Source organism: Sphaerisporangium corydalis (assembly GCF_025506355.1).
Lineage (GTDB): Bacteria > Actinomycetota > Actinomycetes > Streptosporangiales > Streptosporangiaceae > Sphaerisporangium > Sphaerisporangium corydalis.
This window is the reverse complement of the sequence record NZ_JANZYP010000003.1, coordinates 115,344-230,686: the sequence shown is the minus strand read 5'-3', so window position 1 is coordinate 230,686 and position 115,343 is coordinate 115,344. Positions and strand designations below refer to the sequence as shown.

Sequence of the window (115,343 nt, the reverse complement as noted above, 5' to 3'; positions counted from 1 at the left end):
GGGGTGGCGGCGATGCCACCCCGGTGGGACCTTCCACCGAAAGTCCACCCAAAGTGTCTATGCCCGAACTCTTTGATGCCACGCTACCCGCAGGCGGGCGTCAGCGCGCTCGGCGGCGGCGACCGCCTCCCGGGCCTCCGCAAGCCTACTCCCAGTCAGGGCCCGTTACTCTCTGTCGCTCCTGTCGAGCCTGGCGAGGTAGTCGTTGTAGGCGTCCAGCTCGGAGTCGCCGGTGCCGCCGTCCCTGGCGGCCCGGGCGTCGGCGCGCCGGTCGGCCCGCCTGGCCGTGCGGTCCTCGGCGCGGTACCACTGGAAGGCGAGGGCCAGCAGCACGATCAGCGTCGGGATCTCCCCGAACGCCCAGGCGATGGCCCCGCCGGTGCCCTGGTCGGCCAGCGGGGGGTCCCCCCAGGTGCGGCCGAGCTGGTCGTACCAGTCGGCGGCGATGACGGTGCCCATGTTCATCAGCGCGATGCCGAAGAACGCGTGGAACGGCATGGTGACGAACAGCAGGAGCAGCCGGCCGAAGTACGGCAGCTTGGTCGGCGCCGGGTCCACCCCGATGATCACCCAGAAGAAGAGGCATCCGGTGAGCAGGAAGTGCAGGGTCATCGCGATGTGCCCGAGGTGCTCCTCCATCGCCGAGGCGAACAGCGGCGTGAAGTAGAGGGCGTACGTCGAGACGATGAACAGGGCCGTGGCGATCGCGGGATGGGTGATGACCCGGGTGGTCCTGCTGTGCAGGATCGTCGTGATCCACTCGCGGGGGCCGCGGTCCCCGCGCCGCGCGGCGGGCTTGAGCGCCCGAAGGGCCAGGGTCACCGGCGCGCCCAGCACCAGGAAGATCGGCACGAGCATCGAGAGGATCATGTGCTCGGCCATGTGGACGCTGAACAGCACCGGGGCGTACCGGGCGATGCCGCTCTGCGTGGCCAGGACCAGCAGCAGGACGCCGGCCCCCCAGCTGATCGTCCGGCCGAGCGGCCACCGGTCGCCCCGGCGGGCCAGCCGGACGGCGCCCGCCACGTAGAGGCCGGCCAGCAGGGCGGCCACCGCCGCGAAGAACAGGTCGAACCACCACAGCGTGAGCAGGTTCGCCACCGTGATCGGCGGCGGGATGAGGTAGCCCAGCAGCTCGAAGGCGCGGTCCACCGGCAGGTCGAGCGGCGGCGGTGCGGTGCGCGAGAGCGCGACGGCCAGGCCCATCGCCACCAGCATGATCAGGCCCTCGACCCCGGCGAGCCGGGTGAAGGCGCCGGGACGGCCGGCGGACAGCGCGGGCAGGGTGCGCTCGCGGTGCCACCAGCCGATCACCCCGAGAGCGGTGAAGGCGGCGACCTTGGCGAGGATGATCACGCCGTAAGAGGTGGTGTAGAGGTCGGAGACGGCCGTCAGCCGGGCCAGGGCGCTGAACACGCCGGACAGGCCGACGCCGGCGAAGCACCACAGCGCCATGCGGGAGAAGCGGTGCGCGGCCAGGTCGAGGTGCGGCCCGCCGCGCAGGGCGTGCACGCTCAGCAGCAGCAGCCCGCCGACCCACAGCGACAGCACCAGCAGGTGGAGCGCGACGCTGGTCGTGGCCAGGCCGTGGTTGGGCGCCGAGGAGGAGTGCCCGGTCAGCGCCGGGGGCAGCAGGGTCGCCAGCGCGAGGACCAGCAGCCCCCCGGCGGCACCGGCGGTGATCGCGCCACGGGAGAACAGCGCGATGGCCGTGCCGAACAGCACGACCAGGGTCAGGGCGATGCCCTGGGGGACCTGGCTGGCGTAGCTGGTGAGCTCGTCGCCGCCGATGACGTCGGAGACCGGTGTGCCGAGCGTCTCCGACAGGCTGAACACCAGGGTGGAGGCCGCGGCGAGCGCCCACAGCAGGCCCGTCCAGGAGGCGGCCTTGACGTAGACGAGCGCCGGCCGGCCGAGTAAGCCCTTGTCGCTCGGGAGCAGGGCGGTGGCCAGGAGCAGCAGGCCCACGGCGGCCACGCCCGCGGCGTCCATGGTCAGCTTGGACACCGGCAGCGCCCAGCGGGTCAGCGCGCCCTCGTCGGGCAGGCCGGGGATGATGCGCGGGGTCGCCGCCCCGCCGACGACCATCGCCACGACCAGGCCGCCCAGCGCCACGCAGACGCCCGCGACGGCCAGCCGCACCGTCCTGCCCACCGCGGGCCCCCCGGCGGCCGCCTCGGCCGCGGCCGGGCCCCCCGCCTTACCCGGGGGCCTGCGCACGGCCTTCCCCGGTGGGGGCGTCACGGCCTTGGCGGGCCTGCCGGTCTTCGCGGCGGGTTTGCTCGCGGACTTCTCCGAAGGCTTGGCGGCGGGCTTGCTGGTGGGCTTTTCCGAAGGCTTGGCGGCGGGTTCGCTCGCGGGCTTTTCCGGGGTTCTCTTGCTGGTGGGCTTTTCCGAAGGTCTGGTCACGGCTTCTTCCGGAGGCTGATACCGAGGCCGATGCCGATGCCCGCGATGCCGAAGACGACGATCCACACCCAGACGGGGATGCCGCCGCTCTTCTGGTCCTCGGCCCGCGCCACCGGCGAGGCGCCCACCGGGGTGGGCGTGAAGGGGGGCGGCGAGCTCGCGCCCGTGCTCGGGGAGGGGGCGGCCGACGGCGGCACCGCCTCGGGCGAGGGCGAGGCCGGCTCGGGGGCCTTGACGGTGAAGGGGATCTCGCCCTCGATGGGGTGCCCGTCGTCGGACACCACGCGCCAGGCGATCGTGTATTTCCCGGACGGCAGGGCGCCCGCCACCTTCTGGGTGACCACCGCGCCGTCGGTGCTGGGCTTGCCCTGGTGGTACTTCTTGCCGCCGGCGTCGCGGACGAGGACCACGGGGAACCGCACCGCCTCGTTGAAGGTCAGCTTCACCGAGTCGAGGGTCTTGACCGTGTCCCCCTTCTTGGGGTCGCTGCTCTTGAGCACCGTATGGGCCATCGCGGGGGCGGCGACGGCCGTACCTAGTACGGCGGCGGCGACGAGCGCGAGCATGGCGGCGAGCGGGGAAGTCCTCATAGCACCCTAAGGCTACTCAGGGGACGGCGAGGTCCCCACCACAGGCCGGTCGAGAGCCCCCCATGCGCACCCCGCGAACAGGCGATCGGCGCGACGAACCCGATGAGACCCCCCGGGGTCGCGGTACTCAGGCCGGCGCTCCGATCACCGGCCGGGGCGTACTCCGGTCACAGGCCGGCGCAGGCGAGGGCGCGCTGGTAGGCGGCCACGCTGGCGTCGCCGTCCTCGAGGCTGTCGAGCACCCACGCGGCGGTCACCCAGCCCGCGGCCGTCTTGCGCGAGGCCGGGACGTGCTCCAGCAGCTCCTCGGCCGCCACGAGCTCGATCGCCGCCTCCTCGCGCTTGCTGAGCAGCAGCAGGGCGTTGGCGAGCATGAGCCGGGTCTCGGCGCGCAGCGCGCCCGTGCGGTCGTCGAGCATGTCCACGGCCTGGCGGCCGTACTCGACGGCCTTGCCGGGGTTGCCGAGGACGATCTCCGCCTTGGCCAGGTCGAGGTTGCACCTGGCGAGGTCGACGGTGCTCGCGGAGGTCTCGGTGAGCTCGCGCCGGGCGCGCAGGAGCACCTCGCGGCAGGACTCCGCCTCGGCGGGACGCACGCGCAGACGCAGGATCGCGGACTCGGTGCGCAGCCGGGCGAGGTTGCGCGGCTCGCCGTTCTCCGACTGGACCGCGAGGGCGCGCTCGACCAGGGCGAGCGCCTCCTCCCCGTGCCCGGTGTGCTCGGCGACGATGGCGGCGTTCCAGCAGGCGGCGACGGTCGCGCGGGGGGTGCCGAGCATCTCGGCCGCCGCCAGCAGCTCGGCGGCGAACTGGCGCGCCCTGAGCAGGTCGCCGCGCACGATGTAGGCGAGGAGCAGGGTCGCGCCCAGCTCGACGAGGTCGTCGTTCCACGCCGGGCGCCTCGCGCCGAGCAGCGCCTCCTCGCCGACGAGCACGGCCTCGGTGAGCTTGCCGCGCTCGCGCAGGCACCGGGACAGGGCGAGGACGACCGCGATGGCGCGCTCGTCACTCATCGTGGCGTCGCCGGTCTCCTTCAGGCGGGTGAGGACCTCGATCGCCTCGTCGAGGTCGCCGCAGGCCTCGGTGGCCAGGGCGTAGCCGTACTGGGCCTGCTGCCTCAGCGGGGACAGGCCGGCCAGGTTGCCGTCGGCGAGCAGTTCGGCGTAGCGGCGGCGGGCCTCGGCGACCTCGCCGTTCTCCAGCGCGAGGGCGGCGTACCCCAGCCCGAGTTGCAGGTCCTGCATCTGTTCGGCGGTGACCCCGTTGATCAGATACGTTAGGGAGCACTCGAGCTTCGCCGCCAGCAGTTCCAGAACGGCTGCCGTCGGCGTACGCTTGCCGCTCTCGATAAGTGATACATAGCTATCCGAGAGTTCAGGGTGCGCCAGCTGCGCCTGGGAAAGACCGCGTTGGCGGCGAATCGTCTTGATTCGTTGGCCTATGAGATCTTGACTGGTCACTGGCACCCCTTGAAGATGTAAGCCCCCACAGACAGTCACCGACGGGAGTTAGCCATGCGACGCCTCCGCCTCGCCTCGACTGCCCTAGCTATCCTCTTAGTAGCCATTTCGGGCGTCGGGAGCAATGTTATGGCCGCAGACGCCGCCGCGTCTCCCTCCACAGCCCTAAACGACATCGGCTGCTGCTGATTTGTAACTCAACTGGCACGCAGAGCAAGGAAGAGATCGACCCTGTCCGCCATTGAGGACAGGTCCCGTCCGGTCAACCCCTCCACCCGGCGGATGCGGTAGCGAACTGTGTTCACGTGCACGTGCAGACGCTCCGCGCAGGCATTCCATGACCCGGCGCAGTCGAGGAAGGTCCCGAGTGTGCGGACCAGCTCCGACTGGTGGTCGCGGTCGTAACTGAACAGCGGGGCAAGGATCCGATCCGCGAAGGACCGGCGAACGTCGCCGGGTACGGTGGCCAGCAGGAGATCGTGCGTGTAGATCTCGTCGCTGGTCACCACTCCTCCGCCGCGGGCCTCGGCCATGCGCAGCGCGTGGGACGCCTCCTCGGCGCCACCGCGGATGGCTCCGGGACCGGTCAGAGCGGCGCTCACGCCGACGGCGACCCTGGTTTTGGGCAGAGCCGCCCGAAGAATCGCCACCCCGCCCCCCAGCACGTCCAGAACCCCCTGCACACTACGCTGCACTTGCGATCGCGTCTGCACCTGCACGCTACTCCGCACGCGCAGCCCGGTCCAGGCGCTTTCCCCTACCGGCGCGGGTTCCGTGCCGCTTTCCGGCCCCTTTGTAACCTCGTTTCCGGCTCCGGTTTCCGGCTCGCCCATCATGATCAGCGGAACGAGGGCGACCGCCCCGTCCGCGCCCGCCGCGGCGAGCACCCTGCGGCCCAGAATCTCCTCGACCACCTGCCCGCCGAGCACGGCGGGATCGGGCCCTTCGGTCGCGCCCTCCCGGGTGACGGTGGCGGTCACGACCACGTACGGCTCCGACGCGCCGATCCCGCAGGTGCGTAGCCGCGCGGCGACCTCGGCGGGTCACGTATCCGCACAGCCCAAGGCTAACGCCGGTCCTTTGGACGAACCTCCAATCGGCCGCCGCGCCCGGGCCCGCCCTTCGGCAGGGCGCCTATTGGCGTCGGTGAACTGGGCTGATGTACTGCCCGTGTGACCCAAACCGCGAGCGGGCAGACCCGGGACCAGCGCACCGACCAGGGCGTCGGGGCCGGCGTGACCCGGCCGGACGGCACCCTGAAGGTGACCGGCGAGTTCGCCTACTCCTCCGACCTGTACCTCTCGGGCATGCTGTGGGGCGCCACCCTGCGCAGCCCGCACCCGTCGGCGTGGATCCGCTCGATCGACATCGGCCCCGCGCTGGCGATCCCCGGCGTGCGGGCGGTGCTCACCCACGAGGACGTCCCCGGGGCGCGGTTCTACGGGCTGGAGCACAAGGACCAGCCGGTGCTGGCCATCGACCAGGTCCGCTACCAGGGCGAGGCGGTCGCGATCGTGGCCGCCGACCATCCGGAGACCGCCCGGCGCGGGGCGGCGGCCATCGTGGTCGCCTACGAGCCGCGCGAGGCCGTCACCGACGCGCGCCGCGCCCTGTTCGACCCTGAGTGCCCGAAGGTGCAGCCGGGCGGCAACCTGGTGCGCCACCAGCCGGTCCGCGCCGGGAACGCGCCCGGGGCCGCGACGGCCGAGGTGGTCGTGACCGGCGAGTACGAGGTCGGCATGCAGGACCAGGCGTTCCTCGGCCCCGAGTCGGGTCTGGCGGTGCCCGCGGAGGACGGCGGGATCGACCTGTTCATCGCCACGCAGTGGCTGCACGTCGACCAGGACCAGATCGCCCCCTGCCTCGGCCTGCCCAAGGAGAAGGTGCGGCTGACGCTGGCCGGGGTCGGCGGCGCGTTCGGCGCCCGCGAGGACCTGTCGATGCAGATCCACGCCAGCATGCTGGCCCTGCGCACCGGCCGGCCGGTCAAGATGGTCTACGGCCGGGAGGAGTCGTTCTTCGGGCACGTCCACCGGCACCCCGCCCGCATGCGGTACGAGCACGGCGCCACCCGCGAGGGCCGGCTCGTGTACGTCCGGGCCGAGATCGTGCTCGACGGCGGCGCGTACTGCTCCTCCTCGCTCGCCGTCGTCGGCAACGCGGCCTCCCTCGGCGTCGGCCCGTACGAGGTGGCCGACATCGCGATCGACGCCTACGGGGCGTACACCAACAACCCGCCCTGCGGGGCGATGCGCGGCTTCGGCGCCGTGCAGGCCTGCTACGCCTACGAGTCGCAGATGGACAAGCTGGCCGAGGCGTGCGGGCTGGACCCGGTGGAGATCCGGGTGCGCAACGCCGTCTCCCAGGGGTCGCGGCTGGCGACCGGCCAGGTGATCGAGTCGCCGGCGCCGCTGGCCGGCATGCTGCGCGAGCTGGCCGCCATGCCCCTGCCGGACGCCACGCCCTCGGCCGACCTGCGGTCGATGCCCGGCGGGGTGGCCCAGACGACGCACGGCGAGGGGGTGCGGCGCGGCGTCGGATACGGGGTGGGCATCAAGAACATCTGCTTCTCCGAGGGGTTCGACGACTACTCCACGGCCAAGGTCACCATCGAGCTGCTCGGCGGGGAGGCGCACGTCCGCGTGCACACCGCCGCCGCCGAGGTCGGCCAGGGCCTGCTCATGGTGCAGGGGCAGATCGCCCGCACCGAGCTGGGCGTCGACCGGGTGACGATCGAACCGGCCGACACCTCGGTCGGGTCGGCCGGCTCCAGCTCGGCCTCCCGGCAGTCCTACGTCACCGGCGGCGCGGTGAAGACCGCGAGCGAGGCGGTGCGCGACCGCCTGGACAAGCTGCGGGCCGGCAACCCCGGCCTCACCCTGGAGGAACTGCTGGAGGCGTTCGGGCCGGTCGAGGAGACCCGCGAGTACCGCCACCGGCCGACCTACCCCATGGACCCGGTGACCGGGCAGGGCGACTCGCACACCCAGCTCGCGCTGTGCGTCCACCGCGCCGTGGTGGACGTGGACCTGGACCTCGGGCTGGTCAAGGTCGTCGAGCTGGCCGCCGTCCAGGACGTCGGGAGGATCATCAACCCGCTGGCGCTCGAAGGGCAGATCCACGGCGGGTCGGCGCAGGGGCTCGGGCTGGCGCTGATGGAGGAGATCCAGATGCGGGACGGCAAGGTGCTGAACCCGTCGTTCACCGACTACCTGATCCCGACGATCCTCGACATGCCGCCGATGCGGCTGTCGATCCTGGAGAACCCCGACCCCGACGCGCCGTACGGGCTGCGGGGGGCGGGCGAGCCGCCGACGCTGTCGTCCACGCCGGCCATCGCCGCCGCCGTCCGGGCCGCGACCGGCCTGGCCCTGCCCCGGATCCCTATCCGCCCGCACGACATCGCCCTCACCGAGTAGGGCCGCTGGCGGGTGACCACGGTGGAGCGTCCCGGCGGGCGCGATCACGATGGGGCGTCCTGGCGGGCGTGACCACGGTTGGGCGCCCGGCGGGCGTGACCATGGTGGTACGTCCTGGCGGGCGGGGCCACCGGGTGGGCCGACGATCCGGGTGGTGCCGCGGGTCAGGTGATGTCGCCGCGTTCGCAGGCGACGCCGTCGTGGTCACCGTCCACGTACCAGGAGTACTCCTCGTGGACGCCCTTGGTGTACGGGCCGTAGCCGGCGGCGTGGGCCTGCCGGCAGGTCGCGAAGCGCGGGTCCGGGGGGCGCTTGGACCGGGTGGAGACGCCGGTGGCGCGGGTGCGCGGTGAGGCGGAGGCGCCGGCGTCCGGCGTGGTCTGCCCTCCGGCGCCGGGGGTGTGCGTGGCCCCGGAGGGGACCAGCGGCACCGAACCGGGCTGGGACGCCGACCCGCTGGGCGCCCCGGGCGAGGCGCCCGTGGCGGCGGGCGAGATGGGGGTGGCAGGCGTGGTGGGCGGGGTGACGGGCTGACCGGTCTGGGGCGCCGAGGGTGAGGGGCCGGTGACCCCGGGGGTCGGGGTGCCGGTGCCGGTCACCGCGCCGCCGGTGCCCAGCAGGCGGTTCATCAGCCCGTCCGCCGTCTCCTTGGTCAGCCCGGCGATGCTCAGGCTGTCCTCGGTGATCGCCTGGGCGACCCGGGGGGCGGTGACGACCTTGTCGTCCACCACGACGGCGAGCAACTGGTTGAGCGCGTCCCTGGTCAGGTCGGCGAGCCTGCGGCGGCTCTCGGGGGCCAGCACGACCCGCACCGCGTAGGTGCCGTCCTTGTCGGCGACGGTCTCGACCTTCACCACCGAGGTGACGGTGACCCCTGGGGCCACCTGGTAGCAGGTCGTGCCGGCGTCGTCGAGCACGGCCTCGGCGCCCGGGCAGGGCGCGGGCCGCACGCCGGTGACGGGGGCGAAGTGGATGGGGGTGGCGAGGTGGGCGGGGGGCTTGGCGCCCAGCGGCAGGCCCGGCTCCCGGGTCATCAGCACGGCGATCGTGCCGAGGACGCCGGTGACGACGATCACGACGAAGAGCCCGGCGATCAGGGCGATGGTCGTGGAGCGTGCGGCGCGCGGCGGCCCGCCGGGACGCCCGGGCGGTCCTCCAGGGGCCCCAGGGCCGCCCGGGCCGGCGGGCGGCCCCCCGGGGTCGGGCGGCTCCCCCGGCCCTGGTGGCGGCTCGCCGGGGCCGCTCTCCGGCATGCCGGGAAGATCCGGTGGCGCGTCGGGTCGATCGCTGTGATCGTCGGCCGCCGGATGGTTACGCATCCTCACCCCTGTGACTGACATCGCTCGGGCGAGCCTACCGATGCTCGCGTGATCGAGCTAACCGCAGGACGGGTTCCGACGAGGGGGTTCTAGGCTGTAGATGTCCTGACAATTCGCCATTTAGCTGCGATAACCCGTCCGACTGGCGTCATGACCGGGGTTCCAGGGGGAACGCACGGCGTCCCGATCGCGGTGAGCCGGGGCCGGACGGGGGCAGTCCGGTACGGCAGGACAGCGGGCCCGAGGGCCGAGGGAGGATCTCATGAAGGTCGGAGTACCCCGAGAGGTGAAGGACCACGAGCACCGCGTGGCGCTCACCCCCGCCGGAGCCAACGAACTGGCCGCCCACGGCCACCACGTGTTCGTCGAGACCGGGGCGGGTGCCGGGTCGTCCATCTCCGACGACGAGTTCCGCGCCGCGGGCGCGACCGTGCTCGGCTCGGCCGAGGAGGTCTGGGACCAGGGCGATCTGGTGCTCAAGGTCAAGGAGCCCATCCCCTCCGAGTACCCGCGCATGCGGCAGGGTCAGGTCCTGTTCACGTACCTGCACCTGGCCGCCTCGCGCAAGCTCACCCTGGCCCTGATCGAGACCGGGGTCACCGGCATCGCCTACGAGACCGTGCAGACAGAGAACGGGGCGCTGCCCCTGCTGGCGCCCATGTCGGAGGTGGCCGGGCGCCTCGCGCCGCAGGTGGGCGCGTACCACCTGATGCGGCAGGGCGGCGGCAGAGGGGTGCTGATGGGCGGGGTGCCCGGGGTGCATCCCGCCAGGGTCGTGGTGCTGGGCGCCGGGGTGACCGGCATGAACGCCGCCACCATCGCGCTCGGCATGCAGGCCGAGGTCGTGCTCCTGGACCGCGACATCGACCGGCTGCGCCACGCCGACACGATCTACCGGGGGCATCTCCAGACGATCGCCTCCACCGCCTACGAGATCGAGCGCGTGGTCCTGGAGGCCGACCTGGTGATCGGCGCCGTGCTGATCCCCGGCGCCCGGGCGCCCAAGCTGATCTCCAACGGGCTGGTCGCGCGGATGCGCGAGGGGTCGGTGCTGGTGGACATCTCCATCGACCAGGGCGGCGCGTTCGAGGACTCGCGGCCGACCACCCACGCCCACCCGACGTACCTGGTGCACAAGTCGGTGTTCTACTGCGTGGCCAACATGCCCGGGGCGGTGCCGCGCACCTCGACGTACGCGCTGACCAACGTGACCGTGCCGTACGCGCTGGCCATCGCGGACAAGGGGTGGCGGGAGGCGCTGCGGGAGGACCCGGCGCTGGCGCGGGGCCTGAACACCCACGCCGGCGCCCTCACCAGCCGCCCGGTCGGCGAGGCCCACGGCATCGAGGCCACCGACCCGGAGGAGGTCCTCAGGTGAACCCCGGGGTGACCCCGCGCCCCGTGGGGGGCGCGGGGCGCTCGCTCAGGAGCTGGGGGTGACGGTCGGCTCCGCGCTGGGTGCGGGGCTCCCCGAAGTGCTCGGCTCCGCGCTGGGGGCGGGGGTTCCCGAGGTGCTCGGCGCCGCACTGGGCGTGGTCGTCGGGAGCGGGTTGTCGGCCGCGACCTGGTCCGTGCTGCCCTCGCCGGTGCAGGTGGCGCCGTACTCGGGGGTGGTGCTCGGGTTCTGCTTGTACTTGGTGATGTAGCTCGCCAGGCGGGGGTCGCTAGCGCCCGTGAGCGCGAGCTGGTGGTTCCAGGAGCTCACCACGACCGGGGCCTTGAGGCCGGGGTACGGGCTGAGCAGCAGGTAGTCGGAGGTGACGAGCGCCTTGAGCTTGTCGACGTCGGCCTTGGCGAGGTCGGGCCGGTAGGTGATCCACACCGAGCCGTGCTCCATGGAGTGCACGCCGTTCTCGCTGTTGATCGGCTGGTCGTAGACCCCGCACTGCTGCCATGACGGGTTGTGCTCGCCGCCGACCGGCGGGGACTCCTTGTAGTTGACCTTGATCGGGGTGTGCTGGGACCCCTTGTAGGCGAAGGTCGCGACCCCGTCGAGCGAGCTCTTGGCCCGGTCCTGGATCACGTAGAACCCGACAAGGCCGACCAGCAGGACGATGACGAAGGCTCCCGCTCCCCACATGAGCATTGCGGTGCGCCGCTCTTTGCGCTTCTGCGCGGCACGCAGCTGGGCGAGTTGCTCTCGCCGGGCCTGCGTCCTCTCCTTGGCCATCAGTCCTCCAACGGCTGGTCATGACCTTGCATGTCGAGCGGCCGATACTTATGTGGAGGATAGTGGGTAGGTAATAACGTTTGCGTTCATCCCACCTGACATTCATTACTCTGGCTGGCAATGAGCACTTCACGAACTCGTCTGGTCCTCGTCGCGCTGATCTCGTGCGTGGTCACCGCCGTCGCCATGCTGCTGATCCTCGGACGCTCGGCGCCGCCGGGGGACGCGTCGGCGGAGGCGGGCTTCGCCCGGGACATGGCGGTCCACCACGCCCAGGCCGTCGAGATGGGCTTCGCCGTGCGCGACGGCAGCACCGACGCCCCGATCCGGGCCCTGGCGTACGACATCATCACCACCCAGACGGCCCAGCGCGGCGTCTTCATGGGATGGCTCCAGCAGTGGGGCCTCGACCAGTCGGGGACCCGGCCCGCGATGGCCTGGATGGCCGGGCACGGCGGCGAGCACGGCGGGACGCCGGCGGCCGTCGGGGTGCCCGGCACGATGCCGGGCATGGCGACCAAGGAGGAGCTGGCGCGGCTCAAGGCCGCCAAGGGCAAGGACTCTGAGATCCTGTTCCTGCAGCTGATGATCCGCCACCACGAGGGGGGCGTGCAGATGGCCCAGGGCCTGCTGAAGCTGTCGAACCGCGACGAGGTCCGCCGGATGGCGCAGAGCATCGTGGACACCCAGAACAGCGAGATCGGCTACATGACCGACCTGCTGAAGCAGCGCGGCGCCCAGCCGTACCCCTCAATTCTCAAGTGACGGGCGGGCGGACCTCGTGACCGTGCGGGCGGGGGGTCAGGGCTGGGTCATCTCCTCGGCGATCGCGGCGGCGAAGTCGTCCACGTCGTCCTCGGTGGTGTCGAACGCCGTCATCCAGCGGACCTCGCCGATCGCGGGGTCCCAGGTGTAGAAGCGGAACCGCTTGCGCACGCGGTCGGCCACCTCAGGGGGCATGACGGCGAAGACGGCGTTGGCCTCGACCGCCCTGGTCACGGTCACCCCCGGGATGTCGCGCACGGCCGCGGCGAGGCGCGCGGCCATCGCGTTGGCGTTGCCCGCGTTGCGCAGCCACAGGTCGCCGCCGAGCAGCGCCTCGAACTGGGCGGACACGAACCGCATCTTGGAGGCGAGCTGCATCGCGCTCTTGCGCAGGTAGATCATGCCCCGGACCGCCGCGGGGTTGAGCACGACGATGGCCTCGCCGAACATCAGCCCGCCCTTGGTGCCACCGAAGGACAGCACGTCCACGCCGGCGTCGGTGGTCAGCGCGCGCAGCGGCACGCCGAGCGCCGCGGCGGCGTTGATCAGGCGCGAGCCGTCGAGGTGGAGCAGCATTCCGAGGGAACGGCAGTGGGCGGCGATCCCGGCGATCTCCCCGGGGGTGTAGAGCGTGCCGAGCTCGGTGCTCTGGGAGATCGTGACCACCCGGGGCTGGGCGCGGTGCTCGTCGCCGAAGCCCCACGCCTGCCGGTCGACCAGCTCGGGGGTGAGCTTGCCGTCGGGCGTCGGGACGCTCATCAGCTTCAGCCCGGCGCTCTGCTCGGGCGCCCCGCCCTCGTCGGTGTTGACGTGCGCGGTCTCGGCGCACACCACCGCCTCCCACGGGGCGGTCATCGAGCGCAGGCCGACGACGTTGGCGCCGGTGCCGTTGAACACCGGCCACACCTGGGCGGCCGGGCCGAAGTGCCGTTTGAAGATCTCCTGGAGGGCCTCGGTGTAGACGTCCTCGCCGTAGGCCACCTGGTGGCCGCCGTTGGCCAGGGCCAGCGCCTCCAGCACCTCGGGGTGCACGCCGGCGTAGTTGTCGCTGGCGAACCCCTTCACGGCGGGGTCGTGGCGGCGCTGTGCCTGGGTCACGTGGTGAGGTCCCATCGCGTGCCGTTGATATCGCCGGCCGGGCGGTCCCACAGGCCGGCGACCGCCTCGGCGAGGTCGGTGACGTCGGTGAACCCCGGGAACGCCCGCTCCGGGCTCGCGGCGCGCATCTGGTCGTTGACCAGGGCCTTGACGACCAGGATCGTCGCCGCACCCGGCGTGCCGCGCAGGGAGTCGGCCAGCGCCAGCGTCCACGCCTCGGCCGCCGCCTTCGCCGCCGCGTAGGCCGCGCCCCCCTGGGTGGGCTCCTGGGCGGCCTTGGCCGAGACGATGGCGAACCGGGCGGCGTCGCTGCGGCGCAGCTGCGGCTCGAACGCCAGCGAGACGTTCTGCAGGGTGCGGATGATCTGCTCGTGCAGCGCGTCCCAGTCGGCCAGGTCGGTGTCGGCGAAGGTCTTCCCCCCGCGCCACCCGCCGACGAGGTGGACCACCCCGTCGGCGCCGCCGTGCTCCCTGTCGACCTGGCGCGCCAGCTCACGTACGGCCTCGAGGTCGGTGAGGTCGGCGGCGACCACCCCGTCGGCGGCATGCCGTCCGGCGCCGACCACGGTGTCGCCCCGCGCGGCGAGGCGCGCGGCGACCGCGCGGCCCGTTGGCCCGCCCGCCCCGGCGATGACGACGACCCTGCTCGCCCGGCTCGGCTCGCTCACGCGCGGATTCCCTTCGTGGCCTCGATCACGTCAGAAAGCTTACGACGCAGGGCCTCGTAGAACATGCTCAGGGGGAACTCGTCGGGCAGGACCGCGTCGACCACGGCCTTCGGGAACCCCTCGACCGGCAGCGCGTCGGCGCCCCGGTGCCACACCGAGGCCGGGTGGGGGGCGACGTAAGCCGCGACGAGCTGGTGTGCGGCCAGCCAGTGGGCCAGCTTGGAGCGGTCGATGCCGTCGCGGTAGAGCTTCTCGACCTCGCCGCGCAGGTCGGCGACGCAGCCGGCGACCCGGTCCCAGTCGACGCTGAGCCGGTTGTCTGTCCAGCGGACGACGTCGTTGCGGTGCAGGTAGGCGAACAGGAGCTGGCCGCCGAGGCCGTCGTAGTTGCGCACCCGCTCGCCGGTGATCGGGAAGCGGAACAGCCGGTCGAACAGGATCGCGTGCTGCACGTACCGGGCGTGCGGCACGCCTTCGGTCTCCAGCCTGACCGCCTCGCCGAACGCGGTCAGGTCGCAGCGCAGTTCCTCCAGGGAGTACAGCCAGTACGGCATCCGCTGCTTGATCATGAACGGGTCGAACGGCAGGTCGCCGTGGCTGTGGGTCCTGTCGTGCACGAGGTCCCACAGGATGAAGGTGTCCTGGGCCAGTTCCTGGCTGTCCAGCAGGCGGGCCGCGTCCGGCGGCATGGCGAGCTTCAGCGTGTCCGCGGCGGCCCGGCTGACCTGGCGGAACCGGGCGGCCTCGCGGTCGCAGAAGATCGCGCCCCAGCTGAACCTCGGCGGGGTCTCCCGGACCGCGACGGTCTCGGGGAACAGGACCGCGCTGTTGGTGTCGTAGCCGGCGGTGAAGTCCACGAACGCGATCGGCACGAACATCGGGTTGTCGTACCGCCCGCGCTCCAGGGCGGCGAGCCACTCCGGCCACACCGTGCGGATCCAGACCGCCTCCAGGTTGCGGTTCGGGTTGCCGTTCTGGGTGTACATCGGGAAGACGACCAGGTGCTCCAGGCCGTCGGCGCGCTGGGTGTCGGGGTGGAAGGCGTTCAGCGAGTCGAGGAAGTCCGGGACACCGAAGCCGCCGTCCCGCCATTTGCCCAGGTCGGCGAGCACGGTCGTCAGGTACTCGCTGTCGTGCGGGAAGCGCGGCGCGAGGTCCTGGATGGCGGCGGTGATCCGGCCGACGACGGGGGCGGCGGCCTCCGCGTCCTCGACGGACCCGTTCTTGGCGGTGAGCGGCCGCAGTTCCTCGACGGCCGCCTTGAGCGTGGCGAACCCGTCGCCGGTCCCGCCCGTGCCCGCCTCGCCCACGGGGACGCGGGCGGCCCAGGTCACGACGTTGCCCCAGAGGCGGGCGTGCCGCAGGTCGTCGATGGAGTCGTCGCCGAACAGGTCGGAGTCGGCGAACACCACGACCCGCCCCCGGCCGTGGCGCACGGCGACGGCCAGGGCCCGGCCGGGGAGGTCGGCGGCGGGCGAGGTCTCGAACAGGACGGTCGCCCCGGCGGGCGGGTCCAGCACGCCCGCGCGGTAGAAGCACGCCTCCTTGGCGCCCGCCGTCAGGTCGTCCGCCGCGGCGGGCACCGGCCGGCCGAGCACCCAGGTGGCCACGCCGTTGTAGCAGTTGCCCGGGTCCTGGACCATGGCGTGCTCGATGCCCACACCGAACCGGGCCAGCAGCTCGGCCAGGTTGTTGCCGTACTTCTCCTGCTCACACTCGGCCAGCACGACCAGGCCGCCGCCGTCGGCGACATATCGCTCTATGGCGTCCAGTTCCTCGGCCGGCAGGACCGGGCTGCCGAGGCCGGTGGTGCGCTCCCAGCGGTCGGCGGAGGGGTGGGCGATGACGAAGACGTCGTGGGCGGCGAGCACGGCGGGGGTGATGGGGCCCTCGACGTGTGCGGCGACTGTGTCCCCGAGGTGCCGGAGGATCTCCGCAGCGCGCGCGTAGCTGTTGTCGTCGGGGTGCGCCGGGTTCATCGCCTCGGCGACCTGGCGGCGGATCGTCCACGACTCGTTGTGCGCCTCGTCGAACAGCACCCTCGGGAAGGCCCTCATACCGTCTCATCCCTCCATTAGCGTAATTTCTTCAGCAATGTCCGGTTCTATACGGAAAATATACATGCATGACCCCCTCCTACGGGAAACCCGTACACCCGGTCGGGGTCCCGGACTCGGGTCCCGGCCCCTGCGGTACCGGTTCTCCGGCCCGCCCGGCACGGGACCCCCGCCGGGGGGCCGGTACGGGGTCCACGGCCACGCCGGTACGGGGGTCGTCCCGGGCCCGAAATCTTCGGCGACGTGTCCGGCCGGGCCCGCGCCGGGGTGTCGTCCCGATGGCCGCGGCGATGAGCGCCTCATGTGGCGGTAAAGAGCGGTTAATATCGGTTCAAGCTGGAGATTAATCTCGGATCGGCGTGCCCGACACGGCCGCCGGCTCCCCCGCAAGCCGTCTCCAAGCGACCTCCAAGTCCGATCAAGATCGATAACTCGTTGTCGCAGGTCGTTCAAGGACCGATTGCAAGTCCGTGACGGCCGCCTCAGGAGCCTTGAACGGCGCTGCCAGCACTGCGACCCTGGGATCACTCTGGTCCGGAATAGGAGGCGGAGATGCCCCGCCTGCACTACCTCATCGCGGGGTTAAGCGCTCTGGGATCACTCACTCTCGGAATGCACCCGCACCCAAGCGGCTCGACCGACCGCGTCTTACCTGGAACGGTCCGGGTCGAGGCGCAGGCGCACGTGACGATCAACCTGCTCGACGACCGGGGGGTCATCCAGCAGGTCGTCCGCGAGTACGAGACCCCCGTGGGGATCGGCAGCGGCTTCAACGTCTCCCCCGACGGCGTCGTCGTCACCGCGACAGGCGTGGTCCAGTCGGGCAAGGACGTGAGCATCTACGCGGCCAACCGGGTCTTCGCCGAGTACTTCAAGGTGAAGATCCCCGCCGACTTCTCCCGGCACAAGCTGAAGAACCCCGACCTCAACGGCCGCCTCCAGGCGTGCTACCCGCCGCAGCGGCAGAACTCCAACTGCATCGTCACGGCCGTCACCAAGGTCACCGTCTTCCCGTACGCCGACCCGCCCGTACCCGAGGGGTACCCGGCGGACCTGGTGCACACCGGGACCTCACCGTCCGCCCCCGCGGTGCTGAAGCTGGCCAAGGGCGGCGAGGACTCCACGCTCCCGACGGTCCCGCTCGGCACCGGTCTCGGAAGCGGCATCGAGTCCACCGACGTGGTCGGGCTGCCCGTCCGCCCCAGCGCCAAGACGCCGCCGAAGGTGGAGACCGCCCACCTCGACCCGCCCGGCGGGCGCACGTTCAAACCGGCCGAGCGCAGCAAGCTCAGCACGTTCCTGTCCAACGACGGCGACGGGGCCGCGGTCGTCGACGACGGCAAGAGCGAGGTCATCGGGCTGGTCACCGGCGGGGGCGGGGCCCCCGAGACCCTCACCCCGGTGGAGGACATCCGCGCGGCGCTGGTCGCGGCCAACCTCACGGCCCGGCGCGGCCCGGTCGACGTCGTGTACGAGACGGCGCTGGCGTCGTACCACAACAAGTTCTACGCCAACGCGATCCCGGTGCTGGAGCAGGTGCTGAGGCTGCGTCCCGACCACGCCGTCGCCCAGGACCACCTGCGGTTCGCCCGGGCCAACCGGGCGAAGGGGCCGTCCACCCAGGCGAACGCCCCGGCCGCCAGGAAGCCCGCGTTCGTGCTGTCGCCGCTGGTGCTGACCGCCATCGGGGTGGTGGCCGTCGGCGTGCTGATCGCGATCGCCGTGCCTCTCACGCTCCGGCGGCGCCGCCAGGCCGGCGAGGACGGCGCGGAGGGGGACAGAACGCCCGAACGGATGGCCGCGGCGGCCACGTGGCCACCGCTGGGCACCCAGGCGATGGACGCGGGGCCTCCCGCGGAGGGGTCCTTCCCCGCCCAGCGCAGGGCGCCCGGATCCGGCACCGGCCCCTCCCCCGTGGCCGTGGTGCCCGGGTCGGCGGCAGGCGTGGCCGGGGGCAACGGAACACAGGTGGTGTTCTGCACACAGTGCGGGATGCGCCTCGGAAAGGCCCATCGCTTCTGCGGCTTCTGCGGGCATGCGGTGGATCAATGAGCGAGCAGGGGTTCTCCATGCCACCACTGATCGGCGCCCAGGTGGCGGACTATCTGGTCGAGGCGGTGGTCGGGCGCGGGGGGATGGCGACCGTCTACCGTGCCCACGACCACCGGCTCGGCCGCGCGGTCGCGCTCAAGGTGCTGGCCCCGCAGCTCTCGCAGGACCAGCGGTTCCGCGACCGTTTCGTGCGTGAGTCACGCCTGGTGGCCGGTATCGACCACCCCAACATCATCCCGATCTACGAGGCGGGCGAGAGCGGCGACCTGCTGTTCATCGCCATGCGCTACGTCGACGGCGCCGACATGCGCAAGCTGATCCAGGCGAGCGGCCCGCTCCCGGTGGCGCGGGCCTACCGGCTGTTCACCCAGATCGCCTCCGCGCTGGACTCAGCCCACCAGCACGGCCTGGTCCACCGCGACGTGAAGCCGGCGAACATCCTGGTCGCCGACGGCACCGAACGCGACGCCGAGCACGTCTACCTCACCGACTTCGGGCTGACCAAGAGCACCTTCTCCGAGGCGGGCCTGACCAGCCACGGCCACTTCATGGGCACGCCGCGCTACGTGGCGCCCGAGCAGATCCGCGGGCTGACCGTGGACGGGCGCAGCGACCTGTACGCGTTCGCGTGCGTCGTGTACGAGGCGCTGACCGGGCTGCCGCCGTTCCAGCGGGACACCGAGCTGGCCCTGCTGTACGCGCACGTCTCCCACGAGCCGCCGCCGCTGACGCCGTACCGGCCCGACCTGCCGCACGCCGTCAACCAGGTGATGGCCCGGGCGCTGGCCAAGTCGCCGGCGGAGCGGTACGGGAGCTGCCAGGAGTTCGTGTCCGCGCTCCGGGACGCGATCAGCGGCGAGGAGCCGCACCCGAGTCTCCCCGAGGGGCGTCAGGCCTGGTCGGTGCCTCCCGGCGGCGCTCCCTCGGGTTCGCCCTCGGGTTCGCCTCGGTACGCCGAGCAGGGCCGCTCGATGGACTCGGCCGGGCCGATGCGGGGGCCCCAGGGGACGGCGCCGAGCCGGCCGGCCACCCGGCGGACGGGGAAGCGGCGCTGGCCGGCGGGCGCGCTCATCGGGGCCGGGGCCGTGCTGGTCTCGATCGCCATCGCCGCCACGCTGCTGCTCAGCCAGGGGGCGCCGACGGTGGGGGCCAAGCGGTACCCGGGGTCCACGGCCGCGCCGCTCTCGTTCGAGTACCCGGGCGGGTGGGACGCGCGTACGCATAACGACGAGTACGTCATCCTGTCGCCGGCGGCGACGACGTTCGACATGCTCTTCTCGGTGCCGATCGCCTCGGACTGGACGGCCGTCAACGCCCTGCTCACCGCCCATCCCGACCAGGCGACAGGGGTGTTCGCCGAGGTGAACGACACCATCACCACATCGGACCCGCCTGAGACGCTGAAGCGCAGCCTCAGCTTCGTCCTGCCGGGGCCCGCCGACTTCGCCTCGGCGCCGACGACGGCCTCGGTCGCGGGCAAGCCCGCGTTCAAGCTGACGGGGGTGGTGAACGACCCCGGGCAACAGGGGCGGCTGGACCTGGTGGTGTACATCGTGGGGCGGGGGCAGGGGCAGCCGGTGACGTTGATCACGTTCTTCTGCCCGCCGGCCAAGTGCGACCAGACGATGATCGACCGGGTGTTGGACAGCGCGCAGTTCACGTCGTAGGGGGTCGGGGGGGTTTTGGGGACGTCGGGGGACGTTGTGGGGATGGGTCATTTTCGGGGTGGCTGGTTTTCTGGATTTCGGGGCATATCGAGTTTCTTGGTGATTTGTTCCGTGGAGTGATTTGTGGGGATTTGTTCGGTTTGGATGGGGGTTCGCCGTGACGGGTTCAGGGACGGCGGCGGGTTCGTAGACAAGCGCTTGCTCGGGTAATAGTCTGCGGCTCGTGAGCCATGCCATCGGGGTCGACGTCGGGGGCACCTTCACCGACGTGGTCGTCAGCGGCGAGTCCGTGACCGTGGCCAAGGTCCTGAGCACACACGGCGACCCGACTGACGGGATCGTCTCCGGGATCCTCCTCGCGCTCGGCCGCGCGGGCGTCCCCGCCTCCGAGATCACCCGGGTCGTCCACGCCACCACCCTGGCCACGAACGCCGTGCTCGAACGCAAGGGCGAGCGGGTCGCGTACGTGACCACGCGCGGGTTCCGCAGCGCCATCCCGCTCGGCCGGTACGCGCGCGTCGAGGAGGACCGCTACGACCTGCGGTTCGACCCGCCCCCGCCGCCGGTGGCGCCGGAGGACTGCTTCGAGGTGCCCGAGCGGATCGGCCCGAGCGGCGAGATCCTGGAGGAGCTGGATGAGGAGGCGGTCCTGCGGGTCGCGGAGTCGATCGCCGCACAGGGCATCACCTCGGTCGCGGTGTGCCTGCTGCACTCCTACGCCGAACCCGCCCACGAGGCCCGCGTCGCCGCGATCCTGCGCGAGACCCTGCCGGACGGTGCCGACGTGGTCACCTCGTCGGAGGTGTGGCCCGAGATCCGCGAGTACGAGCGGGCGACCACCACCATCATGTCCGCATATGTCGGGCCGGTGATGGCCCGTTACCTCCGGCGGCTCCGTGAACGGCTGCACGCGATCGGGGTGACGGCGCCCGTGCACGTCATGGAGTCCTCCGGCGGCGTCATGTCGGCGGAGCTCGCCGCGCGCCGGGCCGTCGCCACGATCGAGTCCGGGCCTGCGGCGGGAGCGCTCGCGGCGGCCCTGACCGGGCACCCGGACATCATCTCGTTCGACATGGGCGGCACCACGGCCAAGACGTGCGTCATCAGGGACGGCCGGCCGGAGATCACCCACGAGTTCCACGTCGGCGGCAAGGGCAGCTTCGGTGGCCGGCGCGCCGGGACCGGCGTACCGATCAAGACCCCGGCGATCGACCTGGCCGAGGTCGGCGCGGGCGGCGGGAGCATCGCCTGGGTGGACGCGGCCGGCGCGCTGCGGGTCGGCCCCCGGTCGGCGGGGTCCGAACCCGGCCCGGCCTGCTACGGCCTGGGCGGGGACGAACCCACCGTCACCGACGCCAACCTGGTGCTCGGCTACCTCGACCCGTCGTCCCTTGGCACACTCTCCCTGTTCGCCGAACTGGCCGAGAAGGCCGTCGACCAGCGGCTCGCCTGGCCGCTCGGCGTCTCGCGGGCCGAGGCGGCGCACGCCGTCCACGAGATCGCCAACGCGGCGATGGGCTCGGCCGTGCACGTGGTGACGGTGCAGCGGGGCATCGACCCGCGCGGGTTCGTGATGGTCGCGTTCGGCGGGGCGGGGCCGATGCACGCGGCCCGGGTCGCGGAGCGGTTCGGGATCGACACGGTGACCGTTCCACCGCACTGCGGAGTGGGGTCGGCCGCGGGGCTGCTGGCGGGAGACCTGTCCACCGACCGGGTGCTGTCCCGGCTCGGGGCCGGGGATCCGGGCGCCGTGTTCGAGGAGCTGGCGGCGGGGGCGGCGGCGGACCTGGGGCTCACGCTCGGGTCCCCGGGGGTATCGGTGGAGCGTTCGGCCGACCTGCGGTTCTTGGGGCAGGCGCATGATCTTACGGTGCCGTGGAGTGATGTGCCGGAGGAGTTGGCTGGGCGATTTGTCGCGAAATATCGGCAGGTTTATGGGATTGAGCAGCAGGGGCCGGTCGAAGTCGTGAGCTACCGCGTCCGCCTCACCCAACACGCCACCACCCCACCCCACACCTTGACCACCCACACCCTGACCACCCACTCCCGCCCCGACGACGAACCGGCTCCTGACGAGCCCCATCGCGGCCACGCCGTTACCCCGCACGAGCGGCATGCAGATCCACAGTCGCGAGCTGGATCAAGCGACACGCCACAGATATTGGATGGATCGGCCGAAGGGCTGGGGGACGAATCGGTCGACGTACCGCAGGTACGGGGCGGATCGGTCGGCACGCCTCGTGGGCGGGTCAGGGCCGCGTGGTTTCCGGAGTGTGGCGGGTTCATCGACACGCCGGTGCTCACCCGTGACCGCCTCCCCCGCACCCCCGGTCCCGCGATCATCGAGGACGCCGAGGCGACGATCGTCGTCCCGCCCGGCTGGACCGCCGTCCTCTCCAGCACCGGCGCCGTGATCCTGGAGCGTGCGCGTTGACCGAGTCGATCACGGCCGAGGTGCTGAGGAACGCGCTGGTGGTGGCCGCCGAAGAGGCCAGCATCGTGGTGGTGCGGTCCGCGTATTCGACGTTCATCGTCGAAGGGTCCGACGCCTCCGCCGCGATCCTCGACGCCGGCGGCCGGCTGGTCGCCCAGTCGATGGCCACGACGCTCATGAACAGCATGGCCCTGAAGATCGCCCTTCCCGAGCTGCTGAAGGACATTCCCGCCGCGACCATGCGGCCGGGCGAGGTGTTCGTCCTGAACGACGCCTACCGGGGCGGGGTGCACACCAATGACCTGCTGGTGTACCGGCCCGTCTTCTCCGGTGGGCGACCCGCCTACTTCACGGCCACCATGATCCACGTCTCCGACCTCGGCGGCCTGTCGGCGGGTGGGATGGCGCCCCTCGCGACCGACATCTTCCTCGAAGGACTTCAGATCCCGCCCGTGCGCCTGGCCACGGCGGCCGGGCTGGAGCCCGCGATCGAGGCCATCATGCGGGCCAACAGCCGTACCCCGGACAAGGTCATCGGTGATGTCCGGGCCCTGATCGCGGGCACCGCCGTCGCGGCGACCCGGATGGAGTCCCTGCTCGCCGAACACGGCCCGGACGGGCTGGCCGAAGGCATCGACGCCTACCTGGACTACACCGAGACCCGGACGAGGGGCGCTCTCGCCGAGTTGCCGCCCGGGAGGTACCCGTCTTCATATGCGATCGACGACGACGGCATCGACCTGACCCGCCCGCACACAGTCCGCGTCACCATCATCATCGGCCCCAACCCCCCAGTGTCCAGCCCACCCCCGCACACCCTCAGCCCACCCACCGCCCAGCCCCCACCCCACGCCGAGCGACGCATCGGGCGCGTGCCGGGCATCGTGCTCGACTTCGAGGGGACCGATCCGCAGGTTCCGGCGGCGATCAACTCCTCCTCGTCGCAATCGCTCGCCGCCGCCGTGTTCGCGGTGCGGTGCTTTCTCGACCCGACGATCCCGATGAACGACGGGTGCCTGCGTGCGATCGAGGTACGCCTCCCGCCCGGATCGCTGCTCAATGCGCATTCGCCGTACCCGTGCGGCGGGCGTTTCGTACCGATCTATGCGGCCATGGAGGCGATCTTCCAGGCACTGTCGGACGCGATGCCGGACCGGGCCATCGCCGCCTCCGGGATCCTGCAGCCCTTCAGCATCGCCGCACGCTCCGCGCCGTACTGGATCCACCTGTCCTACGACTTCGGCGGGGTCGGCGCGCGTGCGGGCAAGGACGGCCCGGACGCAACGGGCGTCCACTTCGGCATCGGCCGCAACTCGGTACCGCAGGTCGAACCGGTCGAAACCCGGTGCCCGCTGATCGTGGAGTCGGTGGAGACCATCCCCGACTCCGGCGGGCCGGGGCGGTGGCGCGGAGGCCTCGGGTCCAGGACGGTCTTCCGATTCCTCGCCGACGCCCATGTCACCACGCGCGGCGACCGGCTACGCGGCGCACCGCCCGGCAGGTCGGGCGGGCTGCCGGGCCGGCTCGGCGGCTTCTTCAAACGCCACCTCGACGGCACGGTGGAGCGCCTGAACTCCAAGGTCAACAACGTCCGCTTCGACGCGGGCGAGGCGCTGGTCATCGAGACGACCGGTGGCGGCGGCATCGGCTCCCCCAGGGACCGTCCCGCCGAGGAGATCCACCTCGACCTCAAATCCGGCAAGATCACCAATGCCGGCGCCCAAGCCGACTACAGCCTGACATCCTCACCGGTTGAAACCATGTGAAGACGCGACAAGACGAAGCTTTCACCCTCACTGCCTCGGCGGTCATTCCGTTCTCAGAAATACACCTGGGACGAGAGTTGCAGTTCGAGAAGTCGCCCGTTCGGGCAGCCCGCACATTGAAAGGCGCTTGTCCGGCAGGCACACGTTGAAAGGCGCCTGTTCGGGCAGACGCACGTTGAAAGGCGCCCGTTCGGGCAGGCGCACGTTCGGGCAGGCGCTCGTTGAGAGGCGCTCACGTTGGGACGGAGTCCACTGACTAGGCGCCCCCTCGCTCGATGCGCCATCCATCCCCTGGAGTGCTCCGTCCGGGAAAGCGCCCCGCTTTGACGCTGATCACTACCCTGCCAACCTCGCCGCCACCACGGATGTCTCCGATGGGTATGACCGCCTCTGGCTTCCCGAGCCGGCGTGGGGAGCAGAATGAGGACGCGTGGGGAGAGGAGCAGTGAGAGGGCCGCGTGGGAAGCAAGTGAGGCCGCGTCCTGGGCTAGTGAGACCGCGTCGTGGGCTAGTGAAAGGCTGCGGCCAGATCGGCAAGGTGCGGAATGTCATCGACGGGGCCGGATGCGGAACTTGGGGGATGCGCCGGTTCGTCACACACCTTGCAGGCTTACGCCAACGAAAGGGATCTTCCCCCAAATGCGCAGTTCCGTCTTCGCCAACCTGGACGCGGGACAGCTTCCCGGCAACTTCGCCACGCAGAACTCCAAGATGCTGCGGGTCGATCTGCGGGGTGAGGTGCTCGCCAGGCAAGGGTCCATGGTCGCCTTCCAGGGCCAGATGAATTTCGACTACGAAGGCTCAGGTGGCGTCGGTCGTTTCCTCAAGAAGATGGTGACCGGCGAAGGCGCGCCGTTGATGCGGGTGCAAGGACAGGGCCTGCTGTACCTGGCACACGAAGCCGACGACGTCCACCTGTTCTACTTGGAGAACGAAGCACTGACGGTCAACGGCTCCAACCTGCTGGCCTTCGACCCGCAACTGACCTGGGACATCCAGCGAGTACAGGGTGCGGGCATGGCGACGGGCGGCCTGTTCAACACCACCATCAGGGGCACTGGCTGGGTCGCGGTCACGGCGCACGGTACGCCCGTGGTGCTGGACACCAGCCGCATGCCGACCTTCGCGGACGCGCAAGCGGCAGTGTGCTGGAGCGCGAACCTGCAGGTCGGCGTCAACCGCACCGTCAAGCTGGGAGCCCTCATCGGCCGGGGAAGCGGTGAGGCCATGCAACTGGCGTTCCGGGGCTCGGGTTTCGTCCTCGTCCAGGCGAGCGAAGGCGCGACCGTTCCCGCCCACAGCCACGGCAACTAGAACCCCGGGCCCGTGCGATCGAATTCAGCCATCGGCCACCGCGACGACGTTGCCATAACCGTCGGAGCGGACGACGTGGACATGGCCCGAGGGCGTGGTCCAGGCCAGTACGCCTGTTTCGAGGGGAATCAGGGACCAGCCCTCGGCCTGCTTCAGCCGATGGTGACGTCTGCACAGCGGGGCCAGGTTGCACAGGCATGTTGGACCGCCCTGGTCGTGGGCCAGGGTGTGGTCGATATCGCAGTGGGCGGCGGCTCTGCGACATCGCGGAAATCGGCAGGTCCGATCTCGCGCATTGACGAGCTCGCGAAGCTTTTCGCTGGGTTTGTACCTGCTTTGTCCGTGGTGGAGGGCCTGTCCATCATCGGCGAGGACGGTCCAGCAGAGCTTGACGCCGGTCCGGAGAGTCGTGTCGGCGATCTGCCGGGCAATGTCGGCGACCAGTGATCCGTAGCGCCCCAACTCGGCCGGTGCCTCGGACAGGCCGAGCAACGTCTGGAGCCCGATGACCAGATGAGGCGCTCCCACATAGCGTGCGGCCGCGGCCAGCAGCCCCTCCGCCGCCGGTACCCCGGCCTGGAGGGTGTCACCGATCCACGGAAGGTCGTCGGCGTACGCGTCTTGGTGCGCGTACTGAGGTTCGTCAGGTGCGGGAATGTCGCTGTCGTACTCGGGCGGCGCCTGGTAGGGAATGGCCTCGTCCTCGGGATCGCCGGTCCAGATGAGCCCTGGACGGCCACCCGCGCCTCGACCACCAACGCCGAAATCCCCGACCCCGCCGACGATCCCGGCCCCGCCCGACCCGCTGGACGCCTCTGTCCGACGCCCGCCGGAATCGTCAGGCGGCGGCCGATGGCCTGATCTCTTCGTCATGGCGGTCACCACGCTGCTCACCGCATGCCGTTCATCTGGGCCGCGCGGCGAGGAGGCCATGGGCCCCGCCTCCCCCGAGCCTGTGACCGGAACAGCGTCGTGAGCCCGCAACGGCAAGTCCACCCGGCTGACATCAGAGACGGCATCGCATACGGGCGCCGCAGCGACCCCGTCGGAACGGTCGCCACGCACGTCCGCGAGCGCCACCGAATCAGGAACGGTGCTGGTCCCAGGGCCGATCAGGCCGAGCTGAAGCGCCAGGAAGACGTCCGACCGGAGCTGATCGGTCGTCCGCGCGTCGCCGGCACGTTTCGCCGCGCGCGCGATCGCGTTCACCCGGTTGTAGGCGGCGGTCGCCGGCCCGGCGGGGAGGCCGAGTCCGAAGATCTCGGCGGTGCCCTGGCCGTCGTTTCGCAGCTCCAGCCGCCGGGACCGCTCCGAGCACTCGCGCCGCGCCCGTGCCTCACCGGCCGCCACTTGGTTGACCGTGGCCGCGACCAAGGCCCGCAACTGGCCCGTCGTCAGGTCCTGAGCCTGGTCGAGGATGGCGTCCTCGACGCGGTGGCAGGCCGCGTCCGACAGGCCCTTGACCCCCTCGACCATGACCCGCGCGCGTGGCTCGTCCAGCACCCCGGCCCGCAGGAACTCCATCGTGCCGGGGAGCCGGTCGCGCAGGGTCGCGGCGGTCTCGATCAGGGTCGCCGCCGACCATTCGGTCAGCGTCATTCCCAGCGCGATCTCCGAGTGCAACCAGAACAACCAGTCACTGCTGAAACGCTCGTCAGAGCTGTACCGCTCGGCCAGGACGTTCACCAGCTCAAGCTCGCGCGCCTTCACCCAGGATCCGAGCCGGCGCCAGGACACCAGCAGATCGACCAGCGCGCCGCGAGGCAGAGCGCCGACGTCGAGCCCCTCCAGAGCCGCCGCCAGGTCGGCCCCCGACAGCCCGGCACCCAGCCCTTCACCACTCGGCAGATCCGGCCCCGGCGAACCCGGACTCAACAAGCCGGCGTCCGGCTCGTCAAGCCAGTCACCCCCAGGCGAGGCGCCCGGCAGACCGTCGGGCCCCGGTGTTCCGCCGACCACCGACCCGGCTCCCCGGCGCCGACCGGGACCGCCATCGCGCCCGCGTGCCTTAACGGAACCGGCCTGAACCCCCTCGGCAGCCCCCTGGCACGCGGCAACGCCACGGTCGGCCCCAGCAACGGTCCTCGTACGCGCGACGGCCACGCCCAGACACCCCCGATCACCCGCCATCGAACAACTACCCAGAGCATACGAACGACCACCGACAATAACCGCCCCTCCCCCCGCCTTCCAGAAAATACTTTCGAAGACCCGCACACGGCCGCCGCGCGGACCATCGTCGTCAGCACGACCAACGGCCTGTCGGCACCGATACGAGAGGAGGACACGACCCGGCGACAAAGCCACACAAAGCCGCATAAAGCACGACGCCAAACGCCCAGAACAGGCGGAAACCAATCAGCCCTGGACGGTCCCCGTGGCCCTCTCCCAGGCGCGGGCCCCGCTGAGAACGGACCCATGGACGGCCCGCGCGATGCGAGCACCCCACGTCGACCTCGGCCCGCCGAACAGCTCCTCGGGCCCCTCGGCGCGCACGGCCACACACACGGCATCCGAAGCGGTCCCCGTGCACGCGTAACCGGCCTCGGCCAGCGCCTGGGACTTGGCCTCGGTCACCGTCATCACCGTATTGACCAGCGCGGCGTCGCACATGGCGACGGGAACGGACACGATGATGTTGATCGTCCCAGGAGCCGGAAAAGCGACCCGCCCCCCGGAAACCACCCGATCAGGAGGCACGGACCGTCCCGCCGCACGATCCCGCACAGCGGGCCAGAGCTCACGATCAGGCACCCCCTCGGGAAGGGCCGCCAGCGTCGGCACCCGCAACCCCACCGTCGCGACCGCCTCCACGCCCGCGTCCCCCGCCCGGGTGTAGTGCGCGACCGAGGCGGCAGTCATCATCCCCACCCCCGGCCCGCCAGGCGCGAGTTCCCGTAGGTGCTCGATCGGGTCCATCCGCGAGTACGCCCCCACGACCTGCGCGTTAAGCACCCATTCCCCGGGCCCGATGCCGCCGCCGACCATCGCCGAGGAGATCATCCGCCACCCGGGGCCGAAGTGCCACAGCAGCGACGCCAGCCGGGCGCCGTCCTCGTGCCGATGGGTCAGGGACAGCATGCGATCTCCTCACGACCCAGGTCCCGACAAGCGTACGGAGCCGCACGACCCGCGTCCCGACAGCGTACAGAGCCGCACAGACCGAAACCGAACCCGCGAAAACCGAAATATCCCTAGTCGCCGGGCCGGATGAGGTTGACGAGCGGCCGCCCGTCGGCCCCGCCCTCGACCCGGACGCGCGCCCCGAAGTGCCGGGCGAGCAGCGGCTCGGTCAGCACCTCCTTGACGGGCCCGGAGGCGACGAGCCGCCCGCCCGCGATGAGCAGCATGGCGTCCGCGTACTGTCCCGCCAAACTCAGGTCGTGGATGGCGGTCACCACGGTGAGCCCGTCCGCGAGGCGGAGCCGGTCGACGAGTTCCAGCACCTGCTGCTGGTGCCCGAGGTCGAGCGCGGTCGTGGGCTCGTCGAGCAGCAGGACGGGCGCACGCTGGACGAGCGCCCGGGCGAGCACGACCCGTTGCCGTTCCCCGCCGGACAGCCGCCCCAGCGGCCGGGCCGCGAGCGCGGAAAGGTCGAGCCGTTCCAGCACCGATCCGGTGATCTCGCGGTCGTCTCGGGTGTCCCGGCCCAGGTACGAGATGTACGGTGTGCGGCCAAGGAGCGCGTATTCGAAGACGGTCAGACTCGCCGGCAGCACCGGGCTCTGCGGCGCGTAGGCCATCAACCGGGCCCGCTGCCGGGGCTTGAGCCCGCGCACGGCCACTCCGTCGACCAGCACCTCGCCGCGCGCCTCGACCAGCCCCATCATCGCTTTGAGCAGCGTCGACTTGCCGGCGCCGTTGGGCCCGATGACCGCCAGCCACTCCCCGCCGCCCGCCGACAGGCCAATCTCGGACAGGACGGGCCGCCCGTCCAGTTCGACCGAGAGGTCCCGTACCTCCACGAGGTTCACCCCGCCGCCAGGGGTGCTCACGTGTCCACCGCCCGCGTCGCGCGGAGCAGGCCCACGAAGAACGGCGCCCCGATGAAGGCGGTGACCACGCCGATCGGCAGCTCGGCCGGGGCGAGCACAGTACGGGCGACCAGGTCCGCCAGGACCATGAACGACGCCCCGGCGACCAGCGACAGCGGAAGCACCACGCGGTACGACACCCCCGCGAGCCGCCGGACGACGTGCGGCACGACGATGCCCACGAACCCGATGAGCCCGCTGACCGCGACGGCGGACGCGGTGGCGAGCGAGGCCGCGCACAGCACGACGAACCGGACCCGGACGGCGTTGACCCCCAGGCTGGTCGCCTCGTCGTCGCCGACGGACAGCACGTCCAGCAGCCGCCCGTGCGCGAGCAGGACGACCGCCGACACGACGGCGTAGGGGGCGATGAGCCAGACCTTCGACCAGTCGCCGTCGATGCCCCCGAGGATCCACGAGTAGATCCGCTGAAGCTGTTCGACACGGAGCTGCTGCACGAAGGTCTGCACGGCCGACAGAAACGACGACACCGCCACCCCGGCGAGCACCAGTGTGGCCGTCCCCCCGGCGCGTCCCGCCGTGTTGCCCAGCGCGTACGCCAGCAGGACGCCGCCGATGGCCCCGGCGAAGGCGGCGATCGGGACCAGTCCGTCGACCTGGACCAGCACGATCATCAGGGTCGTGGTGAGCCCGGCGCCGGCGGCGGCGCCGAGCAGGTACGGGTCGGCGAGCGGGTTGCGGAACACCCCCTGGTACCCGGCGCCCGCGACGGCCAGCAGGCCGCCGACGACCGCCGCCATCACCACTCTGGGCAGCCTGAGCTGGAACAGCAGCCCGCGTTCGACGGGCGCGAGCCCGGAGTTCGCCGAGACCAGCGGCAACCGGTCCAGCAGTTCCAGGACGATGCCCCTGACCGGTACGCCCGCCGCGCCGATCATCAGCCCGGCGAGGAGACAGAGCGCGAGCACGGCGAGGGCGGCCGCGAGCGCCAGGGGACGCCGCCGCGCCGCCCCGGCTCCCGCCCGACCGGCGTCGACCACCGCCGACACCCGTTCACCCACGCGGCAGCACCACGCGGGACGCCCTACACGTCAGCACGCCCCGAGATGTCAGGTTCCGGCCCTCTTGACGGCCTCGCCGACGGTCTTGACGAGGTCGACCACGCGCGGACCCCACCGCGAGGCGATGTCGTCGTCGAGCGCGATGACCCGGTCCTTCTTGATCGCCGTGAGCCCGCCCCACCCGGGGCGCTTGGCCAGGGTCTCCTTGGACTGCCCGCAGCACTTGGTGTCAGCGAGGAAGATCAGGTCGGGGTCGGCCTTGGCCACGAACTCGCTGGACAGCTTGGGGTACCCGCCGGCGGCGTCCGGCGCCTTGTCGGCGATGTTGGTCAGCCCGAACATCCCGTAGATCTGGCCGATGAACGTGCTGGACGTCACCGAGTACGGCGTGTTGTCCAGTTCGTGGAAGTACGTCAGCTTGCCGTCCTTGGGCGCGTCGGCGGTCAGCTCGGAGATCTGCCGTTTCATGCCCTCGGCGACCTCGTCCGCCTTCGCCTTGTTGCCGGTGGCTGCGCCGAGGTCGGCGATCTCGTCGTAGCTCTCCTCCAGCTTGGTCGCGGCGGGTTCGAGCAGGACCGGGATCCCGACCTTGGTCAGCGCGGCCACGACGCCGCCCGTGTCGTTGGCGAGGACCACCAGGTCGGGCTTCTCGGCGATGATCGCCTCGGCGTTGGGCTTGAAGCCGGACAGTTTCGTCTTGGGCGCCTCGGCGGGGTAGGTCGACTGGTCGTCCACGGCGGTGACCTGCGGTCCGGCGCCGATGGCGAACAGGCTTTCCGTGGCGGTCGGGGACAGCGAGACGACCCGCGCGGGGCGGGCCGCGACGGTGACGGGGCCGTTGCCCGCTTGGACGGTGACCGGGAAGCCGGCGGCCTGGGAGGACGCGGCGGGGGTGGGCGTGGCGGAGGCGGTTTCCGGGGTGCCGGTGGACTGGCCGCATGCGGCCAGTGTCAGCGCACCCAGCAACGCGCCCGCCAAGGCCGTGCGTACGGGCCTCACGAGGTTCCTCCTGTTGCCGGGAAACGAGAGACCCGATGGTGACGGATCACCCTTTTCCACGAGGGTTGACGGCGTCGGCGCGGCAGGCAGGCGACCTGGCTCGACCCGGGGGTCTCACAGTTGCGGGACAGCGCCGGACTCACACCGGACTTCGCTGCGTGCTGCGCGTCAGAGGAACGGTATCAACCGGCGCGTCGCCCGGACGAACGGGAGGCCCGCCGACGAACCACGCCCCAACGGCACCACGGGATTACGGCCCTCCGATAAGCCGTGGGAACATGACCCTCCGGCAAGCCGTGACACCACGAAGCGTGCCCCTCAGACGAGCTGCGCCTCCGCCGCCGCGATGATCTCCTGGAGCCGGAGCCCGTGGCGGGCGTCGAGGGGGTGGCCGCCGCCGCGCCTGACGGTCTGGGCGAACTCGGCGACCATGTCGGGGAAGACGTCGTAGCCGAGGTCGCCCCCGTCCAGGCCCTCGCTGCCGTGCCGCCCGAAGATCGCCACCTGCGAGGAGCCGTGGTCGACGCGCGCGGCCATGGACATGGACGCCTCGCTGACCGCCCCGCTCTCGTGTTCCAGCAGCAGCCCGATCCAGCCGAGCGGGTGGCCGTGCGCGCGGACCCCGGTGATCGGCCCGAGCGCGGCGCCCAGCATGTCGATCATGTGCGGGCCCACGTCGAGGATGGCCCCGCGCTCCTGCCGCCACGGCGAGTCGATGCTGTAGAGCGCGCCGGAGATGTTCAGCGCGTACCCGCCGAAGGGCTCGATGGCGCGGACGCGTTCCAGGAACGCCTTGGTGGCGGCCGAGTAGCGGAAGGTGAGCACCATCTGGGACGCGACCCCGGTCTCGCTGATGGTGTCGGCCAGGCGCCTGGCGCCGTCGAGGTCGGCGGCGAGCGGCTTCTCCAGCAGCAGCGCCTTGCCCGCCTTGGCCGCCAGCACGCCGAGTTCGGCCTGCACGGCCGGCGGGACGCAGAACGCGACGGCCTCGCAGACCTCGAAGAGTTCCTCGATCCGCTCGTAGACGGGGACGCCGAGCCGCGCGGCCGACCTCGGGCGGCGCGCCCAGACGCCGGCGAGCCGCGTGTGCGGGCCCGCCGCGAGCGTGGGTGCGTGCACGGCCTCCGCCCACGGTCCCGCTCCGATCAGGCCCACCGCCACTGGCTCCACGGTGCTCAGCTCCCCGACTTGTCCCAACATTGGAGGCGAGACTAGTTCAGTCCCAAATATTGGAGGCGAGACTAGCTCAGTCCAGAACTTATCGCGTCGCGTCCCTCCAGGAGCGCACGGCGTGCTCGGGGCGGTGCGCGGTGGTGCCGCAGTCGATCACCACGGTCTGGCCGGTCACGCAGCGCGCCTCGCCGGAGGCCAGGAAGGCGACGAGCGCCGCGACGTCCTCGGGGGTGGCCGGCCACGGCAGCACGCGCTCGGCCGCCTTCTCCGCCAGCCGCTCGGGGCCCATGGCGGTGCGCGCCGTGTCGGTCATGACCAGCGCCGGGGCGACCGCGTTGCAGCGGATGCCCCGGTCGCCGTACATGGTGGCGACGTAGCGGACCAGCCCGTTGACGGCCGCCTTGGAGGTGCCGTACGCGGCGTGGTCGGCGTCGCCCACCAGGCCGGACACCGAGGAGGTGATCACGATCGCGCCTCCGTTCGTCATGTGCGGCACCGCGTGCTTGACGACGAGCATCGCCCCGCGCACGTTCACGGCCATGGTCCGGTCCCAGACCTCGACGTCCAGGTCGAGCAGGCCGGCGTCCCGCCCGAACACCTCGCGGCCGAGGGCGGCGGCGTTGGAGTGGACGACGTCGAGGCGCCCGAAGTGCTCCACCAGCTCGGCGACGGCCGCGGCCGTGGAGTTCTCGTCGGCGACGTCGCACGTCAGGGCGTACGCGGCGGGGCCGATGGCCGAGGCGACCTGGAAGGCCGCGGCGGGCCTGATGTCGGCGACGCCGACGCGGGCGCCCTCGGAGGCCAGGCGCCGCGCGGTGGCGGCGCCGATGCCCGACCCGCCCCCGGTGACCAGGGCGACCTGCCCCTCGAACCTCACGGCCGCCCCCCGGCGGTACGGCGGCTCACCATTCGACGAACAGGCTGGGCAGGCCGCGCCCGACGATGGACCTGCGGTACGCGATCGTCTGGCCGGGCACCAGGCGCAGACCGGGCAATCGCTCGCCCAGCACCTCAAGGGCGGTGCGGAGCTGCAGGCGGGCCAGGGCCGCGCCGACGCAGAAGTGGATGCCGTACCCGAAGGTCATGTGGGCGTCGGAGTTCGGGCGCCCGAGGTCGAAGGTCTCCGGGCCGGGGAACACCGTCTCGTCGTGGGCGGCCGAGTCGGTGGACAGCAGGACCAGCGAGCCCCTGGGGATGGTGACCGGCTCCCCCTCGCCGCCCGGCAGGTCGACGTCGTCCAGCGCGTAGCGGAACGAGCCGAGGCTGGAGCCGTCGATCCGCATGCATTCCTCGACGGCGTTCCGCAGCAGCTCGGGGGGCAGCGGCCAGGCGTTCTCGCGCAGCAGCCGCAGCACGCTGTTGCCGAGCTGGTTCGGCACGGTGTCGTTGCCGCCGAGCAGGATCGTGGAGATCAGCTCGACGACCTCGCGGTGCGACAGCTCGGTACCGATGAGCCCGGTCATCAGGGAGGTGAAGTCGTCGCGGGGCTCGGCGGCGCGCGCGGCCACCAGCTTGTCGACGTAGTCGAGGTAGGTGAGGAAGCTGCGCGCGAGCACGAGCTGCCGGTCCGGCGGCTGCGGGGACAGGAACAGCATGAACCAGTCTTTGACGTGCTCCTTGACGAATTCCTCGTCCTCCTCGGGCACGCCGATGAAGCGGGCGCTGAGCTTGGCCGAGGGCACGTGGCCGAGTTCGGTGACGAAGTCGGCCTCCCCTCGCGGCGCGACGCGGTCGAGGATGTCCTCGTTGAGCCGCCGGAACAGTTCCTCCATGGCGGTGACGGCGCGCGGGGTGAAGGCCCGTGACACCGAGCGGCGCAGCCGCGTGTGCGTGGGCGGGTCGACGTTGGCCACGAAGCTGGACAGGAAGGAGCCCTGGTCGCCGAGCACCTTCCTGGTCTCGTCGGCCAGGCTGCGCGAGATCGTCAGCGACCCCTCGGAGGAGAACCGTTTCGCGTCGCCGTACGCCGCGCGAACGTCCTCGTGGCGGGTCAGGACATAGGCGCCCAAGTGCTCGCTGCGGAACACCGGCCGCTCGTGCCGGAGCCTGCGCAGGAACTCGTACGGCGCGGCGACGTGCCAGTCCGCGGTGACGTCGAAGTCGGTGGCGGTGGCGGGCGGGCTGTTCTCCATGATCACGACCTGGGGGTGAGGATCGTTCGGGGGTTCACGACGAGCATCCGGTGGATCTGGTCTTCGGTGACGCCGCGTTCGCGCAGCTCGGGAAGCACGTCCCGGGAGATGTGCAGCAGGTGGTAGTTGGGGTGGCGCCGCCGCACGACCTCGGCGTCGAACCGGTCGTTGAAGCAGTACGAGTCGTGCGACAGCACCATGCGGTCGGCGTGGCCCCGTGCGCACATCTCGGCGACGATGGCGACCCGGTCCTTGAACGAGCTGATCGTCTCGATGCCGAACCGGTCCATGCCCAGGTACGACCCGGCGGCCGCGAGTTCCTCCAGGTAGCCGGGGTCGGTGGAGTCGCCGGCGTGCCCGATGACGACGCGTGACAGGTCCACGCCGAGCGACGCGAGCAGCTTCTGCTGCTCCAGCCCGCCGCGCGTCCCGCTGTGGGAGTGGGTGCTGATGGGCACGCCGGTCTCCAGGTGCGCCCGCGCGACCGCGCGGAACACCCGCTCGCAGCCGGGGGTCATGCCCTGGTGGTCGGAGGCGCATTTGAGGATCGCGGCCTTCACCCCGGTGCGGCCGACGCCTTCGGTGATGTCCCTGACGAAGAACTCGGCGAGCCGGTCGGGCCCGCCGAACAGGCTGCCGGGGCCGCGGTTGCCGAAGTACGGCGGCAGCGCGTCGTAGGTGTAGAGCCCGGTGGCGACGACGATGTTGACCTCGGTGAGCCCGGCGACCCGCTGGACGGCGGGCACGTACCTGCCGAGGCCGACGACGGTGAGGTCCACGACGGTGTCGACGCCTTCGGCCTTCAGCTCGTTCAGCTTGGCCGCCGCCTCCCGGGCGCGGGTCTCGAGGTCCCATCCTTCGGGGATGTCCGGCCAGTTCCACAGGATCTCCGGGCTGAGCCCGAAGATGTGCTCGTGCATGAGCGTGGCCCCGAGCGCGGTCACCGGCCCCTTCACCGTCTGGACAGCGCCCTCAGCCATGGGAGACCACGGGGAACCTGGGGTGGTCGAAGGGGGCGTTGACCCGCAGGCCGAGGCCGTCGGTCTGCTTGTACGGCGTGCCGGTGTAGAGCGCGTCGGCGTCGAAGTAGGTGACCGTGAAGGACAGGCGCGGGACCTGGCCCCGGTTGGCGCCGGCGCCGTGGACGGTGAGCGCGTGGTGGACGGTGGCGTCGCCGGCCAAAAGGTCCAGGGGCGGTGACAGCTCCAGCTTCGCGAGCCAGGGGTGCTGGGTGAGCTGGTCGTCCCCTTCGCGGGTGAAGCTGCGCCCGAGGATGCCGTGGCGGTGGGACCGGTTGTAGAACCGCAGGCTGCCCATCTCGGCGGGGACGTCGGCGAGCGCCAGCCAGACGGTCAGCATCGCCGAGCGGTCCATCGGCATCCAGGGGAAGTCCTGGTGGAACTCGGTGGCACCGTGGCCGCCGGTCCCGGGTTCCTTGATCAGCAGGTTGGTGACCTGGACGCGGACGCCGGCGACGCCGTGCAGCAGCCGGGTGGCGGCCCGTCCCATGGCGGTGTCGAAGGTCAGGCCGTGGAAGGCGTCGTCGGACCGGGCGACGTCCCTGGACTGGCCGAACGCCTGGTCGACCAGGGTCGCGCGCTCGGGGGAGCGGTCGGCCAGGTGGCCCCGCGCGCGTTCGCGCAGCACGCTCACCAGGCCGGGGTCGACCAGGCGGGGCAGGAGCGCCCAGCCGTTCTCCTCGAAGAAGTCGACCTCGTGGTCGGTCACATCGCGGACCGGGGCGTTCGTGGCCATGCCCCAGTTTCGATCCGACCCCGCCGCTAAAGCAAGCGCTTGGTAGAAGTGCCGGGCGCCCGGCCCCGGCGATCAATCTGACAAGAATGCTTGCTCATGGTCAGCCCGACGTGATAGATCATTGATCTCGTGCCATTTTGTCGGAAGGCTAGGCGCTTGTCTCTTTTGAGGCTCTCGTGGCTTATGCCGGGGATCGTACGGGATCCCGTGAACGGCCTCGCGGAGCTGGGCATGCGGGCACGGGGCAAGGTCGTCCGCCTGAACCTCGGTCCCTTCCGCCCCTACCTGGTGACCCATCCCGACCACGTCCAGCACGTCCTGCGCGACAACGCGGGCAACTACGCCCGCCAGGGCATGTTCTGGCGCCCGCTGAACCGCCTGCTCGGGGACGGGATCCTCGGCGACGGCCCCGCGTGGGAGTCCAGCAGGAAGATCCTCCAGGCGCTGTTCACCACCCGGTACGTCGACTCCCTCGCGGACACGATCGCCAAGACGGTGGACGAGCGGGTCGCCGAGCTGGACGAGACCGCCCGGTCGGGCCGCACCGTGGACGCCGCCCGCGAGATGGCCGCCCTGGTCAACCAGAGCGTCGTACGCGTCCTGTTCGGGGACGCGATCTCCCGCACGGACGGCGAGCGCCTGATGACGGCCTATCACGCGGCCGACGCGGCGGTGACGTTCCGGCTGCTCGCGCCCTTCATGCCGTACTGGGCGCGCATGCCCGGCGACCGGGCCTTCCTGAGCGCGGTCGCGACGATCGACGACGTGGTGTACCCGGTGATCCGCCGCGCCCGGGCCCGCGCGGCCGGTGACGACGGCATCGACGTGATCTCCGCGCTCTGCCGGGCGCGGGACGGCCGCGATCCCGGGCACGACCGCTGGATCCGGGACGACCTGGTCAGCGTGTACGCGGCGGCCTCGGAGACGACGGCCACCACCCTGACCTGGCTGTGGACCGAGCTGGACGCCCACCCGGCGGTCGCCGCCCGGATGAACGCCGAGATCGAGCGCGTGGTCGGCACGGGCCCGGCCCTGCCCTCCCACGTGCCCGAGCTGCGGTACACCACGATGGTGCTGCAGGAGGTCATGCGCCTGCACCCGGCGGGGTGGCTGTTCCCCCGGATGGCCACCGGTGCCGACACCATCGGCGGAACGCGGGTCAAGGCCGGCTCCATGGTGCTGATCAGCCCGTACGCCACGCACCGCCTCGCGGAGTTCTGGGACCGGCCCCTGGAGTTCGACCCCGAGCGGTTCGCCCCGCGGACCGGGGAGCGCCGCCACCGGTACGCGTACTTCCCGTTCGGCGGCGGCGCGCACCAGTGCCTCGGCCGTCACCTGTTCGACATGGACGCTCCGCTCATGGTCGCCGCCCTGGTGAGCCGGTTCCGTCCCCGCCTGGCGGGCGGGGGGCCGTTCACCCCGGCGCCGACCGCGCTGCTGCGCCCCCGGCAGAAGGTGGAGCTGCGGCTCCTGCCCGCCGGACACCCCACGCGGATCCCGTCGTGACGGCGGGCCGGTGGCCGGGCGCCACCGACGCGGGGACGATCTGCGCGGTGGCCGGGCGGTCGCAGCGGGACATGCAGGACTGGCTGGCCGCCTACCCGGAGCTGTTCTCGGCCCGGCCGTTCGACGCGGCCCTGGCCAGCACCCTGTCCATGGCCATGGCGTTCAGCGGCCCGTGGTTCACCTCCGAGCAGCTCCGCATGGCCAACAAGGCGTGCCTGTGGGCGTTCGGCCTCGACTGGCGCGTGGACTACGTCGCCACCTCGGCGCGGGAGGTGGGCGAGGTCGCCCGCCGCTGCCTGGCGGTCGCCGACGGGCGGGACCCGGAGCCGGGCGACGACCTCACCCGTTTCCTCGCCGACATCCGCAAGGAGCTGACCGCCTCTCCGGCGTTCCCCGCGCTCGGCCACGTCTGGCACGAGGAGCTGCGGCGCATGCTGGAGGCGATGACGCTGGAGCGCGAGTGGCGCGACGGCGGCGTGACCCCGACGCTCGACGCCTACCTCGACAACGCCGACAACCTGGGCTTCTCCTTCGCGTTCGCCTCGCACCTGATCCACACCGGCGGGCCGGCGGACCCCGAGGCGCTCGCCCTGGTACGCGAGGCCTCCTGGGCGGTCCAGCGGGTGGTACGCCTGCTCAACGACCTCGGCACCTTCGAGCGGGACGTGAAGTGGGGCGACCTCAACGCCCTGCTCCTCGGCGTCCCCCGCGAGGAGGTCGACCGGCGCGTGGCGGCGCTGGCCGACCGGAGCCGCGAACTGATCGGCCCGCTGCGGGCGGGCCACCCCCACATCGCCGGCTATCTGGAGCGCCAGATGGACTTCTGCGCCGGCTTCTACCGACTCGCCGACTACTGGGGCAGGTTTTGAGCGTCCACGATCTCATCTCGCCGATCATCGGGGCCCGCACCACCCCCGCACCGGACACCGGCACCGGCGTCCTCGACCCGGGCCCCGGCCACGTCGACCCGGGCCCCGGCCACGTCGATCCGGGCCCTGGCCTCGTCGATCCGGGCCCCGGCCTCGTCGCCCCTGGTGCCTCCCGCCCGCAGCCGGCCCGCCCGGACGGCGACGCCGCCGGCCCCGAGCACGCCGTCGACGTGGCGGCCGAGGCCCGGGTGCTGGTGGCCGGGCTGCTGGCGCGCCCCGGGGGCGAGACGTCCGCCTCGGTGTACGAGACCGGGCGGCTGGTGTCCTTGGCGCCCTGGCTCACCGGGCACCACGAGCGCCTGGCGTACCTGGTCGCGGCCCAGCGGCCGGGCGGCGGGTGGGGCCCGCACGCCGACTACATCCTGGTGCCGACCCTGAGCGCCACCGAGGCCCTGCTGTCGGAGCTCGGACGGGGTCCCCGTGACCCCGAGGTCGCCGCGGCGGCCGGCCGGGGGCTGCACGCGTTGTTCCGCTGGTCGCGGAAGTTCGGCGCCACGGCCCTGCCCGACCTGCCGGCGATCGAGCTCATCGCCGCCTCGCTGGTCGCGGCGATCAACCGGCACCTCCGGCGGATCACCGAGGCGCCGCTGGACGGGCTGCGCACGTGGGTGGGCACGCCGCCCCTCCCGCTGCCGCGCGGCGCCGACGACCTGCGGCTGGTGACGGTCCGCGCGCGCCTGCGGTCGGGCGCCCCGCTCCCGGACAAGCTCCTGCACGCCCTGGAGGTCGCCGACGACGCGGCGTTCCAGGCGCCGGGGATCTCCCCGACGGCCGCCGGCACGGTCGGCGCGTCGCCCGCGGCCACCGCCGCCTGGCTCGGCGACCTCGGCGCGCTGGAGCCCGCCCACCCCGCGGTGCGCCACCTGCGCAAGGCCACCGAGGCGCACGGCGGCCCGGTGCCGTGCGCGGTGCCCATCACGGCGTTCGAGCGGGGCTGGGTGCTGAGCTGGCTGGCGCGGGCCGGGGTGACGCTCACTGTGCCCGCCGAGCTGACCGCGAGCCTGGCCGCCGGGCTCGGGCCGGGCGGCGTCCCGGCCGGGCCGGGGCTGCCCGCCGACGCCGACACCACGTCGGTGGCCCTGTACGCGCTCGCGCTGCTCGGCGCCCCGCGCGAGCCGGACAGCCTGTTGGCCTACCGTTCGGGCACGCACTTCTGCACCTGGCCGGGCGAGCAGGGCCTGTCGCCCACGGTCAACGCCCACGTGCTCGACGCCTTCGGGCAGTACACCGCGGCGCGCCCCGACGCGCGGCCGGCGTACGGCGAGGCCATGGAGCAGGTCGCCTCCCGCCTGCGCGAGTGGCAGCGGGCCGACGGGAGCTGGTCGGACCGCTGGCACGCCTCCCCGTACTACGCGACGTTCTCGTGCGGGCTGGCGCTGGCCGGTTTCGGCGGGCCGGACTCGGCGGAGGCCGTGCGCCGGGCGGTGCGGTGGGTGCGCGCGACGCAGCGCGAGGACGGCTCCTGGGGCGTGTGGCGCGGCACGGTGGAGGAGACCGCGTACGCGATGCAGGTCCTGCTGCTGGCCGGCGAGGGGCACGACCGGGCGGCGCAGGAGGTGGCGCGGGGGTACGAGTACCTGCTGCGGTCACCCTGGCCGGGCACGCGGAGCGGACCCGGCGAGCCGGAGACGCGGCCGGCGGCCGGCGCGGGGACGTGGCGGGCGTCCGGCGACCATCCGCCGATGTGGCACGACAAGGACCTGTACCTGCCGGCGGCGATCGTCAGGGCGGCCGTGCTCGGGGCGCTTCACCTGGCGCAGCGCGAAATGCCCACTCTGCGCAACCCTGATGTCGGCGCACGACACCACGCATAAGCCGACAAAAGTGAGACAACACCGGAAATCCAAGCTTCGCTCGGCATACTTGACATAATTGTCACTAAACGTTCGTAGCTCCAATTACGATCATGCTAGGGTTCCCCAGTGATGTGGTGAAATACTGCCCCACCACGCGATACGGCAGCCTATATCGCCATAAGTCATTGAAAAGCGCCATTGCCGGGAACGAGCGATGGGTTCCTGACTTTTCGCCAGGGATGGAGTTATGCGCTTTCGAAAATCGCACGTCCGGACCAAGGTCACGGCGTTGCTGGTGTCGCTCATCGCCCTGTGGGGTTTCGCGGCGTGGGTGACGTTCCGTGAGGGCCTGAACGTCCTCTCGGTCTCTACCCTGAACTCCGGCGTCGCCCAGCCCAGCGAGCGGCTGCGGGTCGAGCTCCAGCGCGAGCGCCGCCTGACCGTGGTCATGCTGAGCGACCGCGGCTCCGCCCGGCAGCGCGAGGCGCTGGTCACCCAGCGGTCCAGGACCGAGGCGATGAGCGCCGGGTTCCTGCGGGAGGCCACCTCCGACTCCGTACGCCAGGCGGCCGGCGACACGCTGAACCACCGCATCGACGAGGCCGCCAGCGACCTGCGGATCCTCGCCCCGCTCCGCAGGCAGGTGGACACGGGGCAGGTGGACCGCGGCCGCGCGGCCACCGCCATCACCGGGGTCATCGACTCCCTGTTCCGCGTCTACGACTCGATGGCCACCCTCGACGACGCCGGGTTCGCCAAGGACACCCGCACGTTCATCGAGGTCTCACGGGCGGCCGAGCTCCTCGCGCAGGAGGACGCGCTCGCCGCGGGCGCCCTGGCCGGCGGCGGCTTCACCGAGGCCGAGCACTCGACGTTCGCCCAGACCGTGGGCGCCCAGCGCTTCCTGCTGGCCAAGGCAGCCGGGGAGCTGCCGCCCGACGACCGTGCCGCCTTCGACGACCTGGCCAGGAGCGAGCCGTACCGCCGCCTGCGCGGCCTGGAGGACGATCTCATCGCGTCCGGCCAGCCCGAGGTGGTGGGCACCGACACCGAACGCTGGAAGTCGGCGACCGGGACGGTCCTGACGCGCGTCGACCGGCTCGTCGCCTCCGGAGGCGACTCGCTGGTCGAGCGCGCCACGCCCATCGCCGTCGGCGTCGTGGTCCGGCTGGCGCTGGCCGGCGGCCTCGGCCTGCTGGCCGTCATCGCCTCCATCGTCCTGTCCATCACCACGGCGCGCGCCCTGGTGCGGCGGCTGGAGGAGCTGCGGACCGCCGCCCTGGACCTGGCCGGCCAGCGGCTGCCCGGCGTGGTGGAGCGCCTCGGCCGCGGTGACGACGTGGACGTCAGCGCCGAGGCCCCGCCGCTCGCGGTGGGCACCGACGCCATCGGCCAGGTCGGGCAGGCGTTCAACACCGTCCAGGAGACGGCCATCCGGGTCGCGGTGGAGCAGGCCGAGCTGCGGCGCAGCTACCGGGGCATCCTGCTCAGCCTCGCCCGGCGCACCCAGTCGCTGGTGCACCGCCAGCTCACCATCCTGGACGCCATGGAGCGCAGGGAGACCGAGCCCGCCGAGCTGTCGGAGCTGTTCCGCGTCGACCACCTGGCGACCCGGATGCGGCGCAACGCCGAGAACCTCATCGTCCTGTCCGGCGCCTCCCCCGGCCGCGCGTGGCGCCGGTCGGTGCCCATGGTCGACGTGGTGCGCGGCGCGCTGGCCGAGATCGAGGACTACACCCAGGTGACGCTGATGCCCATGGGCGAGGCGGAGCTGGCGGGCCGGGCCATCGGCGACGTCATCCACCTGCTGGCCGAGCTCATCGAGAACGCCGTGTCCTTCTCCCCGCCGTACGCCCTGGTGCAGGTCAGCGGGCAGGAGGTCGGCCGTGGCTACGTGGTCGAGATCGAGGACCGCGGCCTCGGCATGAGCCCGGAGGACCTGGCCGCCGCCAACGACCGGATCGCCGACCCGCCGGAGTTCAAGCTCACCGGCACCCCGCGCCTCGGGCTGTACGTGGTCAGCCGCCTGGCGTCGCGGCACCACATCCAGGTCACGCTGAAGGCGTCCCCGTACGGCGGGACGACCGTCATCGTCCTGCTGCCGCCCGACCTGTTCGGCGATGAGGGCGAGGACGCCGTGCGGGACACCGTGTCCGGCGCCGAGGTGCCGGATGTCCTGGACCTGTCGGCCCTCGACCGGCCCGCGCCGGACCCCGAGGTCCGCCCGTCGCCGGACCCCGCCGCCCCCGCCGCGACCCTCTCCGGCGACCTGCCGGCCCGCCGGCCGGAGCGCGGCCGCCGCGGACCCGGATCCCCGGAGAACGGGCGGCGAGAGAACGGCCGGCAGGTCAACGGCGGCCGCGAGGGCGACCCGCGCTTCTACGAGCCGCCCGTCGCCGAGCCCGTCCACGAGACGCCCGCCCCGGAACCGGTCTTCGAGCCGCCCGTCCCCGAGCCGGTCTTCCAGACGCCATCCGGGCTGCCCCGCCGCGTCGCCCAGGCCCACCTGGCCCCCGAGCTGCGCCGCGAGCCGCCCGTGCCGCCCGTCCTCGAGCCGGAGGACGAGGAGGACGGCCACTCCCCCGAGGAGCTCCGGCGGCTGATGGAGTCCTTCCAGAGCGGCACCGAACGCGGCCGGTCCGAGGCGGGCAGGACCGAGCCCGGCCCCTCCTGGGGGGACGGGCCACCGACAGGACCCCGATGACGGTGCCGACCATCACGTGGCAGGCAGACGACGAAGGCCCACCCAGCGGGTGAGCCGACCAGAATGAGCCGGTAAAGAGGACAGCTAGTGACGCAAAGGACCAGTTCCCCCGCCGATCTGACCTGGTTGCTGGACGACCTGGTCGCACGGGTGCGGGAGGCCGAGCACGGGATCGTCCTGTCCAACGACGGCCTGCCCCTGGCCGCGTCGCGGGATCTCAGCGAGGCCGACGCCGAGCACCTGTCCGCCGTGGCGGCCGGGATCCAGAGCCTGGCCGAGGGGGCGGGCGAGCGGTTCGGCGGCGGCGCGGTGCGCCAGACCATCATCGCCCTGACGTCGGCGTACCTGGTGGTGACCGTGGCGGGCGAGGGCGCCTGCCTGGCGGTCCTGTGCGCGCAGGACTCCGACATCGGCCTGGTCGGCTACGAGATGGCCATGCTCGTGACCCGTGTCGGGCAGTACCTCACCTCGCCCGCGCGAGCGGAGCACCCCTCCCCAAGGAACGAGGGCGCCACATGACGAGCCTCTCCGACGATCCCGCTGAGGAGCAGTGGCTCGACGACGAGGCCGGACGGATCGTCCGCCCGTACGTGATGACGCGGGGGCGCACCCAGCCGAGCCGGGGTCAGATCGACCTCATCACGCTCGTGGTGACCACCAATCCGGTGACCTCCGGTGAGGTCGGGCTCGGGCCCGAGCATCACACCATCGTCAGGCTCTGCGAGCGGCCGCTGTCGGTCGCCGAGATCGCCGCCTCCCTGGACCTGCCGGCCGGCACGGTCAGGGTGCTGCTGGGCGACCTCGTCGACCGGGGGCTGGTCGCCATCCAGGAGCCGGCCCAGGAGATCAACGTCCTCGACCTGGAAACCTACAAGGCGGTGCTCAATGGACTCCGGACGCTCTGATCGTGACGCCGGGCGGGTGAAGCTGCCCACGGCGATCAAGATCCTGGTCGCGGGCGGCTTCGGGGCGGGGAAGACCACGATGGTGGGGTCGGTGTCGGAGACCCGGCCGCTCCGCACCGAGGAGCTGCTGACCGACCGTGGGACCGACGTCGACGACCTGTCGGGCGTGGAGGCGAAGAAGACCACGACCGTCGCGATGGACTTCGGCCGCATCTCCATCGGCGACACCCACGTGCTGTACCTGTTCGGGACGCCGGGGCAGCGGCGGTTCTGGTTCGTGTGGGACGAGCTGGCGCTCGGCGCGATGGGCGCCGTGGTGATCGCCGACACCCGGCGGCTCGCCGACTGCTTCCCCTCGGTCGACTACTTCGAGCGGCGCGGCACCCCGTTCGTCGTCGCGGTCAACTGCTTCGAGGGGGCCAGGCGCTATGACCTGGACGAGATACGGCTGGCCCTGGACCTCGGCGTGGACATCCCGGTCGTGCTGTGCGACGCGCGGATGCGGGAGTCCAGCAAGAACGTGCTGCTCACCCTCGTCCAGCACGCCATGGACACGCGGCTCACCGGCACCGCGGCGGCCCCGAGCGCGGCTCCCTGACCGAGGGGCTCGCGCGGGTTTCGTTGCTGTTTGACATCGATGGGCGGGCTGAAGGGCATACCTGCGAACAGCCCAAACACGGACAGAGTAGGGTCATCGGGGTCATATACGGCGCAGACAGGGAAGCGAATGATCGGCACTCCGGACGGGAACCGTGCCGTGCGCTGGGACGTCCCCAGGGACCCGACGATCCTCGGAGACGTCCGGGGCATGGTGCGGCAGGCGCTCACGAGCTGGGAGCTCGCGGACGCGGACGACCTGACCGACGACATCGTCCTGGCCATGACCGAGGTACTGAGCAACGCCGTGCTGTACGGCCTGCCACCGATCCGGCTCACGCTGCGGGTGACGGGCGAGACGCTGAGCGCCGAGGTCACCGACCACGGCGCCGGACGCCCGGAACGGGTCGCCGATGACGACGAGGCCGAGCACGGACGCGGGCTGACCATCGTCGAGGCCCTCAGCGACGAGTGGGGCGTCCTGCCCGAACCGGACGGCACCGCCAAGACCGTCTGGTTCCGCAAGAACTGCCTCGGCCCCCGCGACGCCTCCCCCTGACCGGGGGCGGCGCCTCCCCTGACCGCGGGCCCGGGTACGTCACTCGGGCCACGGGGAGTTCTGGATGACCTCCACGAAGTCGATGTGCCGGAAGCCGGGCACGAAGTGTTCGAGCACGTCGGCGTTGACCGTGCCGAACGTCGTGTCCGGGCGGTGCTCGAACCCCTCGGTGAAGGCGGCGAGGATCCGGCGCTTGAAGTCCGGGCGCGGGTGGGCGGCGACCACGGCCGCGACGTCGGCCGGGTCGAGCTCCCCGTAGGCGATGCCGAGCACGTCGGTCTCCACCCCGGCGGTCACCAGCGCGACCTCGGGTTCGAGCCGGTAGGGCACCTCGGGGGTGGTGTGCAGCGCGATGCCCTCCCACACCTTGCGGACGCTCTCCTCGGGGACGCCGCGCGAGGTGAGGAAGCGGCGCGCCTCGTCGGCGCCGTCGAGCTCGAAGCGCTGGTCGGCGCGGCGGTAGGTCTCGGTCAGCCCGAGGTCGTGGAACATGGCGCCGACGTACAGCAGCTCGGGGTCGGCGGCCAGGCCGAGCCTGCGCCCCTGCAGGGTCCCGAACAGGTAGACGCGCCGGGAGTGGTCGTACAGCAGCGGGGGCGCCACCTCGCGGACCAGCTCGGTGGCGTCGGCCGCGATGGCCGAGTCGGGGATCGCGACGCCCGCGATCGTCTCGCTCATGTCAACGGCCTCCTGGACTGCGCGCGCTGCCGTGGCCGGGTACGCGGCGCGTACCCCCTTGGTCCCACTCTCGCAACCGGCGGTGAAGGCCCGGACCGCCTCCGGGCACGCGCTGTCCCCGGAAACGGCCAAGACGCCCTCAGGTCGCGCGCGGGCGTTGCCCTTCCGCGTGGGCGTGCGGATACTTGGGACTTGAACAAGCGCTTGCCTGGGAGGATCCGTGAGACCGTTCCGGTTCGCCGCCGTCGTCCGCGCCGCCGAGACCGCCAAGTCCTGGGCGGACAAGGCCCGCCGCCTGGAGGACTCCGGCTTCGACGTGCTGCTGGTCCCCGACCACCTGGTCGGGCCGCGTTTCGCCCCCATCGCGGCGATGACGGCCGCCGCCTGCGCCACCACCCGCCTGCGGGTCGGCACGCTGGTGTTCGCCAACGACTTCCGCCACCCCGCGCTGCTCGCCAAGGAGACCGCGACCATCGACGTGCTCTCCGAGGGCCGCCTGGAGGTCGGGCTCGGGACCGGCTGGATGGCGAACGACTACGACTCCGCCGGGCTCACGCTCGACCCGCCCGGCGTGCGCATCGACCGGCTCACCGAGGCGATGGCGGTGCTGAAGGGGCTGTGGTCGGACGGGCCGTTCACCTTCGAGGGCGAGCACTACCGGATCACCGGCCTGGACCAGCGGCCCAAGCCGGTGCAGCGGCCCCACCCCCGGCTGCTGCTCGGCGGCGGCGGCCCGCGCGTGCTCAGGCTCGCCGCGCGGGAGGCCGACGTGGTGAACCTGACCATGCGGATACGGGCCGACGGGTCGGGGCCCGACCGCGACGACGGCGGCCTGGCGCCGTTCCTGCGGAAGATCGAGATCGTCCGCGAGGCCGCCGCCGGGCGGTACGACGCGATCGAGCTCGGCACCAGCGTCCTGCGGATCGACGGCGGCGGGACCGGGCCCTCCTGGAGCGCCGCGGACTCCAGCCGCCAGGACGAGACCCCGCAGGTGCTGCTGGGGTCGCACGACGAGATCGTGGCCAAGCTCCGCCACTGGCGCGACGAGCATGACCTGTCGTACTTCGTCCTGCACAACGAGACCGACCTCGCGGCCTTCACCCCGATCGTCGAAGAACTCGCCGGACGGTAGATGATGGGCCGATATGGACGAGCTCATTCTTCTGCGGCACGGCGAGACCGAGTGGAGCCGCGACGGCCGGCACACCGGGCGCACCGACCTCCCGCTGACCCCACGGGGTGAGGAGCAGGCCCGCGCGCTCGCGCCCGCGCTGGCGGGCCGGACCTTCTCGCTGGTCCTGGTCGGCCCCGCCCTGCGCGCCCGGCACACGGCCGGACTCGCCGGGCTGACCGGCTACGAGATCGACCCGGACCTGTGGGAGTGGGACTACGGAGGCTACGAGGGCATCAGCACCCCCGACATCAGGAAGGGGCGCCCCGGCTGGTACCTGTGGGACGACGGGGTGATCCCGGGGGACGCCGAGCACCCGGGCGAGACCGCCGGGCAGGTCGCCGCGCGCGCCGACAGGGTGATCGCGCGCGTCCTCGGGTCGGAGGGCACCGTCGTGCTGGTCTCCCACGGGCACTTCCTGCGCGTGCTGGCCGCCCGCTGGCTCGGCCTGCCGCCGCGCGACGGGCGGTTCCTCAAGCTGGACACCGGGACGATCTCCACGCTCGGCTTCGAGCACGAGGAGCACGCCATCGTCCGCTGGAACGCCCCGGTGGCCCGGCCGGCGTCCTAGGGCGCCAGGCGGGATCCGGGGAAGGGGGCGAGCAGCGTCTCGCGCCAGGGGCCGTCGAGGAAGTCCCTGGCCCGCCGGCCCCAGGTGAGCAGGCGCGGGTCGGGCTCGGTCTCGTCGTCCAGCCCGAGCGCGGCGTCCCTGGCCCGCTGGGTGGCCAGGTGGTCGTCCAGGGACATGCCCCAGATCGTCACGACCTCGGTGTCGCAGAACAGCACCTCGTACAGGCCGACGAGCCGGTGGCCGTGCTCGGCGAGGACGGGGGCCCGTTCCGCGCGCACGGCCGCGAGGTAGTCCAGGGCGGCGCCCGGCCGCACCTGGGCGCTCTCGAACAGGTAGAACGGCGCCGCGTACCCCTCGGCGAGCAGGGCGGAGACGGCGGGGCTGCCGTGCACGGCGCCGAGCGGGCGGGAGAAGGCGGAGAACCGCAGGTCGTCGATGTCGGACAGGAACAGCTTGCCGTCGACGCCGTCGTAGATGTTCATCATCTGCCGCCAGCCGCCGTCCCAGCCGCCGTGGCAGTCCCACAGCGTGACGGCCTTGAACTGGGGGTGACCGGTGATGCCGACGGCGTAGAAGGCGCCGACGAGGTCGATCTCCCGCGACCGGATGGACAGGCCGCTGGTCAGCTCGGGGGCCTCGAGCCGCTCGTCCTCCTTCTTGTACCTGGTCAGCCAGGTGAGGTACTCAAGCGGTCTGCGCGAGTTCATCGGCCGGAAGTCGACCTCTTCGATCAGATAGATCCCCCGGCGCATCGAGACCTCCCCTAACCAAGCTAACGCTTGGTCCGAAGAGTATCACCGGGAGGCCAGGGCCTCAGAGGATCAGCTCACGACGACGGCCTGGGGCTGCGGGCCGCGCCCGGTCAGCCATTCGAGCACCCTCCGGTGACCCCGGCGGGCGTCCTCGAAATGACCCCAGCGCCAGTATCTCGGCTGGTCCCTGACCCCCGTCACCCACGTGCGGTAGGAGACCGGGCGGGCGCCGTCCTCTTCGGTGGAGGCCGCGGACGCGACGCCGTACGTACGGATCACGACGCGGCCCCCGGGTGCGAACAGCACGTCGTCGGCTACGGGATAGAGCGTCATCTGGTCCAGCATCTCGGCCCCCACGAACTTCTCGGAAGTGGACGAACCCAGTGTGCCGGATCGATGAACGACCCCGGTTACGCGATCGGCTTTCTCCGGTTAACCGGACTCGCGATATGTGAACAGGGTGTTACGCGACCAGATTGTCGAACTCGCCGTCCTTGACGCCGAGCACGAGCGCCCGGATCTCGTCGCGGGTGTAGATCAGGGCCGGTCCGTCCGGGAAGCGAGAGTTCCGGACGGCGACGCCCCCATCGGGGAGTTTGGCAAGCTCGACGCAGTTGCCCTGCGAGTTGCTGTGAACACTCTTTCGCCAGGCGACGCCGGTGAGGCTCGTGGCCGGCATTCCGTTATACGGCTGGTTCATCTAGGTCTCTCTAAGTATGTCGCCGAGTATCTCGGCAGTGCCCCCGGGAGTTGTGCTCTCGATGCACAGCTGTTCCATGGCGGTGAGGTAAGGATCGATATCCTCACGTTTGTCCAGGTACAGGGCACCCCACAGCTGCTCGACGTAGACCACGTCCGACAGGTCGGACTCCGGAAAACGCAGGATGGTGAACGCTCCACCCTCGGCCGCGTGCATACCGAACTGGAACGGCATCACCTGCAATGTGATGGCGGGCAGGCTGGCCACCGCCATCAGATGCTGGAGCTGCTCATACATGATCTCCTTGCCGCCGATCGGCCGCCTCAGCGCGGCCTCGTCGATGACGGCCCAGAGTTTCGGTCCGTCCGGACGGGTGAGACGTTCCTGCCGTTGCATGCGCAGATGCACGCGGCGCTCGATCTCTTCCTCCGGGACGTCGGGGTATCCGAGCCTGATCACCGTCCGGGCGTACGCGGCGGTCTGCAGGAGTCCCGGCACGAACTGCACCTCATAGGTGCGGATCACCGAGGCGGCCTCTTCGAGCCCCACGTACGTCGAGAACCATGTCGGAAGCAAATCGCTGTATTTGTGCCACCATCCGGGGGTGTTCGCCTCGCGGACCATCTCCAGCAGCCCTCTGCGGTCGGCGTCGTCGTCGACGCCGTAGAGCGTGAGCAGATCCTCGACGTCACGTGTCTTGAACCCGACGCGTCCGAGTTCCATCCGGCTGATCTTCGACTCCGAGGCGCGGATGTGGAAACCCGCGACCTCACGGGTTAGCCCGCGCTCCTCACGCAGCCTGCGTAGGCTGGCGCCCAACATAATGCGCCGAACCGTGGAGCCGGAACCAGGCGGATCGATGGACACGTGCTTTCCTCCGGTTGTGGACTGGTTCACAGTCTGTCAAAGATCGCGCGTGTGTTCCCCCTTCGGTCTTACTCGCTGGGGCCCACCGTAGCGGTTGCACGAGTCTTCTGCACGTGCATTCGCTCTTGCACCTGCACATGAGTTTGCACCATCATGATCTCGTGCACTCCACGGACCTGACACGTGGGCAAACCCAGTGGTCGGCCTTCGATTGGTGGCCTCCGGCCGGCTGGTGGCCCAACCCCGCGCGTGACCTCGCCTCCCCTGGAGCCGGCACGTCAAGTGCCACCTTCGTCCTCCCTCCACGGGCCGAATCCGTACATACGGCTAGGAGCTTCGCCTCGGGCAGCCTCATCGGCTGGGGCATGAGCGACCTGGCGGAGGACATGGAGCTGGTCGTGTCCGAGCTCGCCACCAACGCGCTCCGGCACGGCCTGGTGCTCGACGCGCAGGACCTGCGGCGGAGCGGGACCGAGCCCATCCGCATGTCGATGATCCGCAGAGGCTCGCTGGTGGCCTGCGCCTTCGCCGACCCCGGCTCGGCGGCGCCCGTGCTGCGCCACCCCGAGTCGCTGGAGCCCGGCGGCATGGGGCTGCACATCGTGGAGTCGATGAGCCTCCGCTGGGGCTGGAACCCGATGCTGCCGTGCGGCAAGGTCGTCTGGGCCGTGCTGAAAAGCTGAATCGGGGCCGGAGACGGCGCGGATGCCAAGGAATCGAGCCCTATTCTGCCGGCTCGATCCCGTCGGACGGGTGCTCTGCATTACGGTGGCTTCTTGGTGACTCCCGCGAGACCTTCGAGAGAGCTGTGATGGATGATCACCTGCTCGACTGGTTGACGACCCTTGACGAAGAGCGGCTCTCCCGCGTCCTGGCCAACCGCCCGGACGCGATCGCCGCGCCCTGGCCGCGCCGCCTCGACACCCTCGCCCGGCGCCTGAGTGACAACTTCGCCGTCATGGAGGTCATGCGCGGCCTCCCGCTGCCCCCGCTGGAGATCCTCCAGGCCTGCCTGGTCATCGGCGACCGGGCCACCGCGGACGGGCTGGCCCGCTTCCTCGGCGTGACCTCGGCCGAGGTGCGCCCCTGGCTGGACGGCCTGTTCGACCACGCGCTCGCCTGGCCGGGCGCCGACGGCCGCCTCCACCTGGCCGAGGCCGTCGCGCGCTGGTGGACCGCCCCGTGCGGCCTCGGCGAGCCGCTGGTCTCCTACCTCGACTCCTGGACCCTGAACGCCGAGGGACTGCGGCGCATGAGCCGCAGCCTCGGCCTGTCCGCCCAGGGCGGCAGGCGGCAGCTCATGGGCCGCCTCACCGCCGTGCTCGGCGACGCCGACCGGCTGGCCGAGCTGCTGCGCGAGGCCCCCGACGGCACCGTCAGCCTGCTCGACGAGTTCGCCTGGGACGGCCCGGTGCGCGGCGTCGACGGCAACCGCTTCGTCACCCCCGGCCCCGAGAAGTGGGTGGCCGACCGGGGGCTGCTCTACCGCACCCAGTGGGACATCGCCGAGATGCCGCGCGAGGTGGCGCTCGCGCTGCGCGGCCCCGACTACCACGCCCCCTTCACCCCCGAGCCGCCCGAGCTCGGCACGGTGCCCGCCGACCCCGAGGCCGTCGACCACGCCATGTGCCTGGCCGCGCCGCACGCCGTCGACCGGGCCGCCGCCCTGCTGGAGAACACCGACAAGACCCCGCTCCCCCTGCTCAAGGGCGGCGGCGTCGGCGTGCGGGAGGTGCGCAGGGTCGGCAAGGAGACCGGCTCCACCGACGAGGAGACCCGGCTGCTGCTGGAGGTGTGCACCGTCGCCCGCCTGCTCGCCTGGGACGAGACGGCGGGCGGCCTGGTGCCGACCAAGCGGTTCGACGCCTGGCGCCTGGAGGACGCCCCCGCGCGGCTGCGCGCGCTGCTGTCGGCGTGGTGGCGCATGGAGCGCTCGTCGCTGCGCCGCGTCGCCGGCAAGTACCCGACGGTGCTCGGCGACGACCCGGCCGGTGAGACGGTGGCCCGCATCCGGTGGGCCGTGCTCGCCACCTTGGCCACCCTCCCGCCGGACGCCGCCTTCGCGAGCATGCCCGAGCTGGTGCAGGCCGTGCACTGGCGGGCCCCCCTGCTCGACCGGGAGCTGCTGGCCGAGTGCTGCCCGGCGGTCCTGGCGGAGGCCCGGCTGATCGGGCTGGTCGCCGCCGACTCCCTGACCGACCTCGGCCGCGCGCTCGCCGCGCTCGGGTCGGCCGCCGCCGGTGACGAGCAGGACGAGACCGTGCCGGAGATCGAGCGCGATCCGGGGCTGGTCGGGTCGTCGGTGCACGCCCTGGCCGGCGCCCAGCGCACCGCCCTGTTCGGGGCCGACCTGACGGCCGTGGTCACCGGCCCGCCCGCCGCCGAGCTGTCGGGCCTGCTCGACCGCGCCGCCGACCGCGAGTCCAGGGGGTCGGCCTCGGTGTGGCGGTTCACCCCCGCGAGCGTGCGGCGCGCCCTGGACGCGGGGTACTCCGCGGACTCGCTGCTGGAGGAGCTGTGCCAGGCGGGCACCATCCCGCAGCCCCTGTCCTACCTGGTCAAGGACGTGGCCCGGCGGTACGGCGAGGTCACGGTCACCACCGTGGGCTGCATCATCCAGGGCTCGGACCCGGCGCTGCTCGCCGAGATCGCCGCGCACCGACGCCTGGCCCGGCTAGGGCTGCGGCTGCTCGCGCCCACCGTGCTGGCCGGCACCGCCCCGGCCGACCGCACGCTCGCCGCGCTGCGCGACGCCGGGTACGCCCCGGTGCCGGTGGACGACAGCGGCGAGATCGCGGTCAGGCGGGAGCCGCAGGGCGGGCGGCTCATCCTGCTGCCCGGCGGGCGGGTGGCCGAGCTGGAGGAGCCGCAGGCGCCCATCGCCGAGCCGCCGCCCGACCCGCGCGAGCACGCCCGGCGGCTCATGCTGACCCGTGAGGGCGAGCGGCACACCGGGCAGACCTGGGCGGTGATCGGCCGCCTGGCCACCCGCCTGCCCACCGCCCAGCAGTCCCTGCTGGGCTTCGTCGTCGACCGCGGCGTGCGGGCGCTGATCACGCTGTCGGACGGGCTCACCGCGACGATCAGCCACGGCGAGCTGCGGCGCGGCGTGCTGGACGCCTGGTGCGAGGAGGCCGGCGACTATCTGGAGTTCCCGCTCGCCGAGATCGCCTCGGTGACGAGCGGCTAGCGCCTCGCCCCCGCGTACCGGTGTTTTCCTGGGATCGAGCTGGAGTTCCGGGTGTTTCGGCGGCCTTTGCGCAGCTCGGTGGCGGGGTGGTCACGCGCGGTCATCCCCGCGCGCATGCGTGCGGGGATGACGGGCACGGGAGGACGGACAACGGGCTCATCCCGCCGTCCCTGACGGCCCGAGGCGTGGGGGCACAGACATGTACATATCCAGCGATCACGGCACGGCCGGCCGGATGGGCCGCCCGTCGTTCCCCCGGTTCCGGGTGCCCGAGCCGATCGCGCGGCTGGTGTCGGGCGTCCATCTCCGCCACCGGTGGCGGCCGGTCGAGCGCATCGGCCACGTCGTCACCCAGCGATGCGCGACCTGCGACCGCACCCGCGTCCGCGTCCGCTGACCCCGGCCCCTTCCGTGGCCTCCCGGGCGGTCTTCACGGGGTGAGGGTCAGGGTGTTCTCGGTGTCCTTGCGTACGGCCTGTTCGGTCTGGCGCATCGGGGTGGTGCCGCCGTCCGCCCAGATCTCCGCCTGGTCGTCGTAGTCGGCGTGGAAGGCGTGGCCGGAGGCCCCGGTGAGGTTGGCCCAGCGCGACCGGTCCAGGTCGGCGAGGTCGGCGACCATCCGCATCGAGGGCACCCAGTCCACCTGGTACCCCTCGTTGGCGTTCCAGCCGGTCGCGTCGACGGCGTCCTTGCCGCCGCCGAGCCGCAGCGGGCCCCGGTTGAACAGCCACTCGATCGGGCCGATGCCCGAGGTGCCGAAGGTCTCGTTGGTGAGCTCCAGGGTGTGCAGGTCGCCCCAGCGCCAGTCCCCGGGGTCGTCTCCCTGGAGGTCGCGCAGTTCCTTGGCCGCGTCGGTCATCGCGGCCCGCAGCGTGTCGTCCCGGGTCTCGGCCCTGTCCTTGGTCCGCACGTCGTCCCACCAGGGGTCGGCGGGCTTGTCCAGGAGCGCGCGCACCACCTCGTACCACCGGTCGCCGCCGCCCGGCCGGGCGCCCTCGGGCAGCTCGTCGTCGAAGGCGCGCCGCAGCAGGTGCCGCCAGACGGCGTTGAAGTACGCCGCGCCGGCGGAGTCGGGTCCCTGGGTGAAGTCCCAGGCCTTGAGCATCGTGGTGATCGCGCCGCCGTCGCCGGGGACGCCCGCGCGCAGCAGGTGCGGCACCAGGATCGGGGCCAGGGTGTTGACCGAGTCCATCTGGATGCTCCCCATGGTCGCGACCGTGACCTTGCCCGCGGACATGGCCTGCTTGAGACGGTCGACGATGCGCTGCGAGCGGTATCCGTAGGCCCAGTCGGCGGTGAGGAAGCGGTCGTATCCGGGGCCGATCGCCGCGTTGTTGGCGGTGGCGATGAACCCCTCCGGCGGGTTGTAGGCCATGGGAAGCTCGGCGAAGGGGATGAAGCCCTTCCACTCCTCGTCCCCGGTCCAGCCCCGCGCCGGCCACTGGCCGTCCCCCTTGGACCTGATCGGGATCCGCCCGGGAGCCTGGTAACCGATATTTCCGTCCACGTCCGCATAAATCATGTTCTGGGCGGGGGCCTCGAAGTACGACGCCGCCTTCCTGAACTGGTCGAAGTTCGACGCCGTGTCCAGCAGGAGCAGCGCGTCGGCCGTGCGGCCGGGGTCCAGGGCGGTCCAGCGGAGGGCCACCTCCACGTCGTGCCCGGCCGAGGGGAGCCTGCCGTCCTCCCCCGCCTTGGCCCCCGTGCCGGTCTCCCCCGCGTTCGCGGCGGCGCCGGGGAGCGCGTCCTTGGCGCCGCCGAGCACCCCCGAGATGATCGGCCCGTGCTTGGTGGACCGCACGATGAGCTTCTCCGGCGCGCCTCCGGCGACCTTGAGCTCCTCGGTCCGGGTCTCGATGGGCGTCCACCGGCCCTCGACCTCGTAGGTGTCCCCCTTGGTCCGCTCCAGGTACAGGTCGGTGACGTCGGGGCCGAGGTTGGTGAAGCCCCACGCGACCCGGTCGTTGTGCCCGATCACCACTCCCGGCAGGCCGGAGAACGTGTACCCGACGACGTCGTAGGGGCAGGCGGCCGACCGCACCCGGCAGTGCAGCCCCGCCTGGTACCAGATGGAGGGGATGCGCGGCCCGAGGTGCGGGTCGTTGGCGAGCAGCGGCTTGCCGGTGCCGGTGTGCGCGCCGCTCACCACCCAGGAGTTCGAGCCGATGCCGGAACGGTCGGCGCCGGCCGTGCCGAGGAGCGAGGGGACGGCCTTGAGGGTGCGCGCGACCCGCGCGAGCGCCTGCGACGACGCCGTGGCGGCGGGCCCGGACGTCGTCCCAGTGAAGGCGCCGTCCCGCACGCCGCCGGTCGTGACGATCGGCTGGTGGCGGTCGTAGGGGTAGGCGGGGAACAGTTCCTTGACCCTGCTCACCGGGACCGCGGAGGCGTCCAGGGCCCGTTCCAGCTCGTCGTCCATGTTGGAGCGCAGGTCCCAGGCCATCGCCTTGAGCCAGGCCAGCGAGTCGGCGGGGGTCCACGGCTCGGGCGTGTAGGAGCCGTTGGTCAGCTTCAGGACCGCGTACTCAAGGCTCCGCTCGGCGAAGCCCTGGTTCTGCCCCATCCAGGCGTTGACGCCCACCGCGTAGTCGTCCAGCGCCCGGCGCGTCTCGGGGCTGAGCAGGCGGACCTCCTGCTCGGCCGTGCGCCGCCAGCCGAGCGTGCGCACCACCCGGTCCACGTCGAGCGTGGAGGAGCCGAACAGCTCCGACAGGCGGCCGGCGGTGGTCTTGCGGCGGAAGTCCATCTCCCAGAACCGGTCCTGGGCGTGGACGTAGCCCTGGGCCATGAACAGGTCGCGCGGGTTGTCGGCGTAGATCTGCGGGATGCCGTAGTGGTCGCGCAGGACGGTGACCTTCGCACTCAGCCCGGGAAGCCGCAGCTCCCCGTCGAGCCGGGGGAACGATCTGCGCACCGTCCAGGTGGCGGCCCCGGCGAGGACGATCGCCAGGACCAGGACGGCGGTGAGGACGCGGGCCACCCAGCGGAGCGGACGGGACAACCGGCTAAATGGTGCAATCCTCAAGATCTACCGCCTTTTTCGACACCGAACGCGCATCACAGTATCGGGTCGGATCCGGTCAGCGCCGCGACGAGGTCGCCCAGGCCCGCGACGGTGCGCGCGACGTCGCACTCTTCCCTGAGCGCGGTGGCGACCTCGGCGGCCAGCGGCGCGAGCACGGCGTGGGCCAGGTAGCCGGCGTCACATCCAGGCCGTGCCCGGCCGAGCAGGATGGCCAGGTGCCGGTGCCAGAAGCGGTAGGCGCCGATGCGGTAGCGGGCGCCGGGCGGGGCGGTCTCGGAGACCAGGAGCAGGTCGAGATGGCCGAACAGGTAGTCCGCGTAGGCCGCCACGAAAGCCTGGATCCGCTCGCCGGGCGGCGCGCCGGGGCCGAGCGGCGGCGGGCCGTAGATGACGCGTTCCTGGAGTTCGCGTTCGCGCTCGTCCAGCAGGGCGACCGCGAGGCCGGACTTGTCGCCGAACCTGCGGAAGAGCGTGCCCTTGCCCACCCCGGCCTCGGCGGCGATCGCGTCCATCGACACGGCCGCGACCCCCCGCTCGCGGAACAGCTTGGCGGCGGCGGCCAGCACCTTCTCGCGGTTCCTCGCGGCGTCGGCGCGCTCGCGCGGCGGCGCGCCCGCGAGCAGGCTCAGGAGCTCTGGTGATTCCGGACCGCCGGTCCCCGTTTCCGCCACGAAAACGGACTGTAGTCCTATTGCCGGGGACGGTCCAGCGCCTCAGTCGCCGAGGTCGGGCATGGCGTCGAGGTGACGCTCCAGCGCGTCCAGACGGCGCGCCCACATGCGCCGGTACGGCTCCAGCCACTCGTGCACCTCGGCGAGCGGCTCCATCCGCAACTCGTACACCCGCCGCTGGGCGTCCGGGCGCATCCGGACCAGCCCCGCCTCGCGGAGCACCTTGAGGTGCTTGGAGGTGCCCGGCTGGGTCAGCCCCAGCTCCTCCACCAGTTCCCCGACGGCCCTCGGGCGTTCGAGGAGCAGGTCGAGGATGCGGCGGCGGTGCGGCTCGGCCAGCACCGCGAAGGCGGTGACCACGGGGTCAGGGGCCGGACTTGCGTGCGACGCCCCCGACGAGCCAGGCCTTCTCCGGCCGGTGCACGTTGAGGGGGTTGTCGGGCCGCCACTGCCGGATGTAGACCAGGCCGGGCTCGGCCAGCTCCAACCCGTCGAAGAAGCCCAGCACCTGCTCGCGCGTGCGGGAGGCGTTCTCACCCGGCCGGTCGAGCACCCTCTGGTAGACGTCGACGATCGGCGCGGCGACCTCCGGCCGGGCGTCGAAGACGGCGTGGATGACGCACAGGTAGCTGCCCACCGGCATCCAGTCGCGCAGCTCGGCGACCCGCTTGAAGGGGTCGTCGCTGTCGGGGAGGAACTGCAGGGCGCTGATGATGATGACCGCCACCGGACGCTCGGTGTCGATCACCTGCCGCAGACCGGGGTCGGCGACCAGCTCGGCCGGGTGCAGGATGTCGCCCTCGACGACGCCGGTGCGCTCGTCGGTGGCGAGCAGCGCCCGCGAGTGCGAGAGCACCACCGGGTCGGTGGACACGTACACCACGCGGGCGTCCGGCGTCAGCGACCGGGCCACCTCGTGGGTGTTCTGCTGGGCGGGGATGCCCGCCCCGACGTTGAGGAACTGGGTGATGCCCTCCCCGACGAGGAACTTGATCACCCGCGCCTGGAACGCCTGGCTCTCCCGCGCCATCGTGCGGATCTCCGGGGCCACGGCCAGGATCTGCTCGGCGGCCTCACGATCCGCGGCGAAATTATCCTTTCCACCGAGAAAGTAATTGGCGACACGGGCATAATTGGGAACGCTGGTGTCCAGGCCCGCGGATGCCCGCCTGGTCTCGTCAGTCACGCGTCAACTCCTCAGCCCCGCACGGGACCGGTAAACCGAGGCGGTCGCGGCCTGGTCATCACCACCAAGATCCCCGCAACGCGCGATCCCATCGCAGGAAACCAACATATACATGTTACGAGCCCTCACTCGGCAGGCCCCCCATCTGATAGACAGTTTTCTTATCGAAAAACTGCTTAAAGGGGGACAAAACACTCAATCGGCCTGAGTGGCGGGAATGTCGCAGGTCCACCGGCCGGCGGCCGTGCGGGATCACGCGACCGTCAGCGACGTGAAGCGGGTCTCGAAGCCCTCCCCTCTCGGGGCCGCGCACATGATCCCGGCGAGCGCCGGGACGCCGGGCGGGAAGTAGGCCAGCCGCAGCAGGTTCACCGGGTCGGCGCCGTCCAGTCCGTACTTGACGGTCACCGCGTCCCCCTCGCGGGTCAGCTCCAGGCTCACCGACTCGACGGGGCCGTCCACCGAGAGCATCGACCAGTCGGAGAAGCCCCGGGTCACCACGGCGCTGACGTGGATCCTGCCGTCCACGTACTCGACGCCGGCCTTGATCCAGTTCTTCTCGTCGATCCGGAGCATCGCGCCGGCCTGGTCGTACTGGTCGGTGTAGGCGCCCTGGAAGGTGGTGGTGACGCGCAGGTCGCCGGGCATCGTCCTGCCGAAGACATGGGCGGTGTCGAAGCTGTACCCGTAGTGGGTGACCTGCCACAGGTCGGTGAGCGCCTCGGCGGTGACCAGAAGGTCCTCCCCCGCCGACCACTTCGCCGGCTCGTTGACCCACTGCCATTCACTGAAGTCCTGAGTCATTCACGCCTCCTTGCGGGCATCGTACCGATCACGTACATGAGAGCGCTCTCTCACGCCGGGGGCCGAATAAGCTTCGAGGGTGCCTGACCCGAAATTCGAGATCCAGATGCTGCACGACCGTGTCATGGTGAAGGTCGAGACGGACTCCGAGGAGCGCAGGAGCTCCGGCGGCATCGTCATCCCCGCCACGGTGACGATGGCGAACCGGCTCGTCTGGGGCGAGGTGTGCGGCGTCGGGGCGAACGCGCGCCTGGTCAAGGTGGGGGACAAGGTGCTGTTCAACTCCGACGACCAGTACGAGGTGGAGGTGCACGGCCAGGTCTACCTGGTCATGCGCGAACGCGACCTGCACGCCGTCGCCACCCCGCAGTCCGAGCAGGGCACCGGCCTCTACCTCTGAACCGTCCTTTCCCCGGCGGGCGCCCGCATGGCGGAGCCCGTCGCGCTGAGTGCCCGAAATCGCCCGGTACCGTAGCCGTGGGCAGGGGGAACGCACGGGGAGGGCCATGCCGGACATCACGCCGCTACTCCATGGGGACCCGCACGAGGCCGGCGGGTACCACCTGGAGGGGCGCCTGGGCGCGGGCGGGCAGGGGGTCGTGTACCTCGGGCGCAAGGACGGCGGGGAGCCGGTCGCGGTCAAGCTGCTGCGCGCCGACTGGACGGCCGACGAGGAGAACCGCCGCTACTTCGCCCGCGAGATCGCCGCGGCGCGCCAGGTGGCGCCGTTCTGCGTGGCGCAGGTCCTCGACGCCGACCCCGACGCCGCCCAGCCCTACGTCGTCACCGAGTACATCGCGGGGCCCTCGCTGCAGCGGGCGGGCACCCGGTCCGGCCCCGACCTGCACCGCCTTGCGGTCGCGACCGCCACCGCGCTGGCCGCCGTCCACGAGGCGGGCATCGTGCACCGCGACTTCAAGCCGGGCAACGTCCTGCTGGGCCCGGACGGGCCGAGGGTGATCGACTTCGGCATCGCCCGCGCGCTGGAGGGCGCGGCCACGCTCAGCAGCCGCATCGTCGGCACCCCCGCGTACATGGCGCCGGAGCAGCTCGCGGGGTCGGGCGTCGGCCCGGCGTCCGACGTGTTCGCCTGGGGCGGCGTGATCGTCTACGCGGCGAGCGGCCGGCCGCCGTTCGGCGACGACGCGCTGCCGGCGGTGATGCACCGCATCCTGACCGCGCCGCCCGACCTCGGGCCGCTGACCGAGCCGCTCCGGTCGATCGTCGCCGACGCCCTCGACAAGGACCCGGCCGCCCGCCCGACGATGATCGACATCCACCTGCGTCTTCTCGGCCGGGCGCTGCCGGCCGCCCGGCCGCCCTCCCCCGGCGCCGTGGCCGCCCTCGCGGCGGGACCGTTCCCCGCCACGGGCCCCGCTCCGGCGACCGGACTCTCCCCGGCGGCCGGCCCGCCGGCGCCGACCGAACCCGTGGGAGGGCGGGAACGTCCGCACCGCCGCAGGCGCGGGGTGATCCTCGGCGCCGCGCTCTCGGTGCTGGCCGTGGGGGTGTCGGCGGCGGTGCTCGTCCCGTCCCTCGGCGGGGGCGCGCACGGCACCGCGTCCACGCCCGGCCCGGCGGCTCCGGCCACCCCGACGCGCCGCCCGTCGACGCCTCCGGCCACCACGGCCGCCCCGGCCCCGGTGACCACTCCGATCCCCGAGCAGAGCACGCCTCAGCCGGAGGAGACGGCAATCCCCGCCAAGCCGACCGAACCGGCCGCCTCACCGCGTCCCACATCCGCCGATCCCACGCCCGCCGCCTCCGGTTTCCCCGCCGATTTCGCGGGGGTGTGGCGGGGGCGGGTCAAGTACGACCCCGGGGCCACCGACTCCCTGGTCCTGACGATCCGCGAGGGCGGCGCCACGGTGACCGACGAGTTCCAGGAGTACCGGTGCACGGGCACCTCGCGGCTGGTGCGGATCAACGGGGACACCGCGACGCTGAAGCGGGTGGGCATGCGCGGCGACTGCGTGCGCGACGGCATGATCACGCTCACCCGCCAGGCGGACGGCCGGCTGGAGTTCGCCTTCTCCGGATACGGCGAGAACAAGGTCACCCGGAAGGTGCACTTCACCATCGACGGGGTGCTGAACCGGGATTCCTGAGGGCGCCTGAGTGGGGCGCCTGGGTCAGCCGAGCGGGTTCAGGCAGTTGATCCGCCCGTGGGGGTTGGCGATGTCGAGCTCGTTCAGCACCATCCGCAGCACGACGGGGTCGAGGATCACGCCCACGTGGGCGCTGATGTCGAACGGGCAGGCGTCCTGCAGCAGGATGTTCCGCACCCCGGGCCCGCTGAGGTACGCCGAGGTGTACGGGGTGACCACCTCGTCGTACCGCGTGGTGATCACCGTGTAGTCCACGCCGGGGACGGTGTCGCCGCCGCCGTTGAGGCCGGCGAGGAAGGACGAGCCGGCGATCTGCTGGCCGCAGGCCGGGCAGGCGTCGGTGATGGGCCCGACCAGGCCGAGCAGCCGACCGAGCGCCACCAGGCCGCTGAGGCCGGTGCCGTGGTTGGAGGGCACCAGGCCGACCAGCTTCTTCACCTTGGCCGCCCCGCCGAGGAACTTCAGGTAGTAGCGGGGCATCATCCCGCCCTGGGAGTGGCCGACCATGTCCACCTCGGGCGCCGCGGTGGCCGCGAGCACCCGGTCGACGAACGCCGACAACTGCTGGGCGGACTGGGCGATGTCCCCGGTGCCCTGGATGAGGCCGTTCTGCGCGCCTCCGTAGTTCAGCGCGAAGACGCAGTAGCCGTTGGCCTTCAGCAGGGGCGAGATCGCCGGCCAGTTGATCGCCATGTTCTCGAAGGTGCCGTGGACCAGGACCACGGGACGGGGGTGGGCGGCCGAGGGCCGGCAGGACCAGTCGTTCGCCCCCTGCGGCGAGGTCTCGGCCCGCGCCGTGCCGGTGAACGCCGAGAAGAGGAGTACTGCCACGGCCAGTGCCGTGACGACGACCCGAAAACGCATTGCCTTCCTGCCTTCCAGCCATGCGAAACGCATTTCGACCGAATTCCAGAAAGGTAAGCGAGATGGGTGTCGATAACTGTGGCCAGGGCAATGAAAGGTGACCGCATATCTGTCATATGACTGACAAAACCGCATGTCAGGCATGCCGAAATAGGCTCGCCTCCCAGCCGCCGGCCGCCTTTCCTCAGCGCGGCGACGCCTGCGCGGAAAGCGCGCGGGCACGGAGGGCGATTTCCAGTTCGAACCGGTCGTTGGGCGCTTTCAGCTGGTCGCCGAAAAGCTCCGTCGCCTGCCTGAGCCGGTAACGCACCGTCTGGGGGTGGACGTGCAGCCGGGCCGCCACCTCGTTGGCGTTGTAGCCGCACTGCAGCCACGCCAGCAGCGTCTCGGCGATCCGGTCGCGCTGCGCCGGGCGCAGGGCGCCCAGCGGCGCCAGCCGCACCCGCCGCATCACCCGGATCAGCGCCTCGTCCTTGAAGATGATCAGGGTGGACAGGTGGTCGGCGCACCGGATCACCCCGTCGCCGGCGAGCACCCCTCTGCGGGCCAGGGTGAGCGCCTCGCGGGCCAGGCGCAGCGACTGCGCCGCCTCATGCACGGGCGCGGGCGGGCCGAGGGCGACGACCCAGTCCCGCACGGCGACGTCCAGGATCCCGGCCCGGCCGGGGCCGTCGGGGTCGGGCACGACCAGGCACGGATCCGACCGGTCCAGGTCGGACAGCACGTCGGGGGGCAGCGCGGGCCGGGCTCCGGCGCCGGGCGACCGGGCCGCGAGCGCCACCCCGGCGACGGTCTTCGGCACCGTCCAGCGCACGGCCCTGGCCAGGTCCTCCACGGCCCTCGGGTCGGCGGGCGGGTCGGCCACCACCAGGTCGAGCAGCCGGCGGCGGCGCAGTTCCAGCTCACCGGCGACCTTGATCTGTGCCCCGGCGTACCCCTCGGCCGCGGCGGCGGCGATCTCGTCGAGGTAGACCAGGATCGCCTCGCCGACCTCCGACATGCGCCGGTGGGAGAGGTTCAGCCGCTCGGACTCCAGCGCGAGGCGCCGCCAGGCCACCCGGGCGCAGATCCGCAGCGCCGCCTGGAGGGAGTCCAGCGGGCGGCCCTCGTTGGCCTCGCCCTTGCCGATCGCGCGGTAGACCTCCAGCAGCCTGCCCTTGCCCGAGCCGTTCTCGGCCGTCCGCCCGAGGAACAGCCGGAGCGCCTCCTCGACGGCGCGGCGTACGGCCCTGACGTACTTCTCGTCCCCCGGCCGCGCGTACTCCGGCACGCTGGCCTGGATCTCGGCGATCATCTCTTCGGCGAGGTCGGCCAGGTGGTCGCGGATGACGTCGGCGAACTCGCGGGGCACGTGGGACGGCGCGGATGCCGGGAAGGCGCTCACCCGCGTCCCTCGGCAGCGCTCACCTGTGCACCTCTTGTCCGGTGAGGATCTCTGGAACCGGACGTTACTCCGCGCGCGACGAGGTTTTTATGCTTTACATCACATTTCTCGGTGATTTACCGCGCACCCGGCTGACAACTCCCCTGTCACGTCAGCAGGTCGCGGGCCACCTGGACGAGGTCGACGCCGATGGTGTGCTTCAGCATGAACCACACGATGACGGCGGCGAGCGCGAGCGTCAGGGCGCCGATCAGGATCCGCAGCGGCCACGGCTGCCGCATCAGCCAGGCGGTCCAGGCCGAGACGGTCTTCTTGGCGAACTCCAGCAGGCGGTGGGCCCAGGTGAACTCGGTCGCGAGCACGGCGAGGCCGGCGAAGACGATCAGCCAGCCCGGCCCGGGCAGCGGTACCAGCAGCAGCCCGCCGATCACCAGCGCGGCGCCGAGCACGCCGGCGCCGATCTTCAGGGTGAGGCGGCCCGTGCGGGTCGCGCGCACGCCGTCCAGACGGCCCTTGAGACCGTCGCGGCGGGAGGCCTTCGTGGCGCCGCCGTGCCTGTCCTCGGTCACGGCCACATGCACACCCCCGGTTGGATCCCCCTGTCGATGTCCAGAATAGACCGGCCTGCTCCGGCCGCCTCCTCCCTCGGGCAGAACTCGCCGTACGACCCCAGGCGGAGGCCCGCCGGGCCGTCTCGTCCTCGCCGCGGGGTTTCGGACGCGCATCCGTATCCCCAGGTGCGGGCCGATGTCCGGACGGTCCGGCGGAAACGGGCCGGTCGCGGAGGTTGGGTCTTCTCAACGTCCGGCGGGCGGGTTATCAAATGCCATAGAGGCGGTGTGATCCCAGACACTCCATCCCTAACCAGACTTGCCGGGACATCCGGCAATGGTTGCGCACGATCTTGTTCAGCTCCGACGTGGATGGAGGACGACATGCGTCAGTTACGAAGGGTCATCGCCCGGGTGCTCTGCATCACGGCGATGCTCGCGGCGGGGCTCACCGCGGTGGCGGGCAGCGCCCAGGCGGCCGTGCCGAAGGTGTGGGGGTTCGCCTTCGTCAACGTCACCGCCGGCGTCCCCGACCTGAACCACCAGGCGGGGACCTGGGGGGTCGGGCCCACCGTCCAGGTGACCCCGGGCGCCGTCGGCGAGGTGGTCGTCAAGTTCCCCAACATCGGCATACCCGGCGGGGTCGTGCACGTGACCGCGGTGACCCAGACCTCCCAGTGGTGCCAGGTCGAGAAGTGGTGGCAGGCGGGCGTCGACGAACTCGTCGCGGTCCGCTGCTACAAGTACGGCGGGGCGGCGAGCTTCACCCCGTTCTCCATCGTCTTCGAGCAGAGCTCCGAGACGCTGCCCCCGCCCCAGGCGTTCGGGTACATCGCCTTCGACGGCGCGTCCATCACCTCGCAGTACAACTCCGCGGCGGCCGTGAACACCGTCACGCTGACCTCCCCCGGCGTGTGGACCGTCCTCCTGCCCGGCCTCGGATCGATCGGCCAGTCCGGGAACATCCAGGTCACCTCGGTCAACTCCAGCGTGGCCGCCCGCTGCAAGGTCGGCGCGTGGGCGCCGTCCAGCGGGTTGCAGGCCATCCAGGTGCGCTGCCACAACGCGACGAGCGTGCCGTTCACCACCGGGTGGAACCTGACCTACCACCGTGAGCGCGCGATCACCGGCGGGGCGATCCCGCCGAAGAACTTCGCCTACACCTTCGACAACACCCCGGCCGTCGTGGGCCCGTACACGCCGGTGCCGGCGGCGATCACCTACAACTCGGTGTCGTCCTTCAACGACATCCAGTCGGCCGGCATCGGGCTGCGCCTGGTGCGGTTCCACAAGGTCGGCGTGCTCCAGGACGATGTCCAGGTCACCGCCTTCGGCCCCGGGCCCGAATACTGCAACCTCCTCAGCATCTGGGGGACCCTCGGCAACGAGGTGGTGGTCCGCGACATCGCGTGCTACAACGCCATGACCACGGTGAACGTGCCGTCGATGTCCACCTACGTCTCCGCCTTCTGACCCGGCCGCGGCTTCCAGGGGCCGCCGTCACCTGGCCCCGGTCGTCCGACGACCGGGGCCAGGCGCTTTCCCGCTCCGCTACGGCCGACCTCAGCTCGTCGTGCGGGTGACGCTGCGGCCGAGCTCAGCTCGCCGTGCAGGTGACCGACGCCGGGACGGCGTTGGCCGTCGTCCACGACGCGCCGAAGCCGAACGACGTCGAGGCGCCGGCGCCGAGGTTCCCGTTGTAGCTCGCGTTCCGCACCGTGACGTCGGCCCCGGACTGGGTGAGGACGCCGCCCCAGAGCTGGCTGATCGTCTGCCCGTTGGCGAAGGTCCACTTCACCGTCCAGCCGGTGATCGCCGCGGTGCCGGCGTTGGTGACCGCGACGTCGGCCTGGAAGCCGCCCTGCCAGGAGTTGGTCACCTTGTACACCGCCGCGCAGCCGCCGCCGCCCGACCCGCCACCGCTGGTGGTGCTGAACGTGACCGGGCTGGACGCCGTGGAGCTGTTGCCCGCCGCGTCCCTGGCCACCACGTAGAACGTGTACGAGGTGCTCGCCGACAGCCCGGTCAGCGCGAACGACGCCGACGAGGCCGTGCCGACCTTCACGTCGGTGGTGCCCGCCTCCCGGTACACGTCGTACCCGCTGACCCCGATGTTGTCGGTCGACGCCGTCCACGACAGCGTGGCGCCCGTTGAGGTGATCGACGACGCGGCGGGCGTGCCGGGCCTGGACGGGGCCGTGGTGTCCGGCGTGGTGCTCCCGCCGGTGCGGTCGCCGTAGATGACGCCCCGGCCGTTGGTGCCGATGTAGACCCGGCCGTAGATCCGGGGGTCGCCGGTCAGCGCCTCGCCGAAGTTGCCGTACTGGTGCGCGGCGTCGTTGATCCGCACCCAGGTGACGCCGGTGTCGTCGGACCGGTAGACGCCGTGCACGCCGTCGACCATGCCGATCAGGTACAGCGCCTGGTACGTCCGGCCGGACGCCGCCTTGCCGAAGCCGATGTTGTTCGCCTCGGTCGGGCCGCTCACCTTGGTGAACGAGGCGCCGGAGTTGGTGGAGTGCCACAGCCCGGACGTGCCCCCGGCCAGCCAGACGTCGCCCTCGGCGCCGGGCAGCGCCTTGAAGTGGACACTGCCGGTCGTCGGCAGGCCCGTGGCGGCCGTCTTGGTGAACGCGGCGCCGCCATTGGTGCTGACGTAGAAGCCGCCCGCCGAGAAGGCGTAGAACTTGTTCTTGTTGACCCGGTCGGACTCGATGACGGCGTTCACCGGCACGCCGCCGGCCTGCGTCCAGGTGGTGCCGTAGCCGGCCGAGTAGACGACCTGCAGTCCGGAGTCGCCCGGCGCCCACACGAACCGGGTGCCGTCGGCGTTCGCCGCGACGGTCCCGCCGCTGTTGACCCCGCCGGGCTCGGTGCCCTGGAACCAGTTGGCGCCGCCGTCGGTGGAGAAGGCCACGTGACTGTCGTTGGGCCGGTCGGAGTCGGTGAAGTTGCCCGACCTGACCATCACGCTCGGGTTCGTCTCGGCGTAGTCGAGGCTCGTGGTGCTGGTGAACGCCGGCTGGGTGAACATCATCGACGGGACCCGGGTGAGGTCGTCGTGCCGGAAGCCGCCGATGTCACCCAGGGCGCTGACCAGCGGCGCGCCGGACGGCGGGCTGACCAGGTCCAGCACGGCGGTCTCCTCCAGACCGGCCGCCATGGGCTTGATCGTGAACTGGGTGCCGGCGTCCCACTTGGTGAGGTCGGTGGTGCCGTACAGCGTGGCCCCGGTTCCGTACATCATCCGGTCGGAGCTGAACGGGTCGATCTCCAGCGACTCGGTCATCCAGCCGAGCTTCGGCGTGACCTCGGGCGGGGACGGGTTGCCGCCGAAGGTGAGCCACGGGGACGCGCTGATGTCCATCTTGTAGCGGAACGAGCGGTTGGGGTAGCTGGTGAAGTCCCACACCCGCGTCCAGGTGGCCCCCGAGTCGGTGCTGCGGAAGAAGATGACGTCGGGCCACCACGAGATCTGGGTGGCGACCATGAGCGTCCCGGGATGCTGGCGGTCGACGGTCAGGCCGCTGTAGCCGAAGTAGTCGTCGGCGCTGCTCGACGGGATCGGGCTGATCTGGGTCCACGCGCCGGTCGCGGTGGCGTACCGCCACACGTCGCCCTTGGCCCCGTCGTACGGCCCGCCGGTGTCGCTGGTGGCGATGTAGAGGTAGCCGTTGGTGGTGTCCAGGACGCCCTTGTGCGCGATGTACCCGGTCGGCTGCCCGGCGACCCGCTCCCACGTCGACCCGCCGTTGGTGGTGCGGTAGACGGTGTTCGCCTTGTCCGCGACGCCCACGTAGATCGTCTGCGTCGCGTTCCCCGAGGTGCCGGTGCGCTTGTCGAACGTCACCCAGACGACGCCCTGGTTGTCACCGAGGTAGGCGTCCCCGGGGCTCTGGATGTAGTTGCCGGGATTGGGGAAGTTGGCGACCTTCGCCCAGGTGACGCCGGAGTCGGTGCTCCGCCACAGGCCGTTGCCGCTGGGCGCCCCGAAGTACAGCACGCTGTTCCTGTTGGGGTCGATCGCCAGCCGCTCGCCCATGCCCCGGCCCGGCATGTTCCCGCCGAGCTTGAACGGCAGGGCCGTGGTCTGCCAGGTGGCGCCCTTGTCGCTGGACCGCAGGATCGCCCCGTTGTTGGGGTCCCAGGAGTTGGTGTACATCCCGGCGGCGGCGTACACCTTGTTCGGGTCCACGGCGTCGGTGGCCAGGCTGACCACGCCGTTCAGCCCCCAGTTGGCGTAGCCGACCCAGTCGAGCAGCGGGGTCCACGTCTGGGTGGACTGGTTCCAGCGGTACGCGCCGCCGATGTCGGTGCGGGCGTAGATGAGGTCCTTCTGGGTCTGGTTGAAGACGATCCCCGGGACGAACCCGCCGCCGGCGATCTGGACGTTCTTGTAGGTGTACGGATCGGACGCGGCCGCCGTCACCGGCGGCGCCTTGACGCCCGCGAGGAAGGACGCGGCCAGCGCCATCGCGAGCATGCTGAGGAGCTTCTTGCGCATGAACGGTTCCCTTCGAATCACTTCGAAACGCGGACAACCGCCATGCACGATCAGGTGGGACCCTGACCGTCGACCTCCAGCGTGCATGGTACCGACGAGGCTCCTGACAGCCTCGGCCGCAGGTTCACACAGCCGGGCCCCGTGCGTCAATAGTTTGACGCCTAAACTTTCTCGGCACGGGTCCGGGGCGGTTCGCGCTGTGTTCCGGGCTCCGCACAACTCGTCGAAACCGGCAGGTGAAAGCGTCAAATTTCAGGGTAACGGGGGGTTCGTGGCTAATCACCTGGCTCTCGCGGCGCAGGACCTGAGACTGGACGTCAACTGGCTTGACTACACCGTCCTGGCGCTCTACTTCGTCACCGTGCTCGGCATCGGCCTCGCCGCGCGCCGTGCCATCCGCACCAGCCTGGACTTCTTCCTCTCCGGGAGATCCCTCCCCGCGTGGATCACCGGCCTGGCGTTCCTGTCCGCCAACCTCGGCGCCACCGAGATCCTCGGCATGGCCGCGAACGGCGTGCAGTACGGCGTCGCCACCGTGCACTACTACTGGATCGGCGCCGTCCCCGCGATGGTGTTCCTCGGCGTCGTGATGATGCCGTTCTACTACCGCTCCAAGGTGCACAGCGTCCCCGACTTCCTGCGCAAGCGCTTCAACGGCCAGACCCAGCTGCTCAACGCGATCACCTTCGCCGTGGCGCAGATCCTCATCGCCGGCATCAACCTGTACGCGCTCGCGCTGGTCATGGGCGCGCTGCTCGGCTGGCCGCTCATGCTGTCGATCGTCGTGTCGGCGGCCATCGTGCTCGCCTACGTCGTGCTCGGCGGCCTGTCCTCCGCGATCTACAACGAGGTCATGCAGTTCTTCGTCATCCTGGCCGGGCTCATCCCGATCACCGTGCTCGGGCTGATCAAGGTGGGCGGGTTCTCCGGGCTGGCCGACAAGGTCAAGAGCTCCTCGCTCGGCGAACCCGGGCTGCACGCCTGGGCGAACACCGGTTCCGCCGACGCCAACCCCCTCGGCGCCCACTGGATCGGCATCGTCCTCGGCCTCGGCTTCGTCCTGTCCTTCGGCTACTGGACGACGAACTTCGCCGAGGTCCAGCGCGGCCTGTCCGCACGCAACACCAGGGCCGCCCGGCTCACCCCGATCATCGCCGCCTACCCCAAACTGGTCATCCCGGCCGTCACCGTCATCCCCGGCCTCGTCGCCCTCGTGCTGTTCAACGACCTCGGCAAGCCGGGCGGCCCCCAATACAACGAGGCGATCCCGCTGCTCATGGGCGACCTGCTCCCCAACGGCGTGCTCGGCATCGCCGTCACCGGCCTGCTCGCCTCGTTCATGGCCGGGATGGCGGCCAACATCAGCGGCTTCAACACCGTCTTCACCTACGACATCTGGAAGTCGCACGTGAAGAAGGACAAGCCCGACGAGTACTACCTCAGGCTCGGGCGCCTGGCCACCGTCGCCGGCGTCGTGCTCGGCGTCGGCACCGCGCTGATCGCCTCCGGGTTCAGCAACATCATGAACTATTTGCAGACGCTGTTCTCGTTCTTCAACGCGCCGCTGTTCGCCACGTTCATCATCGGCCTGTTCTGGAAGCGGATGACCGCGTGGGCCGGCTTCTGGGGACTGCTGACCGGAACGATCGCCGCGTTCGCCACCTACATCCTGTTCAAGGTCGGCGTCATCGACTTCGGCACCGAGCTCAACGCCACCTTCTGGGGCGCGGGCACGGCGTTCGTCGTGGACGCGATCGTCTCGGTCGCGGTCACCCTGCTCACCACGCCCAAGCCGGAGAGCGAACTGCGCGGCCTGGTCTACGGCCTCAGCGACGCCTCGATCGCCGACGACACCGTCAAGGGCGACACGGCCTGGTTCCGTTCCCCCATCGTCCTCGGCACCGGCGCCCTCATCCTCGCCGCCGCCCTCTACATCCCCTTCATCTGATCGGAGATCCCTGTGAGCGACGAGACCGGCCGCAAGCGCGTCGCCCGGCTGTTCGACATCCGCCGCATCATCGGCGGCCTGTTCCTCCTGTACGGCGTGATCCTCACGGTCGCCGGCCTCCTGGACGGCCAGTCGGCGGTGGACAAGGCCGAAGGGGTGCGCATCAACCTCTGGACGGGAGTCGCCATGATCGTCACCGGCGCCGTCTTCCTCATCTGGGAACGCCTCCGCCCCCTCGACACCCCCGCCCCCACCGAAGACCCCGACCCCACCGACTGACCCCATCTCCAGCTCCCCCGCTGTAACTTTCAACCCCCGGAGCGGCCGGAGCCCAGGTCACCGCCCCATGCGGCGCCCGGCTCCTTCCTCGCGGCGACCCCGTGTCCCTACCATCACGAGGCGACCAGCGGAGGTGAAGGATGGCGACGACGACCAGGCGCGCGCTCCTGGCGGTGGCGGCGGCGTTGATCGGGGTACTGGCGTACCTGGTCATCACGCCCGCGCCACCCGCCCGTGCCGCGACCGTGAAGATCATGCCCCTCGGCGACTCCATCACCGGATCCCCCGGATGCTGGCGGGCCCTGCTGTGGAACAAGCTGGTCCAGGGCGGATACACCGGACTCGACTTCGTCGGGACCCTGCCGCCCCAGGGATGCGGGGTGTCCTACGACGGCGAGAACGAAGGACACGGCGGCGCGCTCGTCACCAACGTGGCCGACCAGAACCAGCTCCCCGGCTGGCTCTCCGCCACCAGCCCCGACGTCGTCCTCATGCACTTCGGGACCAACGACGTATGGAGCAACCGCCCGACGGCCACCATCCTCACCGCCTACGGCAAGCTCGTCGACCAGATGCGGGTTTCCAACCCCGCCATGAAGATCCTCGTCGCCCAGATCATCCCGATGAACCCCAGCACCTGCGCCGAATGCGCACAGCGCGCCGTCGCCCTCAACGCCGCGATCCCCTCCTGGGCGCAGTCCAAGACCACCACCCAGTCGCCCGTCGTCGTCGTGGACCAGTGGACCGGCTTCAGCACCTCCGCCGACACCTACGACGGCGTGCACCCGAACAGCACCGGCGACCAGAAGATGGCGAACAAGTGGTACCCGGCCCTCGTCCAGTTGCTCGGCACGACCCCGCCCCCCACCACCCCGACCCCGACGCCCACCATCTCCACCCCGCCCCCCACGGCCGGCGGCTGCACGGCCACCTACAAGATCGCCAACTCGTGGCCGGGCGGCTTCGGCGGCGAGGTGACGGTCAAGAACACCGGCACCACCGCGACCACCGGCTGGACCGTCACCTGGACCTTCGCCAACGGCCAGACCATCTCCCAGCTCTGGAACGGCGCCCTGACCTCCAGCGGCAGCGCCATCACGGTCAAGAACCTCGGCTACAACGGCGCCCTGACCGCCGGCGCCTCCACCACCTTCGGCTTCAACGGCACCTGGACCACCACCAACACCGCCCCCACCCCCGCCTGCGCGGCCACCTGACCCCGCCCCGACCTGATCGGTCCAGGGTCGGCGGCTCATCCCAGGGCGTCAGCCGCCCACCCTGGACCTGATCACCACACCCCCGACCCGGCCGTACCAAACTTGTCCAGGGACCGGCTAAAGTGAACAACTCCCCGTGCTCACATGGACGCCAACTTATGAGAGACTCCAGGCTTGCGGGGCGGTAGCTCAGCCGGTCAGAGCAGCGGACTCATAATCCGTAGGTCGTGGGTTCAAGTCCCACCCGCCCTACTCCCCCACCTTCCGAAACACCCCTTGACCAGCCACTTCCCCCGAAACGGCCCGCACACCCAAGCAGCCGCCCGCCACCGAAGGCAGCCGCAAGCCGTTGCTCACGGGATATGCGCGGGATGGAAACGGCTTCGTTCGCCCAGCTCAGCCGGGCAAAAACGAAGGGCCACAGGATGACCGTGACCCTTCGAGATAGATCGTCTTCAAGGCGCCGGCGCACCCATGATCCGCTGGTTGGCGACCTCACGCTGACCGTCGATGCACTTGGCGTAGACCCGGGCAACACGTCCGCGCGGTGTCCAGCCCGTCCAGCTACGTCCGGAGCCGCAACACCCACGTTGAGCCAGAGCGAGACCGCCGCGTACTCGCAGGTCGTACGGCCCGCCGGCCAGAGGAGACGCGACCTGGCCAGGGGTCAGAGCGTACGTCCGTGCCTCCTTCCAGACCTTCCCGTACGCGGTGCCGACGAAGACGCTGCCGGTAAGAGTCCGGAACAGCCGCCCGTCAGCCACGGTGCCATGCCGATCGATGTGCTCCCGGAGATTCATTACCAGCTCAGGAGGGATCGGCACATCCCGTAGTTCCGGGGGGATCAGCCGGACGCGTTGGTCCAGGTTGAACCACACGAGAGGGGCAAAATCCGAGCTGCTAATGCGGTTTGGATGCAGTGTCCGCACGCGGGATATGTATGGATGATCTCTCGCCCACGGTTGACCCGATGAGCGCTTATGCCGGATCAGAGGCCACGGACTGCTTCCGACGACCGATCGACCCATAATCCGTCAATCGTGGTTTCAAGTCCCACCCGCCCTACCAGCCAATCCTTTGATCGCCAGGCAGTCCTTTCCGCAGTGAGCCAGAACTGCCGGTGTCCGAGAGTTGCGGCTGCCACCTTCATGTCCCACCTTCGCCGCAAGCATCAGCGTCGCCGCACAGTGACGGCCATCATCCGATCGCACCGGCGGCAAGCCCGACCAAGCCACCAGCCGACTCCACCGCTTACTGAGGTACTGCAATTCGAGCGGCGCGCCCAGCTCGGTGGTGCACACCGCACCCGACCCGACCCGCCGGCCGCCTATGATGCCGGCCTCGGCGTCCTGGTCCTCCAGCACGCTGATCGTGCGTGCGTCCAGGTCGGTGTCGGTTCACTCGATCCGCACCGCGGGCGCCGGCATCCGTGCTCGCCACGCCCTCTCGGCTCCGAATCTGGCACGAAGTCGACGACGGATGGCAGGTAAGCCTCTGGGAGCGATCCGCCTCTCCGCTGATCATGAGAAATGGCTCAACCTGTCACTCCTAGTACGAAGGAGACACACAGCATGCTGCTACGCAGCGTTAAGTCGATAACCATCACGGCGATCGCCGCCTGCACCGTACTTCTCCCCTTGACCTCCGCCAGTGCGAGCGCGGCTACGAGAACGTGGTACGGCCCTTACGAGACTCAGGGTCTGTGTGAATACTGGCGGTCGGCCATGGCCGCGGTGGATTCCGGCACCAGCCCTCAGTGCTACGACCAGTACAACCCTAAGAAGTGGAAGTTCTACGTAGAGTCCTGATGCCGCCGGCTTTCTTCGGCAGCCACACGGAAGGGCTTGGGCGTCGTGTGCCGGGACCGGCCGCAGAGCCGCGACCCGGCCCGCGCGGGACCGCTTAGGGTCGAACCGCTTACCCAGGGCGTCCCCGCACCTCTTCGGAGGGCGAGGGCGCTCTGCGGTAGCGACCCTAGGCTCAGGGGGGCCGGAATAGACGAACGGCGTGGTGAACGCGGGCAGTTCGTTGACGGTGACATCCTGGCCGGCGATATCGGTCGCCTGGTCACCGGTTTTCCCTGGTCGGTCGCGCTTCAGGTGCTTGATGCCGTTGCACAGGTCAGCTGTCAAGTGCTGGGGCTCCAGGCCGCGAGGCGAAGGGAGATTCCGCCACCATAGCGTGGTGAATCTGGACCGAATCTCTGAATCCACCGCCACGCTGATCGCCGCGATCATGGCCGTTATCGTCGCGGTCGCCATACCCGTCGCCGGATGGTTGTGGTCAGGATTCGCGCGGCGAAGCGCGCGCCGAGCCGAGCTCGCGGATCTCTCCGATCGACTCATCATCGCCGTGGCGCGTTTCGGGAGCGCCCTGGATGTCCATCACCAGTTGTGGGTATCGGGGGCGGCGAAGGCCAAGGTCGGCGTCCTTGCACTCGCCGAGCTGGCCGAGGGGTGGGCGCGCTACCACGAAGTCTGGGGCGGGCTCGGAGGGGCGTCCCGTGCCGTCATGGGCTGGGACTTCGCCGGGAACGCCGCCCTTGTCGGTTCGCTGGCGGAGCCTACCGCGCAGATCGCCGCGACGACGCTACTGCTGGATCGGTGCGGGGACGAGCGGCTCGCCACCGCTGGGAGAACCCTCGCGGACGCCGCGCTCTCGATGCGGGATCACGGTGACAAGGAGGCTTTGACGGTGGCGATGGAGGTGTTCGCCGCCGAACGCTGGCGGGTGGCGAAGCGGGCGCCGTGGTGGAAGCGTCTCGCGTCATGGCCTCGGCGTGGCGCTCGCCGGCCCGCCCGCGTCAAGGCGGCCACCTGAGCGTAGGTCATTGGCTGTCGGTGGAGTGGTGGCTCTCCTCGATGTCGTCGAGTAGCGAGGTCGCGGGGGGTGCGCTCGGCAGGGGTTGTCCCGTCGGGACCGTCGAGGGAACCGCGCTCACGGTCGGGGCGGGAGGCAGGGCGTGGTCCCCGGCCAGGCCCGTGCCCTCGAGCAGGCCCATGTGGGTGTTCACAAACTTCGCCGCGCTCTCGGCGAAGCCGCGGATCAGAGTGTTGCGGGTGGAAGCCCGGACCGCGCCGATGGCGGGGAAGATCTTCCCGTGTGCCATGCGCAAACGCATGACGGCCGTCTCGTCGTAGGCGAGTCCCTTCTTGGCGGAGATCTCGGCCATCCATCCCTTCTGGTCCTCGTTGGGCTCATCGGGCAGCGGCACGCGCAGCTGCGCCGCCACCTCCCGGACCTCGGCGTCCAGACGTTCGTGCTGCCGGGCGATCTCCCCGAGGTTCTTCCTGGTGAGGGCCCGGAAGCCGCGTCGCGCGGCCTGCCTGCCCGTCGGGATCTCCCAGAGGCCGGCCAGACGTACCTTGACCACCAGATCACGGTCCGCCGCACTCAGCGGGCCCCACGGGGTCGAGATCGTCGCCTGCGACGCCGCATCCTGGGACGCCGTCCCGTCCGCCGGGGCGGCCCCACCTGTCGGAGCGGCCGTGTCCGCCGGGGCCGCGCCGTCCTGCGGTGTCGCCCCGTCCTGGGGTACCTGCGCCGAAGAGCCGGAATCCGCAGGCGCGGCATCGGCACCCTGCAGCGACGCGATGATCCGTGGCACCAGCTCCTCCGCCGGTAAGGCGCTCGGCACCGGCCCGGTGGCGGCCGCGTCCGGCTTGCCAGAGTCTCCGGAGCAGGCCGTAGTCGTCTGAAGCACGATGAGGCTGAGAACCACGGTGGCGACCGAGGCGATACGTGCGCGTCGCATCTCTGCCCGATCCCTTCTTGCCTGGGGGAATCGCGACCCGTCGCCACTACGGCGACGACCGCTCATCTGGAGCTACGGACAGTTCGCGTGACCAGTTCGACGGCATTGGAACGAGTTTCCGGTCAACCGCGCGCCGGACCACCGGGCGACCCCCGGCCACCGTCCTCGACCACGCCGCTGAGCACACGGTCCGGGCCCGTGCCGAGTCGGCGAGCGCGCGCCGTCCTTCGAGGTCAGAACGCATCTGCGACTTCTGGACGAGCACGGCGCCGTAATAGCCGTTGACCTCGACCGAATCGGCGACCGGTTCGTTCTGATCCACGACAGGTCGTCCTTTCAGGGGTCTTGGCCGTGGTCAGGGCCGCGATCTCAGCGCCTCGCCTTCCCGTGCTTCCCTGCCGTACCGTAAGTGGTACCGGCGAAGGCGCCTGTGTTCCGACTAGCCTTCAGGTGTGGCCTCTCCCCGGAGCACCCGCCAGGTTCTGATATACAGCGTGGGATTCAGTGTCGCCAGCGCCGTAGGTGTGACCGCACGGCACTTTGTCGACCATGGAAGCGTTCCCGCCGCTCTCACCGAAGGTGCCTGGATCCTGGCCCTTGTCTTCCCATTCCTTTTCGCAGTTCTCTACCTGGTCTCGCGAGTACGCGAATCGAGGGAAGAGCCGAAGACCACCCCTCTGGCTGGGTGAGGGTCCGCGGGGGGTAGCCGGTCGAGCCGGCCCGCTCGGAATCTCGTGAGGCCAGGCAGGCGCACCACGTCGCGGTCGACATCCGCCCTTCGCCCCGTACTTCTCGCTTTATCTACGTCGACGGCCCCGTGAATGGGAATCACTCGGAGCCTCTCGAAAGACCTCAGCAAGTACTGGATGCGGTCCGTTCACGGCCGGGTCCCCCTTCTTCGCGCTCTTGGGGCTCGGTGGGCAGGGGTGCCCCGGGGGCTGTGCCGAGTGGGAGTGGTTGTTCTCTAGTCTGGAGGGGCGGAGCGCGGCGGGTGTCGTGCGTGGAGGGTGGAGGGGATTCTTGTGGGGGCTGAGATCGGGAGTAAGGCCGCTGAGCGGCTGGGCGGTTCGGTGGCTGGACGGCGGGGGCGGGCATGACCGAGCGGCCGGTGCGGCGGAAGCAGACGGTGACGCAGGCCGAGGTGCTGCGGGTCGAACGGGTGACGCCGCACATGATCCGTGTCGTCCTGGGCGGGCCGGGGCTGGCGGGCTTCGGCGCGGGTGAGTACACCGATCATTACGTCAAGCTGCTGTTCCCCCCCGAGGGGGTGACCTACCCGGAGCCCTTCGACCTCCAGCACATTCGTGGCGAGCTTCCGCGCGAGCAGTGGCCGGTCGTGCGTACCTATACGGTGCGCCGGTGGGACGCCGAAGCGGGTGAGCTGTCCCTGGACTTCGTCTACCACGGGGACGAGGGCATCGCCGGTCCGTGGGCCGCGTCGGTCCGTCCCGGCTACGAGCTGCGGTTCCTCGGCCCGGGCGGCGGGTACGCGCCCGACCCGGCGGCCGACTGGCACCTGCTGGCCGGTGACGAGAGCGCGCTGCCCGCCATCTCCGCCGCCCTGGAGCGACTGCCGGACGGCGCGCGGGCGCACGTCTTCGTCGAGGTCGCCGGGCCGGAGGAGGAGCAGAAGCTCGCGTCGCCCGGGGACGTGTCCATCACCTGGCTGCACCGGGGGGCGGGACGCGTCGGCGAGGCCCTGGTCCGCTCGGTACGGGCCCTCGACTTCCCCTCGGGCGCGCTCCAGGCGTTCGTGCACGGTGAGGCGGGCTTCGTGAAGGAGCTGCGGCACCTGCTGCGCGTCGAACACGGCGTGCCGAGGGAGGCGCTGTCCATCTCGGGGTACTGGCGCGTCGGCCAGGACGAGGACGGCTGGCAGTCCACCAAGCGCGACTGGAACCGGCAGGTGGAGGAGGAGCAGGAGTCAGCCTCCTGACCAGCCTGTGGTGGTGTGGGTTGTACCTGTGGTGGTGAGGAGTTGGGCTTCTATGCGGGGGAGGCTGTTCAGCCAGTCGATCGCGTCGGTTCCCCGGGCCGCGGCGGCGGTGGCGTAGACGTCGGCCCACAGGAGGTCCGGGCCGGTCACGGTCACCGCGCGTACCTTCGTGGCGGGGGCGCGGGTGTGGGGGTCGGTGATGTGGGCGCCCCGGTGCGCGGTCCCGGAGGTGGCGACGGCGCCGTCGCGCACGGTGATGACCCCTGTCGTCCGGCTCGGGCGGTCGGGGTCCTCGATGCCGACGCGCCACGGCGGCCGGCCGTCCGGGGCGTGCACCAGGACGTCGCCGCCGGCGTTGAGGCACCACCCGTACCCGTGGAGGCCGGCCAGGTTCCGGGCGGCCCGTTGTACCGCCCAGCCCTTGACCAGCCCGGACGGGTCGTAGGTGCGGCCGTCGGCGCGCGCGTCGAACCAGCCGCCGGTGCGCAGGCGGGCCTGCTCGCACAGCGCCACCACCTCGGCGAGGGTGAAGTCGGCCTTGGGGAGGGTGCCGTTGACCTCGGCGAGCGCGGCAGCGGCTTCGGCGAGCGTGCCGTTCGCCTCGGCAAGCGCGGCGCCGGCCTTGACGAGCGCGGCGTCGGCCTCGGCAAACGCGGCGTCGGCCTTGGTGAGCGGGACGTTGGCGCTGTGCAGGGTTAGTTCGCCGCGTTGCCAGCGGGAGAGGTCGCTGTCGTCGCGGTAGGGGCTGAAGACGGCGTCGGCGTGCCTCAGTTCGGCGAAGACGGCCGCGACGCGGTGCTCGACGTGCGCGGCGGAGGGGTCGTCGCAGCGCACGTGGACGCTGACGGGCATTCCCATGATCTGCTGGACCCATGCCCGGCGTTGGTACGCGGCGGTCATGAGAGGTGGGCGGCGTCGAGGGCGGCCTGCAGCGACGCGATGTAGCCGTCGCTGGTGACGGTGGCGCCGGAGACGGTGTCGATCTCGGCGCTCTGCGCCTCCACGGTCTCCTGGCGCAGCACGGGGAGCGCGAACGCGTTGATCTCCTCGTCCCTGCGGTTGCCGGCCGGGAAGACCGGCACGTCCACGCCGGTGATCCTGCCGCCGCTCACGGTGATGGTGACCTGCACCGGCCCCCACCGGGTCTGCGCGACCGACCCCTCGTACGTCCCGCCACCGCTCCCCGCGCGGGCGGCCGCCGGGGCGTTCTGGCCGGGGGCGGCGGCGATGGCCGCGGGTGGGGTCGTCGTGGGGCCCATGGTGCTGGTGCGGTAGGTGAACAGGAGTACCAGTACCGCCACCGTCGACAGCACCCACAGTGTGACGCGTCGCATCGTCGTCGTCCTTTCACTCACCAGGAGAACCGTTCGGTACGCAGGTTTCGGGCGGGTACGCCTGCGGACCGCGCGGCGGCCGTGACCGCCTCGGTCCAGGCGTCCGGGCCGCAGACGTAGACCTGGGCGGCGGCGATGGCCGGCGCGGCCCGAAGCAGCGCGCCAGCGTCGCTCTGCCCGGCGAGGGAGCGCGGCAGCCACGACGCGCGGCCGGCGCGCGGGCCGTACACGTAGACGACCCTGAGCCCCCGCGTCTCGGCGAGCAGGTCGAGCTCGCCGCGGAAACCCACCTCCCGCTCGCCTCGGGCCCGGTAGACCAGCGTGGCGTCACCGGGCCGGTAGGGCAGGTCCCACAGCATGGCCAGCAGCGGCGTGATACCGATCCCGCACGCCAGCATCACCAGTGGCCCGCCCGTGTACGTCTCGCCGGTCAGCTTCCCGTACGGCCCCTCTATGAGCGCCCGGGTGCCGGGCCGGAGGGAGGCCACCCGGGCGCTGCCGTCGCCCAGGTCCTTCACGGTGATTCGCACCAGGTCGTCCCGGGGCGCGCCCGACAGGGAGTACGGGTGCGCGCGCGACCAGCCGGGCCCGTCCAGGAAACGCCAGTTGAAGAACTGGCCGGCCCGGACCGGCAGCGTGTCCAGGCGGCGGCCGGTCAGGTAGACCGACGTCAGCCCCGGCCCTTCCGTGGTGACGTGGCTGACGGTCAGGCGGTGCCGCCGGCTGCGCCAGAGCGGGAGCCCGATGCGGCAGGTCAGCACCGCGCCGACGGCCACCGCGTACAGCGTCCACCAGTACGCCCGCGCCGCCGGGGATCCGACGAATTCCGACCCGTTCCACAACTGGTGCGGGAGCGCGAGGCCGACGCCCAGGTAGGCGTACAGGTGCAGCAGGTGCCACGACTCGTACCGCAGCCGCCGCCGCGCGGCCCGCACCGAGGTGACGACGACCAGGACCAGCAGGAGGGTGCCGGCCGTGGCGAGCAGCATCCCGGGATAGGACACGATCATGTCCCACGCCTCGGCGAACGGGTTCGCCCGCACCGTCGCGGCGTACCCGATCGTGATCAGCACGAGGTGCGTCACCATCAGGGAGAAGGACGTGAAGCCCGTCCACCGGTGCCAGCGCGCCAGCCGGTCCTGCCCGAAGGCGCGCTCCACCATCGGGACGCGCGCCATCAGCAGCACCTGCGCCAGCAGCAGGTCCGCCGCCCAGAGCCCGGTCACGCGGCCGATCGCCGTCACGGCCTCCGGCCCGCCGCCCAGCACCTGCGGCACGCCCTGACCGCCCACCCACAGCGCCGTGACGGCGATCATGCTCGACGCCGCCGCGACCACGGCGGTGTACGTCCACAGGCGAGGGGAGGCGCGCGGGGCGGCGGCGCCGGGTGGGCGGGCCGGCCGCGGTTCCGAGGACCGGAGGGCTGCTGTCGTGGTCATGACCCCACCTTCGGCGGGCCCGATGAGACCTTCCGTCGGATTACCTGAAAGTTCGATGAGTCTCCGGCTTCGGGCGGGTCCCGGTCGTCGCCCCCGCCGGTGCACCGGTGATCCCGACTGGCGTGCCGGTTTCGGTCGGTGTGCTGGTGAGGCGTGGGACGGCCTGCGGGGAGGGGGTGGGGACCGATATCCTGGCGGCGATGAAACCGACCGAGTACGACCTCATTGTGCTGGGCGCCGGGGCGGTCGGTGAGAACGTCGCCGACCGCGCGGTGCAGGGCGGCCTGACCGCCGTGTTGATCGAGCACGAGCTCGTCGGGGGCGAGTGCTCCTACTGGGCGTGCATGCCCTCCAAGGCGCTGCTGCGCTCCGGCCAGGCGTTGCGCGCCGCCCGGCAGGTCCCCGGCGCCGCCGAGGCCGTGACGGGGGAACTCGACGTGCGCGCGGTGCTCGCGCGCCGTGACGCGTTCACGCACGACTGGTCCGACGAGAGCCAGGTGCAGTGGGCCGAGGGCGCCGGCATCTCGGTGGTCCGCGGCCACGGCCGCCTCACCGGCCCGAAGGAGGTCACGGTCACGGCCCCGGACGGCACGGCGACCGTGCTCACCGCGCGTCACGCCGTGTGCGTGTCCACCGGGTCCGACCCGCTCGTCCCCGGCATCGACGGCCTGCGCGATGCCCGCCCGTGGACGAGCCGGGAGGCGACGAGCGCCAAGACCGTGCCCGCGAGCCTCGCCGTCATCGGCGGGGGCGTCGTCGCGACCGAGATGGCCACGGCGTACGCGGGGTTCGGCACGGAGGTCACGTTGATCTCGCGCAGCGGCCTGCTCGCCGGCATGGAGCCGTTCGCGGGCGAGCTGGTCACCAAGGCGCTGCGCGAGCAGGGGGTCCGGGTCCTGCTCGGCACCAAGACGACGCGGGTGACCCGCTCGGAGGGCGGCGACGTCGTCGTCGAGACCGACGCCGGGGACGTGACGGCCGCCGAGGTGCTGGTCGCGACGGGCCGCACGCCGCGTACGCGGGACATCGGGCTGGAGACGATCGGCCTGACCCCCGGCGACTGGATCGAGACCGACGACACGATGCTCGCGCGCGGCTTCGACTGGCTGTACGCCACCGGCGACGTGACCCACCGCGCGCTGCTCACCCACCAGGGCAAGTACCAGGCGCGGGCCGCGGGCGACGTCATCGCGGCCCGGGCGACCGGCAGGCCGGTGTCGGACGCCCCGTGGGGCGCGCATGTCGCGACCGCCGACCACCAGGCCGTGCCGCAGGTGACGTTCACCGACCCGGAGGTCGCCTCCGTGGGGCTCACGGAGCGGGCCGCGCGCGAGGCGGGCTACGAGATCCGCACGGTCGACTACGAGATGGGCGGCGTCGCCGGGGCGAGCGTGCACGCGGACGGGTACACCGGGACCGCCCGCATGGTGGTCGACGAGAAGCGCAAGGTCGTGCTCGGGGTGACCTTCGTCGGTCCCGACGTGAGCGAGTTGCTGCACGCGGCGACGATCGCGGTCACCGCCGAGGTGCCGCTCGACCGGCTGTGGCACGCGGTGCCCGCCTACCCGACGATCAACGAGATCTGGCTGCGCCTGCTGGAGACGTACGGCCGCCCGGCCACCTGACCGGGTACTCGCTGGTGCTCCCAGAATCGCCGTGCTTAGGTGGTGTCGAGGGTGCTCGCGTCGTTACGTTCGGTGCGCTACGTGGGGTGAGGTGCTGTGGATCCGTTGGTGCTGGCGGCGGGGACGGCGTTGGTGACGGCGATGGCCACCGACGGGTGGGAGCAGGCGCGCGCGGGGGCGGTGGCGTTGTGGCGGCGGGTGCATCCCGAGCGGGTGCCGGCCATCGAGGCCGAGCTGGTAGAGGTCCGCGACGAGCTGCTGGCGGCCCGGCGGGCCGGTGACGTCCCGGCCGAGGAGGGGCTGGTGTCCGACTGGCAGCGCCGGTTGCGCCGCCTGCTGGCCGACGACCCCGGCCTGGCGGCGGAGCTGCGCCGGGTGCTGGACGAGCAGTGGGCGCCGCTGCTGCCCGCCGGGCGATCCCCCGAGCAGGTCGTGGTGCAGAGCGCGACGGTGTCGGGTTCGGCGCGGGTGTACCAGGCGGGCCGGGACCAGTACAACTCAGGCTCCTGACACGCGGCGCACGCGGCGCCCCCGCGTCCCGGCGTGGGTCGAGTCCCGGGCCGCTATCAATGGTTCGCGTTCCCGCAGTACGCGGCGCCCCGCGTCCCGATGGGGGGCCGGATGGCGGTGTTCACCCCAGGCCGGAACATTCCGGACATTTAGTCGTAACTGATCGTCTATACGGTCACGGGCATTACCCGGTTCCTCAAGGAGCGTGTGGTGCCCAGATTCCGCTTCACCCTCTCAGCCCTCCTCACCGCGACCCTCACCGCGACCCTGACCGCGACGATGGCCACGGCACCGGCCGAGGCCCACGACCACCGGCCGCCCGTCCTGGACCTGGAGACGCTCACCGGCGCCCAGGCCGAAGCCCTGATGGCCAAGGGGCGGCTCACCTCCGTCGAGCTCACCCAGGCCTACCTCGACCGGATCACGGCGCTGAACAAGCGCGGGCCGGGGCTGAACGCCGTGACGCAGCTCAACTCCGACGCGCTGCGGCAGGCGGCGCAGGCCGACCGCCAGCGGGCGGCGGGCCACGTCCTCGGGCCGGCGCACGGGCTGCCGATCCTGCTCAAGGATCTGGTCGACGTCACCGGCATGTACACCTCGGCCGGCAACTACTCCCTGCGCGCGTCGTACCCGGCGACCGACGCGGGCATCACCAAGAAGCTGCGCGAGCACGGGGTGGTGATCCTCGGCAAGCTCGGGCTGTCGGAGTTCGCCAACAGTTTCGGCAACCAGCCCTCCGGTTTCGGCAACCTCACCGGGCAGGTGCTCAACGGCATCGACGCCGACCAGAACCCGAGCGGCTCGTCGTCGGGGACCGGCTCGGCCATGGCCGCGGCGCTGTCCACGCTGGGCATCGGCACCGAGACGTCGGGGTCGATCATCAGCCCGTCGAACGCGCAGAGCCTGGTCGGGCTGCGGCCGACCGTCGGGCTCGTCCCCGGGTACGGCATCGCGCCGATCAGCGCGTCGCAGGACACGGCGGGGCCGATGGTCCGCAGCGTGTCGGACGCGGCGATGACGCTCGCCTCGATCGCCGGGCCCGATCCGGGCGCCGACGCGGAGTACCGCGCGATCTTCGGACCCGACTACCTCGCCACCGGCGTCATCCCCACCCCGCCCGCGCAGCTGCCGGACTACATGGCGGCCCTCGACGTGAACTTCGTCCGGGGCAAGAAGATCGGCTACAACGGCACGCTCACCGACGGCACCCCGCTCAAGATCGCCTACGACGCGCTGACCGCGGCGGGCGCGATCATGGTGCCCCGGCCGTTGACGACCGTCGGCACGCTGCCGAACCTGCCCGCCGGGTACGAGCAGCACAAGACCATCGACGAGTACTACCAGCGGCTCGGCCCGCGGGCGCCGATCAAATCGCTGGCCGAGGAGGTGGCCGACAACCAGGCCAACGCCCAGCAGGCCCTGAAATACGGCAACAACAACCACCTCAACGCGGCACTCGCCGACATCTCCCCCGGCGGGCCCAACGAGCTCGCGTACCGGGCGAACCTGCCGGTCCGCAAGGCCGCGTGGCACAAGGCCATCGACGACATGATGACCTACACCGGCTCCGACCCGGCCCAGCCCGCCGACCCGGTGATCGCGATCCTCGGCGGCGTCCCGAGCGGCCCGCAGGCCGGGTACCCGACGATCACCATCCCCATGGGGTACGGCGCCACGAACCGCCGCGCGGTCAACGTGCAGGTCCACGGCAACGCCTACGACGAGTACAACCTGATCGGCGTCGGGTACGTGATCGAGCAGGCCACCCGCCTGCGGCAGACGGCGGGTTCGGTGAACCCGAGCATGTACCGCTGCGCGCGGACGGTCCCGGCCGAGCCCTTCGCCAAGCGCGGCCACTGCAACCCCGACCACGACACGATCATGCGGATGCTCGGCCGCGCGCCCCAGCCGCTGCGGTTCTCGCTGGAGACCGAGTCGGCGCGGAGCCTCGGCGCCCGGCTCGCCGCCGGCACGCTGACCTCCGAGGCCCTGGTCAGGGCGTACCTGTACCGGATCGCGCTGACCAACGCCGAAGGACCGGCCACCCAGGCGGTCCGGGCCGTCAACACCGATGCCATCGAGGAGGCCCGCGCGCTGGACCAGAGACGCGGCAGGGACAAGAAGCCGCGCGGGCCGCTGTACGGCCTTCCCGTCCTGCTGGACGACGGGTTCGACGTGGACGCGATGGCGACGACGGGCGGCTCGATCGCCCTGCAGGACCTGCGGCCGTCCGGTGACTCGACGGTCGCGGCCAGGCTCAGGGCCGCCGGGGCGATCATCCTCGGCAAGACGAACGTCTCCGAGCTGAACGGCGTCTTCGACGCCAACATGCCGAAGGGGTACTCCTCGCTCGCCGGTCAGGTGCTCCTGCCGTCCGACACCGACAAGACCCCGGCCGGTTCGTCCGCCGGTTCCGCGGCGGCCACGGCCTCCGGGCTGGCCGCGTTCACGATCGGGATGGAGACCTCCACCGACTCGGCCCAGCTCGTGGCCCCCGCGGACGCGGCGGGCGTCGTCGGCCTGAAGCCGACGGTCGGGCTGGTCAGCCGTACCGGCATCCTGCCGGTCGCCCGGTCGCAGGACGCGCCGGGCCCGATCGCCCGCACGGTGTACGACGCCGCGAGCGCGCTCACGGTGATCGCCGGACCCGACCGGGCCGACCCGGCGACGGCGGGCGCGCCCGTCAGGAACTACACCGAGGGCCTGACCACGACCTCCCTCCAGGGCAGGCGGATCGCCGTCGTCGCGAGCACGGCCGAGCCGTACCCGTCGATGGTGACCGCCCTGCGGACGCTCGGGGCCACCGCCACCGAGGTGTCCTTCGGCGCGCCGAGCCCCGACCCGGCGAGCATCGTGCCGTCGGAGTTCAAGCGCGACCTGAACGCCTACCTGTCCGGCGTCCGGCGCGGCCCGGGCGCCCGGTCGCTGCGGGCGGTCATCGACTACAACGACGCCAACCCCGTGGAGGGCCTGAAGTACCAGCAGGGTCAGCTGCTCGCCGCCCAGGCCGTCGACCTGTCCGACACCGCGACCGGCGCGGCGTACCGGGCCGACCTGGAGGCGGGCAGGGCGTCCAACCGCGCGGTGATCGACGGCATCCTCACCAACGGGACACCCGACGACAGGTCCGACGACTTCGACGCCGTCATGGTGCCGAGCGGCAGCGCGCTCGTCGGGTACGCCGACCGCGCGGGCTACCCGGCGCTGACGCTCCCCGCCGGGTACGGCGCCACCGCCAGCTCGGCCGGCCACAACCCGATCGGCGTCACCCTCGTCGGCCCGGCCTTCGGCGAGGCGTCCCTGCTCGCGGGCGGCTACGCCCTCGAACAGGCGACGAACGTGCGCCTGGCCCCGAGTTCCACCAACCCGAGCATGTGGCGGTGCGTGCCCGGCAGCACGTTCTTCACCGGGGAGCTGTGCAACCCCGGCGACCGCCTGCTGGAGTCCCGGGGCCACCACTGACCCGCGGGGGCCCGCGCCGCCGGCCGGCGCGGGCCTCCAAGGGCGACCGGGCACTCAGGGCTACTCCCTCGGCGACGACATCCAGACCGCGATCTGCGTACGGGAGTTGAACCCGAGCTTGTTCAGGATGGCGCGCACATGGCTGTCGACGGTGTGCTCGGAGATGAACAGCCGCGCCCCGATCTGCTTGTTGCTCAGGCCATCGGCGACCAGCCGCGCCACCTCCGCCTCCCGCTTCCCGAGCGGCGCGTCCCCCGCGTCGTCCGGGACGGCGGGGGCGGCGGGGGCGGGTTCGCCGAGCGCGAGCCTGACCGCGTCGTCCCGGCTCATGCTCCGTCCGGCCTCGAACTCGGCCGCGTACCCGGGCGCTCCGAGCGCCGCCACGGCCGACGCCTCGGCCCGGGTCAGCAACGGGACGAGGAACGGCAGGACGCTCGCCCCAGCGCCCGTCCGCACGGTCTCGGCCGCCCCGAGCAGCCGCGCCGCGAGCGCCGCCCGGCCGGAACCGGCGGCGTGGCAGCCGAGGGCGTCGAGCTGGAGGTACTGTCCCACCCGGTCGTCGATCCGGTGGGCGATCCGCAGCGCCTCGGCGAACAGCGGCCTGGACCCGTCGAGGTCACCGGCGATCAGCGCGGCGGAGCCCATGTTGATCAGCATCATGTCGAGGCTGTAGAGGTCGCCCGCCTCCCGGCTGAGACGCACGCCCTCCGCCGACGCGGACCTGACCGCGTCGAGGTCGCCGTCCAGCAGCCCGTTGAGCGCCCGCGACTGGAGGTGCATGAGCGTCGCGGGCAGGTCGTCGATGCGCTCGGTGACGGCCCTGGCCTCCTCGGCCAGGCGCCCGGCCGACGAGCGGTCGCCCGCCATGGTCGCGGCCATCGACGCCAGCGAGAGCGACTGGGACAGCAGGCCGGGCGGTCCCGCCTCCCGGGCCGCCGTCACCGCCCGTTCGAGCGCCGGCCGGGCGGTCACCGGATCGGACTGCAGGGTGGCCAGGAACCCGCGCATGAACCACGCCTGGGCGTGCGCCCGCCGGTCGCCGCCCCCGGACGCGAGCAGCTCGTCGATCCACCGGACGCCCTCGCTGGTGGCGCGCGTGATCCAGTAGTAGCCCAGGGAGTAGGCGAGGGCGATCCCGCGCGCGTGCTCCCCCCGGGTCAGGCATCGCCGCAGGACCGACCGGACGTTGTCGATCTCCAGTTCCATCCATTCGAGCCACTCGGGGAGCCGGTACTGGGCCTCGGCCGCCGACCGCCCGCAGCCCGCCAGGTAGTACTCGGCGAAGCGGCGTTCGACGGCCCCCTCCTCGCCGGCGTCCGCCAGCTTGAGGCCGGCGTACTCGCGCATGGTCTCGTGCAGGCGGTAGCAGGCGAGGCCTCTGACCTCCTCCTTCATCACCAGGGACTTGTCGACCAGCGACGACAGCACCTCCAGCGCCCGGGCCGGCGGCACCTCCCCGGTCGCGCAGACCGACTCGATGTCCTCGAGGGTGAACCGGCCGGCGAACACCCGTAATCGCCTCAGCAGCGTCTGCTCGCCCGCCGCCAGCAGGTCGTGGCTCCAGTCGATGGTGGTGCGCAGCGTCTGGTGGCGCGGCAGCGCGGTCCTGCCGCCCCCGGTGAGCAGGCCGAACCGGTCGGTCAGGCGGCCGAGGATCTGCTCGACCGAAAGGACCCGGGTCCGTACGGCCGCCAGCTCGATCGCCAGCGGCAGGCCGTCCAGGCGGCGGCACAGGTCGGCCACCGCCTCCTGGTTCGCGGCGGTCAGCTCGAACCTGCCCGATCCGGCCTCGGCGCGTTCCGCGAACAGCATGACCGCCTCGTTCTGCCTCAGCCGGGCGAGCGGCCCGGCCGCGTGCGCCGACGGCAGGTCCAGGGGCGGGACGGGGACCACGTGCTCCCCCGGCACCGACAGCGGCTCCCGGCTGGTGGCGATCACCCGCACGCCCGGCGCGGCCTTCATGACCTCGGCCACGAGCCGGGCGGCCGATCCGAGCAGGTGCTCGCAGTTGTCCACCACCAGCAGCAGGTTCTTGTCCCGCAGGTAGGACAGCAGGAAGGCGAGGGGCTCGGTGGCGGCCTGGTCCCGCAGGTCCAGCGCGGCCATGGCGGCGTCGCCGACCAGCGCGGCGTCCCTGACCTCGGCGAGCTCGACCAGCCACGCGCCGCCGGGGAACCCGCGCCTGAGGTCGGCCGCGGTCCGGAGCGCGAGGCGCGTCTTGCCGACCCCGCCCGGCCCGGCGAGGGTGACCAGGCGGGCCTCGGTGAGCTTCTTCCTGATTTCTGCGAGCTCACGGCGGCGGCCGACGAAGCTGGTCGTTTCGGCCGGCAGGTTGCCGGAGTGGCGCGGGGGTCTGGCCATTTGACTCGGACATTACTACCGCCGCGCGCACCCGCCGCCGGCCGGACGGCCATCGGATCACGAATTCCCGTGATCCCGGCGCGGCGCCCGCTCCCTAGGCTGGCGAGCACGACCGCGGAGCCGGTGGCAGATCGAGAGGAGCCCCATGAAGGCGATCCGTTACTACGCCTACGGCCCGCCCGGCGTCGTCACGCTGCGGGACGTCGACATGCCCGCCGTCGGCGACGACGACGTGCTGGTCCGCGTGCGCGCGGCCTCGGTCAACCCGCTGGACTGGCACTTCATGCGGGGCAAGCCGTACGTCGCCCGCGCGACGGCCGGGTTGAGGCGCCCGAGGACCCACGGGCTGGGCAGTGACATGGCGGGCACCGTCGAAGCGGTGGGAAAGAACGTCACCCGGTTCCGGCCCGGGGACGAGGTGTTCGGCGGCCGGGGCGGGAACCTCGCCGAGCGCAGCGCGGCGTTCGCCGAGTACGCCAGCATCCCCGAGAGCGGGATGATCGTGACGAAGCCCGCCGGCCTGACCTTCGAGCAGGCGGCGTCGGTACCGGTGGCGGCGATCACCGCCCTGCAGGCCCTGCGGGACAAGGGGCGGATCCAGCCGGGGCACCGGGTCCTGGTCAACGGGGCGGCGGGCGGCGTCGGGACCTTCGCCGTGCAGCTCGCCAAGGCGCTGGGCGCCGCCGAGGTGACCGGCGTGTGCAGCACCCCGAACGTGGACATGGTCCGGTCGATCGGCGCCGACGAGGTCGTCGACTACACCAAGGAGGACTTCACCCGCACCGGGCGGCGGTACGACCTGCTGGTCGACATGGTGGGGAACCGGACCCCGGCGGAGTTCAGGCGGGTCCTCTCACCCAGGGGGGCGCTCCTGGCCGGCGCGCCGGCCAAGGGGCAGTGGATCGGTCCCCTGGCCGGCATGGCCAGGCTCGTGCTGATCTCCCAGGTCGTCAGCCAGCGGATGGTCCCCTTCCTGGTACGGGAGAGCGCCGGCGACCTGACCGTCCTGTGCGACCTCCTGGCGGCCGGGACGATCACCCCGGTCATCGACCGGACGTACCCGCTGAGCCAGGTCCCCGAGGCCCTCGCCTACCTCGAAGAGGGCCACGCCAGGGGGAAGGTCGTCATCACCGTGTAGCCCGGCGGGGCCGTGGTGCCGGCGGGGCCGTGGTGCCGCCGGTCGTGCTGCCGGCGGGGGCCGTGATGCCGGCGGTCGTGGTGCCGGCGAGGATATAACGCGTTGCCGTCGTGCGGGGGCCTGTGGTGGGGTACCGGGATGACCGACGACCCAGGGGCGGACGCGTTCTCCGCCCTGCTGGCCCGCGTCGCCGCCGATCCGGCGGTCGCCGGGGCCGTGCTCAGCGGGTCGCGGGCCCGGGAGGGCATGGCCACCAGCCGGTCCGACCACGACGTCTACCTGGTCACCGCCGACGGCCTGACGGTCGCCGAGGAGCGCCGTGACGCGCTGCTGGACGTCGTGGTCCTGACCCTGGCGGAGTTCCGGGCGCACGCGCTTCCGGGGTCCGGCTTCGAGTGGAACCGGTACGCCTTCACCCACGCCCGCGTCCTGAAGGACCGGCCCGACGGCCTCATCGGCGACCTGGTGGCCCGCAAGGGGGCGCTGTCACCCGAGGAGGCCCGCGCGACGGCCGCCGCCTCGCTGGACGCCTTCGTCAACGCGGCCTACCGCTGGCTGAAGAACGACCGCGACGGGCACGCCACCGAGGCCCGCCTGGACGCCGCCGAAAGCATTCCTCCCCTGCTGACCTGCGTGTTCGCCCTCCACCAGCGGGTGCGCCCGTACAACAAGTACCTCGGCTGGGAACTGCGCAACCATCCCCTGGGGCCGCCGGCCTGGCGGCACGAACGCCTGCTGCCCGACCTCACGGCGGTCCTGTCGCACGCCGCGCCACGAACCGCCCGCGAGCTCTTCCTGAACCTGGAGCCACTCGCCCGCGCCGCCGGTCATGACACGGTCCTGGACGCCTGGGGCGACGACCTCCGCCTGCTGCGGCGCGGTCCGGGCTGAGGAAGAACACTCCACACTCTTACCGAAAATCAGCCAATAAAGGAGATAAGTCCCATTATGGGGCGCAATTCAGGTCAAGCTCGGCGATCGCGATGGGCACGCCGCTCAGGGCAGTGGCGTCCCGTTGCGTTGTGTCCGTATTGGGTGGACATGGTGGGAAATGCCCCCTGGCCAGGCATGGGGTAGGTCACTTAGGCTGTGCCGAGTACGTCGCAGAGATCGGCTGCGTGGCTCCTGTCCGTCTGATGGGAGAAATAGGTCTGGTGCACGATTTAACCGTCAGATTATTCGGATTCGTGTCGATCAATCAGGGCAGTCGGCCCCTTCCCGCGCCGCCGACGAAAGCGCTGGAACTTCTGTGTTATCTGCTCATATACCGCGATCGTGCGCATACCCGTGACGGACTGGCCGAGGTCCTGTGGCCGGAGGGCGACTCCACCGTCTCCAAGCGCTACCTGCGCCAGACACTGTGGAAGCTGAACACCTCGCTGCGGCACGGCCCGCTCAGCGAACCCGAGGAGGCGACGGCCCTCGTCGTCGACCGTGACCGGGTCCATGTCGACCCCGGCTCCTCCTGGGTGGACGTTGGAGCGTTCGAAAACGCCCGCGCCGCGACCCGCGACACCCCCGGGCACCGCCTGACCGAGGCCCAGGCGCGGCTGCTGGAGTCCGCCGTCGGGCTGTACCGCGGCGACCTGATGGAGACCTCCCCCTACGACTGGTGCGGGTACGAGCGCGACCGCCTGCGGGTCACCTACCTGGCCATGCTCGAACAGCTCATGGACTACTGCGAGGCGTGCCGGCTCTACGCCAGGGGGATCGCGTTCGGCCAGGTGATCCTGCGGCACGACCTGACCAGGGAGACCACCCACCGCAGGCTGATGCGCCTCCACCTCGGCGCCGGCGACCGCACCTCGGCCATGCACCAGTACGACCAGTGCCACGCGGCGATGACCGGCGAGCTGGGCGTCCGGCCCTCCTCCTCGACCGTGTCGCTGTACGAGCAGATCCGCGACGACCGCGTGGCCGACCTCCCGGCGACGGCGGCGGCGGCCGAGGCGGACGCGCCGCCGTCGGCGGTGACGGACGCGCTGGCGAGGCTCAACGTCCGGCTCGACCAGATCCAGGCGAGCCTCGCGACGCTCCAGCGGAGCCTGCACCAGGTCAGGTACGGCCCGCCCGGCGACGACTCTGGAACGCTCCCGCCAGGCTAGGCGCCCGCTGAGACGCCCGCACCTGATCTCGACCCGACGTCCCCGCGGAAGGCCGGTCCATGGAAGATGACACCAAGGCGTACCAGACCACGCTCCAGCACGTGCTGGCCGAGCTGGCCCGCCTCGACCTGCTGCTCCGCCTGCTCATGGAGCGCGCGGACGCCGAACCCGAGGACGCCGGGGCCCGGGCCGAGGAGACGGACGCCGGGGCCCGGAGTGAGGAGACGGACGCCGGGCTAGCGGAGGCGGAGCGGCTGGCGGGCGAGATCGGCGAGCGCTCCGCCGCCGGGCTGGACCAGGGCGCGTTCCTCCGGCTGGTCGTCCTGGCCCGGCTGTTCGGGCTGACCCGGTTCGACGTGGACGTCATCGTCATCTGCCTGGCCCCCGAGATCGACCGGCGGTACGAGCGCCTGTACGCCCACCTCCAGGACGACGCCACGCTTCACACTCCCACGGTCGAGCTGGTCCTGGACCTGCTGTACGCGGACCTGCCGACGAGGATCGCCGCGCGCGCGAGGTTCGGCGCCGGCGCGCCGCTGCTCCGGCACCGGCTGGTCACCCTCACCGGCGACGCCTCCCGGCCCGCCGGGCCCCTCCTCACGCGCAGCGTGGCCCTGGATCCGCGGATCGCCCGGTTCCTGCTGGAGGACGACGAGCCCGAACCGCTCCTGCGCCCGTACGCCCGGCTGGTGGAACCCGTCACGCCGCTGGACCGGCTGGTCCTCCCCGCCGGCCTCCGGTCCCGGCTGGCGGGCCTCGCCGGGCACCTCGACTGCGATCTGGTCCTGCACTTCCACGGTCCCGCCGGCACCGGGAAGCGCACGGCCGCCGCCGCGCTGAGCCACGCCTGGGGCGCCGACCTGCTGGTGGTGGACGCCGAGTCGCTGGCCGGCCTCCCGGAGGAGGACTTCACGTCGCTGGTCGCGCTCGCCGACCGCGAGGCGCGGCTGCTGGGCGCGATCATGTACTGGGAGAACGCCGACGCCCTGCTCACCGACCGGCCACGGCGGGCCGCCCCGCTGCTGGCGATGCTCCAGGCGTCGCCCTGGCCGGCCTTCCTGGCCGGGACGGCGGCGTGGGAGGCCGTGGACGTCCCGGACGGCCTGACGGTCGCCGGCGTGGAGTTCCCGGTCCCCGGGACGGCGGAACGCCTGGGGCTGTGGCGCGCGGCGCTCGGCGGGATGGGCGTGGACGCCACCGGTTTCGACCTGGCCGCGCTGTCCGGCCGGTTCCGGCTGACCGGCGGCCAGATCGCCGGGGCGGCGGCGGCCGCGCGCGGGCTGGCGTACGCGCGCACGCCGGACGCGCCCGTGGTGACCGGGGACGACCTGGCGGCCGCGTGCCGCCGCAGGTCCTCGGGCGGGCTCGCGGCCCTGGCGCGGCGGGTCCCCACGCGCCACACCTGGGACGACATCGTGCTGCCCGCCGACCGCACGCGTCAGCTCCAGGAGATCCACGACCGCATCCGGCACCGGTCCACGGTCCACGAGACCTGGGGGTTCGGGGACAAGGTGGCGGGCGGCGGCGGGATCGGCATCCTGTTCACCGGGCCGCCGGGGACGGGCAAGACGATGGCCGCCGGTGTGCTGGCCGGCGCGCTGGGCCTCGACCTGTACAAGATCGACCTGTCGACCATGGTGAGCAAGTACATCGGCGAGACCGAGAAGAACCTCTCCCGCGTCTTCGAGGAGGCCGAGCGGGGCGAGGCCGTCCTGTTCTTCGACGAGGCCGACGCGCTGTTCGGCAAGCGCACCCAGGTGCGCGACGCCCACGACCGCTACGCCAACTTGGAGACGAGCTACCTGCTGCAGAAGATGGAGGAGCACGAGGGCGTGGTCGTCCTGGCCACGAACCTGAGCAAGAACATGGACGACGCGTTCGTCCGCCGGCTGCACTTCACCGTCGACTTCCCCGTGCCCGGCACCGAGGACCGGCTGCGGATCTGGACCCGGGTCTGGCCGCGGGAGGCGCCGCTGGACCCCGGCCTGGACCTGGAACGGCTCGCCCGGGAGGTGGACCTGCCCGGCGGCAACATCCGCAACATCGCCCTGACCGCCGCCTTCCTCGCCGCCGCCGACGGAGGGACGATCACCATGGCCCACCTCCACCGGGCCGTCGCCGGCGAGTACCAGAAGATGGGCAAGATCCTCCCGGCGGAACGGTTCACCGGCGCCCGCTGACCCGGCTCACCGGACGCCGGCAGGGGTGACTGGACGCCCGCAGGGGTCACCGGACGCCGGCAGGGGTCACTGGACGTTGCGGAGTTCGGCCGGGAGGACGTCGAGCAGCGCCCGTCCCCTGCCCAGGAGGCCCGCCGCCCCCGTCTGGTCGAGGACCATCGAGCCCTGGGCGTGCCATCTGTCCTTCACGGGCCCACGCGGCGGCGGGCCGGCCGTCTTCATCCCGCGGGTGTGGGGGACGAGCACGCCCCCGTCGTCCACCCGGAAACCGAGGTGGTCGTAGATCGCCTTCACCTTGTTGTTGAGCGCCCAGAGCTCGATGGCGTTCTTGTTCTCCTTCTTGGCGTGCAGCACCGTGAACACCAGCGAGGCCTCGCCGACCTTCCTGACCGGGCTCGCGGAGTCGATGTTCTCGGGGTTGGCCGCCAGGTTGGAGAGGTAGACCTTGTCGGTGAGGATCATCAGCTCGACGACGCTCTGGATCTTCCCGGTGGGGTCGCGCAGGACCCCGATGGGCTGGGATCCGCCGAGCGCTTTCTGCACCGATTTGGCCTCGTTCAGCGCGCCGGACATGTGAATGCTGCGGTTCTTCGCATCCTTGTACGTCTTGCGGAAGTCCACGGCGTCCGCGTACTTGCCGGGGTCCGCGTCGTCCGGGTAGTAGGCCCCCTCCCTGCGCCGCTTCGACACCTCACCGGACATGTTCATGTAGGTCTTCCGCATGAGATCGACCCGGGCCTCGGCGTACTGCACCCATTCCCGCAGCGCCTTTCGCACCTCGGCCTTGTTCGAGCTGTTCAGATATTCGGCGGAGAAGCGCCCGGCTCCTGGGCCCTGTGCGGGGACGGGGACCGGTTGTTGCTGCGGTAGCGGCTGCTGGACGTTGCCCAGGGCCGCCCCCTGCGGCTGCTGGACCAGGAGCGCGGCCAGCCGCTTGACGTCCTCCTCCTTCCCGAGGTCGAACGTCCCGTGGTCGAACGGATCGTTCACGATCTCGGACATGCGCGCTTTGAGCTTGTCGCCGTTGATGCCCATTTTGGGATCGGCCCAGTCGGGAGGCATCTGCACCGCGAACTTCTTCAGGGCCAGGCGTGCGGCGCGCCAGTCCTCCAATTTCGTCCCGTTCACGAACGTCGCCGTCCGCTGGACCGGCCCTCCGCCGCCGGACGAGGCGGCGGCGCGCGACGGCTCCGGGGCGGCGAGCCCGCCGGCCACCCGGTCGGCCTGCCTCTCGTGGGCGTCGCCGGCCGCGCCCACCGACCCGTGCGGCCCCACGTGCCCGTGCGACTGCTGCACCACATGGGTCAGCTCGTGCGCCAGCAGCCGCCGCCCCCCCGAGGTCGACGGCGCGTACCCGCCACGGCGGAAGAACACGTCGGTGCCCGTGGTGAACGCCTGCGCGTTCAGCGACTCCGCGAGCCGGTCGGCCCGATCGTCGGTGTGCACCCGCACCCGGCCGAGGTCGGCCCCCAGTCGCCGGCCCATCGCCTCGGCCACCCCTGGGGACAACCGCCGCCCGCCGCCCCGGGCCGCCTCGATCTCCCGCCGCGAGTCCCCCTCCAGCCGCCCGCCCGCCGGCCCGGCGGCCGTCGCCCCGCCGCCGCGGATCTCGGCCTTCCGCTGGACGTGCCCGCACGGGGCGGCGGACGCCTGGACGGGCGCGGGCGCGCGGCCAGCGGTCGTGCGGCCGGTCGTGTCGAACTGGCGAGTCGTCATGTGGCCCTCCGAATGCGGATGCCACCACATCCGCGGTCGCCTGGTCGTCGTGTCCCCGTAGCGAACGGGATCCTTCCGGTGGGGCGGTCCTGCGGCGCCGCCCGGCGTCGGCGCCCACGCCCTGCCAGGCCGGTCATGTGACGCCGCGGAGCTCGTCCGGAAGGACGTCGAGCAGGGCCCTTCCCCTGCCGAGGAGGCCCGCCGCCCCCTGCTGGTCGAGGGTCATCATTCCCGCCGTCCTGTCGTGCCACGCGCTTTTCGCCGGGACGCGCGTACCCGTGCCGTCGATGGTCTTGTCGCCTTTCGGGTGGGGACCGGGCACGCCTTCCACCCGGAAACCGAGATGATCGTAGATCGCCTTCACCTTGTTGTTGAGCGCCCAGAGCTTGACGAGATCCTTCTGTTCCTTCTGGCTCTGGAGCACGGTGAACACCAGAGACGCCTCGCCGACCCTCCTGACGGGATTCGCGGAGTCGATGTTCTCGGGATTGGCGGCCAGGTTCGACAGGTACACGTACTTCTTCATGATCGACAACTCGACCACGCTCTGGATCTTCCGGGCGGGGTCGCGCAGCACGCCGATGACCGTGGACTTGGTGCTCGGCCGACGGACCGCCTGGTCCACCGTCTCCGCCTCGCCCAGGGCGCCCGCCATGTGAACGGCGCGCGTCCTCGCCTGCTTGTACTCCTTGCGGAACTTCTCGGCGTCGGCGCCGGTGTTCGGGTCGCCCGGATAGTACGCACGCTTCTGCCGCCGGTCCTGCACCTCGGGTTCCATCGCCAGGTGGGTCTTTCTCAGGCCGTCCAACCGGCTCTGCGCGTACGCCGCCCATGCCCTGAGGGTGGTGGACACCTCGACCCGGTTGCCGAGGTTCAGGTATTCGGCGGAGAAGTGCCCGGCGGCCGGCGGGGCCGAGGGGACGGCGGTCACCTGCTGCGGCGGGGGCCCGGGCGGCGGAGCGTTCTGCGGGCCCGTCGGGGGCGGCTGCCCGACCGGATTCTGCGGGCCTGTCCCGGACGGCCGCCCGATGAGGAGGCCGGCCAGTCTCCGGACGTCCTCCTCCTTGCCGAGGTCGAACGTTCCGTGCTGCGTCGGCGAGGACTTGATCGCCGCCAGCTCCGTCTCCAGCGTGTCCTGTCTGACCCGGTCATCGGTGCCGATCCAGTCCTTCGGCATCTCCACCTTGTGCTTCGCCAGGGCCATCCGCACCGAACGCCACTCGGTGCTCACCGCCCCGTTCGTGAACGTGGCCACCCTCTGGACCGGCCCCCTGGCCCCGGGGGGCGCGGGGGCGGCGACCGCGCGGGCCGCGCCGGTCTTCGGCCTGCCGTGACCGGCGGCGGGCGCCCGTCCCCCCGTGACGGGTCCGGCCGTGCCGAACTGACGACTCATGATGTGGCCCCTCCGCGGACCGGCGCCACCGCTTCCACGCTCCCCGTGGCCGGCGCTTCCCGCGAACGGTATACCGGGCGGCCGTCCCCGGGAACGGCTGCGGCGGCGTCTGCGGGGGCGTCGCCGCGACGGAGGCGCGCCGGAGACGGTCGCGCAGACACACCGGCGATACCCACCCGATACACCTCGGTCTGCGGCCGGAGGACACGCACGGGAGGGGGCACGGTGTTCCAGGACCTGGACGCGACGCTCGCCGCGCTCGTCAAGGCCGAGCTGTCGCTGCGCAACGTCGCCATCAGCTTCGCCGGACCCGACGACCAGTTCCCGCCGTCCAGCGTGACCCTGCCGGCCGTCGCCTTCTTCCTGTACGACGTCCGGGAGAACTTCGACCTGCGCGACAACCACTGGCGCGCGGAGCTGCGGGAGGACGGGGTGACGCTGCGCACCCACCCGCCGGCCCGGGTCGACTGCTCGTACCTCATCACCGCGTGGCCGAGCGCGAGCACGCCCACCCCGGCTGAGGACGAGCACCGGCTGCTCGGCGAGGTGCTCCGAGTGCTGATCCGGCACCGGACGATCCCGGCCACCTACCTGCGCGGCGAGCTGGCCGGGCAGGAGCCGCCGATGCCCACGAAGATCATCGCGGACAACCAGCTGCAGAGCCTCGGCGAGTTCTGGCAGGCCATGGGCGGCAGGCCCAAGGCCACCCTGCACTACAAGGTCACCCTCAGCGTGGACGTCGCCGAGCCGGTCGAGGCCGGGCCCGCGGTGACGGAGAAGGTCATCAGGATCGGCCAGGGCCTCGACCGCCCGGCCGGCGAGAACCAGCCGTCATGACGAACGAAGGGAACGCCAGCGATGCCCCAGTACTTCACGCCGGGCGTGTACGTCGAGGAGGTCCCGTCGGCGATCAAACCGATCGCCGGGGTCGGGACCAGCACCGCGGGGTTCATCGGGGCGGTCGCCAACGACGTCCAGATGCCCCTCATCCCCGGCCGCACCGGCCTGAAGGCCGGCGGTAAGACGGCCGAGCCGGCCGACTTCTACCCCCTGGCGCCCGCCGGGGTACCGCAGCTCGTCGACGGATGGGAACGTTTCAAAACCCTGTTCGGCGACGGCGTCAAGCCGGGGAACCGGACGCTCGCCCAGGCGGTGTACGGGTTCTTCAACAACGGTGGCGGGCGCTGCTGGGTGACGCGGCTGGAGCCGGGGTCCGGCGACGGCAAGCAGGGCGCCAAGGGCCCGGCCGACCTCCTCCCGGCGGACGAGACGGTGACCGGCGCGCTCGACGCCTTCGCGGTCATCGACGAGATCGCCCTGGTCGCCGTCCCCGGCGCCACCAGCGACGCGGTCCAGTCGGCGCTGCTGGACCACTGCGAGAACGAGTACCTGCGGGATCGGTTCGCGATCCTGGACGGCCGCAGGACCGCCACCCCGATCACGGCCGAGATCCGGGGCGGCGTCCGTGACAGCTCCTACGGGGCGATCTACTACCCGTGGATCGACGTGGGCGCCAAGGACGCCGCGGGCGGCACGCTGTACGTGCCGCCCAGCGGGCACATCGCCGGGGTGTACGCCAGGGTCGACGCCGAGCGGGGCGTGCACAAGGCCCCCGCCAACGAGGTCATCCGGGGCGCGCTCGGCGTGGAGACGCCGGTCGGCAAGCAGGCCCAGGCGGGGCTCAACCCCGACGACATCAACGTGATCCGCCGCTTCGACGCCAACGTGACGATCTGGGGGGCGCGCACGCTGGCCGGCGCCGACCACTCCGAATGGCGGTACATCAGCTCCCGGCGGCTGTTCAACTACCTGCGCGAGTCGATCGACCAGGGCACCCAGTGGGTGGTCTTCGAGCCCAACGCGCCCGAGCTGTGGTCGAAGATCAGGCGGAACGTCAGCGCGTTCCTCACCACGGTGTGGGCCTCGGGCGCCCTGCTCGGCGCCACCCCCGAGCAGGCGTTCTACGTGGTGTGCGACGAGACCACCAACCCGCGGGAGGTGCGTGACCTCGGCCAGGTGGTCACCGAGGTCGGCGTGGCGCTGGTGAAGCCGGCCGAGTTCGTCGTCTTCCGCCTGAGCCAGTGGGACGGCGCGGCGCGGTGACGGGTCTGACGCCCGGCGTCTACCCGGTCAACGTCCTGCCCGCGGCGCCGCCGAACTTCCTGACGGGGGTGCCCGCCTTCGTCGGCCGGGCGCCCACCGGCCCCGGCACCCCGCGCCGGCTCACGCTGTGGCCGGAGTTCGAGGCGGTGTTCGGCGGGCCCGCGGAGGGGTTCCTGCACGACGCGGTGCGCGGCTTCTTCGAGAACGACGGCGTGGCCTGCTACGTCGTGCGCCTCGCGGACACCGACCCGGCGGCGCCGTCGCCGGACGAACTGGAACGCGCCCTGGCGGCCCTGGAGGAGGTGGACGACGTCGACCTGGTCTGCGCGCCCGACCTCGCCGCCGCCTGGCGGCCCGGCTCGGCGATCGACACCGTGACCGGCCCGCAGCGGGCGCTGCTGCGCCACTGCCGGGACCGGGGGGACCGGTTCGCCATCCTGGACTGCCTGGCCACCGACGACCCCGGGATCGCCGCCGGCCAGCGTGACGCGCTCAACGCCACCGACGGCGCCGCCGGCTCCTACGGGGCGCTGTACCACCCGTGGCTGCGGGTGGGCGACCGCGACGGGCGGCCGAGGCACGTACCGCCGTGCGGCCACATCGCCGGCGTCTACTCGCGGGGCGACCGGCGGGTGGGCGTGCACAAGGCGCCCGCCAACGAGGTCGTGGAGGGCGCGCTCGACCTGCGGAGCGACCTGACCGCCGAGCAGGCGGGCGAGCTGTACGCGCGGGCGGTGAACTGCGTGCGCGCCCTGCCGGGCCGGGGCATCCGGGTGTGGGGCGCGCGGACCCTCAGCGACGACCCCGCGTGGCGCGACGTGAGCGCGCGGCGCGTGGTGGCGAACGTGCACCGGTGGGTCGAGCGGTTCATGCGCGGCCTGGTCTTCGAGCCCAACGACATCAGGCTCTGGGTGCGGATCATGCGCGAGCTGACCGCCTACCTGGACGGGTTGTTCCAGCGGGGCGCCCTGAAGGGCCGGACGGCGGAGGAGGCGTTCTTCGTCAAGTGCGACAGCGAGACCAACCCGGGCCCGGTCGTCGACGCCGGGATGGTCGTCACGGAGATCGGCGTGGCGCCCAGCGCGCCCGCCGAGTACATCGTCGTCCGCGTGATCCAGGGAGCCAGCGGAGTGACGATCAACGCGGTGTGACACCCCCCCGACAACCCGTAATGGAGGTCAATGATGGCGAACAGGGTGGATCCGTATGCCGGCTACAACTTCGCGGTGGAGCTGGACGGCATCACGCGCGCGGGCTTCCGCGAGTGCTCGGGGCTGGAGAGCAGCCAGAACGCCAGCGAGTACCGGGAAGGGACGGACCGCAGCCTCAGCGTGCGGAAGATCCCCGGCCTGAACACCTACGGCGACATCACGCTCAGCCGTGGGCTGACCTTCGACAGCAAGCTGTGGGAGTGGCGGGACAAGGCCGCGAAGGGGTCGGTCGAGCGGCACGACATCTCGATCACCCTGCTGGACCACACGGGCAACGCCAAGATCACGTGGAACGTCTTCGCGTGCTGGCCGAAGTCGTGGACGGGGCCGAGCCTGTCCGCCGCCTCCGACGAGATCGCCGTCGAGCAGGTCACCCTCGCCTACGAGAGGATCGAGGTCGACAAGTGGAGCTAGGCGACGGCGCGCTCCGGACCGAGTTCCCCTTCACCCTCCCGCGCGGGCTGGTGACCCCCGACGGGACCGTGCACCGTGAGGGGACGATGCGCCTGGCCACGGCGTTCGACGAGATCGAGCCGATCAAGGACCCCCGGGTCCGCTCCAATCCCGGGTACCTGGTCATCATCCTGCTGGCCCGGGTGATCACGCGGCTCGGGACGCTCGACCACGTCAACACCGCGGCCGTCGAGAACATGTACTCGGCGGACCTCGCCTACCTCCAGGACCTCTACCAGCGGGTCAACCTGACCGGGCACACCCGGATCCTGGTCGACTGCCCGCACTGCGCGGGGGCGTTCGAAGTGGAGACCGCCGGCCCGGGGGAATGACACGCTACCCCGCGGACCGGCTGCACGAGGAGGTGGCGTACTTGGCCTATCACTTTCACTGGGCCTACCAGGAGATCATGCGGCTGGACCACCGCGAACGGCAGCGGTGGGTGACCGAGGTGGCCCGCATCAACGGGCGGCTCAACGAACAGGGAGGTGACCGGCCATGACGTCCACGGGAGTGCCGCTCGGCCTGAGCTGGCTGCCGTCCGCGGCCGGGAACTGGGCGCCGGCGCGCCCCCTGCTCGAGCCCTTCCCCGCGTTCAACTTCGCCGTCGAGATCGAGGGGCTCCTGCTCGGCGGGTGCAGCGAGGTGAGCGGCCTGGAGAGCCGGGTCGAGACCGAGGACTACCGCGAGGGCGGCGTCAACGGGTTCGTGCACCGGCTGCCCAGTGTGGCGAGCCACTCGAACCTGGTGCTGACCCGGGGGCTCACCGCGAACAGCGTGATGTGGAACTGGCACTACAACGCCGTGCGCGGCGTGATCCACCGCAAGAACGGCACCATCATGCTGCTCGACGGGCGCCAGATACCGGTGATGTGGTGGAACTTCCGCAACGCCCTGCCGGTGCGCTGGACCGGTCCCGCCTTCGACGCGCGCGGCGACCAGGTCGCGTTCGAGGCGATCGAGCTGGCGCACGAGGGGCTGACCAAGCCGCTGCTCGGGCAGGCGGCCGCCCTCGCGCACGGCGCCGTGCAGGTGGCGCGGGAGGCCGGCAATGCGGGCTGAGCACCTGGCCGAACCCCCCTGGGACCCCGCGCTGGTCCGCCGGCTGGAGCGGCGCGCCCTGCGTCCCGGTGTGCTCGACCCCGCTCCGGCGCGGGAGATCCTGGCCCGCCATCGCGGGATGATGCCCCATCTGCCCCTGGCCGAGCTGGCGGCGCGGCGCGCGGCGCCGGAGTCCGATGGCGCGGCCACGCCGGTCGTGTACGGGAAGCCGGTGGCGGCCGATGGCCCGGCGTCCGCCGGCGTCCCGGTTGCCGTCTCCCCCGTGTCCGGCGGGGTGGCGGTGGCGGCCGAGATGCCGATGGCCGCCGGCCTGCCGGTGACCGCCGGAATGCCCGTGGCCGGCGGAATGCCCGTGGGGGCCGGCGGGCCCGTGCCGGGCGGGGTTCCGGCGGCGGGTGTCCCGATCGTGTCCGGGGTACCTGTGGTGTCCGGGGTCTCGGACGGTGTGCGCTCGCGTGAGCCGGTCGCGTTCTCCGGCCCGGGGTCGCACGGCGCGGCACCGCTCACCCGTCCCGCGCCCGGCGGGGTTCCGGCCGGCGCCCCGCTTCCGCTCGCCGGATCTGGGACGACCGGCCCTGGTACGACGGGCCTTGGTACGACCGGCCCTGGTACGACCGGCCTTGGAACGACGGGCCTTGGCACGACCGGCCCGGTACCGGACACGATCGGCCCCTCGTCGGCCCCGCCGGGGACGGCCGTGCGGCGGGCGGCGGATCCGGGGACAGGCGGCCACGCGGCGGCCGGTCCGGGCACCGCGGCGTCCCCTTCGACGGCCCCAGCCCGACCGGTGACCCCTGGCCCGGCGGCGGGCGGCCCGCTGGTCGTGCAGCGGAAGCTCGCCGCCCCCTCCCCCGGGCGGACCGCGCGCCCCGGGTCGCCGGGCCTCCCCCGTACGCGCGCCCGCGCGCCGGAGGCCGGCGCCGCGGGTCACGTCCGTACGGCCTCACGGGACCGGGCCGGCGGGCCGCCGGTCGTCTCTCCCCTGGACCGGCCGTCCCTGAACCAGCCGTCCGTGGACCGGCCTTCCGGCGCGGCCGTGGACCGGCGTCCGGTCACCCCCGTGGACCACCGCGCGCCGGCTGTCGGCTCCGTGGCACCGCCGATCGCGCGCCCCACCCGTCCAGACCACGCGGACCACGCGGCGGCCACGGGAGGCCTCCCCCTGGTGGCCCCGGCGCGCCCGCCGCTGCGTACCGGCGAGCCGCTGCTCCTGGCCCGCGCCCCGGCGGATCCCTCGCCCGGGCGGAACGGACGGGCAGCCGCCGCCGGCCCGCCCGTACGACCGGAACCCGCGCGCACGGTCCCGGCGCGCACGGTCCCCCTGGACGGAGACGCGCACGCCGCGCGAGGCCAGGCGCGTCCCGCGTCCCCCGCGCCGGTCGACATCGACCACATCGTGGAGACCGTGCACCGCCGGTTCGCCCGGCGCCTCGCCATCGAGGCCGAGCGCCGGGGGACGCGGTGATGGCGATCAACAAGGCCGGAGTGGCCTCCGAGGTGCTCGGTCTCGGCCCCGGCGGCGGCGGGCTGAAGAAGCTGCGCATCGACTACGACAAGAGCGGCAAGTGGACCGGCGACTCGGTGGAGGCGCTGTTCAACCCGCACGAGATCAGCCGGTCGCGCTCGGTCGGCTGGCACCAGAACAAGGTGGCCCACCAGAGCAGCGGCTGGACCTGGGCCGACACCGAGCAGCAGTTCCTGTACGTGGGCGCCGAGACGCTGTCGATCGAGCTCTTCTTCGACACCTACGAGTCCAGGTCGGAGGCGTCCGCCCTCCAGCGCGCGGCGTCCCTCGCGCTCCCGGAGAACCCCTTCCAGGGGAGCGACGCGACCGACGTGCGGCGGCTCACCGACCAGGTGGCCAAGCTCGCCGAGGTCGACAGGGAGACCCACCGGCCGCCCATCTGCCGCCTGGTGTGGGGGGCCGCGTACATCTTCACGGGGGTGCTGACGCAGCTCGACCAGCGTTTCACCCTCTTCCTCGCCGACGGCACGCCGGTCCGCGCCACCATGTCGTGCGTCTTCCTGGAGTTCCAGACCAAGGCGCACTACAAGGCGCGCGAGATGAACTCCGCCGACGTGGTGAAGACCCGGACCGTCCGGCGCCACGACACCGTGCACAGCATCGCGGCGGAGGAGTACGGCGATCCGGGGTTGTGGCGGCACATCGCCAGGGCGAACGCCATCGTCAACCCGCGCCGCCTCCCGCCGGGAACCGTCCTGACGATCCCCAAGCTGGACTCCTAGGAGGGCGACCGTGACGACCTCCGGCATGGTGCCCGGCATCGACATCCGGGTGGACGGCGCCCGCCTGCCCCTGGACGCCAGGATCGACATCGAGTCGGTCACCGTCGTCGACGACCTCAGCGCGCTCAGCATGTTCGCGGTGGTGCTCTACAACTGGGACCAGGACCGGCTCAAGGTCACCTGGTCGGACTCGCCGCTGTTCGCGCTCGGCGCCGAGGTGCAGATCGCGCTCGGCCCCGCCGGCGCCCCCGAGAAGGTCATCACCGGCGAGGTCACCAGCCTGGAGCCCGCGTTCGGCCCCGACCGGCCGCCCATGCTGACCGTCCGGGGGTACGACCTGCGGCACCGCCTGGCGCGGGGCCGCAAGACCCGCACGTTCTCGAAGGTGAAGGACAGCGCGATCGTGCGCACGGTCGCGCGCGGCGCCGGGCTGCGCGCCGAGGTGAGCGACAGCGGGCCCGTCTTCGACTACGTGCTCCAGCACGACCAGACCGACCTGGAGTTCCTCCGCGCCCGCGCCGGCCTGATCGGGCACGAGGTGTACGTACGGGACAAGGTGCTCTACTTCCGGCCGCCCCAGCACACCAGGCCGGCCGTGGCCACCCTGCACGTCGGCCAGGACCTCACCGAGTTCACCCCGAGGCTCCGTTCGCTGAGCCAGGTGGACGAGGTGACCGTGCGCGGCTGGGACGCCGGGACCAAGAGCGCGGTCGTGGCCACGGCCGACAGCGGGCAGGCGACGGCGATGGGGGGCGGTACTCCGGGGCCGCGCCGCACCCGGCGGGCGTTCGGCGCGTCCGGGACCGCCCAGGTGGACGTGCCGGTCGAGTCCAAGGCGCGGGCCGACGACATGGCGCGCGGGCTGTTCCAGGAGATGGCGCTGTCCTTCGTCCAGGGGGAGGCCGTCTGCTCGGGGCGCCCCGGCCTGCGCGCCGGCACGGTCGTCGACGTCCAGGGGGCGGGCGAGACCTTCAGCGGCACCTACTACCTCACCTGTGTCACGCACACGGTCGCGCCGGGCGAGGGGTACCTGACCTCCATGAACATGAGGAGGAACTCGGCATGACGAACTTGGGCGAGCTGTTCGGGCCCGCGGCGACGCACGGCCGGTTCTACGGGGTGGCGTCCGGGATCGTGACCAACAACAAGGACCCCGACGGGCTCGGGCGCGTCCGGCTCAAGCTGCCCTGGATGGCCGGCGAGCTGGAGAGCGGCTGGGCGCGGGTCGCCTCGCCCATGGCGGGCGCGGGCCGGGGCGTCTACTTCCTGCCCGAGGTCGACGACGAGGTGCTGGTGGCCTTCTCCTACGGCGACCCCGCGTCCCCGTACGTGCTCGGCGGGCTGTGGAACGGCGAGGACCACCCGCCCGAGACCAACGACGACGGCAAGAACGACGTCCGCGTGATCAGGTCGCGCAACGGTCACGTGATCCGCCTGGTCGACACCGACGGCGAGGAGCGGATCGAGATCGTGGACAAGAGCGAGAAGAACAGCATCGTGATCAGCACCAAGGACGGCACGATCACGATCAGCGCGGACGCCGACGTCGCCGTCACCTCCGCGAGCGGGAAGCTCACGCTGAGCGGCCAGGCCGTGGAGATCACCTCCAAGACGGACGTGAAGATCCAGGCCGCCACCGAACTCGCGCTGAAGGCCGACGGCCGGCTGACGGCCAAGGGCCAGACCGTCAACATCAACTAGGAACCAGCGAGGAGACCACGATGGGCCAGCCGGCGGCCAAACAGGGCGACCGGGTCGTCGCCACCGACGTCCACGTCGTCATGGTGCCGACCCCGGGAAAGGACCCGACCCCCACGCCGCTGCCGCACGCCTTCACCGGTGTGCTCAACGGCGGGCTGAGCACCGACGTGCTCATCATGGGCCGGCCGGCGGCGGTGGCCGGCAGCACCGCGGACAACACGCCCGCGCACATGCCGACGGCCCCCGGCACCGGGTTCCAGCGCCCCCCGTCGAACCGCGCGACCGTCCAGGGCGGCAGCGCGACCGTCACGATCAACGGAAAACCCGCGGCGCGCACCGGGGACAAGGCCCTGACCTGCAACGATCCGTCCGATCTCCCGTCGGGGACGGTGGTCGCGTCCGGCACCGTACTGATCGGATGAGCGCCGGGACGGACCAGGGATTCCTCGGCCGGGGGTGGGCCTTCCCCGTCCGGCTGGACCAGGGCGGCGGCATCGCGATGACCGGGACCGGAGACGAGGCCATCCGCCAGTCGATGCTGACGATCCTCGGCACCGCGCGGGGCGAGCGGGTGATGCGCCCGGACTTCGGGTGCCGGATCCACGACCACGTGTTCGGCGTGCGCGACGCCGCCACCGCGGGCGCCGTCGTCGAGTCGGTGCGCGAGGCCCTGGTCGAGTGGGAGCCCCGCATCGACGTGCTGGACGTCTACGCGGTCGCGGACGACACGGACCCGAACCGCCTGCTCATCGAGATCAACTACCAGGTGCGATCGAGCAACAGCCGATTCAACCTGGTCTACCCCTTCTACCTCGCATGACGCCGCAGCCGCCGCCGGTGGACCCCCGCGACCGCGCGGACCTCATCGCCGAGACCCAGAGGCTCGCCACCCGGTACAGCGGGTGGCGGCCGGCGCAGGACGGCCCGCCCGACGCCGGCGAGGCGCTGATCGGGGTCTTCGCCCGGTTCGCCGAACTGGTCGTCGAGCGGGTGAACCGCGCCCCGGACCGCGACTACCTGGCGTTCCTGAACCTGATCGGCACCCGGCCGCTGCCGCCGCTCCCGGCGCGCGTCCCGCTGACGTTCACCCTGGCCGAGGGGAGCCCCGCCGACGCGGTCGTCCCCTCGGGCACCAGGGTGGCGGCCGACCCCGTGGAGGGCGAGGACCAGGAGGTCGTCTTCGAGACCGAGGACGGCCTGGTGGTCACCCGCGCGGCCCTGCGGGCGGTGTACGTGGGGGACGCGGAGGGCGACGCCTACAGCGACCGCACCACGCGGGCGACCGGCGAGCAGGACGCCGCCTTCCCCGCCTTCGTCGGCGACGTGCCGGTGCCGCACGATCTGTACGTCGCCTGCGACCCGGTGCTGCGCGCCCCCGGCGACAAGCAGGTCACGCTGCTGCTCCGCACCCCGGACGCGGCGCTGCTGGACGGCTGGCCGATCACCTGGTCCCGCTGGGACGGCGCCGCCTGGCGGCCGGTCGCCCACCGCTCGGCCGTGGCGGACGGCACGTGGGCCGTGACCCTTCCCGGCCTGCCGAGCCTGCCGCCGTCGGTGGTGAACGGGATCTCGGCGGGGTGGGTGCGCGGCCGGCTGGGCATGCCCCTGGCGTCCGGCAGGTCGGGGATCGCGCCCGAGGCCGTGGCGTCCGGCGCCTCGGCGCCGCGCGGCGAGGTGGCCGGGGTGTACCCGTTCGGCGCCACCAGCCAGGTCAAGTGGTTCTACCTCAGCGCCGACGACGTGATCGCCGCCGGAGGCGGGACGGCGTACCTCGACTTCGCGCTCTCCCGGCCGGGGACGCCGCGCAGCGCCTCGGTGCCGGTGCGCCTGGTCTGGTCCTACCGGTCCTCCGGCGGGTGGCGGGAGCTGGGCCGATCCTCCTCGAGGGCCGGCGAGCGCGGCACGCCGGGCCTCACCGACACCACCCTGGCCCTGACCGGCGACGGCCGGGTCTCCTTCGGGGTGCCCGCCGACTGGTCGCGCGAGGCGTTCCACGGCCGCCTCGGCCGGTGGCTCAGAGTGGAGATCGACGACGCCGGCGGCGCGTACGGGACGCTGCCCCAGGTGGGCACGCTGACGGCCGGGTACGGCTGGGACCTGCCGGAGGTGACCGGCGTCGCCCTGCGGGTGGACACCGCCCCCGAGGCGATGCCGTCGCCCGCCGCCTTCCTGGACGCCGCCCCCGTCGACCTGAGCAAGGACTTCCTGCCGTTCGGCGAGCGCCCGGCCTTCAACGACACGTTCTACTGCGCCTGCCCCGCCGAGCTGGCCCGGCCGGGCGCGGTGCTCGACCTGGCCGTGACGCTGACCAACGCGTCCGACGGCGGCCCGGTGCCGAAGGTGCGCACCGAAGGCTCGCCGATGGTGGCCTGGGAGACCTGGAACGGCAAGGAGTGGCAGGACGCGGCGGCCGGAACGGACGGCTACGCGTTCACCGGCGACGCCGTGCTCCGGATCACGATGCCCGGCGAGCCCGTCGCGGTCAACGGCGACGTGCGCCACTGGGTGCGGGCCCGCCTGACCGCCGGCGACTACGGCACGGCGGCGCGGTACGTGCCGCCCGCCTCGGGGGAGACCGGCTACCGGCTCGTGGACGCCACGTTCGCGCCGCCCATGGTCAAGACGCTGTCGTGGCGGCCGGGCGGGGACCGGGCGGCCGAGGTGCCCGCCGAGGTGTGCGTCGGCCACAACGACTTCACCTACGTGACGGCCGGCGCCGGGCCGTTCACCCCGTTCGCCACGGGCGCCGAGCGCGACCCCGCGCTCTACCTGTGCTTCGGCGCCCCCTTCTCCCCGCGCCCGGTGACGCTGTACCTCCAGGTCGAACCGCCCGCGCCCGAGGACGTCGGGGCCGACCGGCTCGCGCGGAGCGAGCAGAGCGACCCGCCCCGCGTCGTGTGGGAGTACAGCGGCCCTTCGGGGTGGACGACGCTGGCCGCCGCCGACGAGACCGGCGGCCTGTCCCGAGGCGGGCTCATCCGGTTCGTCGGCCCGGACGACCTCATCTCCCGCTCGTGCTTCGGCCAGGACGGCTGGTGGATCCGTGGCCGGTGGGAGAAGGGCCAGTTCCCCTACCCGCCCCGGCTGCGCCGCGTGACGCCGAACACGACGTGGGCGGCGCAGGCCGTCACCGTCGAGGAGAACCTGGGCGCGGGCAACGGCGAGCCCGGCCAGACCTTCGTGACCGCGCAGACCCCCGTGCTGCCCGGCCAGCGGCTCGTGGTGCGCGAACCCGAGCCGCCCGCCCACGCCGAGGCCACGGCGCTCCGCGCGGCGGAGGGCACCGACGCGGTCACCCCGGCCGCCGACGGGCTGGGCAGGGACGGCGAGACGCTGGTGCGCTGGCACGCCGTCCCCGACTTCAGCGCCTCGGGGCCGCTCGACCGGCACTACACCGCCGACCCGCTCACCGGTGAGATCAGGTTCGGCGACGGAGAGGCCGGGCGCCTGCCGCCGCGCGGGGACAACAACATCAGCCTCACCTACCGCACCGGGGGCGGGGCGCACGGCAACCGGCCGGCGGGGACGATCACCCGCCTGCAGTCCGCCGTCCCCTACGTCGACGCGGTGACCAACCACGAGGACTCCCAGGGCGGCACGCCGGTCGAGCCGGAGGCCCGGCTGCGCGCGCGGGGCCCCAAGGCGCTGCGGCACCGAGGGCGGGCCGTCACCGCGCAGGACATCGAGGACCTCGCCGTGGAGTCCTCCCCCGAGGTCGTCCGGGCGCGCGCGGTGCCGCCGGACGGTTTCAACCCGTACGCCCTGTGGCTCGACCCCGGCTCCCCCGAACCCACCGAGGAGCATTTGAACGTCGCCGCCGGCGCCACCACGGTGATCGTGGTCCCGGAGTCCGCCGCGGCCCGGCCGATCCCCGGGCTGGTCCTGCTGCGCCAGGTCGAGGACCACCTCAGGGCCCGCTGCCCGGCGACCGCGGTCGTCAAGGCCGCCGGGCCGGAATGGATCGAGGCCGTGGTCACCACGACGGTGGTCGCCGTGTCGGCCGACGTGGCCGACCCGCTGGTGGCCCGGGTGTCGGGGGCGCTGCGCGCCTACCTGCACCCGCTGACCGGCGGGCCGCTCGGCGAGGGCTGGGACTTCGGCCGCAGGCCCCGCCCCTCCGACCTGTACTCGGTCGTCGAGGCGCTGCCCGGCGTCGACCACGTCCACTCGCTGGACATCGCCCTGACCCCCCTGGCGGTGCCGAGCGAGCAGTTCGCGACCCTGCTGGGAAGGGAGCTCGGCCGCAGGCTCGGGCCGGGCGGGCCGCCGGCGCCGGAGGCGGAGGTACGGGACTGGCTCGGCCGGGCCCTCGTCTGCTCGGGAGACCACACGATCACCGTGAAGCTGTGACGACAAGGAACAGGTCATGCCCATCCCCCTGCCGAACCTGGACGACCACACCTTCGCCGACCTCGTCGCCGAGGCCAGGGCGCTCATCCCCGTACTGGCCCCCGGGTGGACCGACCACAACCCGGGCGACCCGGGCATCGCGCTGGTGGAGATGCTCGCCTGGCTCACCGAGACGGCGATGTTCCAGGTCGACCAGGTCACGCCCGCCCACACCGAGCGGTTCCTCGGCCTGCTGAACGGGCCACCGCCGGAGGGCTCGCCGCCCGAGGCCTCGAGCCTGGAGGAGCGCGTCCGCGCGACGACCCGCGCCCTGCGCGAGCCCTACCGCGCGGCCACCCCCGGCGACTTCGAGCGCCTGGTCCTCGGCGGCACGGGAACGGCGCTCGGGCAGGAGATCGTGCGGGCGCGGTGCGTGCCGGGGCGTGACCTGTCGGCCGCCGACCCCGACGTCCGCGCGGCCGAGGCCCCCGGGCACGTGAGCGTGGTCGCCGTCCCGGGGCCACCCGGCCCAGGGCCGTACCCGCGTCCGGTGCTGGACCCGGCCGTCGCGGCGGCGCTGTGGGACTTCCTGGACGGGCGCCGCCTGCTCACCACCCGGCACCACGTCGTCGGGCCCGCCTACGTGCGGATCGAGGTCGAGGCGGTGGTCGCGCTCGGCGCCGACGCGCCACCGCAGGAGGCGTTCGACGACATGCTCGACCGGCTGCGCACCTTCCTCGGGCCCCTCACCGGCGGCACGGCCAAGGACGGCTGGCCGTTCGGCAGGGACGTGTACGCCTCCGAGATCTACACGCTGCTGGACCGGTCTCCGTTCACCGACTACGTGGACGCCGTCGTCCTGCGCGGCGGCACCCCCATCCCCGGCCGGGAGGGCGAGGTGGCCGGGATCGCGCTGGACGATCATGAGCTGGCCGAGCTGACCCGGGTCCACCTGACCTGCCACCAGGCCTCGCGGGTCGCGTTCGAGGACGAGTGGCGGGCCGGGTCGTGAGCGTCCCCGACGGGCCGCCGATGAGCGGCTACCTGGACCTGCTGCCCGCCGCCATGCGCGACGACTTCCTCGGCGCCTTCCTCGCGGCGTTCGAGACGGTGTTCACCGGCCTGGAGAACACCATCGAGGGCCTTCCCGCCTACCTGGACCCGCAGTCGGCCCCTGAGGAGTTCCTTCCCTGGCTCGCCGGATGGGTGGCGCTCAGCCTGCGCGCGGACTGGCCGGTCGAGACCAGGCGCGACTTCATCAACGAGGTCGTCCCCCTCTACCGCGAGCGCGGCACCCCGGCCGGCCTGCGCAAACTCCTGGAGATCTACGTCCGGCCGATCAACGGCGGCCGGACGGGCGACGTCGCCGTCTTCGACGACTTCGACCGGCCCGCGCACTACTTCCAGGTGCGGCTCACCCTGAACGAGGCCGACCCCGTCCGGCTGCGCGCGCTCCAGGAGACGGCCAGGGCCATCATCGACAGCGAGAAACCCGCGCACACCTTCTACGCGCTGAAGATCGTCACTCCGACCATGCGCCTGGTGTCGGAGGAGTTCATGGCCGCGAACCCCGGCACCAAGCCGCTGATCCTCGGCCACAACACCCTGCTCGGCACGAACGACGCGCCGGTCGCGGCCGGCGAACCGACATGAGAGGACCGTTGTGAGCAAGTACGACCAGCCCGACGTGGTACAGCGACGAGTCCGCTTCTTCGACGGCCAGTTCCTGCGGGACGTCGACTTCATCGACGAGCAGCACTACCACCTCGACCGCGTGCACGGGATCGCGAAGGCGCTCCGCACCACCGGCGTCCACCACGGGCTCGAGGTCACCGCCACCGGCCAGAACCTCGTCGTCGTGGCGGCGGGCGGCGCCTTCGACCGGCTCGGCCGGCAGATCGTGCTGCCCTCGCCCGTCGAGGTCCACCTGCCCGAGCGGTTCCGCGGCAAGAGCGGCATCGGCATCGCCATCGCCTACCTTGCGTCCGAGGCCGCCATGGCGACCTCGGAGGGCAGCAAGGAGAACACGCGGTGGGACGAGACCCCCGCCCTCGGCGTCTTCCTATCCGGCGAGGAGCCGTTCGCGATCCGCGCCGACCAGGCCGAGACGCGGTGGGACCTGGTGGGCGCCTCCTCCGTGACACTGGCGCACCTGGCGGTGAGCGCGGGCGGCGAGGTGACCGTCGACACGGGCTTCGCCGAGCGCACGGGCCTGCGGGTGCCGGGCGTCCTCGGCGTCGGCGTCGCCGAACCGCTGGCGAGACTGCACGTCGCCGGGGGCGCCCGGTACTCGATCGACCTGCGGGTCGACGGCCGCCTGCACTCCGCAAGCGACGACGGCGGCCTGTGGGTCGGCACCCAGCCGAAGGGGTTCATCGGCGGCGTCGAAGGCGGCGACATCGGCTTCTGGAACAACGACGCCTGGCGCCTGCGCGTCGGCAAGAACGGCAACGTCTCCATCGGCTCCGGCACCCCCGACGCCACGACCAGGCTCACCGTCACCGCCGGTGACCGGCATCTGGTCCTGCGCCGCGAGCCGACCGCCACCACCGGCGGCAGGCAGATCTTCCTGGAGCTGTACCAGGAGGACGCCGCCGGCCCGAAGGTCCCCGAGGTCGCGCCGAGCATCCGCTTCCACCACGCCAACCGGTTCTGGCACCGCCTGGAGGCACGAAGCGACGGGCTGCACGTCAAGGACGGCAACACCGGCTCGGAGAACTACAGCAACCTGAGCGTGCAGGCCCTCTCCGCGACCACGGACATCACGTCCGGCCAGAACGTGTCCGCGGCCAAGGACGTCTCCGCGGGCCAGAACGTCACCGCTAAAAAGGACATATCCGCCGAAAATATCACCGCCAGAAGGGACATCACCGCCGACAACGTCACCGCCAAGAAAGACATCACCGCCGAGAACATCACCGCCAAGAGAGACATCACCGCAAGCCAGAACATCACCACCGACCAGAACATCACCGCCAAGAAGGACATATCCGCGACCCAGAACATCACCGCCGACCAGAACATCACCGCCAAGAAGGACCTCACCGCCGGCCAGAACATCACCGTCACCCGCGACGGCAAGATCGGCGGAGTGCTCACTGTGGCCGGCAAGTCCGGCGTCGGCACGACCGACCCGAAGGCGAAGCTGCACGTGGCCGGCAGCGACCGGTACTCGGTCGACCTGCGGGTCGACGGCCGGCTGCACTCCGCCAGCGACGACGGCGGGCTGTGGGTCGGCACCGACCTGAAGGGTTTCGTCGGCGGCCTCGAAGGCGGCGACATCGGCTTCTGGAGCAACGACGCCTGGCGTCTGCGCGTCAGCAGGGCCGGCAACGTCTCGATCGGCACCAACGCGCCCGACCCCGGGAACAAGCTCACCGTCAGCGCCGGCGAACGGCACCTGGTCCTGCGCCGCGAACCGACCGCGACCACCGGCGGCAAGCAGCTCTTCCTGGAACTGTTCCAGGAAGAGTCCGGCAGCCCGAAGATCCCCGAGATCGCGCCGAGCATCCGCTTCCACCACGCCAACCGGTTCTGGCACCGCCTGGAGGCACGCGGCGACGGGCTGCACATCAAGGCCGGCGACCTCAACATCGACACCTACAGCAACCTGACCGTCGGCACGCTCTTCACCACCGACATCCGCGCGTCCCACGACATCTACGCGGACGGCCAGATCTACTTCCACCCCGGGTACGAATGGGGCTTCGAAGGGCCCGACCACAGCAGGCGGTACTGGTACATCTTCCGGCCCAGGTGGAACATCAACAACTTCAGCGACGGCGGCGCGGTCCTGCGGGCCAGCGGCATCAGCTACCCGTCGGACGCCCGTCTGAAGGACGACGCCACCACCGTGCCGGACGCCCTGCGAGCGATCGAAGGGCTGCGCGGCGTCCGGTTCACCTGGAACGACGAAGGGCTGCGCCACCTGGTCGGCGACGTCGAGTCCTCGGTCACCGCCGGCCCCGAAGCGAGCGACGAGGACAACCGCGAGGTCTGGGACAGCGTCCGCGCGGCACGCCTGGCCGAGGTGGACCGCCCGGAGATCGGCGTACTCGCCCAGGACGTCGAACGCGTCCTCCCCGAACTGGTGCACACCGACAAGGCCGGCTACAAGTCCGTCGACTACGGCAAACTGACCGCCGTCCTCATCGAAGCCATCAAAGAACAACAATCCCAGATCCGAACCCTCGACACCCGACTGACCACCCTGACCACGGGCCCGGACACCGGTGATGCACTGTGACCGACCCGGCCCCCTGGAAGCGTCCGGTGAACGACGTCCTCCCCCGAGAAAGCGATGAGCACATGCGAGAGCTGCTGGAGAAGCGGGTCGAGGCACTCCGCGAGGAGTTCCACGCGGGCCAGGAGATGCTCGCCTCCCTGGACGCCAAGCGCACGGACCTGCAGCAGACCCTGCTCCGCATCAGCGGAGCGGTACAAGTCCTGGAAGAACTCCTCCAGGACCCCACCACAGAACCCACCCCGACCTCCGCCACCCCCTGAAAGGTCCTCGCCTTCGGCTCGGGCAGTATTTCCAAGGCCTACCGGCCCTACCGCACGCCTGGCCGCTCCCGGTGCCAAGCCCCCCGCCGGAGGCACCAGTCTTAGCGCCAGCGCTGGGCCGGTCGAGCCGAAGGCACCCGAGGGGCGATCCAATAGAGTCGGCCGGCGCGGCGCGACCGACTTACCGGGCCAGTACGGCAGCGGCACTTGTCGGGTCCGGAGTGAGGGCGGCAGACGCGTGGTTGATCATCGTCTGTTGTGGACGGTCTTGATGATCACGCGTCGGCCGTCGCCGACAGCGTGGCCGCCCCGAGCCGGCGGCCGGTATCAGACGAGGTGACCGCACGGATCGCGGTCCGGTTCGCCCGGCCGGAGACCCGGGCCACGGCCGGTGAACTGCTGTGTGGATTGTTGTCGGTGGTCGAGCGCAAGAACGGGTGGTGAAGGGTTATTCCTCTGTCGACGACTCCTTACGGCTCGCACAATGATTGCGACGACGATTGCGCCGTCCACGTGCCGGGGACAAATCGGAGGCGTTTCATGGCCGCCAGTGATGACCACCACGCCGCGCTCGATCGACGGACGGGGCCCTTCGACACACTGACCACGGCGCTCGGGGGCCTGTTCGTTGGCTACTGTCTGGCCTCCGTGGCCAGGTTCAGCGTCGCCGACGCGCTCGACGACACGCCGCGGACGGCCCAGGAGCTGGCCGAAGTCACCGGGGCGAATCCCGAGGCCCTCAGTCGTGTGCTTCGCCTCCTCGCCGCCCATGGCGTCTTCGCGGCCGGCGACGACCGCTTCACCCACACCGGCGCGTCGCGAATGCTCCGTTCCGACCATCCCCAGTCTTGGCGTGACTTCGTGGCGACATTCGGAACCGAACGTACTGCAAGGCAACTGGGTTACTTCGACTACTCACTCCAGACTGGACTCCCGGCCACGAACAAGCTGAATCCGGACGGGTTCTTCGCCATCCTTCAGGGTGATCCCGAGGCGGGCCGGGTCTTCG

The 115,343-nt window shown here is 71.8% G+C and carries 97 protein-coding genes, 1 tRNA gene and 1 riboswitch (1 of these 99 only partly in view); of the genes, 57 read left to right on the top strand and 41 right to left on the bottom strand.

Features of this window, described 5'->3' with window-relative positions; translation table 11 throughout:
• Positions 1-165: 165 nt before the first annotated feature.
• The 4 genes from NYZ98_RS03895 to NYZ98_RS03880 form a co-directional block, all read right to left on the bottom strand.
• Positions 166-2,409 carry a cytochrome c oxidase assembly protein gene (locus NYZ98_RS03895; protein WP_262841055.1) on the bottom strand — a complete coding sequence of 748 codons (2,244 nt, stop codon included), beginning with the start codon at positions 2,407-2,409 and terminating at the stop codon, positions 166-168.
• Entirely contained in the window at positions 2,406-2,999 is a 594-nt protein-coding gene (locus NYZ98_RS03890) for a copper resistance CopC family protein (RefSeq protein WP_262841054.1), read from the bottom strand. Before NYZ98_RS03890 ends, NYZ98_RS03895 begins: the two co-directional genes overlap by 4 nt.
• 167 nt (positions 3,000-3,166) lie before the next feature.
• Positions 3,167-4,459, bottom strand: a complete 1,293-nt coding sequence (locus tag NYZ98_RS03885; RefSeq protein WP_262841053.1) for a helix-turn-helix domain-containing protein — start codon at positions 4,457-4,459, stop codon at positions 3,167-3,169.
• 197 nt (positions 4,460-4,656) lie between these two features.
• Positions 4,657-5,445, bottom strand: coding sequence for a PucR family transcriptional regulator (locus NYZ98_RS03880; RefSeq protein WP_380706310.1), 789 nt, complete (start codon positions 5,443-5,445; stop codon positions 4,657-4,659).
• Positions 5,446-5,631: 186 nt separating this feature from the next.
• On the opposite strand from NYZ98_RS03880, the gene NYZ98_RS03875 reads away from it, so the two are divergent.
• Positions 5,632-7,878 carry a molybdopterin cofactor-binding domain-containing protein gene (locus NYZ98_RS03875; RefSeq protein WP_262841052.1) on the top strand — a complete coding sequence of 749 codons (2,247 nt, stop codon included), beginning with the start codon at positions 5,632-5,634 and terminating at the stop codon, positions 7,876-7,878.
• 164 nt (positions 7,879-8,042) lie between these two features.
• Here the strand turns inward: NYZ98_RS03875 and NYZ98_RS03870 are convergent, their stop codons facing one another.
• Entirely contained in the window at positions 8,043-9,131 is a 1,089-nt protein-coding gene (locus NYZ98_RS03870; protein WP_262841051.1) for an excalibur calcium-binding domain-containing protein, read from the bottom strand.
• Positions 9,132-9,459: 328 nt separating this feature from the next.
• Between NYZ98_RS03870 and ald the strand changes: the two genes are divergently transcribed.
• Positions 9,460-10,575: an alanine dehydrogenase gene (ald, locus tag NYZ98_RS03865; RefSeq protein ID WP_262841050.1), complete on the top strand. Its 1,116-nt coding sequence runs from the start codon at positions 9,460-9,462 to the stop codon at positions 10,573-10,575.
• A gap of 45 nt (positions 10,576-10,620) precedes the next feature.
• On the opposite strand, the gene NYZ98_RS03860 is transcribed toward ald, so the two are convergent.
• Positions 10,621-11,367 carry a DUF3105 domain-containing protein gene (locus NYZ98_RS03860; protein ID WP_262841049.1) on the bottom strand — a complete coding sequence of 249 codons (747 nt, stop codon included), beginning with the start codon at positions 11,365-11,367 and terminating at the stop codon, positions 10,621-10,623.
• 120 nt (positions 11,368-11,487) lie between these two features.
• Between NYZ98_RS03860 and NYZ98_RS03855 the strand changes: the two genes are divergently transcribed.
• Positions 11,488-12,132, top strand: coding sequence for a DUF305 domain-containing protein (locus NYZ98_RS03855; RefSeq protein WP_262841048.1), 645 nt, complete (start codon positions 11,488-11,490; stop codon positions 12,130-12,132).
• Between the two features lie 36 nt (positions 12,133-12,168).
• Here NYZ98_RS03855 and NYZ98_RS03850 read toward each other — a convergent pair whose 3' ends face one another.
• From NYZ98_RS03850 to NYZ98_RS03840, 3 genes are read right to left on the bottom strand one after another with little or no spacing between them, the layout of a single operon-like run.
• Positions 12,169-13,230: a threonine aldolase family protein gene (locus NYZ98_RS03850; protein ID WP_262841047.1), complete on the bottom strand. Its 1,062-nt coding sequence runs from the start codon at positions 13,228-13,230 to the stop codon at positions 12,169-12,171.
• Complete coding sequence (locus NYZ98_RS03845; protein WP_262841046.1) at positions 13,227-13,898, bottom strand: SDR family NAD(P)-dependent oxidoreductase; 672 nt, start codon at positions 13,896-13,898, stop codon at positions 13,227-13,229. The genes NYZ98_RS03850 and NYZ98_RS03845 overlap by 4 nt, the downstream gene beginning before the upstream one ends.
• Positions 13,895-15,955 (bottom strand): DUF6421 family protein, encoded by a 2,061-nt coding sequence (locus tag NYZ98_RS03840; RefSeq protein ID WP_262841045.1) that lies wholly within the window; start codon positions 15,953-15,955, stop codon positions 13,895-13,897. Before NYZ98_RS03840 ends, NYZ98_RS03845 begins: the two co-directional genes overlap by 4 nt.
• Positions 15,956-16,567: 612 nt before the next feature.
• On the opposite strand from NYZ98_RS03840, the gene NYZ98_RS03835 reads away from it, so the two are divergent.
• The 5 genes from NYZ98_RS03835 (at position 16,568) to NYZ98_RS03815 (ending at position 25,188) form a co-directional block, all read left to right on the top strand.
• Entirely contained in the window at positions 16,568-18,007 is a 1,440-nt protein-coding gene (locus NYZ98_RS03835) for a zinc ribbon domain-containing protein (RefSeq protein WP_262841044.1), read from the top strand.
• The gene (locus tag NYZ98_RS03830) at positions 18,004-19,674 is read left to right on the top strand and encodes a serine/threonine-protein kinase (protein ID WP_262841043.1); all 1,671 of its coding nucleotides are present in this window, start codon (positions 18,004-18,006) and stop codon (positions 19,672-19,674) included. The genes NYZ98_RS03835 and NYZ98_RS03830 overlap by 4 nt, the downstream gene beginning before the upstream one ends.
• A 223-nt stretch (positions 19,675-19,897) precedes the next feature.
• Positions 19,898-22,108 carry a hydantoinase/oxoprolinase family protein gene (locus NYZ98_RS03825; protein WP_262841042.1) on the top strand — a complete coding sequence of 737 codons (2,211 nt, stop codon included), beginning with the start codon at positions 19,898-19,900 and terminating at the stop codon, positions 22,106-22,108.
• Positions 22,105-23,874 carry a hydantoinase B/oxoprolinase family protein gene (locus tag NYZ98_RS03820; RefSeq protein ID WP_262841041.1) on the top strand — a complete coding sequence of 590 codons (1,770 nt, stop codon included), beginning with the start codon at positions 22,105-22,107 and terminating at the stop codon, positions 23,872-23,874. The genes NYZ98_RS03825 and NYZ98_RS03820 overlap by 4 nt, the downstream gene beginning before the upstream one ends.
• Positions 23,875-24,513: 639 nt before the next feature.
• Complete coding sequence (locus tag NYZ98_RS03815) at positions 24,514-25,188, top strand: AIM24 family protein (protein ID WP_262841040.1); 675 nt, start codon at positions 24,514-24,516, stop codon at positions 25,186-25,188.
• 24 nt (positions 25,189-25,212) lie between these two features.
• On the opposite strand, the gene NYZ98_RS03810 is transcribed toward NYZ98_RS03815, so the two are convergent.
• From NYZ98_RS03810 to NYZ98_RS03765, 10 genes are all read right to left on the bottom strand, one after another.
• A complete protein-coding gene (locus tag NYZ98_RS03810) occupies positions 25,213-27,147 on the bottom strand; it encodes an HNH endonuclease signature motif containing protein (protein ID WP_262841039.1) in 1,935 nt (644 codons plus the stop codon).
• A 399-nt stretch (positions 27,148-27,546) separates the two neighbouring features.
• On the bottom strand, positions 27,547-28,269 hold the full coding sequence (locus NYZ98_RS03805) for an adenosylcobinamide amidohydrolase (protein ID WP_262841038.1): 723 nt from the start codon (positions 28,267-28,269) through the stop codon (positions 27,547-27,549).
• A 113-nt stretch (positions 28,270-28,382) separates the two neighbouring features.
• A complete protein-coding gene (locus tag NYZ98_RS03800; protein WP_262841037.1) occupies positions 28,383-29,183 on the bottom strand; it encodes an ABC transporter ATP-binding protein in 801 nt (266 codons plus the stop codon).
• The gene (locus NYZ98_RS03795; RefSeq protein ID WP_380706309.1) at positions 29,180-30,244 is read right to left on the bottom strand and encodes a FecCD family ABC transporter permease; all 1,065 of its coding nucleotides are present in this window, start codon (positions 30,242-30,244) and stop codon (positions 29,180-29,182) included. The genes NYZ98_RS03800 and NYZ98_RS03795 overlap by 4 nt, the downstream gene beginning before the upstream one ends.
• Positions 30,245-30,292: 48 nt before the next feature.
• Entirely contained in the window at positions 30,293-31,243 is a 951-nt protein-coding gene (locus NYZ98_RS03790; RefSeq protein ID WP_262841036.1) for an ABC transporter substrate-binding protein, read from the bottom strand.
• Between the two features lie 41 nt (positions 31,244-31,284).
• Positions 31,285-31,423, bottom strand: a riboswitch (adenosylcobalamin (AdoCbl) riboswitch).
• A gap of 138 nt (positions 31,424-31,561) precedes the next feature.
• Positions 31,562-32,443, bottom strand: coding sequence for a Gfo/Idh/MocA family protein (locus NYZ98_RS03785; protein ID WP_262841035.1), 882 nt, complete (start codon positions 32,441-32,443; stop codon positions 31,562-31,564).
• Positions 32,444-32,501: 58 nt separating this feature from the next.
• The gene (locus NYZ98_RS03780) at positions 32,502-33,293 is read right to left on the bottom strand and encodes an SDR family NAD(P)-dependent oxidoreductase (protein ID WP_262841034.1); all 792 of its coding nucleotides are present in this window, start codon (positions 33,291-33,293) and stop codon (positions 32,502-32,504) included.
• Positions 33,294-33,318: 25 nt separating this feature from the next.
• A complete protein-coding gene (locus NYZ98_RS03775) occupies positions 33,319-34,548 on the bottom strand; it encodes a cytochrome P450 (protein WP_262841033.1) in 1,230 nt (409 codons plus the stop codon).
• 2 nt (positions 34,549-34,550) lie between these two features.
• The gene (locus NYZ98_RS03770; protein WP_262841032.1) at positions 34,551-35,528 is read right to left on the bottom strand and encodes a phosphotriesterase family protein; all 978 of its coding nucleotides are present in this window, start codon (positions 35,526-35,528) and stop codon (positions 34,551-34,553) included.
• A complete protein-coding gene (locus tag NYZ98_RS03765) occupies positions 35,521-36,303 on the bottom strand; it encodes a phytanoyl-CoA dioxygenase family protein (RefSeq protein ID WP_262841031.1) in 783 nt (260 codons plus the stop codon). The genes NYZ98_RS03770 and NYZ98_RS03765 overlap by 8 nt, the downstream gene beginning before the upstream one ends.
• 207 nt (positions 36,304-36,510) lie before the next feature.
• Between NYZ98_RS03765 and NYZ98_RS03760 the strand changes: the two genes are divergently transcribed.
• From NYZ98_RS03760 to NYZ98_RS03725, 8 genes are all read left to right on the top strand, one after another.
• Positions 36,511-37,809, top strand: a complete 1,299-nt coding sequence (locus NYZ98_RS03760) for a cytochrome P450 (protein WP_262841030.1) — start codon at positions 36,511-36,513, stop codon at positions 37,807-37,809.
• On the top strand, positions 37,806-38,678 hold the full coding sequence (locus NYZ98_RS03755; protein ID WP_262841029.1) for a terpene synthase family protein: 873 nt from the start codon (positions 37,806-37,808) through the stop codon (positions 38,676-38,678). Before NYZ98_RS03760 ends, NYZ98_RS03755 begins: the two co-directional genes overlap by 4 nt.
• The gene (locus NYZ98_RS03750; protein WP_262841028.1) at positions 38,675-40,552 is read left to right on the top strand and encodes a prenyltransferase/squalene oxidase repeat-containing protein; all 1,878 of its coding nucleotides are present in this window, start codon (positions 38,675-38,677) and stop codon (positions 40,550-40,552) included. Before NYZ98_RS03755 ends, NYZ98_RS03750 begins: the two co-directional genes overlap by 4 nt.
• Before the next feature lie 229 nt (positions 40,553-40,781).
• Positions 40,782-43,238, top strand: coding sequence for a sensor histidine kinase (locus NYZ98_RS03745; protein WP_262841027.1), 2,457 nt, complete (start codon positions 40,782-40,784; stop codon positions 43,236-43,238).
• A gap of 87 nt (positions 43,239-43,325) precedes the next feature.
• Entirely contained in the window at positions 43,326-43,757 is a 432-nt protein-coding gene (locus NYZ98_RS03740) for a roadblock/LC7 domain-containing protein (RefSeq protein ID WP_262841026.1), read from the top strand.
• Positions 43,754-44,143 (top strand): DUF742 domain-containing protein, encoded by a 390-nt coding sequence (locus tag NYZ98_RS03735; RefSeq protein ID WP_262841025.1) that lies wholly within the window; start codon positions 43,754-43,756, stop codon positions 44,141-44,143. The genes NYZ98_RS03740 and NYZ98_RS03735 overlap by 4 nt, the downstream gene beginning before the upstream one ends.
• Positions 44,124-44,741 (top strand): GTP-binding protein, encoded by a 618-nt coding sequence (locus tag NYZ98_RS03730; RefSeq protein WP_262841024.1) that lies wholly within the window; start codon positions 44,124-44,126, stop codon positions 44,739-44,741. Before NYZ98_RS03735 ends, NYZ98_RS03730 begins: the two co-directional genes overlap by 20 nt.
• Positions 44,742-44,870: 129 nt before the next feature.
• The gene (locus NYZ98_RS03725; protein ID WP_262841023.1) at positions 44,871-45,299 is read left to right on the top strand and encodes an ATP-binding protein; all 429 of its coding nucleotides are present in this window, start codon (positions 44,871-44,873) and stop codon (positions 45,297-45,299) included.
• Positions 45,300-45,338: 39 nt separating this feature from the next.
• On the opposite strand, the gene NYZ98_RS03720 is transcribed toward NYZ98_RS03725, so the two are convergent.
• Entirely contained in the window at positions 45,339-45,977 is a 639-nt protein-coding gene (locus tag NYZ98_RS03720; protein ID WP_262841022.1) for an HD domain-containing protein, read from the bottom strand.
• A gap of 220 nt (positions 45,978-46,197) precedes the next feature.
• On the opposite strand from NYZ98_RS03720, the gene NYZ98_RS03715 reads away from it, so the two are divergent.
• Both NYZ98_RS03715 and NYZ98_RS03710 read left to right on the top strand, forming a co-directional pair.
• Entirely contained in the window at positions 46,198-47,109 is a 912-nt protein-coding gene (locus tag NYZ98_RS03715) for a TIGR03621 family F420-dependent LLM class oxidoreductase (protein ID WP_262841021.1), read from the top strand.
• Positions 47,110-47,122: 13 nt separating this feature from the next.
• Positions 47,123-47,719: a histidine phosphatase family protein gene (locus tag NYZ98_RS03710; RefSeq protein ID WP_262841020.1), complete on the top strand. Its 597-nt coding sequence runs from the start codon at positions 47,123-47,125 to the stop codon at positions 47,717-47,719.
• Here the strand turns inward: NYZ98_RS03710 and NYZ98_RS03705 are convergent.
• The 4 genes from NYZ98_RS03705 to NYZ98_RS03690 all read right to left on the bottom strand — a co-directional run bounded on the left by NYZ98_RS03705 (position 47,716) and on the right by NYZ98_RS03690 (position 49,993).
• A complete protein-coding gene (locus NYZ98_RS03705; RefSeq protein WP_262841019.1) occupies positions 47,716-48,471 on the bottom strand; it encodes a hypothetical protein in 756 nt (251 codons plus the stop codon). The genes NYZ98_RS03710 and NYZ98_RS03705 overlap by 4 nt on opposite strands.
• A 69-nt stretch (positions 48,472-48,540) precedes the next feature.
• On the bottom strand, positions 48,541-48,804 hold the full coding sequence (locus NYZ98_RS03700) for a hypothetical protein (RefSeq protein ID WP_262841018.1): 264 nt from the start codon (positions 48,802-48,804) through the stop codon (positions 48,541-48,543).
• A 130-nt stretch (positions 48,805-48,934) separates the two neighbouring features.
• Complete coding sequence (locus NYZ98_RS03695; protein WP_114033524.1) at positions 48,935-49,171, bottom strand: DUF397 domain-containing protein; 237 nt, start codon at positions 49,169-49,171, stop codon at positions 48,935-48,937.
• Positions 49,172-49,993: a helix-turn-helix domain-containing protein gene (locus NYZ98_RS03690; protein WP_262841098.1), complete on the bottom strand. Its 822-nt coding sequence runs from the start codon at positions 49,991-49,993 to the stop codon at positions 49,172-49,174.
• Positions 49,994-50,175: 182 nt separating this feature from the next.
• Here NYZ98_RS03690 and NYZ98_RS03685 point away from each other — a divergent pair, with 182 nt between their 5' ends.
• From NYZ98_RS03685 to NYZ98_RS03675, 3 genes are all read left to right on the top strand, one after another.
• Positions 50,176-50,721 carry an ATP-binding protein gene (locus tag NYZ98_RS03685; RefSeq protein WP_262841097.1) on the top strand — a complete coding sequence of 182 codons (546 nt, stop codon included), beginning with the start codon at positions 50,176-50,178 and terminating at the stop codon, positions 50,719-50,721.
• A gap of 128 nt (positions 50,722-50,849) precedes the next feature.
• The gene (locus NYZ98_RS03680) at positions 50,850-53,228 is read left to right on the top strand and encodes a helicase-associated domain-containing protein (RefSeq protein ID WP_262841017.1); all 2,379 of its coding nucleotides are present in this window, start codon (positions 50,850-50,852) and stop codon (positions 53,226-53,228) included.
• A gap of 199 nt (positions 53,229-53,427) precedes the next feature.
• The gene (locus NYZ98_RS03675; RefSeq protein WP_262841016.1) at positions 53,428-53,625 is read left to right on the top strand and encodes a hypothetical protein; all 198 of its coding nucleotides are present in this window, start codon (positions 53,428-53,430) and stop codon (positions 53,623-53,625) included.
• A 33-nt stretch (positions 53,626-53,658) separates the two neighbouring features.
• On the opposite strand, the gene NYZ98_RS03670 is transcribed toward NYZ98_RS03675, so the two are convergent.
• The 5 genes from NYZ98_RS03670 to NYZ98_RS03650 form a co-directional block, all read right to left on the bottom strand.
• The gene (locus NYZ98_RS03670) at positions 53,659-56,229 is read right to left on the bottom strand and encodes a penicillin acylase family protein (protein ID WP_262841015.1); all 2,571 of its coding nucleotides are present in this window, start codon (positions 56,227-56,229) and stop codon (positions 53,659-53,661) included.
• Between the two features lie 56 nt (positions 56,230-56,285).
• Positions 56,286-56,924 carry a TetR/AcrR family transcriptional regulator gene (locus NYZ98_RS03665; RefSeq protein ID WP_262841014.1) on the bottom strand — a complete coding sequence of 213 codons (639 nt, stop codon included), beginning with the start codon at positions 56,922-56,924 and terminating at the stop codon, positions 56,286-56,288.
• A 42-nt stretch (positions 56,925-56,966) separates the two neighbouring features.
• The gene (locus NYZ98_RS03660) at positions 56,967-57,284 is read right to left on the bottom strand and encodes an ArsR/SmtB family transcription factor (RefSeq protein ID WP_262841013.1); all 318 of its coding nucleotides are present in this window, start codon (positions 57,282-57,284) and stop codon (positions 56,967-56,969) included.
• Between the two features lie 4 nt (positions 57,285-57,288).
• Complete coding sequence (locus NYZ98_RS03655; protein WP_262841012.1) at positions 57,289-58,110, bottom strand: SAM-dependent methyltransferase; 822 nt, start codon at positions 58,108-58,110, stop codon at positions 57,289-57,291.
• A 252-nt stretch (positions 58,111-58,362) separates the two neighbouring features.
• Positions 58,363-58,914 (bottom strand): DUF1349 domain-containing protein, encoded by a 552-nt coding sequence (locus NYZ98_RS03650; protein WP_262841011.1) that lies wholly within the window; start codon positions 58,912-58,914, stop codon positions 58,363-58,365.
• 79 nt (positions 58,915-58,993) lie between these two features.
• Between NYZ98_RS03650 and NYZ98_RS03645 the strand changes: the two genes are divergently transcribed.
• Positions 58,994-59,314: a GroES family chaperonin gene (locus NYZ98_RS03645; RefSeq protein ID WP_262841010.1), complete on the top strand. Its 321-nt coding sequence runs from the start codon at positions 58,994-58,996 to the stop codon at positions 59,312-59,314.
• 106 nt (positions 59,315-59,420) lie between these two features.
• The gene (locus NYZ98_RS03640; protein ID WP_262841009.1) at positions 59,421-61,022 is read left to right on the top strand and encodes a serine/threonine protein kinase; all 1,602 of its coding nucleotides are present in this window, start codon (positions 59,421-59,423) and stop codon (positions 61,020-61,022) included.
• A 24-nt stretch (positions 61,023-61,046) separates the two neighbouring features.
• Here the strand turns inward: NYZ98_RS03640 and NYZ98_RS03635 are convergent, their stop codons facing one another.
• The 3 genes from NYZ98_RS03635 to NYZ98_RS03625 form a co-directional block, all read right to left on the bottom strand.
• Positions 61,047-61,886, bottom strand: coding sequence for an esterase/lipase family protein (locus tag NYZ98_RS03635; RefSeq protein WP_262841008.1), 840 nt, complete (start codon positions 61,884-61,886; stop codon positions 61,047-61,049).
• Between the two features lie 184 nt (positions 61,887-62,070).
• Entirely contained in the window at positions 62,071-63,270 is a 1,200-nt protein-coding gene (locus tag NYZ98_RS03630) for a PucR family transcriptional regulator (RefSeq protein WP_262841007.1), read from the bottom strand.
• Positions 63,271-63,416: 146 nt separating this feature from the next.
• Positions 63,417-63,845 (bottom strand): TIGR02611 family protein, encoded by a 429-nt coding sequence (locus NYZ98_RS03625; RefSeq protein ID WP_262841006.1) that lies wholly within the window; start codon positions 63,843-63,845, stop codon positions 63,417-63,419.
• Between the two features lie 360 nt (positions 63,846-64,205).
• Here NYZ98_RS03625 and NYZ98_RS03620 point away from each other — a divergent pair, with 360 nt between their 5' ends.
• Positions 64,206-65,294, top strand: a complete 1,089-nt coding sequence (locus NYZ98_RS03620) for a hypothetical protein (RefSeq protein WP_262841005.1) — start codon at positions 64,206-64,208, stop codon at positions 65,292-65,294.
• A 124-nt stretch (positions 65,295-65,418) separates the two neighbouring features.
• Here NYZ98_RS03620 and NYZ98_RS03615 read toward each other — a convergent pair whose 3' ends face one another.
• The gene (locus NYZ98_RS03615) at positions 65,419-68,325 is read right to left on the bottom strand and encodes a cellulose binding domain-containing protein (RefSeq protein WP_262841004.1); all 2,907 of its coding nucleotides are present in this window, start codon (positions 68,323-68,325) and stop codon (positions 65,419-65,421) included.
• 271 nt (positions 68,326-68,596) lie between these two features.
• Here NYZ98_RS03615 and NYZ98_RS03610 point away from each other — a divergent pair, with 271 nt between their 5' ends.
• The 5 genes from NYZ98_RS03610 (at position 68,597) to NYZ98_RS03585 (ending at position 74,589) form a co-directional block, all read left to right on the top strand.
• The gene (locus tag NYZ98_RS03610; RefSeq protein ID WP_262841003.1) at positions 68,597-70,273 is read left to right on the top strand and encodes a sodium:solute symporter family protein; all 1,677 of its coding nucleotides are present in this window, start codon (positions 68,597-68,599) and stop codon (positions 70,271-70,273) included.
• A 12-nt stretch (positions 70,274-70,285) separates the two neighbouring features.
• The gene (locus NYZ98_RS03605; protein WP_262841002.1) at positions 70,286-70,552 is read left to right on the top strand and encodes a hypothetical protein; all 267 of its coding nucleotides are present in this window, start codon (positions 70,286-70,288) and stop codon (positions 70,550-70,552) included.
• 140 nt (positions 70,553-70,692) lie between these two features.
• On the top strand, positions 70,693-71,769 hold the full coding sequence (locus NYZ98_RS03600) for a cellulose binding domain-containing protein (RefSeq protein WP_262841001.1): 1,077 nt from the start codon (positions 70,693-70,695) through the stop codon (positions 71,767-71,769).
• A 178-nt stretch (positions 71,770-71,947) separates the two neighbouring features.
• Positions 71,948-72,021, top strand: a tRNA-Ile gene (locus NYZ98_RS03595).
• Positions 72,022-73,953: 1,932 nt separating this feature from the next.
• Positions 73,954-74,589: a hypothetical protein gene (locus NYZ98_RS03585; RefSeq protein ID WP_262841000.1), complete on the top strand. Its 636-nt coding sequence runs from the start codon at positions 73,954-73,956 to the stop codon at positions 74,587-74,589.
• 7 nt (positions 74,590-74,596) lie between these two features.
• Here NYZ98_RS03585 and NYZ98_RS03580 read toward each other — a convergent pair whose 3' ends face one another.
• Positions 74,597-75,523, bottom strand: a complete 927-nt coding sequence (locus NYZ98_RS03580; protein ID WP_262840999.1) for a DUF4142 domain-containing protein — start codon at positions 75,521-75,523, stop codon at positions 74,597-74,599.
• A gap of 46 nt (positions 75,524-75,569) precedes the next feature.
• Positions 75,570-75,845 (bottom strand): hypothetical protein, encoded by a 276-nt coding sequence (locus tag NYZ98_RS03575; protein WP_262840998.1) that lies wholly within the window; start codon positions 75,843-75,845, stop codon positions 75,570-75,572.
• Between the two features lie 771 nt (positions 75,846-76,616).
• On the opposite strand from NYZ98_RS03575, the gene NYZ98_RS03570 reads away from it, so the two are divergent.
• A complete protein-coding gene (locus NYZ98_RS03570) occupies positions 76,617-77,459 on the top strand; it encodes a siderophore-interacting protein (protein ID WP_262840997.1) in 843 nt (280 codons plus the stop codon).
• Here the strand turns inward: NYZ98_RS03570 and NYZ98_RS03565 are convergent.
• From NYZ98_RS03565 to NYZ98_RS03555, 3 genes are read right to left on the bottom strand one after another with little or no spacing between them, the layout of a single operon-like run.
• Positions 77,448-78,359 (bottom strand): FAD:protein FMN transferase, encoded by a 912-nt coding sequence (locus NYZ98_RS03565; protein ID WP_262840996.1) that lies wholly within the window; start codon positions 78,357-78,359, stop codon positions 77,448-77,450. The two genes, NYZ98_RS03570 and NYZ98_RS03565, sit on opposite strands and share 12 nt — an antisense overlap.
• Positions 78,356-78,793 (bottom strand): FMN-binding protein, encoded by a 438-nt coding sequence (locus NYZ98_RS03560; RefSeq protein WP_262840995.1) that lies wholly within the window; start codon positions 78,791-78,793, stop codon positions 78,356-78,358. The genes NYZ98_RS03565 and NYZ98_RS03560 overlap by 4 nt, the downstream gene beginning before the upstream one ends.
• A 17-nt stretch (positions 78,794-78,810) precedes the next feature.
• Positions 78,811-80,232 (bottom strand): ferredoxin reductase family protein, encoded by a 1,422-nt coding sequence (locus tag NYZ98_RS03555; RefSeq protein ID WP_262840994.1) that lies wholly within the window; start codon positions 80,230-80,232, stop codon positions 78,811-78,813.
• Positions 80,233-80,432: 200 nt separating this feature from the next.
• On the opposite strand from NYZ98_RS03555, the gene NYZ98_RS03550 reads away from it, so the two are divergent.
• From NYZ98_RS03550 to NYZ98_RS03540, 3 genes are all read left to right on the top strand, one after another.
• On the top strand, positions 80,433-81,857 hold the full coding sequence (locus NYZ98_RS03550) for a dihydrolipoyl dehydrogenase family protein (protein WP_262840993.1): 1,425 nt from the start codon (positions 80,433-80,435) through the stop codon (positions 81,855-81,857).
• A gap of 96 nt (positions 81,858-81,953) precedes the next feature.
• The gene (locus NYZ98_RS03545; RefSeq protein ID WP_262840992.1) at positions 81,954-82,367 is read left to right on the top strand and encodes a hypothetical protein; all 414 of its coding nucleotides are present in this window, start codon (positions 81,954-81,956) and stop codon (positions 82,365-82,367) included.
• Positions 82,368-82,577: 210 nt separating this feature from the next.
• Positions 82,578-85,829 (top strand): amidase family protein, encoded by a 3,252-nt coding sequence (locus NYZ98_RS03540; RefSeq protein ID WP_262840991.1) that lies wholly within the window; start codon positions 82,578-82,580, stop codon positions 85,827-85,829.
• 60 nt (positions 85,830-85,889) lie between these two features.
• On the opposite strand, the gene NYZ98_RS03535 is transcribed toward NYZ98_RS03540, so the two are convergent.
• On the bottom strand, positions 85,890-88,190 hold the full coding sequence (locus tag NYZ98_RS03535; RefSeq protein WP_262840990.1) for a LuxR C-terminal-related transcriptional regulator: 2,301 nt from the start codon (positions 88,188-88,190) through the stop codon (positions 85,890-85,892).
• A 145-nt stretch (positions 88,191-88,335) separates the two neighbouring features.
• On the opposite strand from NYZ98_RS03535, the gene NYZ98_RS03530 reads away from it, so the two are divergent.
• The 4 genes from NYZ98_RS03530 to NYZ98_RS03515 all read left to right on the top strand — a co-directional run bounded on the left by NYZ98_RS03530 (position 88,336) and on the right by NYZ98_RS03515 (position 93,613).
• Complete coding sequence (locus NYZ98_RS03530) at positions 88,336-89,328, top strand: NAD(P)-dependent alcohol dehydrogenase (protein ID WP_262840989.1); 993 nt, start codon at positions 88,336-88,338, stop codon at positions 89,326-89,328.
• 138 nt (positions 89,329-89,466) lie between these two features.
• Positions 89,467-90,219, top strand: a complete 753-nt coding sequence (locus tag NYZ98_RS03525) for a hypothetical protein (RefSeq protein WP_262840988.1) — start codon at positions 89,467-89,469, stop codon at positions 90,217-90,219.
• A gap of 296 nt (positions 90,220-90,515) precedes the next feature.
• Positions 90,516-91,433, top strand: coding sequence for an AfsR/SARP family transcriptional regulator (locus NYZ98_RS03520; protein WP_262840987.1), 918 nt, complete (start codon positions 90,516-90,518; stop codon positions 91,431-91,433).
• A gap of 59 nt (positions 91,434-91,492) precedes the next feature.
• Positions 91,493-93,613 carry an AAA family ATPase gene (locus NYZ98_RS03515; protein WP_262840986.1) on the top strand — a complete coding sequence of 707 codons (2,121 nt, stop codon included), beginning with the start codon at positions 91,493-91,495 and terminating at the stop codon, positions 93,611-93,613.
• A 66-nt stretch (positions 93,614-93,679) separates the two neighbouring features.
• On the opposite strand, the gene NYZ98_RS03510 is transcribed toward NYZ98_RS03515, so the two are convergent.
• Positions 93,680-95,329 carry an eCIS core domain-containing protein gene (locus NYZ98_RS03510; RefSeq protein WP_262840985.1) on the bottom strand — a complete coding sequence of 550 codons (1,650 nt, stop codon included), beginning with the start codon at positions 95,327-95,329 and terminating at the stop codon, positions 93,680-93,682.
• Between the two features lie 133 nt (positions 95,330-95,462).
• Positions 95,463-96,722, bottom strand: a complete 1,260-nt coding sequence (locus tag NYZ98_RS03505; RefSeq protein ID WP_262840984.1) for a hypothetical protein — start codon at positions 96,720-96,722, stop codon at positions 95,463-95,465.
• 225 nt (positions 96,723-96,947) lie between these two features.
• Here NYZ98_RS03505 and NYZ98_RS03500 point away from each other — a divergent pair, with 225 nt between their 5' ends.
• From NYZ98_RS03500 to NYZ98_RS03405, 20 genes are all read left to right on the top strand, one after another.
• The gene (locus NYZ98_RS03500; protein ID WP_262840983.1) at positions 96,948-97,559 is read left to right on the top strand and encodes a DUF4255 domain-containing protein; all 612 of its coding nucleotides are present in this window, start codon (positions 96,948-96,950) and stop codon (positions 97,557-97,559) included.
• 21 nt (positions 97,560-97,580) lie between these two features.
• The gene (locus tag NYZ98_RS03495; protein ID WP_262840982.1) at positions 97,581-98,825 is read left to right on the top strand and encodes a phage tail sheath family protein; all 1,245 of its coding nucleotides are present in this window, start codon (positions 97,581-97,583) and stop codon (positions 98,823-98,825) included.
• Positions 98,822-99,976, top strand: a complete 1,155-nt coding sequence (locus NYZ98_RS03490) for a phage tail sheath family protein (RefSeq protein WP_262840981.1) — start codon at positions 98,822-98,824, stop codon at positions 99,974-99,976. The genes NYZ98_RS03495 and NYZ98_RS03490 overlap by 4 nt, the downstream gene beginning before the upstream one ends.
• Before the next feature lie 33 nt (positions 99,977-100,009).
• Complete coding sequence (locus tag NYZ98_RS03485; protein ID WP_262840980.1) at positions 100,010-100,450, top strand: phage tail protein; 441 nt, start codon at positions 100,010-100,012, stop codon at positions 100,448-100,450.
• Positions 100,441-100,821, top strand: a complete 381-nt coding sequence (locus NYZ98_RS03480; protein WP_262840979.1) for a hypothetical protein — start codon at positions 100,441-100,443, stop codon at positions 100,819-100,821. Before NYZ98_RS03485 ends, NYZ98_RS03480 begins: the two co-directional genes overlap by 10 nt.
• Positions 100,818-100,991 carry a DUF6760 family protein gene (locus NYZ98_RS03475; protein ID WP_316249526.1) on the top strand — a complete coding sequence of 58 codons (174 nt, stop codon included), beginning with the start codon at positions 100,818-100,820 and terminating at the stop codon, positions 100,989-100,991. The genes NYZ98_RS03480 and NYZ98_RS03475 overlap by 4 nt, the downstream gene beginning before the upstream one ends.
• Positions 100,988-101,551, top strand: coding sequence for a phage tail protein (locus NYZ98_RS03470; protein ID WP_262840977.1), 564 nt, complete (start codon positions 100,988-100,990; stop codon positions 101,549-101,551). Before NYZ98_RS03475 ends, NYZ98_RS03470 begins: the two co-directional genes overlap by 4 nt.
• Positions 101,541-103,016, top strand: coding sequence for a hypothetical protein (locus NYZ98_RS03465; protein ID WP_262840976.1), 1,476 nt, complete (start codon positions 101,541-101,543; stop codon positions 103,014-103,016). Before NYZ98_RS03470 ends, NYZ98_RS03465 begins: the two co-directional genes overlap by 11 nt.
• A complete protein-coding gene (locus NYZ98_RS03460; RefSeq protein ID WP_262840975.1) occupies positions 103,016-103,798 on the top strand; it encodes a CIS tube protein in 783 nt (260 codons plus the stop codon). The genes NYZ98_RS03465 and NYZ98_RS03460 overlap by 1 nt, the downstream gene beginning before the upstream one ends.
• 10 nt (positions 103,799-103,808) lie before the next feature.
• Positions 103,809-104,864 (top strand): phage late control D family protein, encoded by a 1,056-nt coding sequence (locus tag NYZ98_RS03455; protein ID WP_262840974.1) that lies wholly within the window; start codon positions 103,809-103,811, stop codon positions 104,862-104,864.
• A complete protein-coding gene (locus NYZ98_RS03450; protein ID WP_262840973.1) occupies positions 104,861-105,499 on the top strand; it encodes a phage baseplate assembly protein V in 639 nt (212 codons plus the stop codon). Before NYZ98_RS03455 ends, NYZ98_RS03450 begins: the two co-directional genes overlap by 4 nt.
• 20 nt (positions 105,500-105,519) lie before the next feature.
• Positions 105,520-105,921: a PAAR domain-containing protein gene (locus tag NYZ98_RS03445; protein WP_262840972.1), complete on the top strand. Its 402-nt coding sequence runs from the start codon at positions 105,520-105,522 to the stop codon at positions 105,919-105,921.
• Positions 105,918-106,319: a GPW/gp25 family protein gene (locus NYZ98_RS03440; protein WP_262840971.1), complete on the top strand. Its 402-nt coding sequence runs from the start codon at positions 105,918-105,920 to the stop codon at positions 106,317-106,319. Before NYZ98_RS03445 ends, NYZ98_RS03440 begins: the two co-directional genes overlap by 4 nt.
• Complete coding sequence (locus NYZ98_RS03435; protein WP_262840970.1) at positions 106,316-109,849, top strand: putative baseplate assembly protein; 3,534 nt, start codon at positions 106,316-106,318, stop codon at positions 109,847-109,849. Before NYZ98_RS03440 ends, NYZ98_RS03435 begins: the two co-directional genes overlap by 4 nt.
• A gap of 16 nt (positions 109,850-109,865) precedes the next feature.
• Positions 109,866-110,840, top strand: a complete 975-nt coding sequence (locus NYZ98_RS03430; protein ID WP_262840969.1) for a baseplate J/gp47 family protein — start codon at positions 109,866-109,868, stop codon at positions 110,838-110,840.
• Positions 110,837-111,481, top strand: coding sequence for a phage tail protein I (locus tag NYZ98_RS03425; RefSeq protein WP_262840968.1), 645 nt, complete (start codon positions 110,837-110,839; stop codon positions 111,479-111,481). The genes NYZ98_RS03430 and NYZ98_RS03425 overlap by 4 nt, the downstream gene beginning before the upstream one ends.
• 10 nt (positions 111,482-111,491) lie before the next feature.
• Positions 111,492-114,074 (top strand): tail fiber domain-containing protein, encoded by a 2,583-nt coding sequence (locus tag NYZ98_RS03420; RefSeq protein ID WP_262840967.1) that lies wholly within the window; start codon positions 111,492-111,494, stop codon positions 114,072-114,074.
• 26 nt (positions 114,075-114,100) lie between these two features.
• Positions 114,101-114,334 (top strand): hypothetical protein, encoded by a 234-nt coding sequence (locus NYZ98_RS03415; RefSeq protein WP_262840966.1) that lies wholly within the window; start codon positions 114,101-114,103, stop codon positions 114,332-114,334.
• Between the two features lie 258 nt (positions 114,335-114,592).
• Positions 114,593-114,778, top strand: a complete 186-nt coding sequence (locus NYZ98_RS03410) for a hypothetical protein (RefSeq protein WP_262841100.1) — start codon at positions 114,593-114,595, stop codon at positions 114,776-114,778.
• A 96-nt stretch (positions 114,779-114,874) separates the two neighbouring features.
• Positions 114,875-115,343, top strand: partial view of a methyltransferase gene (locus NYZ98_RS03405; RefSeq protein WP_262840965.1) — the 5' portion only. The gene runs 557 nt beyond the window's last position; 469 of the gene's 1,026 nt are visible here — the first part of the coding sequence; the start codon lies at positions 114,875-114,877; the stop codon falls past the right edge of the window.

Coding starts and splice junctions, on each gene's coding strand:
- NYZ98_RS03435 (WP_262840970.1), top strand. CDS start 106,316: ATGACGCCGCAGCCGCCGCCGGTGGACCCCCGCGACCGCGCGGACCTC.
- NYZ98_RS03770 (WP_262841032.1), bottom strand. CDS start 35,528: ATGGCTGAGGGCGCTGTCCAGACGGTGAAGGGGCCGGTGACCGCGCTC.
- NYZ98_RS03840 (WP_262841045.1), bottom strand. CDS start 15,955: ATGAGGGCCTTCCCGAGGGTGCTGTTCGACGAGGCGCACAACGAGTCG.
- NYZ98_RS03730 (WP_262841024.1), top strand. CDS start 44,124: ATGGACTCCGGACGCTCTGATCGTGACGCCGGGCGGGTGAAGCTGCCC.
- NYZ98_RS03860 (WP_262841049.1), bottom strand. CDS start 11,367: ATGGCCAAGGAGAGGACGCAGGCCCGGCGAGAGCAACTCGCCCAGCTG.
- NYZ98_RS03720 (WP_262841022.1), bottom strand. CDS start 45,977: ATGAGCGAGACGATCGCGGGCGTCGCGATCCCCGACTCGGCCATCGCG.
- NYZ98_RS03445 (WP_262840972.1), top strand. CDS start 105,520: ATGGGCCAGCCGGCGGCCAAACAGGGCGACCGGGTCGTCGCCACCGAC.
- NYZ98_RS03890 (WP_262841054.1), bottom strand. CDS start 2,999: ATGAGGACTTCCCCGCTCGCCGCCATGCTCGCGCTCGTCGCCGCCGCC.
- NYZ98_RS03510 (WP_262840985.1), bottom strand. CDS start 95,329: ATGACGACTCGCCAGTTCGACACGACCGGCCGCACGACCGCTGGCCGC.
- NYZ98_RS03855 (WP_262841048.1), top strand. CDS start 11,488: ATGAGCACTTCACGAACTCGTCTGGTCCTCGTCGCGCTGATCTCGTGC.
- NYZ98_RS03505 (WP_262840984.1), bottom strand. CDS start 96,722: ATGAGTCGTCAGTTCGGCACGGCCGGACCCGTCACGGGGGGACGGGCG.
- NYZ98_RS03710 (WP_262841020.1), top strand. CDS start 47,123: ATGGACGAGCTCATTCTTCTGCGGCACGGCGAGACCGAGTGGAGCCGC.
- NYZ98_RS03650 (WP_262841011.1), bottom strand. CDS start 58,914: ATGACTCAGGACTTCAGTGAATGGCAGTGGGTCAACGAGCCGGCGAAG.
- NYZ98_RS03785 (WP_262841035.1), bottom strand. CDS start 32,443: ATGTTGGGACAAGTCGGGGAGCTGAGCACCGTGGAGCCAGTGGCGGTG.
- NYZ98_RS03450 (WP_262840973.1), top strand. CDS start 104,861: ATGACGAACTTGGGCGAGCTGTTCGGGCCCGCGGCGACGCACGGCCGG.
- NYZ98_RS03460 (WP_262840975.1), top strand. CDS start 103,016: ATGGCGATCAACAAGGCCGGAGTGGCCTCCGAGGTGCTCGGTCTCGGC.
- NYZ98_RS03620 (WP_262841005.1), top strand. CDS start 64,206: ATGCGTCAGTTACGAAGGGTCATCGCCCGGGTGCTCTGCATCACGGCG.
- NYZ98_RS03680 (WP_262841017.1), top strand. CDS start 50,850: ATGGATGATCACCTGCTCGACTGGTTGACGACCCTTGACGAAGAGCGG.
- NYZ98_RS03485 (WP_262840980.1), top strand. CDS start 100,010: ATGGCGAACAGGGTGGATCCGTATGCCGGCTACAACTTCGCGGTGGAG.
- NYZ98_RS03440 (WP_262840971.1), top strand. CDS start 105,918: ATGAGCGCCGGGACGGACCAGGGATTCCTCGGCCGGGGGTGGGCCTTC.
- NYZ98_RS03640 (WP_262841009.1), top strand. CDS start 59,421: ATGCCGGACATCACGCCGCTACTCCATGGGGACCCGCACGAGGCCGGC.
- NYZ98_RS03525 (WP_262840988.1), top strand. CDS start 89,467: ATGACCGACGACCCAGGGGCGGACGCGTTCTCCGCCCTGCTGGCCCGC.
- NYZ98_RS03690 (WP_262841098.1), bottom strand. CDS start 49,993: ATGTTGGGCGCCAGCCTACGCAGGCTGCGTGAGGAGCGCGGGCTAACC.
- NYZ98_RS03570 (WP_262840997.1), top strand. CDS start 76,617: ATGACCGAGCGGCCGGTGCGGCGGAAGCAGACGGTGACGCAGGCCGAG.
- NYZ98_RS03805 (WP_262841038.1), bottom strand. CDS start 28,269: ATGCTGTCCCTGACCCATCGGCACGAGGACGGCGCCCGGCTGGCGTCG.
- NYZ98_RS03695 (WP_114033524.1), bottom strand. CDS start 49,171: ATGAACCAGCCGTATAACGGAATGCCGGCCACGAGCCTCACCGGCGTC.
- NYZ98_RS03775 (WP_262841033.1), bottom strand. CDS start 34,548: ATGGAGAACAGCCCGCCCGCCACCGCCACCGACTTCGACGTCACCGCG.
- NYZ98_RS03495 (WP_262840982.1), top strand. CDS start 97,581: ATGCCCCAGTACTTCACGCCGGGCGTGTACGTCGAGGAGGTCCCGTCG.
- NYZ98_RS03700 (WP_262841018.1), bottom strand. CDS start 48,804: ATGACGCTCTATCCCGTAGCCGACGACGTGCTGTTCGCACCCGGGGGC.
- NYZ98_RS03765 (WP_262841031.1), bottom strand. CDS start 36,303: ATGGCCACGAACGCCCCGGTCCGCGATGTGACCGACCACGAGGTCGAC.
- NYZ98_RS03550 (WP_262840993.1), top strand. CDS start 80,433: ATGAAACCGACCGAGTACGACCTCATTGTGCTGGGCGCCGGGGCGGTC.
- NYZ98_RS03465 (WP_262840976.1), top strand. CDS start 101,541: ATGCGGGCTGAGCACCTGGCCGAACCCCCCTGGGACCCCGCGCTGGTC.
- NYZ98_RS03635 (WP_262841008.1), bottom strand. CDS start 61,886: ATGCGTTTTCGGGTCGTCGTCACGGCACTGGCCGTGGCAGTACTCCTC.
- NYZ98_RS03835 (WP_262841044.1), top strand. CDS start 16,568: ATGCACCCGCACCCAAGCGGCTCGACCGACCGCGTCTTACCTGGAACG.
- NYZ98_RS03530 (WP_262840989.1), top strand. CDS start 88,336: ATGAAGGCGATCCGTTACTACGCCTACGGCCCGCCCGGCGTCGTCACG.
- NYZ98_RS03580 (WP_262840999.1), bottom strand. CDS start 75,523: ATGCGACGCGCACGTATCGCCTCGGTCGCCACCGTGGTTCTCAGCCTC.
- NYZ98_RS03815 (WP_262841040.1), top strand. CDS start 24,514: ATGCGCAGTTCCGTCTTCGCCAACCTGGACGCGGGACAGCTTCCCGGC.
- NYZ98_RS03535 (WP_262840990.1), bottom strand. CDS start 88,190: ATGGCCAGACCCCCGCGCCACTCCGGCAACCTGCCGGCCGAAACGACC.
- NYZ98_RS03745 (WP_262841027.1), top strand. CDS start 40,782: ATGCGCTTTCGAAAATCGCACGTCCGGACCAAGGTCACGGCGTTGCTG.
- NYZ98_RS03725 (WP_262841023.1), top strand. CDS start 44,871: ATGATCGGCACTCCGGACGGGAACCGTGCCGTGCGCTGGGACGTCCCC.
- NYZ98_RS03675 (WP_262841016.1), top strand. CDS start 53,428: ATGTACATATCCAGCGATCACGGCACGGCCGGCCGGATGGGCCGCCCG.
- NYZ98_RS03555 (WP_262840994.1), bottom strand. CDS start 80,232: ATGACCACGACAGCAGCCCTCCGGTCCTCGGAACCGCGGCCGGCCCGC.
- ald (WP_262841050.1), top strand. CDS start 9,460: ATGAAGGTCGGAGTACCCCGAGAGGTGAAGGACCACGAGCACCGCGTG.
- NYZ98_RS03615 (WP_262841004.1), bottom strand. CDS start 68,325: ATGCGCAAGAAGCTCCTCAGCATGCTCGCGATGGCGCTGGCCGCGTCC.
- NYZ98_RS03475 (WP_316249526.1), top strand. CDS start 100,818: ATGACACGCTACCCCGCGGACCGGCTGCACGAGGAGGTGGCGTACTTG.
- NYZ98_RS03470 (WP_262840977.1), top strand. CDS start 100,988: ATGACGTCCACGGGAGTGCCGCTCGGCCTGAGCTGGCTGCCGTCCGCG.
- NYZ98_RS03705 (WP_262841019.1), bottom strand. CDS start 48,471: ATGCGCCGGGGGATCTATCTGATCGAAGAGGTCGACTTCCGGCCGATG.
- NYZ98_RS03870 (WP_262841051.1), bottom strand. CDS start 9,131: ATGCCGGAGAGCGGCCCCGGCGAGCCGCCACCAGGGCCGGGGGAGCCG.
- NYZ98_RS03685 (WP_262841097.1), top strand. CDS start 50,176: ATGAGTTTGCACCATCATGATCTCGTGCACTCCACGGACCTGACACGT.
- NYZ98_RS03515 (WP_262840986.1), top strand. CDS start 91,493: ATGGAAGATGACACCAAGGCGTACCAGACCACGCTCCAGCACGTGCTG.
- NYZ98_RS03600 (WP_262841001.1), top strand. CDS start 70,693: ATGGCGACGACGACCAGGCGCGCGCTCCTGGCGGTGGCGGCGGCGTTG.
- NYZ98_RS03565 (WP_262840996.1), bottom strand. CDS start 78,359: ATGACCGCCGCGTACCAACGCCGGGCATGGGTCCAGCAGATCATGGGA.
- NYZ98_RS03735 (WP_262841025.1), top strand. CDS start 43,754: ATGACGAGCCTCTCCGACGATCCCGCTGAGGAGCAGTGGCTCGACGAC.
- NYZ98_RS03830 (WP_262841043.1), top strand. CDS start 18,004: ATGAGCGAGCAGGGGTTCTCCATGCCACCACTGATCGGCGCCCAGGTG.
- NYZ98_RS03560 (WP_262840995.1), bottom strand. CDS start 78,793: ATGCGACGCGTCACACTGTGGGTGCTGTCGACGGTGGCGGTACTGGTA.
- NYZ98_RS03430 (WP_262840969.1), top strand. CDS start 109,866: ATGCCCATCCCCCTGCCGAACCTGGACGACCACACCTTCGCCGACCTC.